Here is a 98535-nt window from a genome sequence, read left to right as displayed (position 1 = left end):
AGTAGTTGCCCGATACCGGGGCCACCCACTTGCCGCCAATGTAGTTCTCGTACTTGCTCTTGAAGGGAAAATCGAGGTCAATCCCGAACTGCTTGAGATCAAATAATGTCATGGTGTCTCTGCTGCTTGAATCTTATATATGGCGTTGGATGCTTTTCTGGTCTGCTTTTTCAATCACTTCTTTATGTCAGGTCTCCTGTCTGTTTCGTTTTTGAATATCGATAGGGCTTTCCAATCAAATCCATAGTCTTTGTGTGGTTTTTAAAAATATAGCGGATCGGATTTCGCGGGGGTATGGCCAAGGATTGAACAGATTGTTCGGTGCCATGAACGCTTGCGATCAGGCTCTGTCCCCGTTAGTCGAAATCGGGTGAGAAAAGGGATGGGAAGCGTTGCGGCACGGTGCGCAACGCCAAAATGGCATGCAGAACGACCGGATTTTTCCGGTGCGTTCTGTCGGGATGGGCTGGAGGAGGGAGAGCGGTTTGCTTGATAAAGATCAAGCGAGGGGATGGCCTGTCTTTATTTTCAGAAAGGCAGGTGTACTAGGCGTTGCGCCAGGAAATTGACCAGTGCGCGCACGCCTGGCATCAGGCCGCGTCGGGTGGGATAGACGAAGTGGCCGATATTGCGGGGGTATGACCACTCAGGCAGCAGCGGCTCGACGTGCCCTGCTTTAAGGAGTGGTATGGCGATGATGTCCGGCAGGACGGCAGCTCCCAGACCGGCGCATACCGCTTCCTGCAAAATGTGGAAATCGCTGCATACCAGGCGTGGAGACACGTTGATATTGACCGTGTCTGTTTGTTTTGAGAGGGGGATGTTGCGCCGCTCTTCGGCGTCCACCATGGATAGAAAAGGCAAGTTGGCCAACTGCTCGGGGCAATCGATTCGCGCATGCGTATCCCATAGCTTGGGGCTGGCGATCAGCATGGGTTGGGAAATGCCAAAGATGCGTGCGACCAGATCATGGTCGGTATCCAGCTCGCTGCGGACACGGATGGACACGTCGAAACCTTCGCTGAGCAGGTCGAAATGCCCGCTCTTGACGCGCAGGTGCACCTGGATACGCGGGTATTGCTCCATGAACTCGACCAGCAGGCGCGGCATGATGGATTGGGCGAACGAGGGCGGGCAGCTCAGGCGGACAAAGCCCTGCGGCTCACGCTGCAGGGCGGTCATGATGTCGCGTGCGTTCTGGGCCTGCTGGAGCACGCTCCTGCAATTGGCCAGGAAGATGTCACCGGCTTCCGTGATGGAGAAGTGGCGTGTGGTGCGCTGGAACAGGCGCATGCCGAGCTCGGTTTCCAGTTGGGAAATGTGCTGGCTGAGGCGTGACTTGGGGACGCCGAGCAGGCGTGCTGCTGCAGAGAAACCACCGGCATCGGCGACGGCGACGGCAAATTTGAGATCATTGAGATCGGGCCACGCGTTGAGGAGGTCGGATGTAGGCATCGGCAATGGTGGGTTGGGTGACAGATGTTCGCCGCATTCTGTGGCAGCACAGTCTGTCGTGTCACGACAAGGACTGTCAATGCAGCGAGAATTGTCAATGAGCGGCAGGGGGGGCTGTGTAGATAGACCATGTATCGATGCGCAGGTTCCTTGATAAAAATATTGCAGGTACAATGCCTCTCGCTTTGAAGAATCCGAGGAGCGTTGCGACGGGCACAGGCCCGCCAGGCTCGGATTCCATACCGGCAGTGCAATACTGCCGGCAGCAACGACGCTCACCTCATTTTCTGTGCAGACAGGCCGAGGTGAGACGCGCAATGCGCGGTTGCCCGTTCTGTGTGCTCCCGTCCGGAGAACGACACCATGACCGCAGCAGCAACCGCCAATTTCACTGACTACACAATCGCCGACATCGGCCTGGCCGAATGGGGCCGTCGCGAGATCGCGATCGCCGAAACCGAAATGCCCGGCCTGATGGCCACCCGTGAAGAGTTCGCCGCCAGCCAGCCCCTCAAGGGTGCGCGCATCGCCGGCAGCCTGCACATGACCATCCAGACGGCTGTGCTGATCCAGACCCTGCAGGCACTGGGTGCCGAAGTGCGCTGGGCCTCGTGCAACATCTTCTCGACCCAGGACCATGCCGCTGCCGCCATCGCTGCCAGCGGTACGCCGGTGTTTGCCGTCAAGGGCGAGACGCTGGAAGACTACTGGCGCTATACCCACGAAATTTTCAACTGGCCCGACCACCGCCATGCCAACATGATCCTGGACGATGGCGGCGACGCCACGCTGCTGCTGCATCTGGGCGCGCGCGCCGAGCAGGATGCGTCCGTGCTGGCCAATCCCGGCAGTGCCGAGGAAAAAGTCCTGTTTGCCGCCATCCGCGAAACCCTGGCGCGTGATCCCAAGTGGTATTCGACCCGCCTGGCGCAGATCCAGGGCGTGACCGAGGAAACCACCACCGGCGTGCACCGCCTGTACCAGATGTCGCAGAAGGGCGAGCTGGCCTTCCCGGCCATCAACGTCAACGACTCCGTCACCAAGTCCAAGTTCGACAACCTGTACGGTTGCCGCGAGTCGCTGGTCGACGGCATCAAGCGCGCCACCGATGTGATGGTGGCCGGCAAGATCGCCGTGGTGGCCGGCTATGGTGATGTGGGCAAGGGCTGCGCTCAGGCGCTGGCCGCGCTGCGCGCCCAGGTCTGGGTGACCGAGATCGATCCGATCTGCGCACTGCAGGCCTCGATGGAAGGCTTCAAGGTCGTGACGATGGAAGAGGCAGCCGACAAGGCTGATATCTTCGTGACCACCACCGGCAATTACAACGTGATCCGTCGCGAGCACATGGAGCGGATGAAGGACCAGTCCATCGTCTGCAACATCGGCCATTTCGACAATGAAATCGATGTGGCCGCCATCGAAGACTGCCAGTGGGAAGAAATCAAGCCGCAGGTCGATCACGTGATCTTCCCCGATGGCAAGCGCATCATCCTGCTGGCCAAGGGCCGCCTGGTCAACCTGGGCTGCGCCACCGGCCACCCCTCTTTCGTGATGTCGGCATCCTTCACCAACCAGACCATCGCTCAGATCGAGCTGTTCACGCGCGGCGAAGCCTACGAGTCGGGCAAGGTCTACATCCTGCCCAAGCACCTCGACGAAAAGGTCGCCCGCCTGCATCTCAAGAAGCTCGGCGTGCAGTTGACCGAACTCACGCCCGAACAGGCCGCCTATATCGGTGTGTCGGTCAAGGGGCCTTACAAGGCCGACCACTACCGCTATTGATGCGGCGGGCTGGCGACCGCCGCTGCACCCGTCCGAATCGGGAGGGGCAACTGCAGCGGCGCAGTACGCCGGCCTTTGTTGCGTTCCATTTGGCCTGCCGTTACGCTGTCGCGACAGGCTGCACTTGCGCTGTCTGACCTACAGGAGATCTCTCATGACGCTGATTCTGGTATGGATTCTGAATGCGGTATCGCTGCTGGCCGTTGCCTATCTGCTGCCCGGCATCGCGGTCGCCAGCTTCGGCTCGGCATTGATCGCCGCGCTGGTGCTGGGGTTGCTCAACGCGCTGGTCAAGCCGGTGCTGATTTTCCTGACGCTGCCGATCACGATCGTCACGCTGGGGCTGTTCCTGATTGTTCTCAATGCGCTGCTGTTCTGGTTTGCAGGTTCGATCCTCAAGGGTTTCCAGGTCAACGGTTTCTGGTGGGCAGTGGCCGGTGCCATCCTGTACAGCCTGATCTCGGGTCTGCTTTCGAACCTGGTAAACGCATAACTTTTTCTCTTTTCCTATGACCAAGCCCGATCTGAGTCTGGAGTTCTTCCCGCCGCGCGACCTGGCCGCCCAGGAGCGGCTGGTACGCACGGCCAAACAGTTGCTGGCCGTGCATCCGCGTTACGTCAGCGTCACGTTCGGTGCCGGCGGGTCCACCCGTGAGGGTACTGCCCGTACGGTCGGCACGTTCCGTAATTTCGGCTGCGATGCGGCACCACACCTGTCCTGCGTGGGCTCCAGCCGTGATGATCTGCGCCAGATTCTGCAGTCGTATCGCGAGCAGGGCGTGCGGCGCGTGGTGGCCTTGCGCGGCGACCTGCCGTCGGGCATGGGGCCGGAGGCGGGCGAACTGCGTTATGCGGCGGAGCTGGTGGCTTTCATCCGCGAGGAAACCGGCGACGCTTTCCATATCGAAGTGGCCGCTTATCCCGAGATGCACCCCCAGGCTGCAGGACCGGGCGAGGATCTGGCACATTTTGCCGCCAAGGTCAGGGCCGGTGCGGATGGCGCGATCACGCAGTATTTCTTCAATGCCGATGCCTATTTCGACTTTGTCGACCGGGCCCGGGCTGCTGGCGTCGATGTTCCGATCATCCCGGGCATCATGCCGATCACCAACAACAGCCAGTTGTCGCGCTTTTCGGCCATGTGTGGTGCCGAGATCCCGCGCTGGATCAAGTTGCGGCTCAATGAGTATGGCGATGACCGCGCCTCGATCAAGGCGTTCGGTACCGAGGTGATCACCGACATGTGCCGGCGCCTGCTCGATGCCGGCGTGCCGGGGCTGCATTTCTATACGCTGAATCAGGCCGACCCGGTATTGGATATCTGGCGCGGACTGGGGCTCGAGAATTAGCGTTTGACTGGCATATCCGGTTTCTTTTCGGGTATGCCTTATGTCATATTCTGTCGGGTTATTGCATGTAAAATGTAAGATAATTTTTTTGATGCAACCAAAATGTGCTGATGGCGCAGCCACGGCCAGGGGAAGGTGTGATGCGTGTCTTTGCAAACATGAAACTGGGTCGGCTTCTTGCCGTGGGATTCGCAGGCGTGATCGCGGTGGGTGTGCTGGTGGCGGCATTCGCGGCCCTGCGCCTGGATGCCGCCAACGACCTGCAAGGCCTGACCCAGGCACGGCTCAATGACCTCAACATGCTGCAGGAGGTCAAGAACAACGCCAATCTGAGGGCCCGGTTGCTGCGTGATGGTGCGGTCGATGCCGCGCTGCGCGGACGTGCCGACGATGTGCGCAGCCTCGAGCAGGCGACCGCCCGCAATACCGAAATCCTGACAACCTTCCGCCGCCTGGTCAATGGCGCTGCTTCGCTGCCCGGCATCGACCAGCGTGAAGTGGCCGAGGCTTCGGGCCTGCTGGGCCGGATCGAACAGACCCGGCCTGCCTACCTGGATGTATCGGACAAGGCGTGGCAGCGGATCATGGCAGGCGATGCCGAAGGTGCCCGCGGCCTGATTGCGGGACCGCTGCGTACCGTGCAGGTGGCCTATTTCGATGCCGTCGATGCCATGATCGCTTATCAGAGCAGGGTTACGCTCGGTACGTCGGCACAATCCGAGCGGGATTTGCATCAGGCGCTGGTGATCCTGCTGGTGCTGACGATCGTGTCGGTCTTGCTGGGCTGCGTGGTGGCCTGGACGATTACCCGTCGCATCAAGACACAACTGGGTGGCGAGCCGGTCTATGCGGCCCGGATTGCCCAGGATATTGCCCAGGGCAACCTGGCGATCGAGGTCGAGGTGCATGCCGGTGATACGACCAGCGTACTGGCCGCCATGCGTGCAATGCGCAACAGCCTGGCCCAGGTCGTGGGCGAGGTGCGCCAGAGCAGTGAATCGATTGCGACTGGCTCCAGCGAAATCGCCAGTGGCAACGCTGATCTTAGCCAGCGTACCGAAGAACAGGCGTCCAGCCTGGAGCAGACGGCTGCAGCGATGGAGCAGATGAATTCCACGGTTCGCCAGAATGCTGATACGGTCGATACCGTGGCGCAACTGGCCAACTCGGCCAGTACGACAGCGGTGCGCGGCGGCGAAGTCGTCGGCGACGTCGTGCGGACGATGGAAGCCATCACGGCCAGTTCCCGCAAGATCGCCGATATCACCGGCGTCATCGATTCGATCGCCTTCCAGACCAATATCCTGGCGCTCAATGCCGCCGTGGAAGCCGCGCGTGCCGGTGAGCAGGGCAAAGGATTTGCCGTGGTGGCTGGCGAAGTGCGCACGTTGGCCCAACGGTCGGCCCAGGCCGCCAAGGAGATCAAGGACCTGATCGGCGAGAGTGTTTCCAAGGTCGAGGATGGCGCGCAGCAGGTCGGCGAAGCGGGCTCCACGATGAGCGAGATCGTTGACCAGGTGAAGCGCGTTGCCGACCTGATTGCCGAGATCGGGGCCGCTACGCATGAACAGACGCAGGGCATTTCCCAGGTCGGTGATGCCGTCAATCAGCTGGATCAGGTCACTCAGCAGAATGCCGCACTGGTCGAGCAGTCTGCTGCCGCTGCTGCCAGCCTCAATGAGCAGGCTGCGCGGCTGGTCGAACTGGTCAGTGTATTTCGCCTTGGCGTGACCGGTACCTCTGATGCTGTGCAGGTACGGCCTGCCGCACGTATTCAGTCATCGGGTCGCACGGCAGCACCGGTGCGCCGACCGGTCGCCAGAACAGCCCCTGCCAAGGCGCGACCGGCTGCTGCGCTTGCGCATGACAAGACCAGCACGCCCAGGGCTGCGGCCGACAAGGCGGATGACTGGGATACGTTCTAGGGTCGATGCCCCCTTCTTCTGCAGGTAGTCCGCAGCACCTTTCAGGTGCTCGGACTGAGTCACTGGCGTTGCTGATGTTGCAAATCAAAACCATACCCAATAAACTACCGTCCGTTAGGTTTTCTAACGTACGGTAGTTAGTTTTGAGGAGCCAGTTGTGCAGAAAAACAGGAATCGTGCCGCTGCGATACAAGGGGGATCGTTGCATACCAGTATCTGGGTAATGCTGGCGCTCGGGGTCGTGGCCAGTCCATGGAGCCGCGCCGAGGCCCAGGAGACTCAGAATGAGCAGGCAGTGCATTCGCTGGACTCGGTCCAGGTGCTGGGGACCGCCGAAGAGCAGATGAAGCAGGCGCTGGGCGTGTCGGTCATTACCAGCCAGGATATCGAGAATACGCCGCCGGCCAATGATCTGGCCGACATCATCCGCCGCCAGCCGGGGGTCAATCTGACGGGCACCAGTGGGTCGGGCATCCGGGGCAACAATCGCCAGATCGATATCCGTGGGATGGGGCCGGAGAATACGCTGATCCTGATCGATGGCGTACCGGTGCGCTCACGCAACGCCGTGCGCTATGGCTGGGGTGGTGACCGAGACTCGCGGGGTGATACCAACTGGGTCCCCGTGGAAATGGTGGAAAGCGTCGAAGTCCTGCGTGGACCGGCTGCGGCGCGCTATGGCTCGGGTGCCATGGGGGGCGTGGTCAGCATCCGCACCAAGGGCGTGGCGGACAAGCCGACCGGTTCCGTCACCTACTACACCAACCAGCCTGACGACAGCAAGGAAGGCGCGACCAACCGGGTCAATCTCAGCCTGAGCACGCCGATCACCGAGACGCTGGGCATCCGTGCCTACGCCAACTGGAATCATACCGACCCGGACTCGCTGAACATGGCTGCGGGGTACAACAATCGCTTCCGCCATGCGATTGCCAATGGCCGCGAAGGGGTGGTCAACAAGGATGCCAATGTGCTGCTGGCCTGGAAGCCGAGCAGCGCACATTCTTTTGACCTGGAAACCAGCTATTCCCGCCAGGGAAACCGTTATGCCGGCGATTCACCGTTCTGGCACGATGATGGGATCGATGGGCTGTATGACTCGGAAACCAATGTCATGTATCGCCAGGCGGTGTCGCTGACCCATCGGGGACGATACGACTGGGGCGACTCCCTGCTGAGCGCGGCCTATGATGTCACCCGCAACCATCGCCAGCGTGAAGGCCTGTCGGGTTCGGTGGAAGGGGCTCCCGGCAGTGGCGGTGATGATCTGGGCGTGTTCGATACGGCCCGTTTGCGCACGGTGCAATTGCGTGGCGAAGTCAATGTGCCATTTGCCGTGGCGGATGTGGCACAGGTGCTGACCGTAGGGGCAGAGTATTTACGCGAATCGCTCAACGATCCGGGGGGCATGCGCGATAGCCTGAATGCCCAGCAGGGCAGCGCGACCCGGGCCAGACAGGCGAGCCAGGCCATCTACGTGGAAAGCAACATCGAGGCCAGTGAGAACCTGACGCTGACACCGGGCATGCGCTTCGACCACAGCGATACCTTTGGTTCCAACTGGAGCCCCAGCCTGAATGCGGAGTATTGGCTGACATCGGCCTGGTCCATCAAGGGTGGCATTGCCCGAGCCTACAAAGTGCCCAACCTCTACCAGGCGACCGAGAACTACGTCTTGAACAGCCGGGGCATGGGATGCTGGATGGGCAATGGCCCGTGCTACCTGGTCGGCAATCCGGATCTCAAGCCCGAAACCAGCATCAACAAGGAAATCGGGGTGTCCTACGATCCGGGCGACTGGCGCTTCAGCGTGGCGTATTTCCGCAATGACTACAAGAACAAGGTGGATGCCGGCACGACCAGTGTGGGCACCATCGGCGGTTCACAGGTCTACCAATGGACCAATACCGGCAAGGCACTGGTGCAGGGGTTGGAAGGCAATCTGTATTTCCGGCTGGGCGAGTCCGTGGAGTGGAACAACAACCTGACCTACATGATTGATGCCGAGCGTCGTTCGGGACGCTTCAAGGGCGAGCCGCTGAGCATCATTCCCGAGTTCACGCTCAACTCCACGCTGGACTGGTCCGTCAATCAGCGCCTGTCGCTGGGGGCCACGCTGACCTGGTACGGTGTGCAGACGCCGCCTTCGCTGGCCCAGACGGGGCGGGAGATGAGCAATCAGGAGCGCATCAGTCCCTATGCCATTGCGGGTGTCAGTGCCGGCTACGTCGTCAATTCCAATCTGCGCCTGCGTTTCGGGATCAGCAACCTGTTCGACAAGCGGCTCTACCGGGGGGGCAATGCCGAGGATGCCGGGGCCTATACGTACAACGAACGCGGCCGCGCCTATTACGCCCGGATAACGGCCTCGTTCTAGGCCGGATGACTGGCCTGGCCAACAGGCTGGGCCGGCCGTTCGGGCGGGTGGCAGGGCCATGCTACGATGGCCGCTTTCATCGCCACCGGATAGACCATGACCGCCATTCGCCTGCAGGATGCTGCACTGGCCCGCTTTGCCAGGCAGGGGTTCGATGCGACGTCGCTGGCCGAGATCGCTGCGGATGTCGGTATCAAGAAGCCCTCCATCTATGCGCATTTCCAGAGCAAGGATGAGCTGTATCTCAGCCTGATCCCCAGGCTGGTGGAGGCCGAGCTGGAACATGCCGGCCAGGTGCTGCATGGTGGCCAGGGGGCCGTCGGGCAATTGCGGGCCTACCTGCAGGACATTCGCACGCGGTATGAAAATTCCGAGCATGTGGCCTTCTGGTTCAAGGCGCTGCTGGCTCCCCCCCTGCATATCTATGATGCGGTGATGGCTCCGATGCATGTCTTCATGGACAGTCTTGAAGACATCATCCGTACGGCGATCAAGGGTTCTCCGCTGGCCGGGAACCGTCGCGGTCTGTCCATTGAAACGCTGACGCTGACCTATATGGGACTGATCGATGCGCTGCAGTCCGAGCTGATCTATGGCGGAACGGACAAGTTCGAGCGGCGGCTCGATGCGATGTGGCAGGTTTTTGAAACTGCGGCGGGTGATATCGAGCGTTGACTGGAGCGTCTGCTCACCTGGCGCTGTCCGGGGCGCTTGCCGTTCGCCCCGGCAGGATGCCGGGCTGTCAGGGTGCCTCGGGCACCCATTTGGCTTCGGTGGCAATGGCATCGAGCCTGAAGTCATGATCGGCAGGCGGATGATCCTTGCGCTTGAACTCGCCGATCGACCAGGCCACGCCGATGGTCACGAAGGCGTGGCCATCATCGCGCAATGCGGCCAGGGTGCGGTCATAGTAGCCGCCGCCATAGCCTAGCCGGTCGGCCTCGCGGGTGTAGCCCAGCGTCGGCACCAGGATGATGTCGGGCGTCAGCCACTGGCCTTCGGCCGGCTCCTCGATGCCGTGCAGGCCTGCCTGCATGGGCGTATCCGTTGTCCATTGGCGAAAGCGCAGCGGCTGGCCGGGCTGGTCGATGACCGGCAGGGCCAGCGTATGGCCTTCTTCCTGGTCCCATTTGCGCAGCAGCGGCCGCAGGTCGGGCTCCAGCTCCAGGGGCCAGTAGGCGGCAATCACCGGCGGCGGGCTGTCTTCGGGGCGTTCCGACAGGTGTATCGCCAGCCAGGTGTGCAGGCGTGCGCGGATACGCAGGCCGCTGTTGTTGCGCTCTTCTGACGTGGTTTTGGCGCGGGCGTCGCGCAATCGCTTTCGCAGCGTGTCTGCGTTATCCTGTGCGGTGTTGCAGGTATTCATGATCGTGGAGGTGCCATGGAGTTCGGGGCAAAGACCAGACGGTATCAGAAATCCGCCGTGCCGGGTATGCCGCGCAGGGCCATGGCGCTGGCTGCGCATCTTGTGGCCGGCCTGGGGCTGGCGTGCAGTGTGCAGGCGCAGCAACTGGCGTCGCTCGATCCTACGCTGGCACCCATGTCCACGGCGGTGCCGGCGGCACAGATTTCCGAGGTCGTGATCCAGGCCCGCGAGGCCTATGATCGCAAGCAGCAGGCAAAGCTGGATACGGCCCTGCAGGCGGCGCAGGGTGATCCCTTGCAGATCTATGTCGAGTACTGGTGGCTGCGCAGTCGTCTGGCGCAGCGGGCACCCTTGCCCGAAGAGCAGGCCAGCGAGTTCCTGAAGCGCTATCCCGGTACGTTCGTGGCTGATCGCATCCTGCGTGACTGGGTGCTGGCCGAGGTGCGGCTGGGTAACTACAGCAAGGCGCTGCAACTCGATGTGCATCAGGTCAACGATGCGCAGGTGCAGTGCGCCCGGATCGAGGCGGCGCAGGCGACCGGGCAAGCGGTCAATGCCAGCGAGGCGCTGGCGGCACACCGGCCCGGCAATGCCTGCTGGTCGATGATGAACCGGCTGGTATCGGCCGGCGTTGTGCAAAACGCACATCTCACGACGCTTTTGCGTGATGCCATCGAGGTCAACGAGCTGCCGCAGGCGCGGCGCTATGCCCGCTATCTGTTCGATGCCGAGCGGCTCAAGACCTACGATGCCATTCTCAAGGAACCGATGCAGTGGCTGGCGCTGCAGCCTCGTCCGGCTGCCAGCGCCCTGGATCGCGAACTGGTGCTGATTGCGCTGGCCCGACTGGCCCGCAAGGACCGCGATGTTGGCGATACCTACCTGCGTGATCAATGGGCGGCTCATCTGCCCAAGACCGATCTGGCCTGGCTGCGCAGCCAGTTTGCCCTGATTGCGGCGCTCAACCTGGACCCGCGTGCCCACGACTGGTATCGCGAGGCCGGTCTGGAAGCCCGCATCGCACCCTACAACCAGGCCTGGCGCGTGCGCGCCGCGCTGCGCCAGCCGACCATCGACTGGGGCTGGGTGATGGGGGCCATCGATGCCATGCCTGCAGATGAGCGCGAAGCCGACAACTGGATCTACTGGCGCGCGCGCGGGCAGGCGGCCCAGGGGCAGACCCAGGCGGCCCAGGCTGCCTACGCCCGCATTGCCGACCGGTTCGGTTTCTATGGGCAATTGGCGGCCGAAGAACTGGGGCGCACCATTGCGCCGCCCCAGCGCGCCGCACCTGTGTCTCCGCAGGAACTGGCCGAGGCGCAATCCCATCCGGGGCTGCGCCGCGCCGTGTCGCTGTTCCACCAGGGCTGGCGGCGCGAAGCCGTGCCGGAATGGAATTTCTCGCTGCGCGGCATGAACGATCGCCAGTTGCTGGCGGCCGCCGAGTACGCGCGTCAGGAAGGCATCTATGACCGTGTCGTCAACACGTCCGAACTGACGCAGGGGCAGTTTGATTTCAACCAGCGCTACATCGCGCCCTTCGAGGGGCGCGTCACGGCCCAGGCTCGCCAGATCGACCTCGATCCGGCCTGGGTGTACGGGCTGATCCGCCAGGAGTCGCGTTTTGTCAGCAATGCGCGCTCGACGGTGGGTGCCTCGGGCCTGATGCAATTGATGCCGGCCACGGCCCGCTGGGTGGCCCGCAAGATCGGCATGTCGGATTTTCACCCGTCCAAGGTCAATGACTTCGATGTCAATACGCTGCTGGGCACCAATTATCTCAACATGGTGCTGACAGACCTGGGGGGTTCGCAGGTGCTGGCCAGTGCCGGCTACAACGCCGGTCCCGGACGCTCCGTGCGCTGGCGTGCCAGCCTGACGCACCGTGTCGAAGGGGCGATCTTCGCCGAGACCATCCCGTTTACCGAAACCCGCGATTACGTCCAGAAAGTGCTCTCCAATGCGGTCTACTATGCCGCACTGTTCTCGGGCCAGCCGCAGTCGCTCAAGACCCGCCTGGGCTATATCGAACCTTCGACGCAAACAACGGTGGCATTGCCGTGACCGAGGCATCCATGCAGGCCGACCCGTTGGTCGGCCTCCAGGTCTATGCCGTGGGCGGTGTGGTGCGTGATGGCTTGCTGGGGCTGCAACCGGGCGATCATGATTGGGTCGTCGTCGGCACGACCCCCGAAGAGATGACGCGTCGGGGCTTTCTGCCGGTGGGCGGGGATTTTCCGGTTTTCCTGCATCCGCAGACACATGAGGAATATGCGCTGGCCCGTACCGAACGCAAGTCCGGGCGTGGTTACCGTGGCTTCACGTTTCATACGGGCACTGATGTGTCGCTGGCCGATGACCTGCGCCGACGTGATCTGACGGTCAATGCCATTGCCCGCGATATGCATGGTCAGTTGTATGACCCGCTGGGCGGCGCGGCCGATGTCGAGGCCCGGATTTTCCGGCATGTGGGCGAGGCCTTCATGGAGGACCCGGTACGCATTCTCCGATTGGCCCGTTTCATGGCCCGTTTCGTCGATTTCTCGGTGGCCCCCGAAACCCTGGCGCTGTGCCGGCGCATGGTTGATGAGGGCGAAGTCGATGCCCTGGTGCCGGAACGGGTCTGGCAGGAATTGTCGCGCGGATTGATGTCGGCCCGGCCGGCACGCATGCTGGCCCTGCTTGCGCAGGTGGGCGCGCTTGAGCGGATCATGCCGGGGCTGGGAAGGCCTGTGCTGCCGTGGCAGTCTGGCGAGAAGGCAGTGGAACCGTTGAGGGCTGTTGAGCTGCAGGACGCCGTACTGGGTACGCCTGGCAGCGCTGGCACGATGGTTGCAATCGCAGATGATCTTGCGAAGACCACTGCATGGCAGATCCTGGATGTCGCCGCACAGGCAGGCCTGCCGCAGGCCTCCCGCTATGCGTTGCTGGTGAGCGGGGCCGCAGATGTGGCTGCACTGAGTGCACGCCTGCGGGTGCCTTCCGAGTGCGCAGATATGGCCCGTCTGCTGCAGACCGTGCTGGCAGACTTGCCGACCTCAGGTATGCCTGAGCAACAGTGGCGGATCATGGAGTACGGCGATGCCCTGCGCAAGCCGGCACGTTTCGAACAGTTATTGGATGCGGCCGCACTTTGCCTGCCAGTTGATCTGGCTGCATGGCAGCGCGCACTGGCAGCGGCCCGGCAGGTCGATGCCGGGGCCATCGCCCGGCAATGCGGGCGCGATGGTGGTGCGATCAAGGATGCCGTGCGGATGGCTCGGGTACAGGCGATTGCGGCTGCGTAGCGCCTGAGCGAGGTTTACTTCGGGTGGCCTGATCGCTGCGAAATCCAGCCCGCAATGGCTTCCAGCGACGGAATCACGGCATCGGCGTCCAGCGTGGCGACATCGTGGCCTTCGTTGTAGCCATAGGGCAGGATCAGCACCGGCATGCCGGCGGCACGCGCCGACAGGGCATCATTGACCGAGTCACCGATCATGACGGCTTCGCCGGGGGCGATGCCGAGCAGGTCGCAGGCGTGCTGCAACGGCATGGGATCGGGCTTCTTGCGGGGGCAGGTGTCGCCGCTCACGATGACCTCGAACCAGTGCGTCAGGCCTGTACGCTCCAGCAGCGGCAAAGTGAAGGCCGTCGGCTTGTTGGTGACCACGGCCAGTTTCAGGCCCGCTGCCTGCAAGGCTGCCAGCCCGTCCAGTACGCCAGGATAGGGCAGGGCCTGTTCGCCATTGACGCGGGCATAGTGTGTCTGAAACAGTGCCAGCCCTTCAGCCTGGCGTGCTGCATCGGCCTGATGCTCGGCTTCCAGGCCGCTGTCCAGTGAGCGCTGAACCAGGTCTTCTGCACCCTTGCCGACATAGGTGGCGATCAGGTCCTGCGGCAGGGTGGGCAGGCCGAGATCGGTGCGCATGGCGTTGACTGCCACGGCCAGGTCGGTGATGGTGTCGAGCAGGGTGCCGTCGAGATCGAGCAGCACGGCACGGATGCCGCTGCCCGTATCGGCATGGTCAGTCTGTGCGTCGGCGCGGATGGCGGAGAGGGAGTCGGTCATGTCCGTGGTTGTCCTCGGCTGGCAGGATGATGGCAGGGAAAACTGGCGCTCGGGCAGTTGGCATGTCAGGTTGCAGGGATCGTCGACGTCTCAGGCTTGCAGGCTGTCAGCTTTGAGGATTTCGGCGCGCATGGCCGAGATGCTGGCTGCGTAGTCGGACTGGCCGAAGATGGCCGAGCCGGCCACGAATGTGTCTGCACCGGCAGCACGGATTTCAGCGATATTGTCGGCCTTGACGCCACCATCGACTTCGAGCGCGATGGGCTGGCCACCCTGCTGTATCCACTGGTCGATGCGCTGGCGTACGGCACGCAGCTTCGGCAGGGTCGAGGGCAGGAACTTCTGGCCGCCGAACCCCGGATTGACCGACATCAGCAGTACCAGGTCGAGCTTGTCCATGACGTGATCCATCCAGTCCAGCGGCGTGGCCGGATTGAAGACCAGTCCGGCCTGGCAGCCGTGATCGCGGATCAGGCTCAGGGTGCGATCGACGTGGCGCGAGGCTTCGGGATGAAAGCTGATCAGGCTGGCACCTGCCTTGGCGAACATCGGCACCAGCGCATCGACCGGCTCGACCATCAGGTGTACGTCGATGGGAGCCTGCCCGACGTGCGGTCTGATGGCTTCGCACACCATTGGGCCGATGGTCAGGTTGGGGACGAAATGGTTGTCCATCACGTCGAAGTGAATCCAGTCGGCACCGGCAGCCAGGACGTTGCGGACCTCTTCGCCCAGGCAGGCAAAGTCGGCGGACAGGATGCTCGGCGCGATACGCGCGGGCGGCAGGGATTGGGGTGTTGCAATAACTGACATGGCGGGTGGGAGTCGGCAAAGGCAAATGGACGAATCTATGTCATCATTGTAGTTTGCCTTTGCGCCATGGGGATGCTGTTCCGTGAAAACCTATGACTTGAGCGTCACGGTCGTGCCGCAATACCTGCCCGACGAATCCGATCCTGCCCAGCCCCAGTATGTATTCGCCTACACGGTGCAGGTCGTCAACAGGGGATCGCAGCCGGCCCAGATCATCAGCCGGCACTGGATCATCACCGATGCCGACCAGCGGGTCGAGGAAGTGCGCGGCCTGGGCGTGGTCGGCAAGCAGCCGTTGCTGGCCCCTGGCGAAGTCTTCGAATACACCAGCGCCTGTCCGTTGCGTACCCCTGTCGGTACGATGCGCGGTGCCTATCATTGCGTCGGCGAGAACGGCATCCCGTTCGATGTGCCGATCGCCGAGTTTGTCCTGGCAGTGCCCAATGTGCTGCATTGAGCGGATTCATTCATGAAATACAACGCATTATCCTGCATCAGGCGTCTGGCGACGCTGTCCATGGCCGGCTGGCTGGCCGCCTGTACCACGGTGTCGTATGGCCCTGCCCAGCCGGGCAGTCCGGCGACCGACAGTGGCGGCACCGTCTCCACGTCGCCGTCCACCTCGGCCCCGGTGCCGGGCAGTGTCCTGTCGGTGCCCACGCAACCGCTGCCCGACAGCCCGGCCCGCAATCTGGCGGGTCGTTTCGTGGCCGCCGACTGGTCCGAGATGCCGGGCTGGCAGGCTGATGAGCTGGAGCAGGTCTGGCAGGCTTTCCTGCTCAACTGCCAGGGGCTGATGCGCCCGATTTCCGGCGGGCTGACCCTGCCTGCGCGCGCCACGCCGCCGGTCTGGCAACCTGTCTGCGCGGCTGCGCAACGCCAGGCACAGCAGCCCGGTGCGGCCTCGACGGCCCAGGTGCGCGCCTTCCTGCAGCAGCACCTGCGTCCCTGGCGCTTGCACGATGCGGGCGGCAAGGTTGCTACCAATACGGTCACCGGTTACTACGAACCTCTGGTCGTGGCCTCGCGCCAGCGTGGCGGACAGTTCCAGTGGCCGCTGTATGCCGTGCCGGATGACCTGCTCACCATCGATCTGGGCGGGCTCTATCCCGAACTGGCCGGCAAGCGTGTGCGCGGCAAGCTCGATGGCAATCGTGTCGTTCCCTACGACACGCGCGTGCAGTTGCAGTCAGCCGGCCGGCAGCCGGCTGCGATTGTCTGGGTCAACGACCCTGTCGATGCCGCCTTCCTGCAGATCCAGGGGTCGGGCCGTGCCTATCTGGCCGATGGGCCGGGCGCTGGCAGCACCATCCGGCTGGCCTATGCCAATCACAATGGTCAGCCGTTCCAGTCGATCGGCCGCTGGCTGATACAGAAGGGCGAGCTGACTGCCGGTCAGGCCTCGATGCAGGGTATCCGCGCCTGGGCGCGCGACAATCCGCACCGCGTCGAGGAAATGCTCAGCGTCAATCCGGCCGTGGTCTTCTTCCGCGAAGAGGCGATTGCCGACGAGGCAGCCGGCCCCAAGGGGGCCTATTCGCTGCCGCTCACTGAGCGCCGGTCGATTGCCGTCGATACCCAGTTCGTGCCGCTGGGCACGCCTGTGTTCCTGTCGACGACCTGGCCGGGCGACGCCCGTCCGCTCAACCGGCTGGTTTTCGCCCAGGATACCGGGGCGGCCATCAAGGGGGCGGCGCGTGCCGACTTTTACTGGGGTTACGGCGAAGAGGCCGGCAATATCGCCGGCCGCATGAAGCAGAACGGCCGCATGTGGGTGCTCTGGCCCCGTGCTGCGGGCACGCCTTCGGCACGATGAGGGTTGGCTGACATGAAAAAAACCTCGATTCTGGTGGCCGGCAGCGGCATTGCCGGGCTGGGGACAGCCCTGGCGCTGGCGCGCCGTGGGCAGCAGGTTGCGCTGGTCGGGCCACGTCCCGACATGCAGCCGCCTGATCTGGATGAGTATCACCCGCGTGTCTATGCGCTGTCGCCGGAAAGCCAGTCTTTCCTGGCAGGGCTGGGCGTCTGGGATGTGTTGCCTGCCAACCGCATCACGCCGGTACAGGCCATGGAAGTGCATGGCGACCAGCAGGGCAAGGTCACGCTGGAAGCCTGGCAGGCGGCCCGGCCCGCGCTGGCCTGGATCGTCGAGGCAGGGCTGCTCGAACGCACTCTGGCGCAGGCGGCATTGATGTCGGGCCTGAGCTGGCACGACAGGCGTTGCACCGGCTGGCACCATGACGGTCAGGCGTCGGTTCTCGAACTCGACCAGGGGCCGGCATTGCGGGCCGACCTGGTGGTGGCCGCCGATGGCGCGCGCTCGGCCGTCCGGGCGGCATCCGGTTTGGCGGTCGATTCCCACACCTATGGCGAAATGGGGATCGTGACCCATCTCGAGGCCGAACTGCCGCATCAGGGCGTGGCCTGTCAGTGGTTTTCCGAGGAGGGCATCGTGGCCCTGTTGCCCCTGCCGGATACGCGCGGAGGTCGCCACCTGGTGTCACTGGTCTGGTCCATGCCGCAGGATCAGGCCCGTGCCCTGCTGGACTGGCCGCAGGCGCAGCAGGAGACCTTCCTGGCCGAGCGCCTGGCGGTGCTGACCTCAGGTCGGCTGGGTCATCTGCGGGTACGCAGCGGGGTGCATGGCTTTCCGCTGTTCCTGGAACAGACCAGCAGCATGACCGGGCCGGGGCTGGCCCTGGTCAGCGATGCCGGGCATCGCGTGCATCCGCTGGCCGGCCAGGGTCTCAACCTGGGGCTGGGCGATGTCCGTGCGCTGGTCGATGCCGTGGCAGGTCGGGAACCTTTCCGGCATGCCGGAGACGAAAGAGTATTGAGTCGCTATCGCCGGGCACGGGCAGCACCGCTGCGCGCCATGAAGCTGGCCACGCACGGACTGCACAGTCTGTTTTCTTCGGAGCAGGTGCCGCTGGTCTGGCTGCGCAACCAGGGCATGGAGCTGGTCGAACGCTTGCCGTTCATCAAGCGGGCGCTCATCGACAATGCCGCCGGCCAGGGTTGACGCCGGGCGGACAGGACATAAAAGCCAAGGACAGGATATGCATAGACATGACATGGGCCGTTCCGGCCGCCTTACGACCGGCCTGCATCATGCACGGCGTCTGACCAGGGTGGCCGCTGCCTGCGCGCTGTCGCTGATGGGCGTGCTGGCCGCGCCAGCGGCCTGGGCCGCCACTACCGCTGTAGACGGTGCAGAGGCCGAGGCTGTCAAGCAGCGCTTCGAGGCCCGCTTCGACGGCCTGAAGGCCACGGCCGTGAACCCGACGCCCTATGGCCTGTATGAAGTCCAGCTCGATGATGAGCTGGTCTACGTCGATCCCGAGGTCAACTTCGTGCTGAACGGTTCGCTGATCGATGCCAAGACGCGCGAGGACGTCACCCGTGCGCGCAAGGAAGCCCTCAGTGCCATCGACTTCAGTGACTTGCCGACGGAACTGTCGATTCGCCAGGTCAAGGGTGACGGCTCCCGTCAGGTTGCGATCTTCGAGGATCCCAACTGTGGCTATTGCAAGGCCCTGCGCAAGACGCTCGAGGAGGTCGATAACCTGACCATCCATACGTTCCTGCTGCCCATCCTGGGGCCTGATTCCGTCACCAAGGCTACCAATGTCTGGTGTGCCAAGGATCAGGGCAAGGTCTGGGACGAGTGGATGCTCAAGGGGCGCACGCCGGCCCAGGCCAGTTGCGACGCGCCACTGCAGGACTGGACGGCGCTGGCCCGGACACTCAATATCCGGGGCACGCCTGCCGTATTCTTCGAGGATGGCACCCGCGTGGCAGGTGCCATGCCGCTCGATATGTTCAATAGCCGGCTGGAGCGAGCCAGCCAGGCAGCGCAGTAGCCGCTGGCGGGATCAGCGCGGCAGCGGCCGCGCGTAGGGCTCCCGGTCCGTTTCTACCGGATACGGTGCCGTGCCGTCCGGGGTGGCCTGCTGTGGGTCTGTCGGCATCTGGGGGGCTTGCGGGATGGCGATCATCCGCATCTGGCCGCCTTCCAGTACGCTGCCCTGTACCGCCACATCGCCCTGGTTGCGTATCAGGGCTTCGCAGGCCGCGCGCTCGGATGCGGGTTGCCACTGGCAGCGGCGCAGCGCATTGCGCATGTACACATCAGGATTGTCGTTGTCTGCCGCAGGTGCGGCGGGCGAGGCGGCGTTGCGCCTGCGCTCGGCCTGCATCGTGGCGGCTTCCCGCAGGCAGGCCTGCAGGTCGACGCTTTGGCTGTTCTGGTGGCAATATGCGGCGTCCTGTTCGTATTGGGCATCGCGCTGCGCGGCGGCGGTTGCTGTAGATCCGGTAGTCTGCGCGGCGGCTGGCGCAAGCCCGCCAAGCAGCAGGGCGGGCACGAACAGATAGGGCATGGAACGCGGCAGTCGAGTATGAAACGGCATGATGATTGACGCTCCAGAAGCATGTGGACGTTCATTCTACTGCGCACAGGGCAAGGGTCAATTGCCTGGCGCGTGAGAGTGAAACCGATCGTGTTTCAGGCTTTCAGGAAGAACACTACCGTCATGATGGCACCGGTCAGGATGACCACGGCACGCACCAGCCGTCGGGGCAGGCGGCGTCCCAGGATACCGCCGAGCAGGCCGCCGACGATACCGGCCAGCATCATCGGCAGGGCCAGGGACCAGACCAGCACATCGGCCCGAGCGTACAGGATGACGGCGATCAGGGTCAGCACGAATGACACCAGGTTCTTGGCACCATTGGCCATGCCCATGTCACGCATGCCCACCAGGCCCAGGGCCGCCAGCAACAGGATGCCGACGCCACCGTTGAAGTAACCGCCATAGAGCGTGACGCCGAACAGCACGGCGCGGGCCACCACGGCCGGCACTGCGCGACCTGCCCGGTAGATGCGCCCCAGCAGCCAGTCACTGGCCGCGAAGGCGACGGTGGCGACCAGCAGGAGCCAGGGCACGATACGCTGGAAGCCGGCATCGGGCGTGATGACCAGCAACGCAGCCCCCAGCCCGCCGCCCAGCGCCGAGATGCCCAGTACCCCGAGCCAGGACATGCCCGGTGGCGGGGCCATGTGGTTGCGAAAGGCATAGGTGGCCGACAGGTAGCCGGGCAGCAGCGCCAGCGTGCCCGTGGCGTTGGCGGCGACGGGCGGCACGCCGATATAGACCAGTGCGGGGAAGGTCAGGAAGCTGCCACCGCCGGCGATGGCGTTCAGCAGGCCGCCGGCCAATGCGGCGGCGAGCAGCAGTACGCTGTCCGTCAGGGCCAGTTGGCTCATGTCCATATCGTGTTCTCCCGGTCAGCGTGCCGTCGCCTGGCGCACGGCGTGTTCCCATTGAGCCATGCGGCCTTCGGCCTGGTCTCGCGACATGGCGGGTGTGAAGACGGCATCTGTGCGCCAGCGTGCGGCGATGGTGTCCAGGTCGAGATACAGCCCCGAGCCGATGCCGGCCAGATAGGCAGCACCGAGCGCAGTGGTCTCGATGTGGGCCGGACGCACCACCGGGATGCCGAGCAGATCGGCCTGGAATTGCATCAGCAGGTTGTTGACGCAGGCACCACCATCGACCCGTAGTTCGTGGATGTCCAGGCCCTGCTGTTCGGCGTCCTGGCGCATTGCGCGCAGCAGGGCCGTGCTCTGGAAGGCGATGCTTTCCAGTGCTGCGCGGGCAATGTGAGCCGCCGTGGCACCCCGCGTCAGGCCGGTGATGGTGCCACGCGCCTCGGGTTCCCAGTAGGGAGCACCCAGTCCGCCGAAGGCCGGCACGAACACCACGCCATCGCTGTCGGGCACGCTGGCGGCCAGCGCCTCGATCTCGGTACTGGCGCGGATGCAGCGCAAGCCATCCCGCAGCCATTGCACGACGGCACCGCCGATGAAAACGCTGCCTTCGAGAGCGTACTGTGCATCGGCCGAGGGCTGGGCGGCGCGGGTGGTGATCAGTCCATGCCTGGACGTATGCCGCTGGTCGCCGGTGTGCATGAGCATGAAGCAACCCGTGCCATAGGTATTCTTGACCTGGCCTGGCTTGTGGCAGGCCTGGCCGAAGAGGGCACTTTGCTGGTCGCCGGCGACCCCGGCGATGCGGATGGGCTGGCCGAACAGTTCCGGCGCAGTCGTGCCGTAGTCGGCAGCCGAGGGCCTGACTTCGGGCAGCACGCTGCGCGGGATGTTGAACAGGCCAAGCAGTTCGTCGCTCCAGTCGTTGCGCTCGATATCGAACAGCAGCGTGCGCGAAGCATTGCTGACATCGGTGGCATGGACCCGGCCTTGCGTCAGTTGCCAGATCAGCCAGGTATCGATGGTGCCGAAGGCCAGTTCGCCACGTTCGGCGGCTTCCCGCGCACCGGCGACATTGTCCAGCAGCCAGCGCAGCTTGGGTGCCGAGAAATAGGCATCGAGCACCAGGCCGGTCTTTTCCCGGATCAGAGGGGCCTGACCCTGGTCGCGCAGTGCGGCGCAGAAGGCTTCGGTACGGCGATCCTGCCAGACCAGGGCACGATGCAGCGGTTGGCCGGTATGGCGATTCCACAGCAGCGTGGTTTCGCGCTGGTTGGTGATACCGATGGCGCGGATACGGCTGGCGTCCAGGCTGGCCTGGCGCAGTGCCTGGCGGGCGGTCTCGAGTTGGCTGCGCCAGATATCGAGCGGATCATGCTCGACCCAGGCCGGCTGGGGATAGTGCTGGGGCAACTCCGCCTGGGCGCTGGACACGGCGTAGCCGTGCTCGTCGAAGACGATGCTGCGGGAGCTGGAGGTGCCCTGGTCGAGGGCCAGCAGGTAGGTCATGGCGCGTTCCTTCCACCTTGTTCTGTTATCCGGCAACGATAGCAGGAAAGCAGCGCAAAGACATGGCTGCCACGGGGCAGCCAAGGCAGCAGGTACAATCGGCAGGAGATTCCATCGAATAAGGGGAATGCATCATGAAGACCCGTCTGATGAGCGGATGGACGTGCCTTGTTGCCGCGTCACTGCTGGGCGTTGCTGCATGGGTGCCGGCTAGCACGGCCTGGGCACAGCAGGCGACAGCCAGCGGCGAGGTACGTCGCACGGACGCCCAGCAAGGCAAGATCACCATCAAGCACGAGGCGATTGCCGTCCTGGAGCTGCCTGCCATGACGCTGGTCTACCAGGCCGATCCCGCGGAACTGGCCGGCCAGATCAAGCCGGGCGATCGGGTGACATTCACGGCCGAACGCCGTGACGGCAAGTATGTGGTGATTGCCATTACCGTACGCCAGCCCTGAAACACGTCCGAACGTGGCGGCGGCTGGGCGATAATGGCGGTTTCGCATTTGCTTCGTGGATATCGCCATGTCAGATTTTCGTCGTGATTTCGTCCGTTTTGCCCTGGATCAGGGTGTGTTGCGGTTTGGCAGTTTCGTGACCAAGTCCGGTCGCGTCAGTCCCTATTTCTTCAATGCCGGACTGTTCAACAGCGGCGCTTCCATCGGTCGCCTGGCGCAGTTCTACGCAGATGCGCTGGTCAAGTCCGGTCTTTCGTTCGACATGCTGTTCGGCCCTGCCTACAAGGGCATTTCGCTGGCGGCGACCACGGCCGTGGCGCTGGCCGGGCATGTCGGCCTGCAAGGGCGTGACGTGCCATTCGCCTTCAATCGCAAGGAAGCCAAGGATCATGGCGAAGGCGGTACGCTGGTGGGCGCGCCGCTGACGGGCCGCGTGGTCATCATCGACGATGTGATCACTGCCGGTACTTCGGTGCGGGAATCGGTCGATATCATCCGTGCGGCCGGTGCCGAGCCGGCGGCCGTGCTGATTGCCATGGACCGGCGTGAACGGGCGGGCAAGGACGATGCGCTGGCGGCCTATTCCGCCGTGCAGGAAGTCGAGCGCCAGTACGGTATTCCGGTGGTCAGCATCGCTTCGCTGGAGGATATCCTGAGTCTGCTGGATGATGACACGCGTTTTACAGAGCATCGCGATGCCGTCCTGGCGTATCGCGCACGCTACGGTATTGATCTTTGATTCGATTTCTTTCGTGGCAAGGGTTCCCGGCAGATCTGAAAGTAATTTGTACGTATCAAAATATTAATTAAATCAATGAAGTATTTTGATTGCGGTCAATGTATGGAAGTGGGAATGCATATCACAATTGCAGCTTTCTCTCCCTCCCTGCTGCATCCGAATCATGCGTGTGAATCTGCCTACTACCAACACGGAGTACACCTACCCCGGAGATGACCTGCTGATGTCCACGACGGACACCAAGGGGGTCATCACACACTGCAATGCAGCCTTCAGTCGTATCGCAGGGTACAGCGTCGATGAACTGATCGGACAGCCGCACAACATCATCAGGCATCCCGATATGCCGCCCGAAGCCTTTTACGATATGTGGGCAACCGTCGGACGTGGGCGTGGCTGGACGGGTATCGTCAAGAACCGGCGCAAGAACGGCGACTACTATTGGGTGCGTGCCAATGTGGCACCCATCATGGAAAAAGGCAAACCCAAGGGGTACATGTCCGTGCGGACCAAACCCTCGGAAGATGAGGTGCGGGCGGCGGAGGCGCTATACGAGAAAATACGTGTGGAGCGAGAGTCCGGGCGTTCCACCTTTTATCTGCACCGCGGCAACGTACGCTACAAGGGCTGGCGCAATCTGCTTGCCAAGCGTCATCGTCTGACGCTGACGCAGCGCCTGGCCTTCCTGGTGTCCGGCCTGACGGCTCTGGCCCTGCTTCCCGGCATCCTGGTCTGGCTCGGTGGCGGTCAGACATGGCTGTGGGCAGGACATGCAGCATTGGTGCTCATGGTGGCCATGCTGCTGGTGTCGCGATTTGACCGAGTATTGACACGCCCCCTGGCAGAGGCGGATATGCTGGCGCGAGACCTGATGATCTGCAATCTGACGCGCCCGGTATCCTATGTGCATGGCTTGCATCCTGTTGGACAATTGAGTGAGCGCTTGCGGCAGGTACAGCTCAATCTACGGGCAGTCATCGGGGATGCCCGTGCAGAAATTGCCGGTTTTGGCCAGATTTCTGCCATCCTGGCGCATGACGCCGGAGACCTTTCCGCCCGGACCGAAGCGCAGGCAGGCAGCCTGGAAGAAACAGCAGGTTCAATGGAACATCTGGCGCGTACGGTCAAGCAGTCGCTCGAGAGCGTGCAGGCGGTGTTGCATGAAAGTGGCCGCAGTGCTGCGCTGGCGAATGAGGGGGGCGAAGCCGTGACACAAGTGGACAAGGTGATGCAGGATATCGCGCTGTCATCTTCCCATATGGGTCGGTTTGTCGAGGTCATTGGAGGCATCGCAGCCCAGACCAATATCCTGGCGCTCAATGCTGCCGTCGAGGCTGCTCGCGCAGGAGAGCAGGGCAAGGGATTTGCGATCGTCGCCAACGAAGTTCGCGCGCTGGCGCAGCGCAGTGCCGATGCGGCGCGCCAGATACGGCATCTGATCAATCAGACGAGTGACCAGATAGGCCATGGCGTGCAGCAGATGGAGGCCGTTGCCCAGGCCATCAGGCAGGTTGTGGCCTCCGTAGCCCAGGTGAATCGATCGATGGAAGAAATCCACGCAGTGGCGCACGAGCAAACTACAGGCATCGAGCAGGTCAACCAGGCGGTAGGGGAACTGGATCAGGTAACGCAGCACAATGCTGCCATGGTGGGATCGACCGTGCAGTCTGCCGAGCAGTTGAGCCAGAATACGGGCGGGCTGGCCCGTACCTTGGCCGTATTCCGTCTATGACAGCCGATTGGGCACATCGCGCCATCAGGTGCTCAATTTGTTTCTGAGTGGCTGCTGACCTGGATCAGGCCGGCCTTGCTGCGGGGTGCCTTGAATACCGATTTGGGCGGATAGCCGTGGAATCGGCTGAACGCGGCGCTGAAGTTGCTGGGATGGCCGTACCCGACGGCATAGGCGGCTTCGGCGACCTGGCAGCCGGCCTGCAGGAGCGCCTGCGCCTTGCGCATGCGCAGCATCAGCAGCACCTGTCCGGGGCTGGCCTGAAAGCGTGCCGCAAATCCCTGGCGCAACTTGTTCACGTTGAGACCGACCCGGGCGGCCAGGGCCGTGATCGACAGGGGCTGGCCCAGCTCTTCTGCCAGCAACCGGTAGGCCAGGTCGATACGGTCCAATTCGCGCTGCCCCAGGGGGCGTTGCGAGTCGAGGGCGGCAGGTCCGACCGGCAATTGCCCGGCCAGCAACTGCAGCATCAGGATATGCAATTGCAGTCGGTCCGGCCGGGGCCGGCTGGCCTGGCACAGCAGTGCTTCGAGCGCGTTGTGATCACTGGATGACAACGGCCTGGCCGACAGTTGCAGGATGTCCGTGTCGGGCAGCGGCATATCGGTGCCTGGCTCGCAGTACTGTGCCAGGGCATCCTGAGGCACGATCATGCGCAGTTGCCTGACCGCACGCTTGCCCTGGTAGAGTCGTGCGCCATCGCTGGCGCGAAATGCCGTCAGGGTGGCATGACCAGGCTTGAAGACAAGCTCGGTACCGCTGCGGTTGCGGAAAGCCGATTCTCCCTCCAGGCCGAATGTCAGCACCATGAGCGGGCGGATCGGTTGCTGGCGGCTGGCCTCGGCCAGGTCGCGATCCGGCCGATACTCGGTATAGAGCAGCCGGAAATCCTGGATGGCAGGCAAGGTGCGCGTGAGGCACGGACCTGCTTCCTGCCCGGTGGCGTCGTCCTGTGCGGTTCGCATATGAAAGGATGCGGTTGCCATACGAATATGAATGATATTCATTATTGATGCTGTCTATTATAGAGAGACGGCGGGCGTCTGTCCCGCAGTGATCGTTTTCCGGCAGGAGGGCGATCTTTCTTCTTTCTGTTTGGACGGTATCTATGGATATTTTTGCTGGGCCGGGCCGGCGCGTGGGCGTTGCGATCCTGGTGGCGGCGGGTGGCTGCAGTACCTTGTTGCCGTGGCGGGCGACGTGGGCGCAGCCGGCATCGGTGGACAGGCCCGGGCCGGCTGCGCTGGCTCCTATCGTGGTGAGTGCGCAGAAACGCGATCAACTGCTGCAGGACGTGCCTGCTGCCATTGCCGTGATCTCCGGTGACGACCTGCAGGCCGAGGGTGCGCAGGGGCTGGATGCCTTGCCCGGCATGATGACCGGGCTCGGTTTCCAGCCGATGGGACAATCCGGTCTGATGCCACCGGTGATGCGCGGGCTGAGTGCCAACGTGACCTCCTTTTCGTCGTCGGTGGCGCTGGTGGTGGACGGCGTGCCGACCCTGCGCGCGCAGGGTTTCGACGATCCCCTGCTGGGCGTGGAGCAGGTCGAGGTGCTTAAAGGGCCGCAGTCCACCCTGTACGGGCGCAATGCCGAGGCCGGCGTGATCAGTATCCAGACTCGCAAGCCTGGCAATGAGCCATATGCCATGGTGTCCGGCAATCTGGGCAACCACGGCCGGCGTGGCCTGCAGTTCGACGTCAGTACCCCGGTGAGTGAAGACAGCCTGTATATCGGCGTGGCCGGTGGCGTGACCCGGCAGGATGGTTTCATCGACAATACTTATCGTGATGAAGAGCTGGGTGGGCAGTTGCGCCGCAGCGGCAGGCTGGTTCTGCGCTGGACGCCCGGCGTGCGCACGGACGTGGTGCTGCGCCATACGCGGGCCGATTACGATGACGATGCTTCGCTGTGGGGATCGCCGTCGGCACCACGCGCCGAAGTCCGCTCCGGCACGGATGGCTGGAACCGTTCCCGTGCCCGCACGCTGTCGCTGGATGTCGCCCATGAGTTCGAGTCGGGACTCAGGCTGCGTGCCATCAGTGCGCGCAATACCTACAAGGACGATTTGCAGCAGGATACCGATTTCATGCCGGCCGACATGATGCATATCGGCCGGGACCATGACTTCAAGGGCGTGTCGCAGGAATTGCGCCTTGAGGGCACGGCAGGCAAGACAAGCTGGCTGGCAGGCCTCTACCTGGACCGGGATACCCAGGATCTGCGTTTTGCCCAGAAGACGCCGATGGCCCTGGTGCGTACCGAGGCGCGCCAGAAAAGCCGTACGTTGGCCCTGTTCACGCACTGGACCGTACCGCTCGGCGGTGCCTGGTCGGTGACGGCGGGCGGGCGGATCGAGCACAGCAGCGTGGATTTCGACCTGCCGGGTGAAAGTGGGCAGTCGCGTGGATGGACCCGTTTTTCGCCCAAGCTGGCCGTTCACTATGCCTGGCGGCCCCAGACCGCTTTCTATGCCAGTGTCTCCGAAGGTTATCGCGCCGGGGGGTTCAATGCGTTCGCTCCGGCCGCTTACCGCGACTACGATCCCGAAAAGGTACTGGCGTTCGAAATGGGTGCCAAGGGCCATGCGTTTGACGAACGGCTGCAGTATGGCGCCTCGCTCTACTACATGACCATACGCCAGATGCAGGTACAGCAGATGGGCCTGCCTGGCCAGGTATTCATGACCAATGCCGCATCCGGCCGGTCGCTGGGGGCGGAGTTCGATGTGTCGCTGTGGCTGGATCGGGGTTGGCAGTTGCAGGCAGGGCTGGCATTCAACCAGAGCCGCTTCCGTCGCTTCCAGGATGGTGCAGCCGATTACGGTGGCAACCGCAATCCGTTCTCGCCGCAGCTCAGCGGCTATGCCGGGCTGCGCTACCAGTCTGCCGGGGGCTGGTATGCCCAGGCCAGGGTGCAGGGAGCCGGCAAGGTATACCTGGATGCGGCGAATGACTATCGCCGCGCCGGGTTCGGCATCGTCAATCTCAGTGCCGGTTATCAGTTCGATACGGTCGATGCGACGCTGTACGTCAACAACGTGGCTGACCGGACCTACGATGCGATCGGCTTTCTCAACGGTCTCGTGACCATCTACAGCCCGCCGCGCGAGGTAGGGCTGCGACTGACCTGGAGGATGTGACATGACGAATGAAAATGAGACGGTTGCGATGCCGGACATGACCCAGACACACCCCCTTGATCCACTCTGGTCACTGTCGCTGATGTCGGTGCGGGCGGATGCGCTCGATACGGCACTGGAGCTGGGACTGTTCAGCCAGTTGCTGCGGCCGCAGACCGCAGCGACGCTGGCAGAATGCACACAGCTTGACGAAGCGGCGTTGCAGGCACTGCTGGATGTGCTCTGGAGCATGGGCATTCTCCTGCGGCGGCGTTGCCATTCGCGGGTGCCATGCCGTTATGGCTTCGAACTGGCCAGTAGCATGATCCGTTGGTTGAACCCTGAGAGTCCTGAGTATTGCGGTGACTCGTTGCGCTTTCGTCTGCATTCGATGCGGCGTTTCGGGGCGCAGTTGCCGCAACTGCTGCGGCAGGGAAACATGGCACCGGAGGCGGCAGGGCAATCCTCCTGGGCGCAGGCCGCGCAATCCCAGATATGGCAGGAGCAGGGGGCGGCGACGGCTGGCCTGGCTGTGCAGGCGGTAAGGCAACTGAAGGAACTGGATGGGCCGCGCCGTTTCCTGGATATGGGCGGCGGGCCGGGTCGGGTGGCGATCTCACTGGCGCAGGACCAGCCGCTTTGGCAGGGCGTTGTCTTTGACCAGCCGGAAACGGCGGCAGTGGCCGGCCAGGCGATCGCGCGTGCCGGACTCTCTGACCGGGTGCTGGCGCAGGGCGGCGATATGGAGCAGACGGCGCTGGGCGGGGGCTACGATGTGATCTGGTGCTCGTCGGTCCTGCACTTTTGCTCCGATGTGCCGAAGATGCTGGCCCGGCTGTATGAAGCGCTGGCACCGGGCGGGTATCTGCTGGCGGCCCATGCCGAATTGCCTGATGATCGCGAGCTGGCAGCCCGGATTCTGCCGTATTACCTGCCGTTGCGCATGCGTGGCAGGACCCTGTGGCGGCAGGGTGAACTGGCCATCATGATGCGGCAGGCAGGTTTCGGACGCCTGCACGAAACCATGCTGGAGAGTTATCCGCTGGCACCTGCCTGCCTGGTAAGTGGTCGCCGGGAGGCTCCGTGATGCGGGGATTGCGCTGGCATCATGCGGCCTTCGGGCTGGCCAATCTGGTCCTGTTCACCCCCAGCGTGTATCTGCTGCTGGGGCTGCCGCTGATCATGCGCCAGCATGGCTGGTCGGGCACGGAGATCGGGCTGTTCCAGCTGGTGGGGCTGCCGTCCCTGCTGAAATTCCTGCTGGCCATGCCGGTACAGCGCTGGGGCGGCACAGGGGAGCGATATGGTGCCTGGGCCTGGTGGCTGGGAGGTGGCTACGTGCTGACGCTGCTGGCATTGTCGTGGGTGGATATCGATACGCCCCGGCCGTTGCTGTTCCTGCTGGCGACCGCTGCCGCGTTGATGTCGACCTGGGTCGATATTCCGGTCAATGCGGCCGCCTTTCGCATGATGCCGGAGCAGGAGCGGATGCGTGCAGGCGGTATCCGTTCTGCGGCGTTGTTCGCGGGCGGTATCCTGGGGGGCGGTGTCATGCTGCTGGTACAGCAGGCATATGGCTGGGCTGCACCCTTCATCCTGATGGCCGTGCTGGTGCTGGCAGTCCTGTGGCTGCTGTACCGGCTGGGCAGTCTGGAGGCGCAGGGGGGCCGGCATACTGACCTGATGGTGTCGGAGGTGTCTGCGCCGGCGGCAGCGCTGCCTGTCGACAGCGTGACTGACATGGGTGCGGCCCCACTGTGGCCGGGCCGGGCGCTGCGGGATTTCTTCGGGCAGCCGGGGGCATGGCGCTGGGCCTGGTTGCTGCTGGCCTATTTTCCACTGCTGGCGGCAGCCTGGGTGTTTCTCAAGCCGATGCTGCTGGATCGTGGTTTCAGTGCCGCGCATGTGGCCTGGATTGCGGGCGTGATGGGTGGCAGCCTGGGGGCCTGCGCCAGCCTGCTGGTGGCACGCTGGGTACGGGCTGGTCGTACGGACGCCATTTTGCCTGTCTCGGCATTCTGCAATGTGATGGTCTTGGCGCTGATGGCCCTGGCGGTCTGGTTGCAGGCTGCCCGCCCCGTGCTGCTGGGGCTGGCCTTGCTGCTGGGGGCGGCCATGGGCGTGACATCGGCGCTGGTGTTCGGGCTGATGATGGATTTTGCCCGTCATGCACGCCAGGCGGTGGATTACGGCATCCAGTCCAGCCTGTTTGGATTGGGACGGGTCGCCATGCCGCCCGTGGCGGGTGTATTGGTCGATACGGTGCGCTATGAGGGTATGCTGGCCTGCCTGGCGTTGGGGGCGGGCGTGGTCTTTCTCGCCGCACTGCGCGGTTGTGGTGCTGCGCGTGCTGTCAGGACTGGTGGCACCGGCTGAGTGTGCAAGATGCCCCCACGCTGCGCCTGCGGCTTGCTGCCCCCCAAGGGGGTGCGTTTTGCCTTGGGAGCGGCCCGGCGGCAAAACATGCTCCCACGCTGCGCCGGTCGCTTGCGGCCACCCAGGGAGCACTTTTGCCCTGGGTGCAGCCCTGCAGTAAAAAATAACGCCCTCGCAGGCTTGGCCTGCAAGGGCGCATGAGGTATGCCGGGCAATCGTGCCTAGGCGCTCAGCTTGTCCTTGAGCAGGCTGTTGACCTGGGCCGGGTTGGCCTTGCCGCGGCTGGCCTTCATGATCTGGCCGACCAGCGAGTTGAAAGCCTTTTCCTTGCCGGCCCGGAACTCCTCGACCGATTTGGCGTTGGCAGCCAGCACGTCGTCGATGATCTTCTCGAGCGCACCGCTGTCGCTGATCTGCTTCAGGCCCAGCGATTCGATCAGGGCATCCACGTCGGAGCCCTGGCCGGTCCAGATGGCATCGAAAACCTGCTTGGCGGCATTGTTGGAGATGGTGCCATCGGCGATGCGCGTGACCAGTTGCGCCAGTTGCGCGCTGCCGATCGGCAGACTGGCAAAGTCGAGGCCATCGTTGTTGATGCGACGGGCCACTTCGCCCGTTACCCAGTTGCTGACCAGCTTGGGCTGGCCGCTGCTGCGGGCCGCAGCCTCGAAGAACGCGGCCGAGGCCTTGTCCTGCGTCAGTACACCGGCATCATAGGCCGACAGGCCATATTCCTGCTCGAAGCGGTTGCGTTGCGCATCGGGCAGTTCGGGCATGGTGGCACGGACTTCCTCGATCCACTGCGGCGAGATGATCAGCGGCGGCAGGTCGGGATCGGGGAAGTAGCGGTAGTCGTGCGCGTCTTCCTTGCTGCGCATGCTGCGGGTTTCGTCGCGGTCGGCATCGTACAGGCGGGTTTCCTGCACCACGGTGCCGCCGTCCTCGATCAGTTCGATCTGGCGACGTGCCTCGAACAGGATGGCACGCTCCAGGAAGCGGAACGAGTTGACGTTCTTGATTTCGGCACGGGTGCCGAATTCCTTCTGGCCGACCGGGCGCACCGAGACGTTGGCATCGCAGCGGAACGAGCCTTCCTGCATGTTGCCGTCGCAGATGCCGAGCCAGACCACCAGGCTGTGCAGGGCGCGGGCATAGGCTACGGCCTCGGCAGCCGAGCGCATCTCGGGTTCCGACACGATTTCCAGCAGCGGCGTGCCGGCGCGGTTCAGGTCGATGCCGCTGGCGGGGATGCCGTTCATGTCGAGATGGTCGTCGTGCAGCGACTTGCCGGCGTCCTCTTCGAGATGGGCGCGGGTCAGGTTGATGCTCCGCAGCTCACCGTCAAGCAGGAAACTGATGGTACCGCCCAGCACGGTGGGCAGGTCGAACTGGCTGATCTGGTAGCCCTTGGGCAGGTCGGGATAGAAGTAGTTCTTGCGGGCGAACACCGAGACGGGGGCCACCTTGCCGCCCACGGCCAGCCCGAAGCGGATGGCGCGTTCGACGGCCCCCCGGTTGAGCACCGGCAGGACGCCGGGCAGGGCCAGATCGACTTCGTTGGCCTGGGTGTTGGGCTCGGCACCGAAGCGGGTGCTGCTGCCGGAAAAGATCTTGGATACGGTGGAAAGCTGGGCGTGGGTTTCCAGGCCGATGACGATTTCCCAGTTCATGCGAGCTCCGGCGTATGGGTGTGCCAGTCGGTGGCGTGTTGGTAGCAGTCGGCGATGGCCAGCAGGCGACCTTCGTCGAAGTAGTTGCCGATCAGGTGCAGGCCGACCGGGCGGCGGGCATGGTCGCCCTGGCCGAAGCCGCAGGGGATCGACATGCCGGGCAGGCCGGCCAGGTTGACACCCAGCGTGTAGATGTCGGCCAGCCAGTCGGCGGTCGGATCATTCCGGTTGTCGCCCAGGTTGCGGGCCACGGTCGGGGCGACCGGCCCCATGATTACGTCGCACTGGCCGGCAAAGGCCTGCTGGAAGTCCTGGGCAATCAGGCGGCGCAGGCGCTGTGCCTGAAGATAGTAGGCGTCGTAGTAGCCATGCGACAGCACATAGGCACCGATCAGGATGCGGCGTTGCACTTCGGCACCGAAGCCCTCGGCGCGCGAGCGGGCGATCATGTCGTTGAGGTCGCCGAACTCGGCGGCACGGTGGCCGTAGCGCACGCCGTCGTAGCGCGACAGGTTGCTGGAGGCCTCGGCGGGTGCAATCACGTAGTAGGCCGGGATCGACAGTTCGGTACGCGGCAGCGAGATATCGACCAGCGTTGCGCCCAGTGATTCGAACTGAGCCAGGGCGGCCTGCACGGCGGCGCGGACATCATCGGCCAGGCCGGTACCGAAGAATTCGCGCGGCACGCCGATGCGCAGCCCGGTCAGGGGGCGTTCGCCCTGCACCTGCTGGGCGTCCAGTGCCGCCTCGAAGGCGCTGCGCACGCGACCGGACTCGTTGCGCGTGCCGTTGCAGGATTGCACGCTGGTGGCATCCGCAGGGTCGAAGCCGGACATGACGTCGAGCATTTCGACGAGGTCGCGGGCGTGCCGGGCCAGGGGGCCGCCCTGGTCGAGGCTGGAGCCGTAGGCGATCATGCCGAAGCGCGAGACGGTGCCATAGGTCGGCTTGATGCCGCTGACGCCGCAGAACGAAGCCGGCTGGCGGATCGAGCCGCCGGTATCCGTGCCGGTCGTGGCCAGCACGTTGCGCGCGGCGACGGCGGCGGCCGAGCCGCCCGACGAGCCGCCTGCCACTGCGGTGGTGTCCCAGGGATTGCGGACGGCACCGAAGATGGTGTTTTCGTTGGCCGAACCCATGGCGAACTCATCGCAGTTGAGCTTGCCCAGCGAGACGGCACCGGCACCACGCAGACGGGCCACCACGGTGGCGTCGAACGGGCTGACGTAGTCCTTGAGCATATTGCTGGCTGCCGTCGTGCGCCAGCCCTGCGTGACGAACAGGTCCTTGTGAGCGATCGGGATGCCGGCCAGCGGCCCGGCCGAGCCATCGGCCAGTGCAGCGTCGGCGGCGCGGGCCTGCTGCAGGGTCAGTTCTGGATCGATCTGCACGAAGGCATTGAGGGTGGCGTGGTGTGCCTGGGCAGCCTCGAGTGCGCTGCGGGCAACTTCCTCGGCGCTCAGGCGTCGTGCACGCAGCGCCTCGCGCAGCGCGGCAATGCCGGCGAATTCGGTATGGATGGGATGCGACATGGTTATTCGATGACCTTGGGAACCAGAATCAGGCCGTCCTGGACGGCCGGGGCGTTGGCCAGCAGCGCCTCGCGGCTGCAGTTGCCGGGTGCGACGGCATCGTCGCGCAGCCGCAGGGCGATGTCGGCATGGGCCGCCAGTGGTGTGGACAGGGGTTCGACATTGTGCGTGTCGACGGCCTGGAGCTGTTCGATCAGGGCCAGGATATCGTTGAGTTCACCCTGCACGGCGGTGCGCTGTTCACCAGTGATGGCGATGTTGGCAAGCCGGGCGATGCGGGTGACGTCTTGTTCGTTGAGCGCCATGTGATTTTGTAAGCAAGTATCAGGTGCATGGAGAGGCGGCAATCCGCCGCCTGCCTGTGTAGGCCGAGATTCCGGGGTCTGGTGCGGAATGTCTCTTTGCCAAAAGTAATGCATTTATGGCAAACCCGAGGGTTTTGTATGCATATATGGTACCGATTATAAGTTATGATTCATCGTTTACTTCACCCCCGTTCTGGCTGAATCCTCATGTTCGGATTTCTCCGCAGTTACTTTTCCAGCGATATGGCGATCGACCTCGGGACCGCCAACACGCTTATCTACGTTCGCGGCAAGGGCATCGTTCTGGACGAGCCCTCGGTCGTGGCCATCCGCCACGATGGTGGCCCGTATGGCAAGAAAGTGATCCAGGCCGTTGGCCACGAAGCCAAGCAGATGCTTGGGCGCGTACCCGGCAACATGGAGGCTATCCGGCCCATGAAGGACGGCGTGATCGCCGACTTCACCGTGACGGAGCAGATGCTCAAGCAGTTTATCCGGCTGGTGCACCCCCGCAACATGCTGGCCCCGAGCCCGCGCATCATCGTCTGCGTGCCCTGCGGTTCGACCCAGGTCGAGCGCCGTGCGATCCGTGAGTCCGCACTGGGTGCCGGCGCAAGCCAGGTCTACCTGATCGAGGAACCCATGGCTGCCGCCATCGGTGCCGGCCTGGCGGTGGCAGATGCCAGCGGTTCCATGGTCGTCGATATCGGCGGCGGCACCACCGAGGTCGCCGTGATCTCGCTGGGTGGCATGGTCTACAAGGGTTCCGTGCGCGTGGGCGGCGACAAGTTCGACGAGGCCATCGTCAACTACATCCGTCGCAACTACGGCATGCTGATCGGCGAGCCCACTGCCGAGCTGATCAAGAAAGAGATCGGCTCCGCCTTTCCCGGTTCCGAAGTGCGCGAGATCGAGGTCAAGGGCCGCAATCTGGCCGAAGGTGTGCCACGCAGCTTTACCGTGTCGTCCAACGAAATCCTCGAGTCGCTGACCGATCCGCTCAACCAGATCGTCTCGGCCGTCAAGATCGCGCTCGAACAGACGCCGCCCGAACTGGGTGCCGACATCACCGACAAGGGCATTGCCCTGACCGGCGGTGGCGCGTTGCTGCGTGACCTGGATCGCCTGCTGCAGGAAGAAACCGGCCTGCCGGTTGTCGTGGCCGAGGATCCGCTCACTTGCGTGGTGCGGGGTTGCGGTGATGCACTTGAGCACCTGGAAAAGCTGGGTGCGATTTTCATCAACGACTGATCGGGCCTGACGGTCCGTACCCAGGCAGATGTCGGCCCAAACCGCTCCCAGGCTTTTCCGGCATGGGTACTCGGCCGGCATTCGTCTGCTGGTGCTGGTGCTGGCCGCGCTGGCGCTGTTGTTCTTCGATAGTCGCAGCAAGTCGCTCGAGCCGGTACGGCAGGTCATTTCCACAGGGCTTTATCCCTTTCAACGGCTGGTTGCCTTCCCCGGTGACCTCACAGCCGAAGTCAACGGCTGGATGAATGCAGCCGCCATGATCCGCCATGAGAACGAGGCGTTGCAACGGCAGCGCATCGAACTGGCGCAGGTCAGCACCCTGGCAGCCCAGCTTGCCATCGAGAATGGTCAGTTGCGGCGTCTGCTGGGGGTCGTCGATACGCTGGATGAGTCTGCTGCCGTGGTCGAGGTGCTGTACGAGCCCGCCCATCCTTTCCAGCAGAGGCTGGTGTTCAACAAGGGGTCGCATGATGGCATTGCCCCTGGCATGCCGGTGATCGACGAAGGCGGTGTCATCGGACAGATCATTCGTGTCACCCCCTTTACTGCCGAGGCGGCCCTGCTGACTGACGAACTGGTGTCCATCCCGGTACAGACATTGCGCAATGGCCTGCGGCTGATTACCTTTGGCGGTAACCAGCCGGGTCAGCTTGAAGTCCGCTACGTGGCGTCCAATGCCGATATCGAGACAGGTGACGTGCTGGTGACCAGTGGCGTGGGCGGCTGGTTTCCGGCGGGCCTGCCGGTGGGCAAGATCGAGGACATCGAGCGTGATTCGGCCAGTGGTTTCGCTCGCGCCACTGCTGCGCCGCTGGCGCATCCTGAACGCTATCGTCACTTTCTGGTCCTGAAGACGGATCCGCAGCAATCACTGTCGCAGGAAGGGCAGGAACAGGGGCAGGCAGAGGCGTCGACTGCACCTCCCCAGGATGAGGTGGCACCATGAGCCAGGATCGACGGATATACGCTACGCGCCCCCTCAAGCCTCGCGCCCGCATCGAGCCGGAGCAGATGAGCCGCCCGCTCAGTGGTCGCCTGGTCTGGGGCTCGCTGGCGCTGGTCTGGCTTTTGTCGCTGGTGTTCTGGCGCGGCGGCGACATGCGTCCCGATTTGCTGCTGGTGACGCTGGCCTTCTGGTGCGTGCACGCGCCCAGCCGGGTCGGCCTGATCACCGCTTTCCTGATGGGGCTGGTCATGGATGTGCACGATGCCGCCCCGCTGGGGGGGCAGGCGCTTGACTATACGCTGGTGGCCTATGCGGCATGGCTGCTGCACCGGCGATTGCAGCATTTCGATCTGTTCGGTCAGGCAGTCCACATGTTTCCTGCCTTCATTGTGGCGCACTTCATCACGGCCGTACTCTACAGTCTCATCCACGGTGCGTGGATCGGCTGGAGCTGGCTGGTGGGCGCGGTGCTGACTGCCTTGCTGTGGCCGGTGATCGGCTGGCTGCTGTTGCTGCCTCGGCGACACGCCGGTGATGCCGACCGGGCCAGTAACTGACGGAGCGCGACCATGTTCGAATTCAAGGGCATCGGTCAGTTCCAGCGGCAGCGTTTCCGGTTGCGGGTCGGCGTTGCCCTGCTCGTGACGCTGTTGGGGCTTGGTGTGCTGGGCTGGCGTTTCTGGTTCCTGCAGGTCGAGCGTCATGAAGGGCTGGCAGCCCGGGCCGACCGTAACCGGCTGGCCATTGTGCCGCTGCCGCCGCGGCGCGGCGACATCCTGGACCGCAATGGCGAGGTGCTGGCCCGCAATTACCGGACCTATACGCTCGAAGTCGTGCCGGCACACGCCGGCGATATCGACGAACTGCTCCAGAAGCTGTCTCCCGTGGTCTATATCTCGCCGGTCGAGCAACGTCGTTTCCTGCGACGCGTGCAGGAATCCGGGCGCTATGCGCGGATTCCCCTGCGCACCAGTCTCAATGACACCGAGGCTGCCTGGTTTGCCGTCAACGGCTGGCAGTTTCCGGGTGTCAACCTGCATGCTCGCTGGGTGCGGGAGTATCCGCATGGCGAGGTGGCCGGCCATGTGCTGGGTTATATCGGTCGCATCGATGACAAGGATGTCGAATGGCTGGAGGAAACGGACCAGTTAGCCAACTACCGTGGCTCTGATGTGATCGGCAAGAAAGGGGTCGAAAAGACCTGGGAGTCCAGCCTGCACGGGCAGACCGGCTTCGAGGAGGTCGAGGTGACGGCCACCGGCCGGCCGGTGCGTACGCTGCGGCGAGTCGATCCCGAGCCGGGCAAGGACCTGATGCTGTCCATCGATCTCGGGCTGCAGCAGATGGCCGAGCGCTTGTTTGCCGGGCGACGTGGTGCCCTGGTGGCCATCGAGCCGGAAACCGGCGAGGTGCTGGCCTTTGTGTCCCAGCCGTCGTTCGACCCGAACCTGTTTGTCGATGGCATTGATGTCGAAAACTGGAAGCAGTTGCGCGACTCGCCTGATCATCCACTGCTCAACCGTCCGCTTTACGGCACCTATCCGATCGGTTCGACCTACAAGCCGTTTGTGGCGCTGGCAGCCCTGGAACTGGGCAAGCGGCGGGCGACGGATCGTTTCTACGATCCCGGGTTCTTCGAGTTCGCCGGCCAGCGGTTCCGTAATGCGGGCTCCGCAGCCTATGGTTCCATTGACCTCAACCGGGCGCTGGCGGTGTCTTCCGATACGTATTTCTATGCGCTGGGGCCGGATATCGGCGTCGATGCCCTGCACGATTTCATGCAGCCTTTCGGCTTTGGACAACTGACGGGTATCGATCTCGATGGCGAGCGGCGCGGCATCCTGCCTTCGACCGACTGGAAGCGGGGCTATTACCGGGAGCGCGAGCAGCAGCGCTGGTATACCGGCGAGACCATTTCGGTCATGGTGGGGCAGGGCTACAACGCCTTTACCCTGTTGCAACTGGCACACGCCACGTCGGTGCTGGCCAATGATGGCGTCGTCATGAAGCCGCACCTGGTGCGGGCCGTGCGCGAGGCCGGCCAGGATATCGAAAAGGATGTGCTCACAGAGCCGACCAATATCATTCCGCTGCAGCAGGCCAACCTTGATGCAGTCAAGCAGGCGATGGTAGCGGTCACCCAGACGGGGACGGCCCGGCGCGCCTTTGCAGGCACGCCATACAGCGTGGCTGGCAAGACAGGAACAGCCCAGGTGTTCAGCCTGCGTGGCGGCCAGTATCGCGCCAGCCAGATCGATGAACGCCTGCGCGACCATGCCCTGTTCATGGCATTCGCACCTGCGGAAAAGCCCAAGATTGCCCTGGCGTTGATTGTCGAAAATGCCGGCTGGGGGGCTTCTATCGCGGCACCTCTGGCTCGCCAGGTATTCGATTACTGGCTGGCTTCTCCGGAGCAGGGTGGGCATGCCGCATCGGCTGCGCTGATCGAGCGGGCTGGTGCCGCATCCGATGTCGAGGCGGTCCGTGTGCCTGGTGCTCGGGCGGCTGCGGCCGCTGCAGCAGACACCCCGGGCGAGGAGACACTGTGAAAAGGCTGGGACAGTGGCTGTGGCGTGTGGTGACGGCTTTTGATTGGCCTCTGTTTGGACTGCTGGCCATGCTGGCGGGCCTGGGCATGACCATCATGTATTCTGCCGTTGGCAATACGGGAGGGCGCTTCGAGGATCAGTCACGCAACCTGATGCTGGCTCTGATGGCGATGTGGGCCGTGGCGCTGGTGCCGCCAGCCTGGCTGCGCAAGTGCGCTGTGCCATTCTATGTGTTGGGCATCATTCTGCTGCTGGGGGTCGAGTTTTTTGGCGAGACCAGCAAGGGTGCCACGCGCTGGCTGCATCTTGGCGTGGTGCGGATCCAGCCTTCCGAAATGCTCAAGATTGCCGTGCCGCTGATGCTGGCCTGGTATTTCCATCGCAATGACCAGCAACTGCGCATTCGCGACTTCCTGGTGGCGATCGTGCTGCTGGGCATTCCCTTCATCCTGATCGTCAAACAGCCCGACCTGGGGACAGCCCTGCTGGTGCTGGGCACCGGCTTTTTCGTGATCTATTTTGGCGGGCTGTCGTTCAAGCTGCTGGTGCCGGTCACGGTGATCGGCATTGCCGTGCTGGCCGTGGTGGTCGTGAACGAGGATGCCCTGTGCGAGCCTGGCGTGGACTGGGTGGTCCTGCACGAGTACCAGAAGCACCGTGTCTGCACGTTGCTCAACCCTGGTTCCGACCCGCTGGGCAAGGGTTTTCATACCATCCAGTCGATGATTGCCATCGGTTCGGGCGGGCTGTATGGCAAGGGCTACATGCAGGGTACGCAGACGCACCTGGATTTCATCCCGGAACGGACGACCGATTTCGTGCTGGCGGTCTTTGCCGAAGAGTTCGGCCTGTACGGCTGCATCATGCTGCTGGTGCTCTACCTGCTGCTGATCCTGCGTGGCCTGGTGATCGCCTGGCAGGCCGACACCCAGTTCGGTCGCCTGCTGGCCGGGGCATTGTCGATGATGTTCTTCATCTATGTATTCGTCAACGTCGGCATGGTCACGGGCGTGCTGCCCGTGGTGGGCGTGCCGTTGCCCTTCCTGAGCTATGGCGGCACGGCCTTGCTGACGCTGGGCATTGCCTGCGGGATACTGATGAGCATCAGTCGGCATCGCGAAAAGCCGGATTGATCTATCCGGTTCTCAGCCAGTAGTACATATCTGCCATCGAGTTCGTGGCCTGTCGGCATGCCTGCGAAGGTAACGCTGCGAGTGATTCCATGAAGCCGGGATTTCATGGAAATCATTGATTTATGCTTGGTTTTGGCCTGAATCCCCTATGCTAGAATCAGCCACCATGTTGCGCATACGTTTCAATCTGTATCGACAGTTTGCCTCACGATTATTGTTGTGGCCCTTGCTGTTCGTACTGGCGTTGCGTGCCTTGGTACCCATCGGCTATATGCCTGGTCAGGGCGTGCAAGAGCATGGTTTTGGCTTTGATCTGTGCGTGGGCTCGGATCGGAGCAGCCAGGAAATTCTGGCCAGTTGGCGAGATCAGAGCGCCGACGCCGAAGACAGCGGCGTGGCAGGTTCTGCTCCCTGCGTGTTCTGTCTCCTGACTTTCCTGTCCGCGGATCTGCCGCCCGCGGGAGTTGTCGCCAGCGTACCCTTTTTCTTTCTGATTGCCGACCTGCTGCCTGTTGGCACGGTTGTCGCCCGACTGCCGCAGGCAGTCGGCTCCCCTCTTGGGCCTCGCGCTCCACCTGTCTTGCTGTGATCTGAGTTTCTCATGGTTTGTCCTGCGGTAGCGCCGCAGGGTTTTCTTTGCTCATTTCGCAGGGCCGGCGAGTTCCGCCGGTATGTCTCATGAAGATCAGTTTTACACACACACCATTGGCACTTGCTTTGGCGCTGAGCGGTTTCAGTGCATTTTCTGTTCTGGCTCAGACTGTGCCGCCCGCACAGGTCAATGGCCCATCTACTGTACTCACGCTTGGTCAGATCACTGTTCCCAGCAATACAGCCGGGATGCAGAGCGTTACCGATATTCTGACCTCGGTCGATGTGCTGGGGGCCGAAAGGGTGGAAAACCAGACCGTCGACTATAGCTGGGAGCTTTTCAGGCAGGCTCCGGGGGTACAGGTTACGGAATTCAAGCAGGGGACGGATGCCGGACGGATTTCATTTCGCGGATTCAATGCTGAAGGGCGTATCAATGCCGTCAAACTGTTGATCGACGGGATTCCCAGCAATGAAAATGGTGGTGGGATGGGCTATCTGGATAGCGTATTTCCGCTCAATATCGACGCCATCGAAATCGTGCGGGGCACCAACGATCCGCGCTATGGTCTGTACAACATTGCCGGTAATGTCAATGTGCTGACGCGCACAGGGGGGGATGATGGGCAGGCGAGGCTGACGGTGGGCAGCTTCGGAACTCGCGAGGTACAGATTGCCAAAGGGCTTGAAACTGGCAATTGGACCCAGAACTATACGGTGGCCTGGCGTGATTCCGATGGCTACCGTGATCATGCCGATGCCGACAAGTTTGCGTTGTCCGGAAAGTGGCTGCATACCAGCGACGACCAGCGCTGGGTGGCAGGCTTGAGCGTACGGGGATATCGGAACAGGGCGCTTGAAGCTGGCAACCTGACCGAAGAGCAGGCCCAGGACAATCCACGCATGTCGCCTGATCATTCTTCCTCGGATCGGAGCAAGCGCGATATCGGGCAGGTCAGCCTGTTGCTGGATGGGCAATTGACCGATGAACTGGCGTGGTCTTCAAGGGTTTATCTCAATTACTATGAAAATGATCGATGGATCCGTTTTACAGAGGCTGGCCAACAGCAGGAACGCTATAACCGTGAAACGCATTATGGCGTCCTGTCGCATCTGAACTGGACGCCTGCGGCTGACGGGTGGCGCAACTTCATGGTAGAGGTCGGTGCCGACCTGCAGCGCCAGGACAATATCAATCAGCGCAACAGAACGAGAGAGCGGGTCACCATCAGCCCTATTCGTGACTGGGATTACACCCTTGATACGGCAGGTGCCTATGTACAGGTGGTGTGGCAACCGGTAGAGCGGCTCAAGTTGATTCCAGGCTATCGCATCGATCATATCGGCGGGCATTTCAACGACAGGCTGACAGGACAGTCGGCATCAACCTATGACTATGGATTGATTCGGCAGCCCAAATTCAGTGCCCTGTACGAGTTGACCGATCAGGCAACCGTTTATGCCAACTGGGGGCGGACTTTCCAGATTGGCGTAGGGCGGGACAGCTATCAGGTCAGCCAGACGCAGCTCAAGCCATCCATCAACACAGGTTGGGAGGCAGGTATCAAATGGCAGCCTTCCGACGACCTGAATATGCGTGTGGCCTACTGGGAACAGCGGGCGACGGATGAAGTACACACGGTACTGGGTGTCGACGGATTTTCGGGTGATGTCGCCAATATCGGTAAAACGCTGCGGAAAGGGTTCGATATCCAGGCCAATCTGCGCCTTGATGCAACCCTGTCGGCATGGTTGTCATATTCTCACCAGAGTGCCAAGATCGTTGAGCCGGCACCGGGGGCATTGGATACGCGTGGCCGTCAGGTTGAAAATGTGCCGCGTTATCTTGTCGGCTTTGGCGTGGACTGGCGTCCCCTGCCACGCTGGAAGTTTTCGGCCTGGGGCAATGGGCAATCCAGCTACTATGTCGACCGAACCAATACCCAGGGTAAATTCGGTCAATATATTGTTTTCAATCTGGGCGCGACCTATGCCTGGCGTCCGGATCTCGATATCGGTCTGCAACTCAAGAATGTGGCCGATCGGAAGTATGTGTATTCCTGGTATGACAGTGGCTCCAGAGGGTTTTCGCCTGCAGATGGCCGAGGCTTGTATGCAACGCTGAACTGGAAGTTCTGATCATCGGCCAGGACTGTTCTCGCCGTGTCAGGACGGCTGGTGCCGCAGGTGGCGCCAGCCTATGACGATACCGCTCAGGGAAACGATGATTCCGCCGATGCTCAGCAGGATCAATACGATATTCCGGGTGTGGTGGTAGGCCAGCAGCTCAGGCGTGTCCCAGCTATGCAGGAAATAGAAAAGCCAGCGCCATGTTCGCTGCGCCTGGGTCAGCACGGCGGATACTTCGCCTGTCTGCAGATCAATATAGATGCGTGTGCGTGCAGGGTCCTCGAAGTCCAGGCGCAATGCAGGCAGGTGCTGTATGGCCGCGCCATTCATGGCTTCGGGATGGCGCTGGTAGTAGTAGGCATCGAAGCGGGTCAGTATGCGATGCTCCGCCAGTGGCCAGGGCAGCAGCTTGCGGGCTGCCTGCAGTACTTTCTGGTCGGGCCAGGTGGTGCGAATGCTCAGTCCGCCCGGATCTGCCATGACCAGCCGGGTGTGTGCCTGTGCGTCATATGCCACCACATGGTCCATGCCATCGAGCCGCGACCATTGGAGTTCTACTGCGTAGAATGCCTGTTCCTGGAGGCGTGCCAGGATCGCGGCAGGATTGGACAGCGCCGGGTCTATGGGGGCCGTGGGGCCCTGATATGCCTGCAGATCGGGTTTGACTGTATTCGAGAAAACGACCCCAGCTGGATTCATGGCCATCAGACCACTGAAAATCCAGGTGCAGACGATGGCACCGAACAGCAAACCGATGATGTGATGCCAGCGCATCCAGCCTTGTCGATAGGGGCTATGGCTGCCGGAGCGATAGGGACGGCTGAATCGCCAGCGCCAGATGCCGACGACGATGCCGCTGACGGATGACAATAGACCGATGCCGGATAGCAGGATCATGGTCCAGTTCCAGACCGGATCGGTGGAGTGATTCCTGAAAGGATACAGCCAGTGCATCCAGGCACCGACATAATTCCAGTATTGCTGTGCCTGCGGCGCATCCAGTACGACCTGTGCCGTAGACGAGGAAACATACAGCAAGCCGGCATTGGGTGATTGCGTGTCTATCCTGTGCAGGGGGCGATGCTTGTCCAGACTGCGCGAATGTGTCCAGCGATCCTCCTGGATGAGGGTGTCGTAGCGCATGGGCGTATCCGGCAGGTACGCCTGTGCTGCTGCCAGGGCCGTCGCGGGAGCCTGCGCGTCGATCTCCTTGGCGTCGTGGGCGTTGCGACTGCGGCTTGTGCCAGCCTGGGGTGCAGTGATGTAGATCGGCTGATTGCCTATGGATGTCAGGATGAATGGTGCGCCTGGCGTGTAGGATGGCAGCGCTGTAATTGGCCGATACTCCTGATCGGCATTCAGGGCAGACAAGGCCCCCAGCCGTTCCCACGGCGTCAGCTTGGGATAGCCGACATAAAGCATGGTGATCCCGCTGATGAACCAGCACAGCATGAGCAGGCAGCCGGCAATGCCGGTCCAGCGATGCAGCGCATACGTCAGTTGCACGAGACGGGTGCGTATTTTCATGAAACAGATGCTCCAAAATCAGGCATCAGTAGAACATGTCCTCAAATGTGTGCTGCTTGACCCTTCGCAAATTGACCGGGCATGTTCGCAGAATCGAGAGCGTTTAGTGTTGATACGCAAACGTCTAGGCGGTATCCGGCGATATGATGCCGCATGGTGTGTACGACACGCCCCTGAAGCAGGAGAGCCATTTTTGCCATGACTATCGTCCGCAGATCCCTGGCGCGCTATGCGCTGCTGTCCATTGCCGGTGCGATACTGACCATCGGCCTCAAAGGCTGGGCCTATCAGTTGACGGGTTCGGTCGGACTGCTGTCCGATGCGCTGGAATCGGTCATCAACCTGGTGGCTGCCGTGCTGGCGCTGGTGGTATTGATCATTGCCGCCCGACCTGCAGACGCGTGCCACCCTTTTGGGCATGAAAAGGCCGAGTATTTCGCCAGCGGGGCCGAAGGTCTCCTGATTCTGGTGGCAGCGGTGCTGATCATCGATTCGGCATTGCCGCGCCTGTTCGATCCCCAGCCGCTTGATCAGGCCGGGCTGGGCATCGCCATTTCGGCATTGGCTTCCCTGGTCAATTATGGCATTGCGCGGGTACTGGCGCAGGCCGCACGCCGATACGAGTCGGTGACGCTGGCAGCCGATGCCCGACACCTGATGACCGATGTCTGGACCACGGCCGGTGTGCTGGCCGGGGTGGCGGCGGTGACGCTGACCGGATGGCACTGGCTGGACCCGGCAATTGCCCTGGCCGTTGCCCTGCACATCATCTGGGCAGGCTGGCACCTTGTGCGCGATGCCATTGATGGCCTCATGGACAAGGCGCTGCCCGCAGAGGAGCAGGCCGCGCTGGTGCAGGTGCTGGAAGGTTACTGCGAGCGCGACAGGGTGCAATACCATGCCCTGCGTACGCGCCGGGCGGCTTCGCGCCGTTTTGTCTCGGTGCATATCCTGGTGCCGGGGGCCTGGAGCGTGCAGCAGGGGCATGATCTGCTGGAGCGGATCGAGGCTGATATGCGTGCGCGGCTGTCCGGCATGACCGTCGTCACGCATCTGGAACCGCTGGAGGATCCGGTGGCCTGGGATGATCCCGGCCTGGATGGCTGATACCGCGCCGAAGCGCGAGCTTCAGGTGTCGATCAGGCTGTTCTGCTGCGACGCATAGAGCCCGGACAGCAGTTTTTCGACTGGAGCGGGCAAGCCAAGGCGCGCCAGTTTTTGCCGTTCGGCCCACATCATATCGGGTGGGGCAGGCGGGCAGGGAGCCTGGATGTTCACCTGCAGCAGCCAGGGCTGTATGGTCAGTCGGAAATGCGTGAACACGTGCTCGAACGCAGCCAGTTCGGTCTCCTCGCCCAGTGGTGTTTGAGAGGCGGGTTGCCGGTGAGCGGCAGGCCACAGCAACGTGTGGGCCGACTCTGCCGGCGTGTGTGATTCATCCGCTTCCGGCAGGCTCCACAGGCCGCCCCAGATACCTTGGGCGGGCCGGCGCTGCAGCAGTACGGATGGGCCGTACTCGATGATCAGCATCCGGGTACTGCGGCGTGGCTGAACCTTGCGTGCACGGGGTGTGGGCAGCAGGTGCTGGCGTCCCTGGATGCGGGCCTGGCAATCGCCTTGCAACGGACAGATCGGACAGGAGGGGCGGCTGCGTGTGCAGAGCGTGGCACCCAGATCCATCAGGCCTTGCGTGTAGGCGGGCATGTCGTCGCCCTGTTCGGGCAACTGGGTCTCTGCCAGCGTCCAGAGGCGATTTTCCACGTCCTTGCGGCCGGGGTCGCCCTCGATGGCAAAGTAGCGGGAGAATACCCGCTTGACGTTGCCGTCCATGATGGGACTGCGTTCATGGGCAGCAAAGGCAGCCACGGCCGCCGCCGTGGAACGGCCGATGCCGGGCAGGGTGATCAGGTCGGCCGCACGCGTTGGAAAGCGGCCATTCCATGCCTGCATGACGGTCTGCGCGCACTTGTGCAGATTGCGTGCCCGGGCGTAGTAGCCCAGCCCGGCCCAGAGGGCGAGTACATCGTCCTGCGGGGCGGCAGCCAGGGCGGCCACGTCGGGAAAGCGCGCCAGGAAACGTTCGTAATAACCGATGACCGTGCTGACCTGTGTCTGCTGGAGCATGATCTCCGACAGCCAGATACGGTAGGGGTCGCGCGTGTTCTGCCAGGGCAGCGTATGGCGTCCATGCACCCGCTGCCAGGCGATCAGGTCTTCTGCCAGGCTCATGGTTTCAGAAGCGGGTGCTGCGCGTGACCGACCAGCGAGCCGACAGGGCACCCAGCAGGGCAATGGCCAGGATGGCGGTCAGCAGCCAACTGCCCGAAGGCAGGCGCAGGATGAACTCGGCATCATAACTGCGCGCCAGATCGAACAGGGCCCGGTTCAGCGGCCTGAGTGCCAGGGCGCTGAGCACGATGGCCATCAGTGCCGCCAGGGTGCAGGTGAGCGCACCCTGGTAAAGGAACGGACGCCGGACGAAGGATTCGGTCGCGCCCAGCAGGCGGGCTACCGAGATTTCCTCGCGCTGCGACAGCGCCTGCATGCGTACGGTATTGAATACGGTTGCCAGCACGACCAGCGCCACGCCCAGGGCCAGCAGCCCCAGGCCGATGCGGGCAAAGCGCAGCAGCGCCTCCAGGCGCTGCACCCAGGCACTGTCGAGCTGGACGCGCTCGACGCCTGGCCACTGGCCCCATTGGCGAGCCAGCAGGTCGGCCTGTGCTGCAATATCGTCGGCGTCGCGCAGGGTGGCGACGATGGCGTCGGGCAATGGGTTGTCGGGCAGCGCAGCCAGGGCATTGGACCAGGCCGGATGTGCCTTCAGCTCGGCCAGGGCCGCTTCTCGGGGCACCACACGCACGGATTCGATCAGGTCGGCATGTTCGGTCTTGATGCGATCTGCCAGTCCGGCCCGCTCGGCTGGGGTGATGTCGATCTTCAGGAACAGAGTCAGCTCAGGCTGGATGGAAACTTCGCGAGCCACTGGCTGCACCGATTGCAGCACGCTGGCACCCAGCAGCGGGATGGCCAGCGCCAGGGCAATCACCAGCAGGTTGCTGAGCGAGGAGAACGGCTGGGCCAGGAAGCGCCGCAGCGTGATGCCGAGCGCGTAGCGGTGTTGCTGCAGCAGGGTCTTCATGCAGACTCCCCTGCTCGCAGGTCAAGGAAGCGGCCGGGTTCGACCCTCAGGATACGAGTGGCGTTCTCGGCCATCAGGGCCTCGTCGTGGGTAGCGATCAGGGTGGTGACGCCAACCTGGTTGAAATCGCGAAAGACCGACATGATCAGGCGGGCACTGTCCTTGTCGAGATTGGCGGTGGGCTCATCGGCAATCAGGATGGCCGGGCGATTGACGATGGCCCGGGCGATGGCCAGGCGTTGCTGTTCGCCACCGGACAGTTCGATCGGGTTGAAGTTTTCCTTGTCGAGCAGGCCGACCTTGCCCAGCGCCGCCCGTGCCCGTGCCGCCGCCGACTGCGGGGACTGGCCGGCGATGATCAGCGGCAGGATGACATTCTGCAGCACACTGCGGTCGAACAGCAGGTGGGTATCCTGCAGGATGATGCCGACAGCGCGGCGCAGGTAGGGCAGGGCGCGTGCGGGCAGCTTGTCGATCCGCTGGCCATTGACCTGTACCGAACCGCGGCTGGCATGTTCAAGGCCGGCGATCAACTTGAGCAGTGTCGATTTGCCGGCACCTGAGGGCCCGGAGATGAACACCAGTTCGCCTGCGCCGATGCGCAGGCTGATATCCGCCAGGATATTGCGGCTGTTGCGACCGTAGGACTTGAAGACGTGCTGGAGCTCGATCATGATGACACGCAAAAGGGCCAGCCGCCATATTAACGCCGATTGCCTGCATCGAGGCTGCTTCAGCGCTTTCCATGCATTGCGTTACAGGTCAGAAAAAAGTGTCGAGTTGCGAGGCGGGCAGCGGCCTGGAGAACAGGTAGCCCTGTACATGACGGCAGCCAAGGCTGCGCAGGGTATCCAGTTCGGCACCCGTTTCCACGCCTTCCACGACGCAGTCCAGTCCCATCTCCTGGCTCAGGCTCAGGAGCGAGCGGACGATCTTGTAGCTGGCGGGGTTGTCCTGGATATGGGTCACGAAACTGCGGTCCACCTTGATGGTGGTCAGTGGCAGCGTATGCAGGCGGATCAGGCTCGAGTAGCCGGTGCCGAAATCATCCAGGGCCAGGCCGCAGCCCAGTTGGCGCAGCTTGTCCACGGCAGCCTTGGCCTGGTCGAAATGCGTGGTCATGGCCGTTTCGGTGATTTCGAGCTGCAGGCGCGACGGATTGATGTCGTTGCGCTGGATGATGTCGAGAATGCGGCGGATATGGGTCGGCGAGTTGATGTCGTGTGCCGACAGGTTGAAGGACAGGTAGATGTGCGCGGGCCAGAGCCGTGCGGTGTCCAGGGCCTTCTGCAGCAACAGCAGCGTGATCTGGCTGATCAGGCCGGTGCGTTCGGCAATGGGGATGAAGGCGCCGGCGGGGATGTTGCCGAGCGTCGGATTGTGCCAGCGAGCCAGTGCCTCGAAGCCGGCGGCCTTGCCGGTGGTGATGTCGACGATGGGCTGGAAGGCGAGCGAGAGTTCGGTGCTCAGGTCGGACGTGAGCAGTGCCTGTTCGATCAGCGCGTTGCGGCAGATTTCCTCATGATGCTGGCGCGAGAACAGGATGGCGTGTCCGCGCTGGGCCTTCTTGCTGGCATAGAGGGCGTAGTCGGCATATTCGAAAAGGGTTTCCGCATCGGCGGCGATGTCGGGGGCGCTGGCAAAGCCGATCGAGGCCGAGATCTGTACCTGTACATCGTCAATCGCGAAAGGTACCCGGATGGCGGCGCAGAGATCTTCTCCCAGCCGCAGCAATTCGGCATCGTCATGTGGGTGCGAGATGATGACGGAAAATTCGTCACCGCCCAGCCGGGCCAGGAAAAAACGATTGTCGCAGACCGCCTGCAGCCTTTGACCGACCTGGTTGAGCAGGCGATCGCCCAGCGTGTGGCCGTGGATGTCATTGACCGGCTTGAAGCCATCGAGATCCATGATGCCCACGCTCAGGCGCGTTTCGTTGAGACAGGTCTGGATATGCAGCTGGTGCAGGGTCGAGAAAAAACTGCGCCGATTGGGCAGGCCGGTCAGGCTGTCCATGTTGGCGAGCCGGAAATTCTCATTGCTGAGGGCCTGTGTCTGGTGTTGTGCCTGTACTGTACGGGTGAAGTCCTTGTAGTACACGGACAGCAGGATCAGCATGACGGCCGATACCAGCACGGTATTGACGGTCATGGAAATGAAGGAGGGATGGCCGGAGATGCCGAAGAATATGGCAAATGCGGTATTGACGATCAAGGCCACGATCAGCGCGGCCGAGCGCAGGTGCATCAGGCAGAAGATGCAGCCGATCACGGTGATCGCCATGTAGAATGCCACATGCCCCTGCATGTAGGGATCGCCGTAGGGAAACAGCGTCAGGCTCCACAGCACGAAGGCCGCTGCCAGCAGGACGGCCAGCCAGTTGGTCTGGACCAGCATCCGCCGGGCCTGCTGCGGCGTGGGCGATAGATTGCGTGAGCGCCACCAGAGCAGCAGGCGCATGATGCAGATCATGGTCAGCGCCAATGGCGCGTAGACGCCCAGCTCTATCGGCAGGCTATGGATATGGCCTGCCGTGATGGCCCAGGTGTTGACCAGCAACAGGCAGTACAGGATGGGAATATGCCTGGACAGGGCGCGGCACTGCGCCACCAGCAGATGCGGGTCGGATGGTACCGAGAGCAGGGCGGCGATTTTGTTCTGAAGCTTGTGCAGCATGAATGTTAGATTGCTTCATACGCATGTGCCCCCCAAGGCGATATTGCCTTACACGCGCATTTATTACATTTGGTAAGTGATGTGCAAGATAGCATAGTCGCGGGATACAGCCAATAGACCTAAGTTGTATAGAAACTATCGATGCAGTACGAATTCTTACCTGTTCTGGCACGCCTGCGTGCCGCCCTGTCCTGGCGCCGGCCCGGTGTCCGGGCCTTCGTCTACCAGGTGCTGCTGGTGGCACTGGTCGGCTGCGGCGTCTGGTACCTGGTGTCAAATACGTTGGCCAATTTGACGGCGCGCAATATTGCCACCGGTTTTGGTTTCCTGCAGGGCGAGGCGGGCTTTGCCATCGGCGAGTCGTCGATCGCCTATGCGCCTGCCGATACCTATGCCCGTGCCATTCTGGTCGGGATCGTCAATACGCTCAAGGTGGCGCTGGCCGGCATCGTGCTGGCGACGCTGCTGGGCACGCTGATCGGTATCGCACGGCTGTCGCGCAACTGGCTGGTGGCCCGGCTGGCGGCTGTCTATGTCGAGGTGATGCGCAACATCCCGTTGCTGCTCCAGCTGTTTTTCTGGTACGCCCTGATTACGGAAAGCCTGCCGGGGCCGCGCCAGGCGCTCAATCCGTTGCCCGGTGTGTTCCTGTCCAATCGAGGCCTGCAGTTCCCGGCTCTGGTGGGCGACAGCCTGCCGTGGCTGGCCGTCGGGCTGGCCGCGGCAATCGTGGCCGGCGTGCTGCTTGGTCGCTGGTCGCGACGCAGGCAGGCGGCAACGGGGCAGGTATGGCCGATGGCACGGACGTGGCTGCTGCTGGTGATATTTGGGCCGCTGGCAGGCTGGCTGTTGTCCGGTGCGGCGCTGGCACTGGATATGCCGACACTGCGCGGTTTCAATTTCACGGGAGGCATGCAACTCACGCCTGAACTGGCGGCGCTGTTGGCAGGGCTGGTGATCTATACCTCCGCCTTCGTGGCCGAGGTGGTGCGTTCGGGCATACAGGCCGTGGCAGATGGACAATGGGAGGCGGCCAATGCGCTTGGTCTCAAGCGGCACCTGGCGCTGCGGTTGGTCATCCTGCCGCAGGCCTTGCGCGTGATCGTGCCGCCCATGACCAGCCAGTACCTGAACCTGACCAAGAACAGTTCATTGGCCGTGGCGATCGGCTATCCGGATATCGTGTCCGTGCTCAATACCGTAATCAACCAGAGCGGGCAGGCCATCGAGGGCGTGCTGATCATCATGGCGGCCTACCTGACGGTAAGCCTGACCATTTCGGTCTGCATGAACTGGTACAACCGGCGCCTTGCCCTGGCGGAGCGCTGAGATGATGCAGCAGGCCTGGACCTGGGGCCGGCGACACCTGTTCGCCACGCCCTTCAATATGCTGCTGACGGCACTGGCACTCTGGCTGGTGATGATGACCGTGCCGTTCATGCTGGACTGGGTGCTGTTCTCGGCCCGCTTCAGTGCAGACTCCGCAGCAGAATGCCGCGATGCTGCGGGAGCCTGCTGGGCATTCATCGCTGAAAAACATCGTCTCATCCTGTTTGGCACATACCCCTACGATGAACAGTGGCGACCGCTGCTGGCCAGTCTGGTCTTGATCGGCGTGGTGGTGTGCAGTTGCCTGCGCCGTTTCTGGGGGCCGCGTCTGTTACTGGTATGGGGGCCGGGGCTGCTGGCTTCGGCCGTGCTGATGTGGGGCGGTGTGGCAGGCCTGCCGTATGTGGATAACAGTCGCTGGGGCGGCCTGCCCGTGACCCTGATGCTGTCGATCTTCGGCATCGTGTTTGCCTTCCCGCTGGGCGTGCTGCTGGCATTGGGGCGACGCTCGCAGATGCCGGCGGTGCGTGCCCTGAGTGTGGTGTATATCGAGCTGATCCGTGGTGTGCCGCTGATCAGCCTGCTGTTCATGGCCTCGGTCATGCTGCCGCTGTTCCTGCCCGCCGGCGTGACGATCGACAAGCTGCTGCGCGCCCAGATTGCCATCATCCTGTTTGCCGCTGCCTATATTGCCGAAGTGGTGCGCGGCGGCTTGCAGGCCGTGCCGCGCGGCCAGTACGAAGGGGCCGATGCGCTGGGGCTGGGCTACTGGCGGCAGATGCGGCTGGTGATCCTGCCGCAGGCGCTCAAGACAGTGATCCCGCCGCTGGTCGGCATTTTCATTTCGCTGTTCAAGGATACGTCGCTGGTGGTCGTGATCGGGATCTTCGACCTCACGCTGGCGGCCAAGGCGGCACTGGCCGATGCCGCCTGGCGCGGTTTCGGCGTCGAGGCGTATGTGTTCATCGCCGCCATCTATTTCGTATTCTGCTACGCCATGTCGCGCTACAGCCGGCACCTGGAGCGGGAGCTGGATACCGGACGGAGGATAGACCCATGAGCGACCCCATCATCCGGATGCAGGGTGTCAACAAGTGGTACGGAAAATTCCATGTGCTGCAGGATATCGATCTCGAAGTGGCGCGTGGCGAGCGCATCGTGATCTGCGGCCCCTCGGGCTCGGGCAAGTCGACCCTGATCCGCTGCCTGAACCGCCTGGAAGAGATCCAGCAGGGCTGTATCGTGATTGATGGCACTGAACTGGATGGCGACTTGCGCCATGTCGAGCAGGTACGGCGCGATGTCGGCATGGTGTTCCAGCATTTCAACCTGTTCCCGCACCTGACGGTGCTGGAGAATCTCACCCTGGGGCCCATCTGGGTGCTGCATCGGCCCAAGGCCGAGGCCGAGGCGGTCGCACGGCGCTACCTGGAACGGGTGCGGATATCCGAGCAGGCCGACAAGTATCCCGGCCAGTTGTCGGGCGGACAGCAGCAGCGGGTCGCGATTGCTCGGGCATTGTGCATGGCACCGAAGATCATGCTGTTCGACGAGCCGACCTCCGCGCTCGATCCCGAGATGGTCAAGGAGGTGCTCGACGTGATGGTGGAGCTGGCGGGCGAGGAGGGCATGACCATGCTCAGCGTGACGCATGAGATGGGTTTCGCGCGGCGCGTGGCGGACCGGGTGATTTTCATGGATGGCGGGCGGATCGTCGAACAGAACACGCCGGACGCGTTTTTCGACAATCCGCAGCATGAGCGGACGAAACTGTTCCTGAGCCAGATACTGCATTAGGTACACAGGTAGTAAACTCCCGGTTGGGACAGTTCCGTCCGTTTTCATCCTGACAGCAGACCACCATGGCCAACAACTTCGAATCCGAAATCACCTGTTTCCTGAAAGACCTCAAGAAGGCCCATCCCGATATGGAAAAGAAGCAGATCGACGGCCGCGCCCGCCTGTGGGATCGCGAGATCGATTTCGAACTGCAGGAAGGCTACCAGAACGCCCGCGTGCCGCAGAAGGCCTACGTCTACCAGACCAACTGATCTGCGCATGCAGCCTGCGGCCGTTCCGGATACTCAGCTTGATGCGCTGGCCCGGCCTGCGGTCGATAGTACGCCTGACGTCGTCGATCATGTTGCGCTGGCGCGGCTCTATGGCGAGCCGCTGTTCCAGTTGCCGCAGGATCTGTACATTCCGCCCGATGCTCTGGAAGTTTTTCTCGAAACTTTCCAGGGGCCGCTTGATCTGCTGCTGTACCTGATCCGCAAGCAGAATTTCAATGTGCTGGATATCCCGATGGCCGAGGTCACGCGGCAATATCTGACCTATGTCGAGCAGATCCGGGAACACAATCTCGAACTGGCTGCCGAGTATCTGCTCATGGCGGCGCTGCTGATCGAGATCAAGGCCCGCATGCTGTTGCCGGTGCGCAAGAGCGATTCCGGCGAAGAGGTCGAGGACCCGCGTGCCGAACTGGTTCGCCGCCTGCTCGAGTACGAACAGATGAAGCTGGCCGCACAGGGTCTGGATGCGCTGCCCCGCGTGGGGCGTGACTTCCAGGTGGCGCAGGCGATGCGCAACCTGGTGTTCGAGCAGATTCCGCCCGATGTCAGTGTCGATGACCTCAAGCAGGCCTGGCTCGATATCCTGCGCCGGGCGCAACTCAACGCAAGTCACCAGATTACGCGCGAGCAGTTGTCGGTGCGCGAACACATGTCGCTGATCCTGCGCAAGCTGGGTAATGTCCGCTTCATGGAATTTGCCGAACTGTTTGCCGACCGGATCGACAGCGGAGATGGCCCTGCAGTGGTCGTGGTCCATTTCCTGGCGATGCTCGAACTGGCGCGCGAGTCGCTGCTGGAAATCACCCAGGTCGAACCCTATGCGCCCATCTACGTGCGCCTGAGTTATACGACGCTCCAACAGGCTTGATACAACGCAACCTGGGAACGGGTGCGCCCCTGTAGAATCCGTTCCATGCTGCACTGGTGCCGGTTACGGCTTCGCTCCATCGCTTTGCTCATGTTCTGTACCCTGGTTGTCCAGGGGCCGGTGTTGAGCGCATTGACAGCCTGGGGTACGTCCCAGGGGCGTCAGGTCGAAGTCATCATCTGCAACCCCGGTGGCATGCTGACCATGATGATCGACCTGTCAGGCGATAACGACACGCCGCTCGATCAGGTCGCCAAGCGCATGCCGCAATGCGTGTTCTGCAAGATAGGCATTCCCTTGCCGACGTTGTTTGCCGCGCTGCTGTTCCTGTTGCTGCCGGTTGATGCCGGTCGCGCCGATTTTCCTCCCCCTGATGCTGCCGTTGCCCTGCCTGACGATCCGTCATGGCTGCGTGTGCCGGTACGTGCGCCTCCCGTCTTTTCCTGATCCTGCCCCTGCCTGATTGATGGCCCGGCAGGCGACCGCATGCCGGTTGCCTAGCTGATCGACGCCTGTCGTTTCCGGTCCTGAACATGGCTGCGGGCAGATTGCCGTCCCGGCGGCATTCCCTGTGGATGTTTCGCACGCTTTCTGTCCCTGTCTGGCGCTGCTTTGGCTGTGCCGGAGGGGTGTGCCTGCGTGCTGCCATCCCTGCCAATGAATCATCAGGAATTGCATCATGAATACGTATCCCCAGACCCTGACCTGGACGGTCAGGAATCTCAATTGCTCGGGCTGCGCCAGCCGCCTGCTGCGCCTGCTCAACGCCCAGGATGGGGTGATCGAGGCTCGGGTCGAAGTCGACACGAAAAAGGTGGAACTGGATTTTGATCCGCGTCGCAGCAATCCGGAAACGCTCCGGCATGCCATCGAGGCGGGAGGGTTCGCAGTATGAAAGCGTCGACCAAAAAAGTGGGTACCACATCCGTCCGTTGCCTGAGTCTTGGGCTGGCGCTGGCTGCGGCGTTTCCGGTGATGGCCCAGTCGGCAGATCAAGAGACGGCTGAGCCGGTTCGCAGGCTGCCTCGCATCGATGTGAGCGCCGAGGCACCGCGTCCCTCCTATGCGCGGGAAGCCACCATTGCCGGCAAGGAGCCTCTCGCTCCGCGTGAAATCGCCAACTCAGTCTCGGTCATTTCCAGCCAACGGATCGAAGACCAGGGGTTGCAGACCGTGGCCGATGCCCTGAACCAGGTGACAGGTGTGACCGTCATCTCCAATGACACGACGCAGAGCCAGTATCTGTCGCGTGGCTATTCGCTTGGCGTGGCCTACGATGGCATTCCGGCCAGGGGCAGTCTGAATGGATTGCAGCAGTTTGATCTGTCGATGTATGAGCAGGTCGAGGTATTGCGGGGCCCTTCCGGCCTGTTCATGGGATCGAACGAACTGGGTGGCGTGGTCAATCTGGTGCGCAAGCGTGCCCTGCGTAACTTTGCCATGTCGGGTTCCGTCAGTGCGGGTTCCTGGGACAACTATCGGACAGATATAGACATCACGGGGCCGCTAAACGAGGCCGGTACGCTACGTGCCAGAGCCGTATTGTCAGCGACAGATCGACATTATTTTTACGATACAACTGCCACGCGCAAGTGGCTGGCTTATGGCACCCTGGACTGGGATATCACGCCTTCTACGACGGCTTCATTGGCGGTGGCGGTGCAGGACGACGATACGACGGCATCGTACAGCGGTTTGCCTGCCTGGAAAACTGGAGAGCTGCTGGACGTGTCTCGCCGTAGCAATCCTTTGCCTGATTGGAATCACCAGACCTGGCGTACGAACGATGTGGTAGCAGAACTGGAACATCGGCTGGACAATGGCTGGTCTTTTAAAGGCAAATTGAACCGGCGTGAACAACACCAGTTTTTCAAGGAGGCATTTTTCTGGACTGGTGTCGATCCGGTAGCCCAAAGCCTCGACTATCGCCGCCGTGTAGGTGATTTTGACTATACCCGGGATGCTGTGGATATATATGCTTCCGGACCGGTACCTCTATTTGGCAGAACCCATCAGGCGCTGGTGGGGTTCAACTATGAACGCTATCGTAACGAGTATGAGCGCTGGGGGTGGCAGCGACCCTATGACATGGAGGAAGGCGTGCCATTCGGACGTCCCGACCTGGTGTCAGAACTGAATGTGGACCAGTATGACCAGGGGGGCATCGAGGAGACCACCCAGCGAGGCCTGTACGGACAAATGCGATTAAGTCTGACCGATCCTTTGACCGTCGTGCTGGGGGGGCGGCTGAGCTGGTACAACAATAAATCACGTAATGTCGCGCCATCCCAGCGGACAGAGTGGAGCCAGGGAGCAAGGGAAAGCAGTCAGTTCACACCGTATGCAGCGGTGCTGTTTGACTTGACGAATGAATTGACCCTGTACGGCAGTTATTCCAATATTTTTGTGCCCCAGGCGCAACTCAGGGCTGATGGCAGTGTCCTCGACCCCCGCGAAGGGCGACAGATCGAGCTGGGGCTCAAAGGGGAGTTTCTTGATGGTCAGCTACAGGCATCGACTGCAGTCTACGATTTGCGTGATGTGAACCGCTCGCAATCGGATGGCAATGGTTATGCACTGAATGCAGGAGAAGTCTCCAGCAAAGGCTGGGAGTTTGAAATCGTGGGTCGGCCTGCACCGGGCTATGAAGTGCAACTGGGCTATGCCTATTCCCGTGTCAAATACCTCAAGGATAAAAACAACGAAGGATTGCCGTTCCAGACCTGGGAGCCCAAGCATTCGGCCAGGCTATGGGGGCTGCGGTCGTTCAGCGAGGGTGCGCTTGACGGCCTGACCCTGGGGGTAGGGGTGAACATCGCCAGTAGCAGCTCTGCCGGCTCAAGCGATGCATCGGCCATGCGTCGCCAGGGTGGCTACGCCATCACCAATGCCATGGCCAGCTATCGGCTCAATCGCCAGGTTACGGTGCAGTTCAATGCCAACAACCTGTTCGACAGAACGTACTACACGCGCCTGGGGGGCACGAACTCCTACAACACCTATGGAGCCCCGCGTAACTTCATGCTGACGCTGCGCGCGCAGTATTGATGAGAGCAAGGCATGAGGGCTGAACGCATGATGCCGTTGCCTCAGGCCGATCAGGTGCCGCGCCCGTCCTGGCGGGCGGCCTGGCACCTGATCGGTGCCTACTGGGTGTCCGACGACCGTTGGAAGGGGCGCAGCCTGCTGGCACTGGTGATTCTGCTGGATATGTTGCTGGTGTATCGGGCCGTCCTGATTACCTACTGGCAGAAGGACTTCTATGACACGCTGGAGGCACATCAGATTGCCACGTTCTGGCACCTGCTGGGCGAACTGGCTGTACTGGCGCTGGTCGGCATGGTGATGGATGCCGCGCGTGCCTATACGGCCCTGGGGCTGGAAATGCGCTGGCGCAACTGGTTGACCGGTGCGTTCCTGACGCGCTGGCTGAGGCAGGATGCATTCTGGCGGATCAGCCATGCCGGCACGGTCGAAAATCCTGACCAGCGCATTGCCGAAGATCTCAAATGGCTGGCCAGCAATGTGCTGGAGTTGTCCCTGGGATTGCTCAAGCACAGTGCCAACCTGGTGTCCTTCTCTGTCATCGTCTGGGGGCTGTCCGGCGTGCTGACGCTGTCACTGGCCGGCCGGCAGTTCGAGGTGGCCGGCTATATGCTGTGGGTCGCCATCCTGTATGCGGTGCTGGGCTCTCTGGTCATGGAAAGGCTGGGGCGGCGCATGGTGGCGGTCGATTATCGGCAGCAGCAGGCAGAGGCGGATTTCCGTTTCCTGCTGATCCGGGTGCGCGAGCATGCCGAGCAAATCGCCTTGCTGGGCGGTGGTCATGCCGAGCAATCTGCGCTGTTGCGGCGTTTTGATGCGGTACGTGCCAATTGGCGACACGTCATGACCTATACCAAGCGCATCACGCTGATTGATCGGGGCTATACGGAGGCCGGGGCCATGGTGCCTTACCTGCTCTGCGGGCCGCGGTTCTTTGCCGGTCTGATGACCCTGGGTGACCTGATTCAGGTGACCCAGGCGTTTACGCGGGTGCGCACTGCGCTGTCGTGGTTCATCTACCAATACAAGGAACTGGCGTTGCTGCGCTCGGTCTGCTGGCGGCTGGGCGAGCTGGAGCAGGCGCTTGGGTGTGATTCCGCAGACACGTCCGTGACTCGTCTGCGCAGGCGGCAGGGGCGTCGTGTCGGTCTGCATGTGCGTGCATTGAGTGTCTACACGCCGGAGGGTGAACGGCTCTCGGGGCCGCTGTCCTGGTCTGTCCTGCCAGGGCAGCGCTGGTTGATCACCGGCCCTGCCGGGGCAGGCAAAAGCACCTTGTTGCGCATGCTGGCCGGGCTGTGGCCGCACGGTGTCGGCGTCATTGCCGTGCCGGATCGCAGTCGCATGCTGTTTCTGCCCCAGCAGAGCTATCTCCCTGACGGGACACTGCGGCAATGTCTTTGCTACCCCGCCACCGAACAGGCGTTTTCTGCGAAGGCCTGTCGCCAGGCGTTGCAGGATGTGGGACTGGGACAGATCGGGGGAATGCTGGACAGCGCCCATGACTGGAGCCGACGTCTGTCGCCCGGCGAGCGCCAGAAGCTGGCCTTTGCCCGTGTCCTGCTGCATCGGCCTGCCTATCTTTTCCTGGATGAGGCGACCTCGGCACTGGATGAGGCCAGCGAGACTTCCCTTTACAATCTGCTGATCCAGCGCTGCCCGGATATGGCCATCGTCAGTGTGGCACATCGTCCGGCGTTGCGACAGTTCCATACGGATTGCCTGGCGCTGCAGGCGTGATGTTTCCAAGGAGAAGGGTCTTGCAAGTCGTAAATACGGTAGAGGCATTGCGCGAAGCACTGCAGGCGCATGACAAAGGGCCGGTGTTCGTGCCGACCATGGGCAGCCTGCACGACGGCCACCTGGCACTGGCGCAGCAGGCTCGTGCGCTGCAGGCAGGCCCTGTCGTGACCAGCATTTTCGTCAACCGTCTCCAGTTCGGGCCGAACGAGGATTTCGACCGCTATCCACGCACGCTCGATGATGATGCCGACAGGCTGCGCCAGGCTGGCACGGTCGATATCCTCTTTGCGCCGGACGAGCAGGTCCTGTATCCCGAACCCCAGACCTACCGTGTTCGCGTCCCGGCGCACCTGGGCGACATTCTCGAAGGTGAATTCCGGCCCGGCTTTTTCGAAGGAGTCTGCACGGTGGTGCTCAAGCTGTTTGCCTGCGTGCAGCCGCAGGCTGCGGTCTTCGGCAAGAAGGACTATCAGCAGTTGATGGTGGTGCGCAACATGTGCCGCCAGTTCCTGCTGCCGATACAGATCCTGGCCCAGGATACCGTGCGCGAAACCAGCGGCCTGGCCCTGTCATCGCGCAATCGCTACCTGACGCCGGCACAGTTGAAGGAAGCAACGCGGCTGTATGCCGGCCTGCATGGCCTGCAGCAGCAGATGATGGCCGGAGCGACGGATATTCTGGCGCTGGAGAATGCGATGTACGCGGATCTCGAACGCCATGGCTGGCATGTGGACTATGTCGCCATTCGGCGTCGCGCAGATCTTCAGGCTCCCCTGGCCGATGACCTGGCGGAGTCGGATCGGCTGGTGGCTCTGGTGGCGGCCCGCCTGGGCGGGACGCGCCTGATCGACAATCTGGAGCTGTAGACCGTATCAGTTGTTGCAAGTGGGGGCGTTGGCACCCGCTTCGTCGATCGGGTCCAGGTCGGGCTGGCGTGCCAGGTTGTAGTGCAGGCTGGGCTGGTGGCCGCCATAGGCATACAGCCGCAGGGTCTGTGGCGTGATGGCACTGAAATCCGCCTGCACATTGCCGTCGGCATTGAACAGCAGGACATGGGCCGGTGTGCTGAGCACCGCCTGCCAGCAGCCCTGGTCGACGGTGCCTGTGCCACTGTGACCCTGGCTGTCCTGCGTGACCGAGCGCGTACGCCAGCGGCCGTTGGGCGACAGGGTGAGCGTAATGCGCTGTGCCGCACACTGGGCCGGGCCGCCGACGCAAGGCAGCGTGCCGGCGAAGGTGATGGGCTCCGGATAGAGCTGCGCCGTGGCCGGAGTGGACGGGACGACAGGGCCTTCACCCGTTGTTTCGGCACTGTCCTGCCGGTCGTTGCGATCTGCGCCGCGCAGCGGGATCTGTATCTGCGAAGCCGCCTGAGCCCGGGGCCGGTTGTGCAATTCCTGTTGCTGGTAGCTGGCGTCGGTGGCCGAGCTGGCACGCGGCGGGTCATAGTAGCCGGGGGTGCGCTGTTGCGCACAGCCAGCCGTGACCAGGCCGGCCGCCAGCACAAGGCCGATCACGCCCGGACGGCGCAGGAAAAGGGAGGGCGAGGGGCGTGGGCTGTGTGTCATCATGGTCGCAGTAGGCTGGGCGAGGATTGGGGTCGATGGTAGTGTAGCTGTTCGTTGCGTTAACGGGAATGGGAGCCATGTCCGAGCTGCTTGCAAACTGGAAGCAAACCTTGCTGGCCATCGTCCTGCTGCAGGCATGGGTGGCCGTGCTGTGCCATATCGCGCCTCGACTGGTGGCGCAGATCGATGCCGTGCAGGTCGCGCGCAGCCGACCTGCGCCGGCCTTGCAGTGGGTAGCGCATGCGCTGGTACTGGTCCTGACCGTGGTGTTCCTGTGGTTGCCTGTGTCGCCGCATGCCTGGGTGTCCATGGCGGTGGTGGCCTGTGGGGCGAGCCTGCTGACCTTGGCCTGGATCGATGCCAGGACCTGTCTGCTGCCCGATGGCTTGACCTTGCCTTTGCTGTGGGCCGGGTTGCTGGTCAATCTGGACGGCGCGCTGGCTCCGTTGCGAGACGCCGTGCTCGGTGCCGTGGGCGGCTACCTGGTGCTGTGGTGCGCGGCTGCGGCATACAGGCGGCTGACCGGGCGCGAAGGCATGGGCTATGGGGATTTCAAGCTGCTGGCTGCGTTGGGCGCGTGGCTGGGCTGGGAGTGGCTGCCTGCCCTGATGCTGGTGTCGTCGGCCTGTGGGGTGCTGGCTGCGCTGCTGGGACGTGTCATGGGATGGTGCCGGGCCGGGCAGGCCCTGCCGTTCGGGCCGTGGCTGGCACTTGCCGGTATCATGGCGCTGGCATGGCAAGGTTGATGAGGGGGGAGTGGGGCAGCATGTTGAAAATCGGACTGACGGGCGGGATCGGCTCCGGCAAGAGTCGCGTGGCCGAGCTTCTGGCCGGCTGGGGCGCAGAAGTGATCGATGCCGATGCAATCGCTCATGCGCTGACTGCGCCGGGTGGTGCTGCCATGGAGGCTGTCGTGGCGGCCTTCGGCGAGCAGGCGCGTACGCCCGAGGGCGCGCTGGATCGCGCATATATGCGTGATCTGGTGTTTCGCCAGCCAGGGGCCCGCCATCGACTGGAGGCCATCCTGCATCCTTTGATCCAGCAACAGTCGGCAGACCGGGCTGCCGCAGCCGCAGCGCGGCCGGGTGATGCGCGGCCGCCATACATCGTCTTCGTGGTGCCGCTGCTGGTAGAGTCCGGGCATTGGCGAGATCGCGTGGATCGGGTCTGCGTAGTCGATTGCGACCCAGAGACGCAGGTTGCCAGGGTGGCCGTGCGCAGTGGCCTGTCGCGCGAAACCGTGGAGCGCGTCATGGCGGCGCAGATCGACAGGGGTTCTCGGCTGGCGGCGGCGGATGATATCATCGACAACGACGGCAGCGTGTCGCCCGATTGCCTGTCACGGCAGGCGCGTGCGCTTCATGATGCCTGGCGTGCCGGTACCCGCTCCACCCCTCAAAAATAGAGAGTTCCAGCGCTTGTGATCCTGTACGAATATCCATGCAATGAACGTGTCCGGATACTGCTGAGGCTGGAGAGTCTCTTCGACCGGCTGTTCTTCTTCGCCCAGGGCGAGGATGCGCGCCATCATCAGGTGGCGATGGGCTCGATGTTCGATATTCTCGAATGCCTGGATCGTACCGACATCAAGGGCAGCGTCATGCAGGATCTCGACCGGCAGCGCCAGGCGCTGCTGGTATTGCGCGGCCATGCCTCGGTCGACCAGGCCGGGCTGGAAAAAACCCTGGCCGACATCGAGCAGGCCATTGCGGCGCTGGCCAGTCAGGGCAAGATCGGTCAGGCCCTGCGCGACAATGACTGGCTGACCAGCCTGCGCGGACGCCTGAGCGTGCCGGGTGGTGCCACCCAGTTCGAGATGCCGTCCTACTATGCCTGGCAGCAAAAGCCCATCGAGCAACGCCGTGCCAGCCTGCGCGACTGGGTGGCCGTGATCCTGCCTGTGTTCCAGAGCCTGTCGCTGTGCCTGCGTCTGCTGCGGCAGTCCGGCAGCATGACCGATGCGGAGGCACCGCAGGGAGCCTATCAGCATATGCTGGGTGGCAAGGTGCAGCAGTTGGTGCGGGTCCAGGTCGATGAGGTTCATGGTGTGTTCCCCGAGATCAGCGCCAACAAATACATGATCTGGATACGTTTCTCGTGCCAGGATGGCGAAATGAAGCCTCAGCAGGTGACGCGCACGATCCCGTTCCGGATTGCACTGTGCTCTTTCTGAACCGGTGCCTTCTTAATCTTGCAGGAAGCCTTTTACATGCATGCCGAATACAAAGTCCCTGGTGGCAAGCTGCTGGTCATTGATCTGGAGACCGATGGGCGTCAGATCATCGATGCCCGTCTGAGCGGTGATTTTTTCCTGGAACCACCGGAGGCACTGTCCGATATCGATGCCGCGCTGGAAGGCCTGCCGGTCGAGGCCAGTGAGGCCGAAATCGCCGCCGCCGTCACGGCAGCCTTGCCGGCAGGTACCGAGATGTTCGGTATCTCGTCCGAGGCCGTTGCCGTGGTCGTGCGGAGGGCACTGGCATGAGCCGCAGCTGGGATAGCCTGCCTTGGCAATTGATCCACGAGGCACCGCAGGAAGCTGCCTTGCACATGGCGCTCGATGACGTGATCACGCAGGAGGTCAGTGATGGCATACGGCCTCCGACACTGCGTATCTGGGAGTGGTCCGAGCCGGCAGTCGTGATCGGCCGCTTCCAGTCGCTCAGGAATGAAATCGATCCCGAGGGTGCTGCCCGTCATGGTATCAATGTGGTGCGCCGCATCAGCGGGGGCGGGGCGATGTTCATCGAGCCGGGCAATGGCATTACCTATTCGCTGAGCGTTCCCAGCGAGTTCGTGGCCGGCATGAGCTTCCAGGAAAGCTACGAGTTTCTCGATTCATGGGTGATCCAGGCCTTGCGCAAGCTCGGTATCGATGCCTGGTATCAGCCGCTCAACGACATCACCAGTTCGGGGGGCAAGATCGGCGGTGCCGCCCAGGCCCGGCGCGGCAAGGCGGTGCTGCACCATGTGACGATGGCCTACGATATCGACGCCGACAAGATGCTCGAGGTCCTGAGGATAGGCAAGGAAAAACTGTCCGACAAGGGCACGACCAGCGCCAAGAAGCGTGTCGATCCCTTGCGCAGCCAGACAGGCCTGAGTCGTGATGCCGTGGTGCAGGCCATGCTGGATTCATTCCGTGAGCAAGCACCGCTGCTGGCACCGGGTGTGCTGGGCGAGGACACGCTGGCCAAGGCCCGCAAGGCCATGGAAACCCGCTTTCTCACGCCGGAGTGGATCGCGCTGGTGCCCTAGATCTGGCCTGAAATTCTCTGCAGCCAGATAAAACGGGCCGCATTGTACGGCCCGTTTGCATTTACCACCAGCCGCGTATGCCAGCCACGCCGTGTGCGCCGTGCTGGCGGGCGGTCTGCAGCAGATCCGGTGTGACGCCACCCAGTGCATAGGCCGGCAGGCCGGCAGAACGGGTGGTCTTGAGGAAGGCGTCCCATCCCATCGGCGCACGCCCGGGATGACTGTCTGTCGGCAGTACCGGACCCAGTACGATGAAATCGGCCTGCAGTGCTCGCGCCTGGGCGAATTCGCGGGAACCGTGCGTCGATACCCCGACCAGGCTGCTGTCCCTGTCGAAGGTGGGGCGGGCCGGGAGGGCTGCTGCATCGGCGGCACGCAGGTGCACGCCGTCGGCTTCATGCCACCAGGCTTCCGGATGGGCACTGTTGACCAGCACACGGGCACCGGCCGCGTGGCAGCGGGCCATGATCGCTTGCAGCGCGTCATGCAGGGAACTGGCATCCGTGCCGTCGGGCCAGCCGGGTTCGCGCAATTGCACCAGTTTCAGTCCGCGAGCCAGCGCCAGATCCAGTCTGTCCAGGAAATCGGGCAATGCCTGCGGGCTGCCGATATCCGTGATGGCGTATTCGGTCGGCAGTTGCAGCCAGCGCAGCGGCGGGTAGGCGGCCGGCAGCAATGGGCCGACACTGTCGGCCTCGGCAGGCAGGGCCCACGACAGTTTCTGCTGCTCGCGACCGTAGGGCGTCCCTTCCCAACCGGTGACCAGCGCAAATGCCAACTTGACGAAGGCATGGTCATATTCATGGGTATAGGTGACCCAGGGCGTCACCGTGGTGACCTGGATGCCGAGTTCTTCATCCAGTTCGCGCACCAGCGCCTGCAGGGGCGTTTCACCCGGTTCGATCTTGCCGCCGGGCAGCTCCCACCAGCCGGACCAGCTCTTGTCGGCAGGACGTTCGGCCAGCAGCACCCGGCCCTGTGCGTCGAGGATCATGCCGACCGCGACGTCGATCGTTTTCTTGTGAGGAGAAGGAGTCATGCCTGTATCTATGGAGCAAGGTAAGTTGGGCGCATTCTGCGTTCAGGCATCCTGGTGCTGCGCAGCCCAGTCGCGTGCGAATTGCCAGGCCACGCGGCCGGAGCGCGACCCCCGATGAAGCGCCCATTGCAACGCCTCTTCGCGGGCGGCTGCGATGGTTTCCGGCGAGCAGCCCAAGTGTGCCAGCCAATGATGCACGATATCGAGGTAGTCGTCCTGACGGAACGGATAGAACGACAGCCACAGGCCGAAGCGCTCGGACAGCGAGACTTTTTCCTCGACGGTTTCCCCTGGATGGATTTCGCCGTCCTGGCCGGGCTGTGCCTGCAGGTTTTCACGCATGTGTTCCGGCATCAGATGACGCCGGTTGGAGGTGGCATAGATCAGCAGGTTGTCGCCTGCCGAGGCAATCGAGCCGTCGAGCACCGACTTGAGGGCCTTGTAGCCGGCTTCGCCTTCCTCGAAGGACAGGTCGTCGCAGAACACGATGAAGCGTTCGGGGCGGCTGGCAACCAGTTCGACGATGTCGGGCAGGTCGCCCAGGTCCGACTTGTCCACTTCGATCAGGCGCAGGCCCTGCCCATGGTAGGCCGCCAGCATGGCCTTGACCAGAGAACTCTTGCCGGTGCCGCGTGCGCCGGTCATCAGGACATTGTTGGCCGGACGGCCCGCCAGGAAATAGCGGGTGTTGCGGTCGATGATGTCTTTCTGGCGCTCGATGTGTCGGAGGTCATCCGGCTGGATACGGGCCACGTGGCGGACGGCATCCAGCCAGCCTCGGGCACCCCGGCGACGCCAGCGCCAGGCGCTGGCATTCCAGTCGATGGGCGGTGGCGCGGGCGGCAGCCAGGCTTCCAGCTGGGTCAGTACGCGGCTGGCCTGGGCCAGCAGTGCGGTCAGGTCGGCACCAGAAGCGGTGGAGGTCGTGGCTGCGGGATCTGTCGGGGTCATCCTGTCTATGCGGGTATGCGTTTTGACGGAGTTCTCAGGAACGGTAGTCAGCGTTGATGCTGACATACTCGTGCGAGAAATCGCAGGTATAGACCGTATCCGAGACGTCGCCGCGACCCAGTGCGATGCGCACGGTGATTTCGGGCTGCTGCATTACGCGCTGGCCGTCTTCTTCACGGTAGTCGGGGTTGCGGCCGCCGTCGCGGGCCACCAGTACATCGTCGAGCCACAGGCGCAGCTTGGTGGTGTCCAGGTCATCGATGCCGGCGTAGCCGATGGCGCACAGGATACGGCCCAGGTTGGGGTCGGATGCGTAGAAGGCGGTCTTGACCAGCGGGGAGTGCGCCACGCTGTAGGCAACCTGGAGGGCTTCATCCGTGGTGGCGGCCTCTTCGACATGTACGGTGATGAACTTGGTGGCACCCTCGGCATCGCGCACGATCTTCTGCGCCAGTTCGCGCGAGGCCTGTGCCAGTGCATCGCGCAGTTCGGTGTAGTGAGCGTCATCGGCGCTGTCGATGTGCAGGCCGGACTGGCCGGAAGCGATCACGATGAAGGAGTCGTTGGTCGAGGTGTCGCCATCGACGGTGATGCGGTTGAACGACTGGTCGGCCAGCTCGCGCACCAGACGGTCCAGCAGCGGCTGGGCGATGCCGGCGTCGGTGCCCAGAAAGCCCAGCATGGTGGCCATGTTGGGACGGATCATGCCGGCCCCCTTGCTGATGCCGGTAATGGTGATCTCGTGACCGCCGATGCGCACGCGCACCGAATGCACCTTGGGCAGGGTATCGGTGGTCATGATGCCATGCGCGGCACTGAACCAGTTGTCTGTGCCCAGGCCGGCAATGGCAGCGGGCAGGGCGGCCGTGATGCGGTCAACGGGCAATTGTTCGAGAATCACGCCGGTCGAGAACGGCAGGACCTGTTCCGGGGTGACATCCAGCTCGCGGGCCAGGGCTACGCAGGTGGCCTGTGCTGCCGCCAGTCCTTGCTCTCCGGTGCCGGCATTGGCATTGCCGGTGTTGATCACCAGCGCACGGATGCCCTGACCAGCCAGCAGGTGCCGTTCACAGAGCTGCACGGGGGCGGCACGGAAACGGTTCTGGGTGAAGACGCCGGCGACCGAACTGCCGGGGGCCAGTCGAAATACCGTCAGGTCGCGTCGGTTGGCTTTGCGTACACCGGCCTCGGTGACACCGATTTCGATGCCTGGGACGGGATGGATATCCGTTTCTGCGGGGATGTGAAGATTGACGGCCATGTCGATACTCGTGTTGAAGTCAGGCGCGCATGCGGGCGAACCTCCAATTATCGTCAATTTTCGGGGCTTGTGGAGAGGAAAAGGGCGCGGCAGTCTGCCGCGCCCTCGATAACGCAAGTTCAACGCTTCAGATTTTGCAGCGCCTGCACCAGCGTGTCGATTTCCTCGCGGGTGTTGTAGAACGCCAGCGAGGGGCGCACTGTGCTTTCCACGCCGAAGCGGCGCAGGATGGGTTGCGCGCAGTGGTGGCCCGAGCGTACGGCGATGCCTTCGCGGTTCAGCGCCACGCCCACTTCCTGGGTCGAGAGACCTTCCAGCACGAACGACAGCACGCTGGCCTTGTGGGCAGCGGTGCCGATCAGGCGCAGGCCGGGGATCGTCGAGAGTCCTGCGGTGGCGTATTCGAGCAGGCCATGTTCGTAGGCACCGAGCGTGTCGATGCCGTAGCGATCCAGGTAGTCGAAGGCGGCACCCAGGCCCACGGCATCCGCGATATTGCCGGTGCCTGCCTCGAAGCGGGCCGGCGCGGGCTGGTATTGCGTATGCTCGAAGGTCACGTCGGCGATCATGTTGCCGCCGCCCTGCCAGGGCGGCAGACTGTCGAGCAGCGCCTTCTTGCCGTAGACCACCCCGATCCCTGTGGGGCCGAAGACCTTGTGCCCGGAAAACACAAAGAAGTCGGCATCCAGCGCCTGCACGTTCACCCGCATGTGGGCCACCGATTGCGCACCGTCCACGATGACCTTGACGCCTGCCGCATGGGCAATGCGGATGATGGCATCGACCGGCACCACCGTGCCCAGCGCGTTCGACACCTGCGTCACCGAAACGACCTTGGTGCGAGGCGACAGCAGGGCGCGGAAGGCATCAAGCCGGACCTGGCCGTCGTCGTCGACCGGAATCACGCGCAGGCGTGCGCCCTTGTCGGCGGCAAGCTGTTGCCAGGGCACGATGTTGGCATGATGCTCCAGGTGCGAAACGATGATCTCGTCGCCTTCTCTCACCTGTTGGGCACCCCAGGTGCGGGCCAGCAGATTGATGCCTTCGGTGGCTCCGCGCACGAATACGATCTCGTCGGGCGAGGCCGCACCCAGAAATCGGGCCGCCTTTTCGCGGGCTGCTTCATAGGCGTCGGTGGCGCGTGCGGCCAGCGCGTGCGCCGCCCGGTGGATGTTGGAGTTTTCGTGGGCGTAGAACCAGGCCAGCCTGTCGATCACGGCCTGGGGCTTGTGGGTGGTGGCCGCGTTGTCCAGCCAGATCAGCGGCTTGCCGTTGACGGTTTCCTGCAGGATGGGAAAGTCGCGTCGCAGGGCATGCAGCTCGTAGGCACCGAGGGTGCTGTGGCTGTGGGATGTCGCAGCAGGTGTGGTGGCAGGCGACGGGGGGGTCCCCTGTGGGGCTGCCGGATGCGTCACGGGTACGGAAGAAGCCGCAGGCGTGCCCGGCTGCTGTGCATCCACAAAGTAATACGGCGATGGCGCGGTGCTGCGAGGGGCCTCCCGCTCCAGCTCAGGCACGCCTGGCAACGAGGATGGCAGCGGTGCGCCTGCCGCCGGTACGGGCCAGCCCCCTTCCTTCTGGAAGTAGTAAGGCGTGCTGGAGGTTGGCGAGTAGGGGTGGTCCACTCTGGGAGCCGGGATGGCGTGTGGACCCGCATGATCCAGGTAGCCGATGCCGCCACGCCCCAGGGCCACCGCATCGGGCTGCAGCAGCGTTCCGTTGATACCGGGGGCAGGTGTGGCCGAAGGGTGTGGGCTGCCTGCGCCAGTCGCCGTGGTGATGCCGGTATGGGTGCCGGGCGTCGAGGTCGGGGCCAGGGCGGGGTGCAGCGCCTCGGGTTGGTCCGGTCGGTGTCCGGCCAGGGCGGCAATGGCCTCGCCACTTTGTCCGGGCAAGGCCGCGAACAGGGCATTGGCAAGCTGCGCCAGGGCCTGTTCGCCGATGGGCGGGGCGGCTTGCGCCGGCCGCTCAGCGATAGGTGTCGGGGTACTCATGGTACTTGCCCACTTCAACGTCTTCAAGAACTGCCAGTGCGTCGTCGGACAGCACGGCCAGCGAGCAGTACAGCGAAATCAGGTAGGAGGCGATGGCGTTGCGGTTGATGCCCATGAAGCGCACCGACAGCCCCGGCCCCTGCTCTCCGGCCACACCGGGCTGGAACAGGCCGATCACGCCTTGGCGGCGATCACCCACGCGCAACAGCAGGATCGAGGACTTGCCATCGACGACCGGTACCTTGTCTGACGGAATCAGCGGTACGCCGCGCCAGGTCAGGAACTGCGAGCCGTACAGGCTGGTGGTGGGAGGCGGCACGCCGCGTCGGGTACATTCGCGGCCAAAGGCGGCGATGGCCAGCGGATGCGCCAGGAAGAACGCGGGCTCTTTCCAGACCTTGGTCAGCAGTTCGTCCAGGTCATCGGGCGTGGGCGCGCCGGTCAGTGGAAAGACCCGTTGTGATTCGGCCACGTTGGCCAGCAGGCCGTAGTCTGGGTTGTTGATCAGTTCGCTTTCCTGGCGCTCCTTGACCGTTTCGATGGTCAGCCGCAGTTGCTCCTTGATCTGGTCATGCGGGCTGCTGTAGAGATCCGAAACCCGCGTATGGATATCGAGCACCGTGGTGACCGCATTGAGGAAATACTCGCGCGGCTGGGTTTCGTAGTCCACGAAGGTGGTGGGCAGTTCGTCTTCATGGTCACGCTGGGTGCAGGTGACCAGGACTTCCTCTGCGTTGCTGACCTTGTTCAGGCGGAAAATGCCGGCCTCGACGGGCTGCCATTGCAGCAGGTGCACCAGCCAGCGAGGCGAGATGGTGGAAAGCTGTGGTGCGGTCTTGGTGGCGTTGGCCAACTGGCGGGCGGCATGGTCGCCCAGTGCGCGTTGCGGTAATGCCTGCTTCGACATGAAAACTCCCAGGGATGGAGATGATCGGATATATGCAAATTCCTGGCTGTCATATTGCGTCCGGCCAGACCGGGCGGCAACATGCTATCGCCATCAAAACGCGGCAAAGGAGGCGGTCAGCGCCCGAAAATGCGGCGTGCGATATTCGGCATGCTCGATCAGTTCCGACAGCCGGATCCCCAGCGCCCGGGCGATCTTTTCCGTGGTGGCAAGCGAGGGCGTTACCAGCCCACGCTCGATTTCTCCGATATAGGATCGGTTCAGATCGGCATGCTCGGCCAGGACCTCCTGCGACCAGCCTCGATCTTCGCGCAGGTATCTGACGGACAAGCCGAAATTGTGCGAGACGGGGTTCAGCTCTGTACCCATGGCAACCCCCGCAGACGCCAGCCATTGATGCGCCCGCGCTGATGGCTTGCATCGCGCTGGCCCTCGAAGCCTTCCAGGATATTGAATACCTGGCTGAACCCGGCCCGGGTCGCGGCCAGGGCGGCATCGGCCGAGCGGTTGCCACTGCGGCACAGCAGCAGCAGGACATGATCCTTGCCGGTACGCGCCTCAAGCTCGCGCACGAAGCGGGGGTTGCGCGTCAGTGCCGTACCCGAGGCCCAGGCTACGTGTTCGCCGACGGCGACATGGCCGACAAAGACCCGCTCTTCATTGCTGCGAACGTCCACCAGCGTGGCCAGCCCGTAGCCGGCCAATGCCCAGGCCAGTGCCGGGGATACCTGGCCGGCATAGCCGAGCTGGTCTGCCGTTCCCTGCTGGCGGGCTTGCTCCAGTGCCGCCAGGGCCTGATCCGGGCTGAAGGTTTCGATGTCGAAAGGGTGCGGCTGGTCGCCGTGTGCGGGTGTGCCCGAACCGTTGCCGGCGTGTGGGCGTGGCGCTGGGGCCTGGTCGTGGGAAATATGGGTCATGGTGTCCGGAAAGCTCGATGGGGGATGCTGCATTCAGGCCACCGGCACCGGCTGGTGCGTCAGTGGCGACAGGATCCAGACTAAGACCGGGCCGCCCGAAAACAAACGAATTGAAAATTGAATGCTTATAAAGCGAAGGCCTATATGCCATTTGCGGATATATGGCTGGATTGAAAATCTGCACTTTCCGAATAACCAAAGACGATGTTTTTATTTTGTGCGATCAGGCCGGCTGCTGATAATCATCTGTCACGACAGATTGAATCGAACAAGGATAATTCCATGTCATATGCAAAAAGGATATTGAGCCGCCTGACCGTTTTTGCCGGTGCAGGTGCCATGCTGCTGGCGGGCACGATGGGACAGGCCATGGCCGAGGAGGGCAAGCTGCGGATTGCCGAGCAGTTCGGTATCGTCTATCTCCTGCTCAACGTCGCACGCGATCAGCAACTGATCGAAAAGCACGGCAAGGAAGAGGGGCTGGACATCGATGTGGACTGGGTCAGGCTGTCGGGCGGCTCGGCCGTCAATGATGCGCTGCTGTCCGGCTCGGTGGATATCGCCGGTGCCGGCATCGGCCCGTTGCTGACCATCTGGGATCGCACCCAGGGCAAGCAGAACGTCAAGGGCGTGGCCTCGCTGGGCAATTTCCCGTATTACCTGGTGACCAACAACAAGGACATCAAGAGTATTGCGGATTTCACCGACAAGGATCGGATTGCCGTACCGGCAGTCGGTGTGTCGGTGCAGTCACGCTTCTTGCAACTCGCCGCGGCCAAGCTCTGGGGCGAAGACCAGTACAACCGTCTGGATCGGCTGACGGTGGCGTTGCCGCACCCGGATGCCGCAGCTGCCATCATCGCCGGCGGTACCGAGATCACGGGCCATTTTGGTAATCCGCCGTTCCAGGAGCAGGAGCTGGCCGGTAATCCCGATGCGCATATCGTGCTCAAATCGTACGATGCGGTCGGGGGTCCCAACTCTCCGACGGTGCTGTTCGCGACCGAGAAATTCCGCGCCGAAAATCCGAAGACCTATCGCGCATTCCAGAATGCGCTGGCCGAGGCCGCCGAATTCATCACGAACAATCCCGAAGAGGCGGCACAGATCTACATCCGTGTGGCCAACGCAAAAATCGAACCAGGATTTCTGACTGAAATCATCAAGAACCCGGATGTGGAATTCAAGCTGGCACCGCAGAATACCTTCGATTTTTCGCAATTCCTGCACCGCGTGGGGGCCATCAAGAACAAGCCGGAATCATGGCGCGATTACTTCTTCGAGGATGAGCTGACAGCTCAGGGCAGTTGAGTGTTGTCCATGCAGGGGGGCGGCGGTAACACGCCCCCCCCTGATTCGAACGCCGTCTCATCGAGCCGGGAGTTCCACTGCGTCCTTGCCGTGGATCAGGACGTCCAGGCTTTCGGCGAGGGTGGTGCCATACCGGTAGATCCGATCATCGAAGACGCCATACAGCACGCCATTGCCATGCATCAGTATGAGGTGGCCGTTGTCGCATTCGCCCACGGGCACGAGGGGGCAGCCGGTGACCGTTTCGTACTGCTCGACCTGTTCCCTGTAGACTTCACGAACAGCCTTTGCCGGGTCGATGTAGAAGCAGCGGGCGGCCCCGGGGTGGTTCCTGTAGGGGGCGTGATGCCCATGGATGCCATTGTGTGTCTGCAGAAACAGGGCCAGGGCATCCGATATGGCATAGCCCATGCTTTCGAGGGTCGAGAGGCAGGAGGCCAGATCGGTCGCTTCCTGTGTGACGGCACCATATCGGGACGCCTGTTCGATGAGGGTGTTCATGCGGTGGCTCGCAGGCCGTGGCCGGCCAGGTTTCGGGTCGGGAAATTCTAACGTGGCGGCATGGACTATGATGGGGGATTGGCACATTTCCATCCCCACCCATGAGCTCACTTCCTTCGCACACCGGCGAGCGGCCGGTCGAGCGCGCCCATGGCGCACGCTCGGGCTGGTCGGTCGTCGCCGGCCTGCTACCCTATCTCAAACCCTACAAAACCCGTATCGGGCTGGCATTGGGCTGTATTCTGCTGGCCAAGCTGTGCAATCTGCTGATGCCGCAGGCACTCAAGCAGATCGTCGATGACCTGAACGTACCGCATACGCTGCTGGCACTGCCGCTGGGGCTGTTGCTGGCCTATGGCCTGGCACGGGTTGGCAATACCCTGTTTTCAGAACTGCGCCAGGTGGTGTTTGCACGCGTCATGGCGCGAGCCTCGCGCCAGATTACCCGACAGGTGTTCGAGCACCTGCACCGCCTGAGCCTGCGGTTTCACCTGACGCGCCGTACCGGTGGCGTGGCGCGCGATGTGGAGCGGGGCGGCAAGGCTTTTTCCGACCTGATGGACTGGACGCTCTATTCCATCATTCCCGTTCTGCTGGAAGTACTGCTGGTCACGGCCGTACTGGTGTATTCCTATGACTGGTGGTTTGCCGCGATCACGCTGGCGACCCTGCTGGTATATGGTGCCTGGACGATCCTGGTTACGGAATGGCGCACCCGCTACTACCGCGCCACCATCGAGGCCGACAACCGCGCCAACGAACGCGTGGTGGATTCGTTGCTGAACTACGAGACGGTCAAGTATTTCAACAACGAGGCGCACGAGGTGGGCCGCTACAACGAGAACCTGCTGCGCCTGGAAAATGCCCAGGTCAAGGCCATCAATACGCTGGCCGTCCTCAACCTGGGCCAGAGCCTGATCGTGGCGGTGGGCGTGACGGCCATGATGGCCCTGGCATCACAGGGCGTGGTCGATGGCAGCATGACGGTGGGCGACCTGGTGCTGGTCAATGCCTACCTGCTGCAACTGTCGGCACCGCTGTTCATGCTGGGCATGATGTATCGAGAGGTCAAGCAGGCCCTGACCAACATGGAAAACCTGTTCAGCCTGCTGGACCAGCGCCAGGAAGTACGCGATGCCCCCGATGCAAAAATCCTGCCGGCGCAGCCCCCTCGCGTGCGTTTCGAGGCTGTACATTTTTCCTATGATGAGCGGCGCGAAATCCTGCATGGCATCGATTTCGAGATACCGGCCGGTGGCACGCTGGCGGTGGTGGGGCATTCCGGGTCGGGCAAGTCGACGCTGGCGCGGCTGCTGTACCGTTTCTACGATATCGACTCTGGCCGCATCCTGATCGATGACCTGGATATCCGCGAAGTCACGCAGCATTCACTGCGCCAGGCCATCGGCATCGTGCCGCAGGATACCGTGCTGTTCAACGACACGATCTTCTACAACATTCGATATGGACGCCCTGATGCCTCGGCAGAAGAAGTCGAGGCTGCGGCACGGGCTGCGCAGATCCATGCCTTCATTGCCTCGCTGCCCGATGGCTACGATACCCCGGTGGGCGAGCGTGGCCTCAAGCTCTCGGGGGGCGAGAAACAGCGCGTGGCCATTGCCCGGGCACTGCTCAAGAATCCTTCGATCCTGATCTTCGACGAGGCCACCTCGGCGCTGGATTCGAATTCTGAACGCGCCATCCAGTCCGAACTGGACAAGATCAGCGTGGGGCGTACCACGCTGGTGATTGCCCATCGGTTATCGACTGTGATGAATGCCGACCAGATCCTGGTCATGGATGCCGGCGACGTGGTCGAGCGTGGTACCCACGAGGCATTGCTGGCGCAGGATGGTCGCTATGCGCAGATGTGGCGGTTGCAGCAGCGTGACGGGCAGGCAGGATGACGGATCGCCTCAAAAGCGTTTTTCGAACATCAGACTGACCTCTGTGCGATCGCGGGCATACATGGGCAGGTTGCTCGTGATCCTGAGATAGCTGATGTTCAGCTTCGGTTCGAGTCCGGCGATCGTAAAGCCCGGGGCCCACAGCGAGGCATCCAGCCTCAGTTCGCGGTCGCGCCGCTCCTGGTTAAGGAACAGGGCATAGGGCTGGTCATACGACTGCCTGCCATAGCGGGCGCTCAGACGGGCACCGAGTGTGCTGCCGAATGTCTTGACCACGCCCAGCTGCGCCCACGGAAAACGGTAGGCGTACTCGCGGGCGGTGGTCGATTCGCGCTGCAGCCCCAGGCTGCCGAAAGCCAGCAGGCTGGGGGAAAGGGTGCGCACTGCGGTCAGGGACAGGATATCCAGGTGCCCATCGTAGGCGGCATAGTCGCGGTCGTCGTACTTGCGCTTGAGCCATAGCCATGCGCCCATCAGTTGCCAGTCGGGCGAGGGACGCCAGCCATACTCCAGGGCCATACCGTGGTTGTGGCTGTAGCGGCGGCCCCCCATCCAGGCCTGGCTGACCTGCGGCGTGGCCGAGAACCAGATATCGGCGTTCTGCCATTTGTAGCCGCCACGCAGGGTCAACGTACGATCACTGTAATCGCGCTGTTCCTGGTAAGACACGCCGTCGATGTCGGCACCCAGCGTGTAGTAGTGATGGCCGTCGATGTTGCGCTCGACGTTCGCACCGCCACTGTACTTCAGGCCCCAATCGGATTTGGGCAAGGCATCGCTGCCCTTGGCGAACGGGACCCAGAACGTCCAGCCGCCTGCTGCGACAGGCAGGTAAAGCATGCGATCGCGATTGGCTGAGTTGACGTTGTTGTTGTAGGCAAGACCTGCGCTGATCCGGAAGTTCCAGCGGCGCTGCTGTGCAAGTGCCTGACGGTACTGTTCAACACTGTGCTGCGCGGCCGGATCTGACAGTTGGCGCTGGTGCAGCAAGGCAAGTTCGGCATTGGAGCGTTCGAACTGGCGATCCTCCATCAGCATGGTGGACAGTTCCAGACGTACATAGTCCAGGTCCGGATGCTGTTCGACGAGCTGGCGATACAGCGCGATGGCGTCGGCCAGGCGACCGTCGTGACGCAGCAATGCGCCCTGTATGTAGTCGCGCAGAACAGGATCGACGCCACGCATCCAGGGATAGAAGCGCATGATGCGGCGCAACGTATCCCAGTCTTCCTGCAGCATGGCCTGGTTGAGGATCAGCTCGGTCAGCTTGATGTCTCCGGCCAGGTCCTGGTCAGTGAGCTCCACCGGCGGCTGTGCCGGTTGTGCCGGCTGGCGATGCACGATCGATGGGGTAGGCGTCTGCGGCTGTGGCAGGAACGGCTGTTCCGGTTCCAGCGGTCGTACCGGTGCAGGCAGGGGCGGTGGGGGCGCGGCGACCTGGGCCTGTGCCGGTTCGAGCATGCCCAGGATGAGCAGGCCTGGCGCGAGCAGGGCAGACAGCAGACGGTGGAGCGGGGGGATGGACGGCATGTATTTCCCAAGGGGGATGGGAGTTCAACAGAACGGCTGTCGAGGCAGGATGACTGCCCCGACAGCCCGGGGCGTGCACGTGGGCTATTTCAATTTAATTGAATGGAATTTCAATTTATATTGATATCTATTCATTAAAAAGAAGAGTCTGGAAGTGCACGGCAACTACTGCTTCGCCCCGATGATTGCAGTCGAACCGATGCGGTCCGGCAGGCCCTGGATGGACCCGGCGATTTCTGCGCCTTGCGGGCCGAACAGGGTCAGGTCGTATGTTGCCTTGGATGCAGGGCCGCCGATTTCGGCCCATGCGTTGGCATTGCTGACATCCGCATTGGTGACCGTGACGTTACCATTGAACGTCAGCCCATTGGCGGTTGTGGCCAGCACTGCCTGATTCAGTTTGCCGCTGTTGATGTTGAAGAAGATATCCTGGCCGGTTGAGGATTGCGAGGCAGGGATCTTGATTTCGTTCAGGGAGAACGTACCCGAGCCTATTGCTGCACTCGGACTAAGCACCGTGACGGCATAGTTGAAATCACCACGCGGGAAGTTGGTGAACGCAACGCCAGCATAGTTGTAGGTGCCATTGACCAGCGTGCCCGCTGCTGTCTGCTGGCCGACCACGCTCTTGACGAAGTGACGGGCTTCAGTACCGCGCGAGAGATTGACCACGGCTGCCGAGTAGTTCTGACGGTAGAAACGGTAGACCACGGGGGCACCGGTCGCTGCGGAATGGTCGTTGGAGGTCAGGCTCAGGTCATCGTTGTGGCCGCGGCCACCGCTGTCCTTGCCATACAGCGTGAAGGCCTGCAGGTTGTTCAGGTCGAATGTGTTGGCAATGGTTGTGCTGGCCTGCCCGGTGACGCTCTGCGCCGTGGATGGGCCATAGGTCTGGCCGTTGTAGTTGAACGAGCCCAGATAGGGCGCATTGGCGGCATTGCCGTTCTGGTTGAGGTTCAACTGATTCCATGCCGAGGCTCCACCGCTGAAGCCAGCGGCCAGCAGCGCAACGGCCAGCATGCCAAATTTACGGGTTTGCATTGCAATACTCCTTGATGAGAGGAACGTCGAAACGGCGTCCGGGGGTGGACGCCGTGTCCTGGGCAGGCAACCCGGCTGGATTGCTTCGCCCATTTGTCGGCTTTGTGCGGGGGTTGCATGCAGCCGACATCCTGAAAGACACGCGACAGTATGTGAAAGTGCAAGTTTCCCGAAAATTTCTACATGCGATAGTTCAAGGTCAGCATCGCATTGCGCGGCGCACCGGAGATATAGGAGCGCTCGTGCTGGTAGTAAACCTCGTCGAAAACGTTGTTGACGTTCAACTGCATGCTGAAATTCCTGTCGATCTGGTAGCGGGCCATCAGGTCGAAGACGTGATAGGCATCCTGTTTCATCATTTCCTGCTCGACCTGGGTCTTGTTCGTGGGTATCCAGGCCGACTGGGTGCTGCTCTGCCAGCGCCAGCCCAGCCCCAGCATCAGCTTGTCGAAACTGTATGTGGTGAAAAGCTTGAAGGATTTTTCGGGGGCGCGGTAAGACGCCGTGAAATCATCACGCGCGCTCGCCAGGACTTCTCCCAGATTCATCGGTACAAGCTGCTTCTGCCTGACGTAACCGGCAGCCATGTTCCAGTTCGGGGTGATGGCCCCTGCCACGTTGAATTCCCAGCCATAGACACGCCAGCCGTTGTCGATCGTTCCCGAGGTGGCGGCGTTGTTGGTCTGGTAGGGGAAATCCTTTTGCTCCATCTTGAAGTACGAGGCGGCCACGTTGAGCTGGCCGTCGAAGAATGCGCTTTTCAGGCCGCCTTCGTAGGTGATGGAGCGCACCGGCGGCAGCCATTCTCCTGTAGCCCAGTTCTTGCTTGTTGCCGAGTTGATGTCACGTACATAGGTCGTGGTATAGCTTGCGTAGGCGTTGACCTGGGGGGTGATTTCATAGATCAGCCCGGCATAGGGGAGGAACTTGGGCTTCAGCCTGGGCGGCGTGGCGGCCCGGCCGTCATAGTCGCCTGTGCAGTAATCCCTGTGGGTGGAGTTTTGCGCGCAACTGAAATAGGGATCGTCATGTGTGTCCTGGGCCCAGCGTCCGCCCAGGATCAGGTGCGTGCGTGCGAAGGGCCGCAGGTGACTGGCAAAGTAGACGCCTGTCTGGCGAGATCGGGTATGTGTGGTGATCTGGCGGGTGAACATATCATTGCCGTTGCCAGCAACAGTAGGAGCCTTGCCGTCTCCATTGGCATTCCATTCGTCGATGGAGATGCCGGAACGATGGGCGCATCTCGCAGTTCGTTCTTGAATCTGCTGATTGAAATCGGCCTCAAATGCTTCCAGCGATCCCCATAGCAGTTCTGCATATGGCCTATAGATTTCACGTTGATCATTCAGATTTGCGAACGCTTCATCAGAACACAGACTCTGATGCTGCGGCCCCGCGCCGACCTGAAGCACACCGCTGTCGAGTTGACTCGTATCTTCGCTCGCGTATCCCCAGTGCAGCTTGCGGTGCACCGCATAATAATTCGCTCCGACGACGAAATCCTGCTGGCGATCCGCCAGTTCGAAGCTGCCCTTCAAGTGCAGGTCAAAAGCCTTGACTTCGTTTTCGCTGTTGTCACGCCTGGCGGAGTAGGATGCCCGGTCGGCCCGTGGGACGTAGTAAGTCGTCCCGATCTCCCCATAAAGTTTGTCATCCCTGTTGTTGGCGTAGTTGAAGCTGGCCTTCACCAGCCAGTCGTTGTCGAAGGTGTGCTCCCAGGAGGCGAACAGATTGGTGTACTTGCGATGGGTGCGCGACCAGGGCGTGGCGTTGTTGAAATTGCGGTCGACGGCTTCGGTCTCTTCGGCATGGAGGCCAGAGCCGTCGGTGTAGTCATACACTTCCGAATAGCGCGTGATCCCATGCGGTGAGGCCCCGTTCAGCTTGAAGTCGTAATGCGTGACCCCCAGGCTGATCCGGTCATTGTCGGTCACGTCCAGCGCGCCGATCAGCGACAGGGCCTTGCGGTCGCTGCTGACGCCGTCTACCCAGTGATCACCTTCCTGTGCTGCAGCGGCAAGGCGTATCCGCAATCTGTCGCTCAACGGCGTGGAGTAATCCACTTCGGCCCGGCGGGTGTTCCAGCTGCCGTATTTCAGGCTGGCCGACAGATGTGGATCGAGGTAGGGATGCTTGCGCACGAAATTGAGGCTGGCCGAGGCGTCGCCTGCGCCGCCGGTCAGGCTGTTGGAGCCTCGGATTACGTCGATGCGTTCGTACAGGAAGGAGTCCTGCATGCCGATGTCGCCGCTGGCCGAACCTGACAGGATGTAGGTGCTGGCCATGACCCCGTCCATCTGCACAGAAGTGACGGGAAAGGTCCGGGAGTAGATCGGCTGGCTGCCGGCACCGGCCACGCCAGCGGTCACCAGGGTGATGCCGGGCGTCTGGTCGAGCACTTCGCTGAGCGTCAGCAGGCCCTGGTCCTGTATCTGCTGGGCGGTAAAGGTGGTGATGCTCTGCGGGGTTTCCTTGGGTGCCAGGTCGAGCTTGGTGGCGCTGGCTGTGGTGGTGACTGTATAGCCGGTATTGGGGGCATCACCCTCACGGTATGCGCCGGCAATGGTGACCGTATCCAGTGCCGCGATGTTGTCGTCTGTTGCTGAGGCTGCAGTTGTATCGGGCAGGGCACGCAGCATCCAGCGGGACGGGCCGCTGGGAATCGCCTCGAAACCGCTGCCCTGCAGGATGCGCTGGAAACCAGTTGCGGCGTCGAAGCGCCCCTGCAGGCCAGGCGAGTGTTGGCCGGCCAGCAAGGCTGCATCGAAGGACAGGCTGACATCGACGGTCTGGGCGAACAGGTTGAGCACGGTCGGCAGCGGGCCGGCACCGATATCGATGACCTGTGTGCCGGCGGGGTCGGTCATGGCGGGCGTACTGCTGCCTTGTGCATATGAAATCCGTGGGGCAATGGATGCCGCCATCAGGCATAACAGCGTGGTGTTCAGTGTGTGCTTGAAGATGAATGAATTGCGCGGGACAAGGGGGGAGGCAGGCATGGGAATGCAATCGATGTCGGATGATCGGACGCGACACAAGGGTCGGTACTGGGCCATGGCATGCATGGATTCAGTAAAGACACGCAACTCGATATAAAAGTGCAAATGTGATGAAAATGCATTCTTTTATGTGGCAGACCATGCCGGATTGCCCGTGCACGGTTTTACCGCGGCAGCAGCGTGACCCAGTATCGCGTGCGACGCCGGACCTGCACGGGAAAACTGTCAGCCAGCGCGGCGAGGGCTTCGTCGGTGTCGTTCAGGGAGAAAACGCCGGATACCTTCAGCGAGGCGATCCCGGATGCACAGTCCAGGATGCCGGGGCGGTAGCGTGACAGCTCTGCGATGACTTCCGACAATGGCGCATCCACGACGGCAAGTCGCCCTTGCAGCCATGCATCGGCACGGGTGGGGGCATCAAGAATGGGGCCGGTATCCGTGGCATCGAAGGTGACTGCTTGTCCTGCCTGCAGGCGCAGGCGATCCGATGCGTTGCGCACGGGCTGGATGGCGACAGCATGCTGAAGAACCTGGACCTGTGTACTCGTATTGTCCAGGCGCACCGTGAAGCGGGTACCCAGCGCCTCGATTTCGCCGTGCCGCGTGCGGATGGTGAAAGGGCGGGCCGACTCCGGAAACTGGCTGTCAGGGTGTGTCTGGATCAGGATTTCACCTGAGTGCAGGACCAGTCGCCGGTGTGTGGTGGTGAAGTCCTGTTGCACGGCTGTGGCCGTGTTCAGATAGAGCTCGGACCCGTCTTCCAGTTGGATCCGGCGTTGCTCGCCAGTGGCTGTGCGCCAGTCTGCCCGCGTGGCGGGCAGCAGGAGACGATAGGCTCCGGTGGCCAGCAGGCCGGCACCAGCCAGCGGCAGCAGGCTGCGCAGAACAAAGCGACGGCGGGATGGGCTGGACAGGACGGCAGCGGCAATGTCGCCTGGTACCCGCTCGAATCTGCGTTGCACCTGCTGGAGGCGATCCCAGGCCTGGCGATGCGCCGGGCTGGCCTCAAGCCACGATTGCCAGTCCCTGCGATCCTCGGGGGTGGCGTCTTCTGCTGCGAGGCAGGCGTACCAGTGTGCGGCCTCGAGGATGGGCTGTTCTTCGGCGGGTTGTATCTGGCACGGCATACGGCGCTCACAGGGACAACAGGCAGCAATGCGCCATGGCGCGCGCGATATGGTTCTTGACGGTCCGGAGAGATACACCGAGCTGCTCGGCGATGTGGGCATAGGGCAGGCCCTGGAACTGGGCCAGAATGAATGCCTGCCGTACCTGGGGAGCGAGACCGTCCAGCATGCGATCCAGTTCGTACAGGGCCTCGCGGATCAACGCCTGGTTTTCAAGCGATGGAACAGCCTGCGGCGGCAGGCTGGCCAGCGTATCGAGGTATGCGCGCTCTATGGCCTGGCGGCGATAGAAATTGGCGACCAGTCGGCCGGCGACGGTGACCAGATAGGCTCGCGGCTCTCTGACCGGGAGTGCCGCGAGCCGGGCCTGGGTATGCGCGCACAGCACGCGGACGAACGTATCCTGCACCAGATCGTCCGCATCCTCGGGGCGGCCGACTTTGGTGCGTAACCAATTTCGCAGCCAGCCGTGATGTTCGCTATACCATCTGTCCACTTCACTGGCCGGCTGGGCCAGGTGCTTTTTCATTGGCCTTGAAAATAAAATATTGAATGGGAATGGTTTCTTTTATTGTATGCGTATTGCTGGATTTTGCCATTGCTTTGCATCAAGAGCTTAGAAATACTTCAGCCAGGCGATATCGGGTCTGCGTCGCTTGAGCTGGCCGAACCATCTCACGGCGGGATACAGTGCTGCCGCCAGTCCCAGCGTGACGACCCAGACGGCCCAAAGATGCTCGAAGCCGTAATATTCGCCCTGATTCAGCCCCCACAATCCGACTGCAGCCAGGTACAGCAGCTTGAGGGCGTACAGGTGCAGGATGTAGAAGAACATCGGCGCACTGCCGAATGTCTGCAGGACTGCCTGCCAGCGGTGGCCCGGATGCCGCTCCAGTGCGTGCAGCAACAGTAGCCCCAGTCCCAGTGTCAGCAGCAGGAACAGCAGCGAAGGCGGATATTTGGTGATGTTGACGAAGCTCATCAGGTCTTGGGCCAGCGTGTTGCCTGCCTGCCAGGGCTGGGCCTGCCCATAGGCGTTGGACAGCCGCAGCAGCACGAACAGCAACAGCGCGCACAGGCCGCAGTACAGCAGGCGAGACTGCCGGGTAGCAGGTAGCATGGCGCGGCCGAACCAGGGACCCGCGGCAAAGCCCAGTGCGATCACGCCGATCCAGGGCAGGATCGGATACGAAGTGCGCAGCCGCAGCGCATCCCCGAATTCAAGCCAGCCCCGGTCGTGCAGAATGGCCCAGGGAATGTGCATGAATGTGTCCGGACCGAAGTGGAACCCATCGAGCAGATTGTGACCGAATACCAGCAGCAGGCCCAGGGTGGTCAGCAATGGGCGTGGCAGCCAGACGAGGGCCGCGAGGGCGAGCATGCTGCAGCCGATGGCCCAGATGACCTGCAGATAGATCACCGTGGGCGGGAATATAAATGTCCAGGCAAAGTTGATGATGGTGACTTCCAGTGCCACCAGCAGCAGGCCGCGCTTGAAGAGGAATCCGGAGGCTGCACGCATGCTGCCCTGCCGGTCGGCGTACAGCCAGGCAGACAGCCCGGTCAGGAAAATGAATACGGGCGCACACAGGTGTGCCAGCAGGCGGCTGTAGAATAAATCGGGTGGCGTTTGTGCGATATCCATCGGGTCGCTGACCTGATGATGCAGGAAAAAAGTTTCGCGCACATGGTCGAGCAGCATCAGGACGATGACCAGACCACGCAGGATATCAATGGTGGGGATGCGGCCCGATGGCCGGGCAGGGACAGAGGACAGACTGGGCATGAATTAATATGTTATGTAATAACATTTTGATTGTAGCGAATGATTCTGCAATACCGGTGCTTGCCCGGTACCCTCCGCCTGCTCAGAGCCTGTCGGCCTGCCCGGCTGTGTCCGGCGTGACAGGCAGCGTGACCCGCACTTCCAGCCCGCCTTCCGGGGGCGAGATGAACGACAGCGTGCCTGCATGCGTGTCGATGACGGCGCGGGCGATGCTCAGGCCCAGCCCATAGCCGCCGGTCGTACTGTTGCGGGACGATTCGACCCGGTAGAACGGTTCCGTGATACGTGCCAGATGGTCGGCAGGGATGCCTGGGCCATCATCCCGGATCACGATCACGATCTGGTTCGCTTCGTCATGGATGTTCAGTGTGGCGTGGTGTCCATAACGCAGCGCGTTGTCGAGCAGGTTTTCCAGGCAGCGCTTGAGGCTGCGTGGGTAGCCACGCAGCGTGCGCCGGGTCTGGCCGTGCAGCAGGACATCGTGGCCGAGGTCTGCGGCATCCTGGCGCAGGCTCTCCAGCATCGAGTTGAGATCGATACGTTGTCGCTGCTCGCCGGGATCACCGCTTTTCATGAAATCGAGTGTGGCGGCGATCATGGATTCCATGTGCTCCAGATCGCTGCGAAAGCGTTCCTTGAGGCTGGAGTCGGGCAGCATCTCCGTGCGCAGCATCAGGCGGGTCACAGGCGAGCGCAGATCGTGCGATACCGCGGCCAGGAAACGCGTACGCTCTTCCAGTTGCGTTGCCAGTCGGCGCTGCATCGAATTGAATGCGGTGGCCGCATGGCGGACTTCGACGGGGCCCTCGACGGGCATGGGGGGGCTGCCGAGGTCCTGCTCCAGTGCCTGTGCGGCACGGGCCAGGCGCAGGATGGGGCGAGTCACCAGGCGCACGGCCCACAGGACGACAATGATCAGCAGCAGGATGCGCAGCAGGTAGATGCGGACGAAATAGTCCAGGAAAACCTGCCAGGGTTCGGTGATACGCCAGCCCTGCTCTTCCCGGGCCTCGACGCGCAGCCAGCGCGTCGGTGACAGTTCCAGCTCGACAGTGAACTGGCTGTCCGGCAGTGGTGGGGGCTGCAGCAGCCAGCCCAGCCAGGCGGGCTCGACCAGTGGGGCCGTATCCTGTGCCGGTACGAGTTTCAGGGTGAAGGCATGGATGGCGGGTGCTGGGTCGAGCCGGTCAGCCAGCAGATGCTCCAGCAGGCTGCGCATATCCTGGGTCAGCCGTGATGGTGGCTGTTGTGCATCAGGCAACGGTGTATCGGCCAGGGAAAAACTGAAGCTGTGCGACTGCAACTGGCGGACCAGGGCCGGAGTGCAGGCTGCTGTATCGAGCAGGCCGACCAGGTCGGCCAGGCGTGTAGCGAGCACGCGAGTCGGGATCTCCAGGGCGCGATGGGCGCGAACATCGTGCCAGATGGTGCTGGTCAGTGCCTGGGCCGCCAGCAGGCCGCTGATCAGCGCCAGCAGCAATTGCCCAGACAGGGTGTCCGGCCAGAGTTTGCGCAGCAACTGCTGCATTCAGGCCTTGCCGATGCTGTCGAGATGGATCATGTAGCCTTCGTTGCGGATCGTGCGCAGCAGGACAGGATGGCGCGAGTCGTGTTCCAGGTGCTGACGCAGCCGGCTGATGCAGACATCGATGGCTCGGTCGCCGTTGTTGAGCGGCCTGCCGAAAGCCTGGCGTACCAGATACTCGCGGCTCAAGGGCCGGTTGGGCTGCAGCAGCAGTGAACGCAGCACATGAAAGTCGGAATTTGGCAGGCTGATGATCAACTGCTCGGGTGATTCCAGCTGGCGTGCCCGCATGTCGAGTTTCCAGCCGGCGAAGGCCAGGTATTCCGGTTCGCTACCCGTGCTGGCCGAGGGCGCACCGGCCTGAGGGCGTTCTCCGGCGCGGCGCAGCACAGCCTTGGTGCGGGCCAGCAGTTCGCGTGGGTCGAAGGGCTTGGTGACATAGTCGTCAGCACCGATTTCGAGGCCGACGATGCGATCGACTGCCGCATTGCGTGCCGTCAGCATGATGACCGGTGCCGGGTAGCGGCTTTGCAATTGTCGGCACAGATCAAGCCCGTCGTCGGCAGGCATCATGAGATCCAGGATGATCAGGTCGATGGTGTCCTGGCCCAACAGCGCCCACATGGACTGTCCATCCCGTGCCGTGCTGACACGATAGCCGGACTGGCCAAGATAGGCGGAAAGCAGCTGGCGGATTTCTGGATCGTCGTCGACGACCAGGATGTGTTTTGGTTGCATGTGCCAAGTGTACTGTCCCGGCAGCATTGTGTAATGGCTGCGCGGTCTGTGCGAAATCTCAAAACAAATCAATACATTCCAGTGTGTCGGCAACATATTGCCGGCGATGTGCGTTTCTAGAATGCGGCTTCGTAAATGTGAACGTATTTCGTTCTTGTTGGTTTTAATTATATAGAGACGCACGCTATGCACACTGATTCCAGATCAGGCCAGGCCGCTCCAGAGCGGATGGCCTGGTATTCGCCCGTCCTGTTCGGTACTGCCGGCCTGTTGCTGGCGACCGCTTCTTCCCATGCCCAGGCGCAGCAGGCCACTTCAGCCGAGCCGACGGCTCCGGGCGTATCAACCCTGTCCGCCATCCAGATTGGCGGGCAGGTCGATGCGCCGACCGAGGACACCCATTCGTATACCGTGCCGGACTCGAACCTGTCGACCGGCCTGAACATGAGCCTGAAAGAGACGCCGCAATCGGTGTCGGTCGTGACGCGCCAGCAGATGGACGACCAGGCCATGGAAACCATTGGCGACGTGCTGGGCAGTACGACCGGGATCACATTCACGGAACTGGACAATGGTGCCCGCACGACTTACCGTGCACGTGGCTTCGATATCACGAATTACAAGGTGGACGGCCTCGCTACGGTGGGAGGCTCGGCCTTCAGCGGTGCCGGCAATTCGTTCAACATGGATCTCTATGATCATGTCGGTATCGTGCGTGGAGCCAATGGCTTGTTGGGCGGCATCGGTGATCCGTCTGCCACGATCGATCTGGTGCGCAAGCGTCCCGGCCGTGAGTTTGGTGGCAGCCTGACGCTGCGTGGCGGCAGTTGGGACAAGAAAAATCTGGTGGGTGACATCAACGTGCCCTGGACCGAGGATGGCCGCATTCGTTCGCGCCTGGTCGTCAGCGCCGAGGACTCGGACGGGTTCCGGGATCGCGAGAAGCTGGAGCGCCAGGGCGTACTGGCCAGTGTCGAGATGGACGTGACCGAGCGCACGCAGGTGGGTATCGGCTACCAGTACGAGCACAGCATCACACGCGGAGCTTCCTGGGGGGCCAATGTGCCGATCTGGTTTGCCGATGGCACCGAAACCAGTTTCAGCCGCAAGTTCAATCCGGTGGCTGACTGGAGCAAGACCAAGCGCGAAGGCCATACCCTGTTTGCCTCGGTGGATCACCGCTTCGAGAACGACTGGAAAGTGAGTGCCAATTACGCCTATACGAGCCGCGATGATCTGAACAACATGGGCATCGTCAAGGTCAACAATGGTGGCGTGCGCTGGCCGCACTGGAGCCAGGATGGCAGCGGAGCCTACCTCAATGCGATCCACTCCGAGAGCGAGAGCGAGAACAATGCTTTCGCGGTGGATCTGTCGGGACCGTTCAACCTGTTCGGTCGCCAGCATGAGCTGCTGTTTGGCCTGAATGGCTCGCGTCTGCGCGAAACGTCGTATACCTTCAATGGCAGCAATTGCAGCATCGATGGCATTCCTGGATTCCGGGGCGGCTGCCAGTACCGTACGGAACTGCCTGTTACCGACTGGCGCTACTGGGATGGCAGCGAATACGGCAACTACCAGACGTTCCGTACCGGGGCGCGCAATGTGACCCGCACCACGCTCTATGGTGGCTATGTGGCCGGCCGCTTCGAGTTGACCGATGACCTGAGCCTGGTGGCCGGTCTGCGTCGCAGCGAATACAAGACCTATGTCGATGGCTACAACGCCTCGGGTACACGCACAGGCCGCAGCGGCGAAAATCGGGCACGGGCCTGGACGCCTTACTATGGCCTGGTCTACAACCTGACGCCGACCTACTCGGTCTATGCCAGCTATACCGACGTTTTCACGCCCCAGACCCAGAAAGACGAGAGTGGCGGTACGCTCAAGCCGATCACGGGGGCCAGCTACGAAGCCGGTATCAAGGGTGAATGGCTGAATGGCGCGCTCAACGCCTCGCTGGCGGCATTTCGCAGCAAGCAGGAGGATGTGGCACTGCGCGATGGTGACCGGCTGACCCCGGATGGCGCGCAGGCATACATGACCGGCACCGGCATCAAGGTCAAGGGTTTCGATGCAGAGCTGGCGGGTGCGTTGACGCCGTCGTGGAATGTTTATCTGGGCTATACCTACCTGGATGTCGAGAACAACGACACGGCCGAGCGGCCTGACCCCCGCCACCTGCTGCGCCTGAACACGACCTATCGACTGTCGGGCGCGCTTGCCGGACTGACGGTGGGTGGTGGTGTGTCGTGGCAGGGCAAGACAATCGGTGTGCCGTATCCAGGCCGTCCCGATGGTAACGGTGGTTTCGATGACTCCCCTGTGTCTCTGAGTGGTTACGCCTTGTTCAATGCCATGGCCCGCTACGAAATCAACAAGAACCTGTCGGCGACGCTCAATGTCAGCAATCTGTTCGACAAGACCTACTATCGTCAGTACGGCTTCTACAACGGCCTGATCTACGGCGAACCGCGCCGGGTGACGCTGTCTCTGCAGGCGAAGTTCTGATGGAAGTTTCCGGGCGGGCTGTGTAAACAGCCTGTCCTCGGAAAACTGAAAGGCCGTCCTGCTGGACGGCCTTTTTGCATGGGCGCAAGCGTTCGAAATCAAAGGAGCCTGTGCATGCGGCCCTTTGGGGCGGTATTTTGGCAGGTTCTGGTAGAGCGCTATTCAGCTTGATTTTTCTTGGGGTTCTTGTGGTTTGGTGCTGTTTATTTTTTCAAAATTGAATTGAATTCTTCTGCCGTGTGACGTTTTGATTTAAAAGTTCTGGAAGGCTGTGATGGAGCGAATTTTAATCGGCATAAATTGATCCTTGGGGATTTTTTTGTATGCTTCTGGGGCAGGTTTTTTCTTGGCTTTGTCAGTTCAGTAAGTCGAGATGGCCATACTCGCCATTCTCGAGAACCTGGTAATCGGAAAGCAATTTCATGGCGTTTTTCAAAAATGGTGCGGTATGACAAGCCCAATCTTTGCGCCGTTTCTTTTAGTGTGATCGCTTTTTCGAATTGTTCGGTTGGCTGTTGTGTGTTTCTTGAAATCGGCTTCGGTACATCTTCCGGTGTTTTTTTTTGAATTATTGAATTCAACTCGTTTTCTTTTTTATTTAGGAATTCAAAAAAATCCTGCATGGCGTCCAGATAGGCTGATTTGTATATTTCAAATGGCCTTTTTTTTATAATTTTTGGCGGCAGGGAATGCCACGATCGTGAATTCTTTCCTGCTGGATGTAAATTTGCTTTTGGCCAGCAGATCATAATACGATGCATCATGATTGCATGCATTTTTTCACGTTGCGAATCAAAGGTGAAGAGGGGGGTCACTTCATGAGTCCTTTTCTGTCTGAGTTTGGTTGTAGGGTTTGTTTTGAGATTTTGTTTTTTTAATTAAAAAATTAATTGTGGTTTATTTTACAGAAAAGTCGTCGCTTCGGTGGTTTTTGGAGCGCGTTTCTGGTGGTGGCGTGTTGCGATCTTCTATGATTTTTTTGATTATTGAGTGGATGGTTCCTGCGTCGTTGTTGACATAGTGTATTTTAAAAATTTCATAATTTTATTGTTTTGGGTGATGATGTAATTGGATTAGAAAGGAGGTTGTTGCTGATCTCTTCTTTTTTTTCTCCGACGAGATCTGAAAATTTGTTGGCAAGATGTCCTGTAATCGCGGAAAGACTTCTGATTCTGTTCAAGGCGAGACGTTCAGAATTAGGGGTTTTCTGTGGGGTAGCCAAACCATCTTCGACTGTTTCTGAGATGATCTTTTGAAGGGTGATTAGCAACTCGAAAGCATGTTCAGATTGCTGTAAAGGATAGAGCACATTATCCATAAGTGTATGGTTGAGACTTTCAGCGAGCGCGGCGGCGGAAAGGGAGGAAGGTGGTCTTGAGTCGTCGAAGGTCGTTTGGGTTTGATGTGTTGATGCTCCAATCTGTTCGAGTGGAGGAATGATTCCAGACATGAGGTTCTCTTACTGTTCAAGTGTTGCAAGGGAGACGGTTCAGTAGCGACTTAGGTAATCCATCCTGACTTCCAGGGTCTAATAATAGCGTTACGCTCATTTTTTGGCAATGCCATTAGATAAAAGCGTAACGCTCTTTTGGGTGTTGCTCGTCATTCCGGGTCGATATGACCAAGCGATTGTGAGGAAGTATGTCTTCCCTGGAGGGGATTGCGTCCTAATCCGTTCAGGTGCATCCGAATTCGGATGATCTGTTAGGGTTTATGGGGCGGGAAAGAAAGCGTGGCGCGACGAAAGAAAGGGAGCCGCTTGCTTGCACAGCATGTTTTTTTGCTTCGGATAACTCTGAAAGTTCTGCTGTGCGTCAGCAGCGGATATTAAATTTTTGAGTGTGGCTCGACGGTAAGGCGCTTGCGGAGCTGGCGAGCTTCGTCGAGGTATTTCTTGATTGTTCCATCGTCAAGAGGGATGCCGAGTCTTTCTAGATCCTCTCTCATGCTTTTTGCGTGCTGGTTCTTTTCTGCGTCTGGATGCATTCCATATCCCCCACAGGCGAGTCCAATAATCAGCTTCAGCATCGTGTTGCGTTCGAGCGTTGCAGCAGAGCTTGTGCGGCGAGGATCCTCGTCGTCATCGGAGGAGTCAGTTGCAACTGCCGAATATAGCAGGTGATCCCTTTCTGCGCGTTCGCGTAGTGCATTCAACAGATCGTTTGGAGCGTCCCAGCCTGCGGAGACCAGTGCGTTAACGGCATATAGGGGATTCTCTGCGATTTGATATCTGTCCAGACCATATCTGCCTTGCCAATCGATTCTTCGGTGTGCCCTTGCAAGGCCTGCAGCTACTGTGTACTCACCAGGCAAGTCCCTGCGGTTTAGCCGTATGTCTTTGTGAGAGTCTGGGTCCATGCCGGCCATTAAGAGGGCGGTCTCTTTTGGTGTCCATTTGTCCAGCGATGCCCAGTACTTGTAGTTGATGTTCTTTGCCGCCATATCTTGCTAATTTCAGATTGCGCTTAGCCCCTTGCTCCTGTACTCGTCGCGTAAGGCCTAAATTCAATGAGTTATTTTTCGTCAGGTAGCCATTCCTCGATCATGGCCATGACCCTGCCTTCTATGAGACCTTTGAGTCGATCGGGTAGCTGTGCGTATCGCTCGGGAGTGATCGACAGGAAAGGCCAGCCAGCCAGAGAGGGAGTGGGGATATCTGTGTGATTTGCATCCATCCAGCCTTCTTGTTTGCCAAGTAGCCGTTCAATGTCTCGGCATGTCGTTGAGCGAATTCCTCGAGGTTTTTTGGTGCGCGAATCGGGTGCTGCGTTGACCCATTGACTGACTTGGGATGGATCTTTCCCGATTTTTTCAGCAAGGCGACTGATACCGCCACTCTCCAGTACGAGAGCGGTCAGGTTTGTGCGTCGGATGGAATCGATAGTCATGACCATACCTTCTATTTAAGAGCATTACGCTAAGAATTGAAATGAGCAAAACGCTATTGATTTGTCTTGAGCGTAACGCTAACATTTGTGCGCGAAACCCAAAACAGCAGATCAAGCCTTGGCCTGGTCGGTAACAAAGGAACATAAGAGATGGCAGGCATGATGCATGAAGCTCGTTGTCAGGAGATGTGGGTAGAGGTAGGAGCATGACCCGTATGCAAACTGAAACAGAAGCACTTTTCGCAAGCGCACACCAGGCGCTGGTGTTCACTTTTCACAGATCCAATGGAACTCCCAGGCGCCCGCTGATGAGTCGGCTCGCAGATGGAGGGGCCAGCAGATATGATGCCCGTGGCTTGGGTGGGGTAGATGGAGTGGCTCAGGCTGGAATGATGCTGCAGTGCATGGAGCGCAACCTGAGCGAGCTGCACTTCGCATTGCTGCGCGCTCGCTATGGAGTGAAGGAAAAACAATGCCAGTGTTGTGGTCACCCAGGACGGCATCCTGAGTGGATGGGATCGCTGCATGTGATTGCCGTTCGTGCTCGTGAGGTGATCGATCGCCCGAGTGTGACCTTGGCGCTATCAAAAAGCCTGGTATTGCGATATTTTGAAAAGTCAAAAATTCCGCTTGAAAATATTGGGAGTCAATGTGGTGTGAGTCGGGCAGCGGCCTTTAGGGCCAACGCTGACATCATGCGCTGGCTGCGAGGTGAGAGGGGGGCTGATACACCAGGAATTGAGTCGCTGGCACTGGACATGGCTACCGAGTGCTTCAAAAAAGCAGGGATTTTGGAAAAGAGTTCTTGACAGTGAGATTTTTTGGTATCAAAATGGAGTCAATGTTCGATTCTTAGAATTGCGTCCTAAAAAAGTAAACCCGCTTGCCCTTCAAGGAAAGCGGGTATTTTTTTGTCCGTACGGACTGTCAAGGGGAGCTTCAAAAAGGATGCTTCCATATAAAGCTGTCACGATGTCCCTGTCATGGCTGGCCCCGAGAGGTCCACTATGAAGTGAATTCCCACGTTGAGTTAATTTCTGAACATAAAATATTCCGGCCCCGGTCAGCTCGAAGCTGTCGGGGCTTTTTTGTTTCGTATCTGGGTTATTTCACCGCCCAGTTATTGTCTGCCGCTTTAAGCGGCTTTTTTTATGGAGCCAAGCATGGCACAAGATCGTTTTACATTCCCGAACGGGAGCATTTTGGAGTTGGCTACGGTATTCGCTGAAGCCAAAACTGTGACTTCGATTACCAATGCCAAACCACCCGAAGCGACAAGTGTCGCACACGGTCTGACCGAAGGCGATATTGTTTTGTTGCGCTCAGGTTGGTCACGCATTAATGGTCGGGGTGTCCGAGTTGGCGCAGTGGAGGCGGATGAGTTCGAACTGGCGGGGCTGGACACGAGCAAGACGGCTCGTTTTTCGGCCGGTCGTGGCGTGGGTTCGATCCTTTTGCCGACTCGTTGGCAGCAAGTGGACAAGATCCTGGAGGTGTCATCGTCAGGAGGGGAGCAGCAATTCTGGACGGGAGCCTATCTGGAGGATGATGATGAAACCCAGGTCCCGACCACACGTAATCCACAGTCGATGAGTCTTTCGCTGGGCGACGATCCGGATTCTGACCGTGATGCTGCACTTCAAGAAGCCGACGAGTCAAAGGAAGAGCAATTGCTGCGGCTGACACTGCCTTCCGGCAACATCATTCTGTATACGGGCTATGTTTCGTACAACGATAACCCGCAGATGCAGCGCAATAATCCGATGTCTGGCCGCGTGGTTATTTCCCTGACCGCGCGCCCGACTCGCTACACGGCTCTGTAACGTTATATGCCATCTCCTGGCGCATGCCGGAGATGGCCTACCTTTTTTCAACACAGGATTACCATGGCAAAAGTCATTTTGGGCAGCCGCCCTGATACCGTATCTCTCAAGGTCAAGTTCGAACATCTCGACGGCACGAAAGATGTTATTCGCATTGACTATATTTACCGGACGCGTCGGGAGTTTGCCGAATTTATTGATGCCAATATCGCACAGGCACGTACTCAGTCCGAACAAAATCCGGTAATCGCTACAGGAGATGTCGGCGAGATCAGTCAAGTGCAGTGGATTGACAAGCTCGACAGTAACCGTGCAGATTACCTGATGCAGATTATGCAAGGGTGGGACTTGCCCCAGACGTTTGATCGCAGCAATGTTTTACTGTTGATTGATGAGTATCCGCAGGTTGTTGAGGCGATTACTCAAGCCTACCGTCAGGCTATTTCCGAGGGCCGCTCGGGAAACTGATCAAGGCTGGTCAGGTGCTGCATACGCCGGACCCCGACGCTGATGCACTGGCCGGCCTGGGACTGTCCATGGAAGATTTCGAGGGTGATACAGCCTTTGAAGTCTGGCCAGAGAGCTGGCCGGCCATTGATCTGTACATGCGCAACTGGACACAATGGCGCCATGGCCCTGGAGGTGCATCCGGACTCGACTATATGGTGTTCTTTTCAGATCTGGATCGCCAGGGGGTGGTCGGAGAAGATGCCGAGATTATTATGGCTGACATTAGGCTGATTGAGGAAGGTGCTTTGAAGGCTATTTACTCACGGCAGTAGCTATGAAGTGGCAGCATGAAATTGAACACGATGGCACTTATGATGCCTGACTGTTTTTTATTGATTTCATCTTGAGCCCCGCTTTGTCGGGGTTTTTATCTGGCCACGGCTCTAGTCGTGGTTTTTTTATGGGCACTTGAAATGACTGATCAAACGATTGCTGCCTCGCAAGAAGCATACATTAAGCTATCGGCTGTCACGAAAAGAATAATTAGTGATGCGGAGCAGCTTGTCATGAATCTGGGGCGTTCGTCTGCAGAAATTCGCTTGATGGGTGCGGCAATGCAAGGGATTCCATTGCAGTTTCTTGAGGAGGCTCGCCAGCAGGTTGTTTTGTTCCGTCACCAAATGGCGGAGGCAACACAAGAGAGTCTCAACATGGCAGAACAGGAAAAGCGCTTTGCTGCTGAGCGATCACTAATTGATGGGCTACAAAACCGGTCTGATGCAATAGGAAAATCCATTGCAGATATTTTGGAAATGCAGGCCATGTCGCAAAGACTGGTTGATGAAAGCACTCTGTATATTACGAATTTGCGTAATCAAGAGTCCGCTCTTCGCTCTGGAGGGGGGGCGTTCAATGAGTACAAGGACGCGGTCGTTGCTACCATAGGTGCTGTGCATGATCTGGCACAAATCATGGATTCTCTTGCCGCTTTACGGGAGGGGAAACTAACCCAGACATTTGGTGCGGCGATCCCCGCTGTGCAAGCCTTGGGCGGTATCCTGATGGGCATGGTTACGCCGGTCAGTGTTGCTGCTGCAGCAGTCGCGGCACTTGGTGTGGCTGCTTATAGCGGATCTCAGGAAATGAAGGAGTTGCAGACACATTTGACCATGACGGGTGGTTCGCTTGGCGTGACCTCAGATCAGGTATCCGACATGGCAGCACGTCTGGATGCCCTTGATGGGGTGACGCGTAACAGGGCGGTTGAGGCGTTGACGGAGATCGCCAAGACAGGACGGATCTCGGGAGAGCAGCTTGAATTGGTAGGTGAGGTTGCCCTGCGAGCGAATCAGATTCTTGGTAAAGAAATAGAGACGACAGTTAATGAGTTTTCAAAGCTGGCAGAGGATCCAACTCAGGCGGCAGTCAAACTGAACAACACCTACAATTTTCTGACGACTTCTGTATATGATCAGATCAGAGCTCTGGAAGAGCAGGGAAATAAGCAAGACGCTGCACGGCTCGCCCAGGAAACTTACGCTAGTGTGACCAATGAACGATTACGCGAGGTGGGGAGCCAGTTGGGATATGTGGAGCGCGGATGGAATTTGGCTAGGAATGCAGTAAAAGAGTATTGGGATGCAGCCATGGGGGTTGGGCGTCCCGCCACTGTTTCCGAACAGATTCAGGGGTATGAGGATGACATCAGGACGAACACGGAAACCCTGGAAGACTTTGGCTTTTCTGCCCTCTCCACGTTTGCTCAAATAGACAAGGCGATGATAAGTGAGAACGCCAAAGGTGCCGCCAAAGGTGCGCTTGGCAGGATTGATGAAGCACACGAACGGATCGCACGCCTTATGAGGGAAGATGCCGGGGCAGACTTTACCGCAGGAGCCCAGGCATGGGGGACCAATGAAATCAAGCGCCGGCATGCCGCTATGGATGAGTGGTCCAAGATCCATGAGGGCAACCTTTCCAGACAGACAAAAATAGAGATTGAGATTGCTCGCATCCGAGAAACGGGCATTGCTGCCGGCAAGTCTGAACTGGAGATTGAGGGCCAGATTGCCGCCTACCGTGAGCGAAATAAGCAGACAGGTGCCGCTGGCCGTGGGGATGCTGCTATGTCGATGCTTGAGTCTATGCGGCAGCAAGAGGTGCTTCTCCGTACACAACTCAGTGGTACGGATCAGTTGATGTCATCTCAGGTTGAGATGGCGAGCCTTGAGCAGCGGATTGCTGATATCAAAGGTAAGCAGATTCGCACGGCAGATGACTTGTCAATTTTGGCAGCTGAAGACCGCTTGCGTATGCAGTTGGAAACCAATGTGGCGCTGGAAAAAGAGCTGCAGACTCGTGAGGATGTGCAGAAATTCCAGCAGCGTGCTGCCCAGGTGCATGAGCAGATGAGCCTGGCCCGGGACAATCAGAATGAACAGTATCAGCGACGTCTTGATAGTTTCGATGTGGCTGGCAAAACCATGGAGCGTCAGCAGTCACAGCATACAATCTACAAGGAGTTTGAGGCGTATCAGGTGCAACTGTCTTCCGACGTTGATTTGGGGGTGGTTGGGCAGGAATTCTATCGCGAAGAGTCCGATAAGATTCAGACCGAGTTACAGCGTCGTCTTGCGATGGATCGTAGTTATTACGATGAGGTGGATCGCCGTCAGGCGAGCTGGTCGCTTGGTGCGCGGCAGGGCTTGATAGCTTATGCGGACGAAGCCTCCAATGTATTCCAAAACGTCAGTAGCTTGGCGACCATGTCTTTTCAGGGCATGGAGGATGCCTTGGTACAGTTTGTTCTCACGGGCAAGCTGTCATTCAGTGACCTGGCGAACAGTATCGTCCAGGACATGGTGAGGATCGCGGTGCAGCAGTCGATTACTGCCCCCCTGGCAGGGGCACTTGGCAATCTGATGAAAGGTTGGTTCAGCCCGTCTGTCAGTATGCCAACCGGGGGGATCTCACCTGGGAGCAGCGGTACTGGCTTTACGGGTACGGGCGGGCTTGGATTGCGGATTCCTAATGCGCTGGGTGGTGTTTACGATAGCTCCAGCCTGTCCCAGTTTTCGGATGGCGTCTACAGCAGTCCGAAACAGTTTGATTTTGCCAAAGGGGTAGGTGTTTTTGCCGAAGCAGGAACGGAAGCAATCATGCCGTTGTCCCGCAGTACCGATGGCAGATTGGGGGTCCGGGCAGAACTACCCCGAATGCATGCTGGGCAGGCGTCAGAGCCACAAATCAATGTCAACATCCAGGGAGCCTCAGGGGCCCCGGAAGTAACTGCCAGTAGAGATCAAAGCGGAAATCTGAATATTGATCTGATCTGGAAACAGGTCAGTAAGCAGATGGCAGGGGAAATGGTCAGCGGTCAGGGCCAATTTGTTCGATCCATGGAGCGCAGGTACGCCCTGACTCCTAAATTGGGGTGATATATGACAATTCCTACTTGGCCTTTAGGCCTTCCATACCCATTGCAGGATGGATTCCAGCGTCAACCGAAGGCACCGTTTGTTCGGACTGAAATGGACGGCGGCATGGCGCGTACTCGTCGCCGTTTTCGTGTTTTTCCGATTACGGTTTCTATCAGTTTTTTTTTGAATCGTGACGAGTATGACGTATTCATTGGATTTTGTCGGGATACGATCCATGGTTATAGCGACTGGTTTATGGTAACAATAGACGGGCCTGGTGGCGTTGGGCAGAAACGAGCCCGTTGGCTGGAACCACCTGGTGAGACCAAGGTTGGAGAGGGGCACTGGCGCATATCGGGCCAGATTGAGACGATGAGTAACTTTTAACCGGTACACGCCGGTTTTTTTATGCCTGGAGATATTGTGGAAAAAATCACGCAGATGCTGATGAATAACGCTGGTCAGCGTTTGACTGTTGAGTTGATCAATGGGATGAACCACACCATCAAGACCGAGTTTGACAGTCTGGCAGTCCAAAATTGTGAATTACAAGAGCGTATCGATGCATTGATAGCAGGGCAGCCGCAGGAGAAACAGTAATGGCCTGGTATCGAACTGGAACGGTTGGTGTTACGGCAAACAGTACGAATGTGGTAGGAACAGGAACTGCCTGGATCGAGAATGTGCGTGCGGGTGATGGCCTGCAGGGGCCGGATGGGCGCATGTACGAGATTACGAAGGTCTCCAGCGATACTGCGTTGTCGATTACCCCTGACTATCAGGGAGGAACAGAAAGTGGGCGGGCTTACTGGATCGTGCCGGTGCTGGGTTACACGAAACGATTGGCTGATCGGGCTGCTGAACTGATTGATATCTATGCAGGCATCGAACCGTCTGATGTACTGCTAAAAAGCAAAAATCTAAGTGATTTATCAAATAAAACTGAGGCCCGCCAGTCTCTGGAGCTTGGGCGACTCGCGGTTCTGACTGAAGGTAGCTCAGTCGAAGATAAAGCTGCGGCAAGGTCTATATTGGCTTTAGGGACTGCTGCGGGTTCTGATGTGACGACCAGCGCTACTGATCAGACGATCGGGCGGATGCTGAAGTTTAACGACTTTGGTCTTGGTGGTTATTTGAATGTGCCCGCAGGGAATGTCTTGACGCACGACTTGCCTACGGGGAATTTTTATTGTGCTGGGAATACTGGGCTTCCCGCCGGTGTTGGTACTTATGGGTTTCTGGATGTGAAGCGTTTCAATACGAATTACCGTCAATTAACCTATAGGCCATGGGACACGACGTCCGCGTGGGCCAATGCTTTCTCAAATGGGAGCTGGACTGGCTGGAAGCAAACGTATAACGAAAGCTCTGTTGTGTTCACTGAAAATGTGAACGGTCGCAGTTGGCGATACCCGGATGGTTTGCAAATATGTGAAACGCCTTTTAATACTTATCCTGCAACGTCCACTACGACTTCGTCTGGCTCATTTCCACAGTCATTTCTGGCAGGTCAGCGGGCCACTGTGAGTGCGTGTGTTGTACCAACGAGCAATTATGACCCGACGTGGACCGCTTGGGGCGGTGGAACAAGCTGGAGCTTTAGGACTGAGCGCAATCTGCCAGGAAACGTATTTTCAATATTTGCCATAGGACGGTACAAATGATCATTACGCTGATTCCCCGCGGGCAGTCTCGCGACGAGCCAAACCCGTTGGATGCACTTACTCTCGAGCGTCAGGGGCAGACACTGGTCATCAATGGTGACCCCTTCGACTTTTCTGTGATTTCGCACGGAGCCACGCTGCCGGATGGTGTTGGCGCTACTGGCTGCGCATACATCATTGGCGACATTGAGCGAGACGAAATCGGCAAGCTACATATTGCGCTGGTACTGCCACACGCTGATGGAAACAATGCCTCGCATGAAGCCCGGTTTCCGCAGCCGATCATTGTTACCCATGATGGGCCGATTGCGTTGCCTGACACCGCTTGGCCCCCACAGTTTGAAATACCCGCCTTCGAATCTGAACAACACAATGGAGCCGTATATGAGCAAGATTGATCTTTCAGGTTTGCGCACGGCAGAGCAGAAAGCTGAAACTGCCGCACGCGCTGATCAAGAGCGTATTAATGCAATGGCAAGGCAATATTTGTCTGATACCGACTGGTATGAAACTCGGGAGCATCGGGAGGGCAAGCCCATCCCGACAGAGGTGCTGGAGTCTCGCAGAAAGGCCAGGGCTGCAGTTA

91 protein-coding genes and 1 riboswitch are annotated in these 98535 nt (G+C 61.2%); of the genes, 54 read left to right on the top strand and 37 right to left on the bottom strand.

All coding sequences use genetic code 11. The features are described from left to right. Nucleotides 1–528 precede the first annotated feature (528 nt). Nucleotides 529–1455: a LysR substrate-binding domain-containing protein gene (locus tag ABN482_RS10185; RefSeq protein WP_349503882.1), complete on the bottom strand. Its 927-nt coding sequence runs from the start codon at nucleotides 1453–1455 to the stop codon at nucleotides 529–531. 190 nt (nucleotides 1456–1645) lie between these two features. Next, a riboswitch (S-adenosyl-L-homocysteine riboswitch) is annotated at nucleotides 1646–1739 on the top strand. Between the two features lie 79 nt (nucleotides 1740–1818). Between ABN482_RS10185 and ahcY the strand changes: the two genes are divergently transcribed. The 6 genes from ahcY to ABN482_RS10155 all read left to right on the top strand — a co-directional run bounded on the left by ahcY (nucleotide 1819) and on the right by ABN482_RS10155 (nucleotide 9563). Continuing rightward, entirely contained in the window at nucleotides 1819–3237 is a 1419-nt protein-coding gene (gene ahcY / locus ABN482_RS10180) for an adenosylhomocysteinase (protein ID WP_349503881.1), read from the top strand. Between the two features lie 154 nt (nucleotides 3238–3391). Beyond that, nucleotides 3392–3730 carry a phage holin family protein gene (locus ABN482_RS10175; RefSeq protein WP_109063175.1) on the top strand — a complete coding sequence of 113 codons (339 nt, stop codon included), beginning with the start codon at nucleotides 3392–3394 and terminating at the stop codon, nucleotides 3728–3730. A 16-nt stretch (nucleotides 3731–3746) separates the two neighbouring features. Then, the gene (gene metF / locus ABN482_RS10170; protein ID WP_349503880.1) at nucleotides 3747–4586 is read left to right on the top strand and encodes a methylenetetrahydrofolate reductase [NAD(P)H]; all 840 of its coding nucleotides are present in this window, start codon (nucleotides 3747–3749) and stop codon (nucleotides 4584–4586) included. A 140-nt stretch (nucleotides 4587–4726) separates the two neighbouring features. Next, the gene (locus ABN482_RS10165; protein ID WP_349503879.1) at nucleotides 4727–6511 is read left to right on the top strand and encodes a methyl-accepting chemotaxis protein; all 1785 of its coding nucleotides are present in this window, start codon (nucleotides 4727–4729) and stop codon (nucleotides 6509–6511) included. 202 nt (nucleotides 6512–6713) lie between these two features. Continuing rightward, nucleotides 6714–8888, top strand: coding sequence for a FepA family TonB-dependent siderophore receptor (locus ABN482_RS10160; RefSeq protein ID WP_349503878.1), 2175 nt, complete (start codon nucleotides 6714–6716; stop codon nucleotides 8886–8888). A gap of 96 nt (nucleotides 8889–8984) precedes the next feature. Next, the gene (locus ABN482_RS10155; RefSeq protein ID WP_349503877.1) at nucleotides 8985–9563 is read left to right on the top strand and encodes a TetR/AcrR family transcriptional regulator; all 579 of its coding nucleotides are present in this window, start codon (nucleotides 8985–8987) and stop codon (nucleotides 9561–9563) included. A gap of 67 nt (nucleotides 9564–9630) precedes the next feature. On the opposite strand, the gene ABN482_RS10150 is transcribed toward ABN482_RS10155, so the two are convergent. After that, on the bottom strand, nucleotides 9631–10254 hold the full coding sequence (locus ABN482_RS10150; protein ID WP_349503876.1) for a 5-formyltetrahydrofolate cyclo-ligase: 624 nt from the start codon (nucleotides 10252–10254) through the stop codon (nucleotides 9631–9633). A gap of 15 nt (nucleotides 10255–10269) precedes the next feature. Here ABN482_RS10150 and ABN482_RS10145 point away from each other — a divergent pair, with 15 nt between their 5' ends. Further along, complete coding sequence (locus ABN482_RS10145; protein WP_349503875.1) at nucleotides 10270–12318, top strand: lytic transglycosylase domain-containing protein; 2049 nt, start codon at nucleotides 10270–10272, stop codon at nucleotides 12316–12318. 11 nt (nucleotides 12319–12329) lie between these two features. Next, nucleotides 12330–13541 carry a tRNA nucleotidyltransferase/poly(A) polymerase-related protein gene (locus ABN482_RS16480; protein ID WP_502877276.1) on the top strand — a complete coding sequence of 404 codons (1212 nt, stop codon included), beginning with the start codon at nucleotides 12330–12332 and terminating at the stop codon, nucleotides 13539–13541. A gap of 14 nt (nucleotides 13542–13555) precedes the next feature. Here the strand turns inward: ABN482_RS16480 and ABN482_RS10135 are convergent, their stop codons facing one another. Then, nucleotides 13556–14305, bottom strand: a complete 750-nt coding sequence (locus ABN482_RS10135) for a phosphoglycolate phosphatase (protein ID WP_349503874.1) — start codon at nucleotides 14303–14305, stop codon at nucleotides 13556–13558. A 90-nt stretch (nucleotides 14306–14395) separates the two neighbouring features. Then, on the bottom strand, nucleotides 14396–15118 hold the full coding sequence (gene rpe / locus ABN482_RS10130; RefSeq protein WP_349503873.1) for a ribulose-phosphate 3-epimerase: 723 nt from the start codon (nucleotides 15116–15118) through the stop codon (nucleotides 14396–14398). A gap of 82 nt (nucleotides 15119–15200) precedes the next feature. On the opposite strand from rpe, the gene apaG reads away from it, so the two are divergent. The 4 genes from apaG to ABN482_RS10110 are packed head-to-tail and all read left to right on the top strand — an operon-like array spanning nucleotide 15201 to nucleotide 18981. Continuing rightward, a complete protein-coding gene (gene apaG / locus ABN482_RS10125) occupies nucleotides 15201–15575 on the top strand; it encodes a Co2+/Mg2+ efflux facilitator ApaG/CorD (protein WP_109063166.1) in 375 nt (124 codons plus the stop codon). Nucleotides 15576–15611: 36 nt separating this feature from the next. Further along, nucleotides 15612–16934 carry a murein transglycosylase A gene (gene mltA / locus ABN482_RS10120; protein WP_349503887.1) on the top strand — a complete coding sequence of 441 codons (1323 nt, stop codon included), beginning with the start codon at nucleotides 15612–15614 and terminating at the stop codon, nucleotides 16932–16934. Nucleotides 16935–16946: 12 nt separating this feature from the next. After that, nucleotides 16947–18140 (top strand): FAD-dependent monooxygenase, encoded by a 1194-nt coding sequence (locus tag ABN482_RS10115; RefSeq protein WP_349503872.1) that lies wholly within the window; start codon nucleotides 16947–16949, stop codon nucleotides 18138–18140. 37 nt (nucleotides 18141–18177) lie between these two features. Further along, nucleotides 18178–18981: a DsbC family protein gene (locus ABN482_RS10110; RefSeq protein ID WP_349503871.1), complete on the top strand. Its 804-nt coding sequence runs from the start codon at nucleotides 18178–18180 to the stop codon at nucleotides 18979–18981. A gap of 12 nt (nucleotides 18982–18993) precedes the next feature. On the opposite strand, the gene ABN482_RS10105 is transcribed toward ABN482_RS10110, so the two are convergent. The 3 genes from ABN482_RS10105 to glpK form a co-directional block, all read right to left on the bottom strand. Next, nucleotides 18994–19530, bottom strand: a complete 537-nt coding sequence (locus ABN482_RS10105; protein ID WP_349503870.1) for a hypothetical protein — start codon at nucleotides 19528–19530, stop codon at nucleotides 18994–18996. A gap of 95 nt (nucleotides 19531–19625) precedes the next feature. Continuing rightward, nucleotides 19626–20387, bottom strand: coding sequence for a sulfite exporter TauE/SafE family protein (locus ABN482_RS10100; protein ID WP_349503869.1), 762 nt, complete (start codon nucleotides 20385–20387; stop codon nucleotides 19626–19628). Between the two features lie 21 nt (nucleotides 20388–20408). Further along, nucleotides 20409–21899, bottom strand: a complete 1491-nt coding sequence (gene glpK / locus ABN482_RS10095) for a glycerol kinase GlpK (protein WP_349503868.1) — start codon at nucleotides 21897–21899, stop codon at nucleotides 20409–20411. 134 nt (nucleotides 21900–22033) lie between these two features. Here glpK and ABN482_RS10090 point away from each other — a divergent pair, with 134 nt between their 5' ends. The 3 genes from ABN482_RS10090 (at nucleotide 22034) to ABN482_RS10080 (ending at nucleotide 24828) form a co-directional block, all read left to right on the top strand. Then, nucleotides 22034–22357: a copper-binding protein gene (locus ABN482_RS10090; protein WP_349503867.1), complete on the top strand. Its 324-nt coding sequence runs from the start codon at nucleotides 22034–22036 to the stop codon at nucleotides 22355–22357. 67 nt (nucleotides 22358–22424) lie between these two features. Continuing rightward, a complete protein-coding gene (gene pyrE, locus ABN482_RS10085) occupies nucleotides 22425–23096 on the top strand; it encodes an orotate phosphoribosyltransferase (protein WP_349503866.1) in 672 nt (223 codons plus the stop codon). Nucleotides 23097–23259: 163 nt separating this feature from the next. Then, nucleotides 23260–24828, top strand: coding sequence for a methyl-accepting chemotaxis protein (locus ABN482_RS10080; RefSeq protein ID WP_349503865.1), 1569 nt, complete (start codon nucleotides 23260–23262; stop codon nucleotides 24826–24828). 32 nt (nucleotides 24829–24860) lie between these two features. Here ABN482_RS10080 and ABN482_RS10075 read toward each other — a convergent pair whose 3' ends face one another. After that, a complete protein-coding gene (locus ABN482_RS10075) occupies nucleotides 24861–25793 on the bottom strand; it encodes a helix-turn-helix domain-containing protein (protein WP_349503864.1) in 933 nt (310 codons plus the stop codon). Nucleotides 25794–25936: 143 nt separating this feature from the next. On the opposite strand from ABN482_RS10075, the gene ABN482_RS10070 reads away from it, so the two are divergent. The 3 genes from ABN482_RS10070 to ABN482_RS10060 are packed head-to-tail and all read left to right on the top strand — an operon-like array spanning nucleotide 25937 to nucleotide 30325. Then, nucleotides 25937–27970, top strand: coding sequence for a TonB-dependent receptor (locus ABN482_RS10070; RefSeq protein ID WP_349503863.1), 2034 nt, complete (start codon nucleotides 25937–25939; stop codon nucleotides 27968–27970). A gap of 1 nt (nucleotide 27971) precedes the next feature. Further along, the gene (locus ABN482_RS10065) at nucleotides 27972–29036 is read left to right on the top strand and encodes a methyltransferase domain-containing protein (protein WP_349503862.1); all 1065 of its coding nucleotides are present in this window, start codon (nucleotides 27972–27974) and stop codon (nucleotides 29034–29036) included. Then, nucleotides 29036–30325, top strand: coding sequence for an MFS transporter (locus ABN482_RS10060; RefSeq protein WP_349503886.1), 1290 nt, complete (start codon nucleotides 29036–29038; stop codon nucleotides 30323–30325). The genes ABN482_RS10065 and ABN482_RS10060 overlap by 1 nt, the downstream gene beginning before the upstream one ends. A 221-nt stretch (nucleotides 30326–30546) precedes the next feature. On the opposite strand, the gene gatB is transcribed toward ABN482_RS10060, so the two are convergent. The 3 genes from gatB to gatC are packed head-to-tail and all read right to left on the bottom strand — an operon-like array spanning nucleotide 30547 to nucleotide 33832. Beyond that, on the bottom strand, nucleotides 30547–31995 hold the full coding sequence (gatB, locus tag ABN482_RS10055) for an Asp-tRNA(Asn)/Glu-tRNA(Gln) amidotransferase subunit GatB (protein ID WP_349503861.1): 1449 nt from the start codon (nucleotides 31993–31995) through the stop codon (nucleotides 30547–30549). After that, nucleotides 31992–33527, bottom strand: a complete 1536-nt coding sequence (gatA, locus tag ABN482_RS10050; RefSeq protein ID WP_502877274.1) for an Asp-tRNA(Asn)/Glu-tRNA(Gln) amidotransferase subunit GatA — start codon at nucleotides 33525–33527, stop codon at nucleotides 31992–31994. The genes gatB and gatA overlap by 4 nt, the downstream gene beginning before the upstream one ends. A gap of 2 nt (nucleotides 33528–33529) precedes the next feature. Next, nucleotides 33530–33832, bottom strand: coding sequence for an Asp-tRNA(Asn)/Glu-tRNA(Gln) amidotransferase subunit GatC (gene gatC / locus ABN482_RS10045; RefSeq protein ID WP_349503860.1), 303 nt, complete (start codon nucleotides 33830–33832; stop codon nucleotides 33530–33532). 207 nt (nucleotides 33833–34039) lie between these two features. On the opposite strand from gatC, the gene ABN482_RS10040 reads away from it, so the two are divergent. From ABN482_RS10040 to ABN482_RS10010, 7 genes are all read left to right on the top strand, one after another. Continuing rightward, complete coding sequence (locus ABN482_RS10040) at nucleotides 34040–35083, top strand: rod shape-determining protein (protein ID WP_349503859.1); 1044 nt, start codon at nucleotides 34040–34042, stop codon at nucleotides 35081–35083. Nucleotides 35084–35111: 28 nt separating this feature from the next. Next, on the top strand, nucleotides 35112–36029 hold the full coding sequence (mreC, locus tag ABN482_RS10035) for a rod shape-determining protein MreC (RefSeq protein WP_349503858.1): 918 nt from the start codon (nucleotides 35112–35114) through the stop codon (nucleotides 36027–36029). Beyond that, nucleotides 36026–36586: a rod shape-determining protein MreD gene (gene mreD, locus ABN482_RS10030; protein ID WP_349503857.1), complete on the top strand. Its 561-nt coding sequence runs from the start codon at nucleotides 36026–36028 to the stop codon at nucleotides 36584–36586. Before mreC ends, mreD begins: the two co-directional genes overlap by 4 nt. Before the next feature lie 12 nt (nucleotides 36587–36598). Beyond that, nucleotides 36599–38578, top strand: a complete 1980-nt coding sequence (gene mrdA / locus ABN482_RS10025) for a penicillin-binding protein 2 (RefSeq protein WP_349503856.1) — start codon at nucleotides 36599–36601, stop codon at nucleotides 38576–38578. Continuing rightward, the gene (gene rodA, locus ABN482_RS10020) at nucleotides 38575–39711 is read left to right on the top strand and encodes a rod shape-determining protein RodA (RefSeq protein ID WP_349503855.1); all 1137 of its coding nucleotides are present in this window, start codon (nucleotides 38575–38577) and stop codon (nucleotides 39709–39711) included. Before mrdA ends, rodA begins: the two co-directional genes overlap by 4 nt. 166 nt (nucleotides 39712–39877) lie before the next feature. Beyond that, the gene (locus ABN482_RS10015) at nucleotides 39878–40300 is read left to right on the top strand and encodes a DUF2946 family protein (protein WP_349503854.1); all 423 of its coding nucleotides are present in this window, start codon (nucleotides 39878–39880) and stop codon (nucleotides 40298–40300) included. A 251-nt stretch (nucleotides 40301–40551) separates the two neighbouring features. Beyond that, nucleotides 40552–42441 (top strand): TonB-dependent receptor, encoded by a 1890-nt coding sequence (locus tag ABN482_RS10010; protein WP_349503853.1) that lies wholly within the window; start codon nucleotides 40552–40554, stop codon nucleotides 42439–42441. Nucleotides 42442–42468: 27 nt separating this feature from the next. Here the strand turns inward: ABN482_RS10010 and ABN482_RS10005 are convergent, their stop codons facing one another. Next, nucleotides 42469–43959 carry a PepSY domain-containing protein gene (locus ABN482_RS10005; protein ID WP_349503852.1) on the bottom strand — a complete coding sequence of 497 codons (1491 nt, stop codon included), beginning with the start codon at nucleotides 43957–43959 and terminating at the stop codon, nucleotides 42469–42471. A 198-nt stretch (nucleotides 43960–44157) separates the two neighbouring features. Here ABN482_RS10005 and ABN482_RS10000 point away from each other — a divergent pair, with 198 nt between their 5' ends. Continuing rightward, nucleotides 44158–45066: a cation diffusion facilitator family transporter gene (locus tag ABN482_RS10000; RefSeq protein WP_349503851.1), complete on the top strand. Its 909-nt coding sequence runs from the start codon at nucleotides 44158–44160 to the stop codon at nucleotides 45064–45066. Between the two features lie 21 nt (nucleotides 45067–45087). Here the strand turns inward: ABN482_RS10000 and mutY are convergent, their stop codons facing one another. From mutY to ABN482_RS09980, 4 genes are all read right to left on the bottom strand, one after another. Next, complete coding sequence (gene mutY / locus ABN482_RS09995) at nucleotides 45088–46188, bottom strand: A/G-specific adenine glycosylase (protein WP_349503850.1); 1101 nt, start codon at nucleotides 46186–46188, stop codon at nucleotides 45088–45090. Between the two features lie 4 nt (nucleotides 46189–46192). Then, a complete protein-coding gene (locus tag ABN482_RS09990) occupies nucleotides 46193–47101 on the bottom strand; it encodes a cell division protein FtsX (protein WP_349503849.1) in 909 nt (302 codons plus the stop codon). Next, nucleotides 47098–47775, bottom strand: coding sequence for a cell division ATP-binding protein FtsE (locus tag ABN482_RS09985; protein ID WP_349503848.1), 678 nt, complete (start codon nucleotides 47773–47775; stop codon nucleotides 47098–47100). The genes ABN482_RS09990 and ABN482_RS09985 overlap by 4 nt, the downstream gene beginning before the upstream one ends. A gap of 88 nt (nucleotides 47776–47863) precedes the next feature. Further along, nucleotides 47864–49777, bottom strand: a complete 1914-nt coding sequence (locus tag ABN482_RS09980; RefSeq protein ID WP_349503847.1) for a putative bifunctional diguanylate cyclase/phosphodiesterase — start codon at nucleotides 49775–49777, stop codon at nucleotides 47864–47866. 141 nt (nucleotides 49778–49918) lie between these two features. On the opposite strand from ABN482_RS09980, the gene ABN482_RS09975 reads away from it, so the two are divergent. From ABN482_RS09975 to panC, 10 genes are all read left to right on the top strand, one after another. Beyond that, nucleotides 49919–51106: an amino acid ABC transporter permease gene (locus tag ABN482_RS09975; RefSeq protein WP_349503846.1), complete on the top strand. Its 1188-nt coding sequence runs from the start codon at nucleotides 49919–49921 to the stop codon at nucleotides 51104–51106. A 1-nt stretch (nucleotide 51107) separates the two neighbouring features. Next, nucleotides 51108–52166, top strand: a complete 1059-nt coding sequence (locus tag ABN482_RS09970; protein ID WP_349503845.1) for an amino acid ABC transporter permease — start codon at nucleotides 51108–51110, stop codon at nucleotides 52164–52166. Further along, nucleotides 52163–52903, top strand: a complete 741-nt coding sequence (locus tag ABN482_RS09965) for an amino acid ABC transporter ATP-binding protein (RefSeq protein WP_349503844.1) — start codon at nucleotides 52163–52165, stop codon at nucleotides 52901–52903. The genes ABN482_RS09970 and ABN482_RS09965 overlap by 4 nt, the downstream gene beginning before the upstream one ends. Nucleotides 52904–52968: 65 nt before the next feature. Continuing rightward, complete coding sequence (locus ABN482_RS09960) at nucleotides 52969–53157, top strand: DUF3460 family protein (protein WP_109063133.1); 189 nt, start codon at nucleotides 52969–52971, stop codon at nucleotides 53155–53157. Between the two features lie 7 nt (nucleotides 53158–53164). Further along, nucleotides 53165–54046: a segregation and condensation protein A gene (locus tag ABN482_RS09955; RefSeq protein ID WP_349503843.1), complete on the top strand. Its 882-nt coding sequence runs from the start codon at nucleotides 53165–53167 to the stop codon at nucleotides 54044–54046. A 90-nt stretch (nucleotides 54047–54136) separates the two neighbouring features. Continuing rightward, nucleotides 54137–54493 carry a DUF2946 family protein gene (locus tag ABN482_RS09950; protein ID WP_349503842.1) on the top strand — a complete coding sequence of 119 codons (357 nt, stop codon included), beginning with the start codon at nucleotides 54137–54139 and terminating at the stop codon, nucleotides 54491–54493. A gap of 232 nt (nucleotides 54494–54725) precedes the next feature. Then, on the top strand, nucleotides 54726–54941 hold the full coding sequence (locus ABN482_RS09945) for a heavy-metal-associated domain-containing protein (protein ID WP_109063130.1): 216 nt from the start codon (nucleotides 54726–54728) through the stop codon (nucleotides 54939–54941). Beyond that, nucleotides 54938–57094, top strand: coding sequence for a TonB-dependent siderophore receptor (locus ABN482_RS09940; RefSeq protein ID WP_349503841.1), 2157 nt, complete (start codon nucleotides 54938–54940; stop codon nucleotides 57092–57094). The genes ABN482_RS09945 and ABN482_RS09940 overlap by 4 nt, the downstream gene beginning before the upstream one ends. 12 nt (nucleotides 57095–57106) lie before the next feature. Then, nucleotides 57107–58831: an ABC transporter ATP-binding protein/permease gene (locus ABN482_RS09935; RefSeq protein WP_349503840.1), complete on the top strand. Its 1725-nt coding sequence runs from the start codon at nucleotides 57107–57109 to the stop codon at nucleotides 58829–58831. A gap of 20 nt (nucleotides 58832–58851) precedes the next feature. Beyond that, a complete protein-coding gene (panC, locus tag ABN482_RS09930) occupies nucleotides 58852–59700 on the top strand; it encodes a pantoate--beta-alanine ligase (protein WP_349503839.1) in 849 nt (282 codons plus the stop codon). A 6-nt stretch (nucleotides 59701–59706) separates the two neighbouring features. Here panC and ABN482_RS09925 read toward each other — a convergent pair whose 3' ends face one another. Next, nucleotides 59707–60405 carry a hypothetical protein gene (locus ABN482_RS09925; protein ID WP_349503838.1) on the bottom strand — a complete coding sequence of 233 codons (699 nt, stop codon included), beginning with the start codon at nucleotides 60403–60405 and terminating at the stop codon, nucleotides 59707–59709. Between the two features lie 74 nt (nucleotides 60406–60479). Here ABN482_RS09925 and ABN482_RS09920 point away from each other — a divergent pair, with 74 nt between their 5' ends. The 5 genes from ABN482_RS09920 to ABN482_RS09900 are packed head-to-tail and all read left to right on the top strand — an operon-like array spanning nucleotide 60480 to nucleotide 63660. Continuing rightward, the gene (locus ABN482_RS09920) at nucleotides 60480–61148 is read left to right on the top strand and encodes a prepilin peptidase (RefSeq protein ID WP_349503837.1); all 669 of its coding nucleotides are present in this window, start codon (nucleotides 60480–60482) and stop codon (nucleotides 61146–61148) included. Between the two features lie 20 nt (nucleotides 61149–61168). Beyond that, complete coding sequence (coaE, locus tag ABN482_RS09915; RefSeq protein ID WP_349503836.1) at nucleotides 61169–61807, top strand: dephospho-CoA kinase; 639 nt, start codon at nucleotides 61169–61171, stop codon at nucleotides 61805–61807. 15 nt (nucleotides 61808–61822) lie between these two features. Next, nucleotides 61823–62575, top strand: coding sequence for a cell division protein ZapD (gene zapD, locus ABN482_RS09910; protein ID WP_349503835.1), 753 nt, complete (start codon nucleotides 61823–61825; stop codon nucleotides 62573–62575). 36 nt (nucleotides 62576–62611) lie between these two features. Further along, nucleotides 62612–62887 carry a lipoate-protein ligase small subunit gene (gene lplB / locus ABN482_RS09905; protein ID WP_349503834.1) on the top strand — a complete coding sequence of 92 codons (276 nt, stop codon included), beginning with the start codon at nucleotides 62612–62614 and terminating at the stop codon, nucleotides 62885–62887. Next, a complete protein-coding gene (locus ABN482_RS09900) occupies nucleotides 62884–63660 on the top strand; it encodes a lipoate--protein ligase family protein (RefSeq protein ID WP_349503833.1) in 777 nt (258 codons plus the stop codon). The genes lplB and ABN482_RS09900 overlap by 4 nt, the downstream gene beginning before the upstream one ends. Nucleotides 63661–63721: 61 nt before the next feature. Here ABN482_RS09900 and ABN482_RS09895 read toward each other — a convergent pair whose 3' ends face one another. The 7 genes from ABN482_RS09895 to ABN482_RS09865 form a co-directional block, all read right to left on the bottom strand. Continuing rightward, nucleotides 63722–64699 carry a Nudix family hydrolase gene (locus tag ABN482_RS09895; RefSeq protein ID WP_349503832.1) on the bottom strand — a complete coding sequence of 326 codons (978 nt, stop codon included), beginning with the start codon at nucleotides 64697–64699 and terminating at the stop codon, nucleotides 63722–63724. Between the two features lie 42 nt (nucleotides 64700–64741). After that, a complete protein-coding gene (locus ABN482_RS09890) occupies nucleotides 64742–65650 on the bottom strand; it encodes an ATP-binding protein (protein WP_349503831.1) in 909 nt (302 codons plus the stop codon). 34 nt (nucleotides 65651–65684) lie between these two features. Continuing rightward, nucleotides 65685–66911, bottom strand: coding sequence for a bifunctional glutamate N-acetyltransferase/amino-acid acetyltransferase ArgJ (gene argJ, locus ABN482_RS09885; protein ID WP_349503830.1), 1227 nt, complete (start codon nucleotides 66909–66911; stop codon nucleotides 65685–65687). A 119-nt stretch (nucleotides 66912–67030) separates the two neighbouring features. Next, entirely contained in the window at nucleotides 67031–68905 is a 1875-nt protein-coding gene (locus ABN482_RS09880) for a family 2A encapsulin nanocompartment cargo protein cysteine desulfurase (RefSeq protein ID WP_349503829.1), read from the bottom strand. Further along, on the bottom strand, nucleotides 68880–69812 hold the full coding sequence (locus ABN482_RS09875) for a family 2A encapsulin nanocompartment shell protein (protein WP_143859086.1): 933 nt from the start codon (nucleotides 69810–69812) through the stop codon (nucleotides 68880–68882). The genes ABN482_RS09880 and ABN482_RS09875 overlap by 26 nt, the downstream gene beginning before the upstream one ends. A gap of 93 nt (nucleotides 69813–69905) precedes the next feature. Then, on the bottom strand, nucleotides 69906–70181 hold the full coding sequence (locus ABN482_RS09870; protein ID WP_143859085.1) for a helix-turn-helix domain-containing protein: 276 nt from the start codon (nucleotides 70179–70181) through the stop codon (nucleotides 69906–69908). Further along, nucleotides 70166–70630 carry a rhodanese-like domain-containing protein gene (locus ABN482_RS09865; RefSeq protein ID WP_502877275.1) on the bottom strand — a complete coding sequence of 155 codons (465 nt, stop codon included), beginning with the start codon at nucleotides 70628–70630 and terminating at the stop codon, nucleotides 70166–70168. Before ABN482_RS09865 ends, ABN482_RS09870 begins: the two co-directional genes overlap by 16 nt. Nucleotides 70631–71068: 438 nt before the next feature. Between ABN482_RS09865 and ABN482_RS09860 the strand changes: the two genes are divergently transcribed. Further along, a complete protein-coding gene (locus ABN482_RS09860) occupies nucleotides 71069–72040 on the top strand; it encodes an ABC transporter substrate-binding protein (protein ID WP_349503883.1) in 972 nt (323 codons plus the stop codon). 57 nt (nucleotides 72041–72097) lie between these two features. Here ABN482_RS09860 and ABN482_RS09855 read toward each other — a convergent pair whose 3' ends face one another. Continuing rightward, nucleotides 72098–72541: an SUKH-3 domain-containing protein gene (locus ABN482_RS09855; RefSeq protein ID WP_349503828.1), complete on the bottom strand. Its 444-nt coding sequence runs from the start codon at nucleotides 72539–72541 to the stop codon at nucleotides 72098–72100. 101 nt (nucleotides 72542–72642) lie between these two features. On the opposite strand from ABN482_RS09855, the gene ABN482_RS09850 reads away from it, so the two are divergent. Then, nucleotides 72643–74448, top strand: a complete 1806-nt coding sequence (locus ABN482_RS09850; protein WP_349503827.1) for an ABCB family ABC transporter ATP-binding protein/permease — start codon at nucleotides 72643–72645, stop codon at nucleotides 74446–74448. A gap of 9 nt (nucleotides 74449–74457) precedes the next feature. On the opposite strand, the gene ABN482_RS09845 is transcribed toward ABN482_RS09850, so the two are convergent. The 8 genes from ABN482_RS09845 to ABN482_RS09810 form a co-directional block, all read right to left on the bottom strand. Then, a complete protein-coding gene (locus ABN482_RS09845; RefSeq protein ID WP_349503826.1) occupies nucleotides 74458–75978 on the bottom strand; it encodes a surface lipoprotein assembly modifier in 1521 nt (506 codons plus the stop codon). Between the two features lie 165 nt (nucleotides 75979–76143). Then, nucleotides 76144–77019 (bottom strand): hypothetical protein, encoded by an 876-nt coding sequence (locus ABN482_RS09840; RefSeq protein WP_349503825.1) that lies wholly within the window; start codon nucleotides 77017–77019, stop codon nucleotides 76144–76146. A gap of 179 nt (nucleotides 77020–77198) precedes the next feature. Further along, nucleotides 77199–80018, bottom strand: coding sequence for a TonB-dependent siderophore receptor (locus tag ABN482_RS09835; RefSeq protein WP_349503824.1), 2820 nt, complete (start codon nucleotides 80016–80018; stop codon nucleotides 77199–77201). Nucleotides 80019–80182: 164 nt separating this feature from the next. After that, nucleotides 80183–81145 carry a FecR domain-containing protein gene (locus tag ABN482_RS09830; protein ID WP_349503823.1) on the bottom strand — a complete coding sequence of 321 codons (963 nt, stop codon included), beginning with the start codon at nucleotides 81143–81145 and terminating at the stop codon, nucleotides 80183–80185. A gap of 7 nt (nucleotides 81146–81152) precedes the next feature. Further along, nucleotides 81153–81674, bottom strand: a complete 522-nt coding sequence (locus tag ABN482_RS09825) for a sigma-70 family RNA polymerase sigma factor (RefSeq protein ID WP_349503822.1) — start codon at nucleotides 81672–81674, stop codon at nucleotides 81153–81155. Nucleotides 81675–81761: 87 nt separating this feature from the next. Next, nucleotides 81762–82931 (bottom strand): acetyltransferase domain-containing protein, encoded by a 1170-nt coding sequence (locus ABN482_RS09820; protein ID WP_349503821.1) that lies wholly within the window; start codon nucleotides 82929–82931, stop codon nucleotides 81762–81764. 82 nt (nucleotides 82932–83013) lie between these two features. After that, the gene (locus ABN482_RS09815) at nucleotides 83014–84459 is read right to left on the bottom strand and encodes an ATP-binding protein (protein WP_349503820.1); all 1446 of its coding nucleotides are present in this window, start codon (nucleotides 84457–84459) and stop codon (nucleotides 83014–83016) included. After that, entirely contained in the window at nucleotides 84460–85194 is a 735-nt protein-coding gene (locus ABN482_RS09810; RefSeq protein WP_349503819.1) for a response regulator, read from the bottom strand. A 186-nt stretch (nucleotides 85195–85380) separates the two neighbouring features. Here ABN482_RS09810 and ABN482_RS09805 point away from each other — a divergent pair, with 186 nt between their 5' ends. Further along, nucleotides 85381–87705, top strand: a complete 2325-nt coding sequence (locus ABN482_RS09805; protein ID WP_349503818.1) for a TonB-dependent siderophore receptor — start codon at nucleotides 85381–85383, stop codon at nucleotides 87703–87705. Nucleotides 87706–87908: 203 nt separating this feature from the next. Here the strand turns inward: ABN482_RS09805 and ABN482_RS09800 are convergent, their stop codons facing one another. The 4 genes from ABN482_RS09800 to ABN482_RS09785 form a co-directional block, all read right to left on the bottom strand. Then, complete coding sequence (locus tag ABN482_RS09800; protein WP_349503817.1) at nucleotides 87909–88520, bottom strand: hypothetical protein; 612 nt, start codon at nucleotides 88518–88520, stop codon at nucleotides 87909–87911. A 221-nt stretch (nucleotides 88521–88741) separates the two neighbouring features. Then, the gene (locus ABN482_RS09795; protein ID WP_349503816.1) at nucleotides 88742–89155 is read right to left on the bottom strand and encodes a hypothetical protein; all 414 of its coding nucleotides are present in this window, start codon (nucleotides 89153–89155) and stop codon (nucleotides 88742–88744) included. A gap of 377 nt (nucleotides 89156–89532) precedes the next feature. Further along, the gene (locus ABN482_RS09790; protein ID WP_349503815.1) at nucleotides 89533–90147 is read right to left on the bottom strand and encodes a hypothetical protein; all 615 of its coding nucleotides are present in this window, start codon (nucleotides 90145–90147) and stop codon (nucleotides 89533–89535) included. Nucleotides 90148–90218: 71 nt separating this feature from the next. Continuing rightward, the gene (locus tag ABN482_RS09785; RefSeq protein WP_349503814.1) at nucleotides 90219–90593 is read right to left on the bottom strand and encodes a hypothetical protein; all 375 of its coding nucleotides are present in this window, start codon (nucleotides 90591–90593) and stop codon (nucleotides 90219–90221) included. A 206-nt stretch (nucleotides 90594–90799) separates the two neighbouring features. Here ABN482_RS09785 and ABN482_RS09780 point away from each other — a divergent pair, with 206 nt between their 5' ends. From ABN482_RS09780 to ABN482_RS09735, 10 genes are all read left to right on the top strand, one after another. Beyond that, a complete protein-coding gene (locus ABN482_RS09780) occupies nucleotides 90800–91402 on the top strand; it encodes a hypothetical protein (RefSeq protein WP_349503813.1) in 603 nt (200 codons plus the stop codon). A gap of 354 nt (nucleotides 91403–91756) precedes the next feature. Then, nucleotides 91757–92416 carry a phage tail protein gene (locus ABN482_RS09775; protein ID WP_349503812.1) on the top strand — a complete coding sequence of 220 codons (660 nt, stop codon included), beginning with the start codon at nucleotides 91757–91759 and terminating at the stop codon, nucleotides 92414–92416. Between the two features lie 63 nt (nucleotides 92417–92479). Beyond that, nucleotides 92480–92884 (top strand): phage tail assembly chaperone, encoded by a 405-nt coding sequence (locus tag ABN482_RS09770; protein WP_349503811.1) that lies wholly within the window; start codon nucleotides 92480–92482, stop codon nucleotides 92882–92884. Nucleotides 92885–92952: 68 nt separating this feature from the next. Beyond that, a complete protein-coding gene (locus ABN482_RS09765) occupies nucleotides 92953–93198 on the top strand; it encodes a DUF1799 domain-containing protein (protein WP_349503810.1) in 246 nt (81 codons plus the stop codon). A gap of 141 nt (nucleotides 93199–93339) precedes the next feature. Beyond that, nucleotides 93340–96303, top strand: coding sequence for a phage tail tape measure protein (locus ABN482_RS09760; RefSeq protein ID WP_349503809.1), 2964 nt, complete (start codon nucleotides 93340–93342; stop codon nucleotides 96301–96303). Nucleotides 96304–96306: 3 nt separating this feature from the next. Beyond that, a complete protein-coding gene (locus ABN482_RS09755; RefSeq protein WP_349503808.1) occupies nucleotides 96307–96672 on the top strand; it encodes a hypothetical protein in 366 nt (121 codons plus the stop codon). 36 nt (nucleotides 96673–96708) lie between these two features. Next, nucleotides 96709–96885, top strand: a complete 177-nt coding sequence (locus tag ABN482_RS09750; protein WP_349503807.1) for a hypothetical protein — start codon at nucleotides 96709–96711, stop codon at nucleotides 96883–96885. Next, complete coding sequence (locus ABN482_RS09745; RefSeq protein ID WP_349503806.1) at nucleotides 96885–97949, top strand: hypothetical protein; 1065 nt, start codon at nucleotides 96885–96887, stop codon at nucleotides 97947–97949. Before ABN482_RS09750 ends, ABN482_RS09745 begins: the two co-directional genes overlap by 1 nt. Beyond that, on the top strand, nucleotides 97946–98347 hold the full coding sequence (locus ABN482_RS09740; protein WP_349503805.1) for a hypothetical protein: 402 nt from the start codon (nucleotides 97946–97948) through the stop codon (nucleotides 98345–98347). The genes ABN482_RS09745 and ABN482_RS09740 overlap by 4 nt, the downstream gene beginning before the upstream one ends. Further along, the coding region (locus ABN482_RS09735) for a hypothetical protein (RefSeq protein WP_349503804.1) at nucleotides 98334–98535 on the top strand (202 nt) is incomplete at its 3' end. The genes ABN482_RS09740 and ABN482_RS09735, both read left to right, overlap by 14 nt.

Origin of the sequence: Corticimicrobacter sp., from assembly GCF_040137905.1 — a bacterium.
In the GTDB taxonomy this organism is placed as follows: Bacteria; Pseudomonadota; Gammaproteobacteria; order Burkholderiales; family Burkholderiaceae_B; genus Corticimicrobacter.
The sequence above is the reverse complement of the archived record's forward strand: the minus strand, read 5'-3'. Positions and strand labels throughout refer to the sequence as shown.

Excerpts from the sequence above, each read along its gene's own strand:
- ABN482_RS10185 (WP_349503882.1), bottom strand. The coding sequence starts at position 1,455 with ATGCCTACATCCGACCTCCTCAACGCGTGGCCCGATCTCAATGATCTC.
- ahcY (WP_349503881.1), top strand. The coding sequence starts at position 1,819 with ATGACCGCAGCAGCAACCGCCAATTTCACTGACTACACAATCGCCGAC.
- ABN482_RS10175 (WP_109063175.1), top strand. The coding sequence starts at position 3,392 with ATGACGCTGATTCTGGTATGGATTCTGAATGCGGTATCGCTGCTGGCC.
- metF (WP_349503880.1), top strand. The coding sequence starts at position 3,747 with ATGACCAAGCCCGATCTGAGTCTGGAGTTCTTCCCGCCGCGCGACCTG.
- ABN482_RS10165 (WP_349503879.1), top strand. The coding sequence starts at position 4,727 with ATGCGTGTCTTTGCAAACATGAAACTGGGTCGGCTTCTTGCCGTGGGA.
- ABN482_RS10155 (WP_349503877.1), top strand. The coding sequence starts at position 8,985 with ATGACCGCCATTCGCCTGCAGGATGCTGCACTGGCCCGCTTTGCCAGG.
- ABN482_RS10150 (WP_349503876.1), bottom strand. The coding sequence starts at position 10,254 with ATGAATACCTGCAACACCGCACAGGATAACGCAGACACGCTGCGAAAG.
- ABN482_RS10145 (WP_349503875.1), top strand. The coding sequence starts at position 10,270 with ATGGAGTTCGGGGCAAAGACCAGACGGTATCAGAAATCCGCCGTGCCG.
- ABN482_RS16480 (WP_502877276.1), top strand. The coding sequence starts at position 12,330 with ATGCAGGCCGACCCGTTGGTCGGCCTCCAGGTCTATGCCGTGGGCGGT.
- ABN482_RS10135 (WP_349503874.1), bottom strand. The coding sequence starts at position 14,305 with ATGACCGACTCCCTCTCCGCCATCCGCGCCGACGCACAGACTGACCAT.
- rpe (WP_349503873.1), bottom strand. The coding sequence starts at position 15,118 with ATGTCAGTTATTGCAACACCCCAATCCCTGCCGCCCGCGCGTATCGCG.
- ABN482_RS10115 (WP_349503872.1), top strand. The coding sequence starts at position 16,947 with ATGAAAAAAACCTCGATTCTGGTGGCCGGCAGCGGCATTGCCGGGCTG.
- ABN482_RS10110 (WP_349503871.1), top strand. The coding sequence starts at position 18,178 with ATGCATAGACATGACATGGGCCGTTCCGGCCGCCTTACGACCGGCCTG.
- ABN482_RS10105 (WP_349503870.1), bottom strand. The coding sequence starts at position 19,530 with ATGCCGTTTCATACTCGACTGCCGCGTTCCATGCCCTATCTGTTCGTG.
- ABN482_RS10100 (WP_349503869.1), bottom strand. The coding sequence starts at position 20,387 with ATGAGCCAACTGGCCCTGACGGACAGCGTACTGCTGCTCGCCGCCGCA.
- glpK (WP_349503868.1), bottom strand. The coding sequence starts at position 21,899 with ATGACCTACCTGCTGGCCCTCGACCAGGGCACCTCCAGCTCCCGCAGC.
- ABN482_RS10090 (WP_349503867.1), top strand. The coding sequence starts at position 22,034 with ATGAAGACCCGTCTGATGAGCGGATGGACGTGCCTTGTTGCCGCGTCA.
- pyrE (WP_349503866.1), top strand. The coding sequence starts at position 22,425 with ATGTCAGATTTTCGTCGTGATTTCGTCCGTTTTGCCCTGGATCAGGGT.
- ABN482_RS10080 (WP_349503865.1), top strand. The coding sequence starts at position 23,260 with ATGCGTGTGAATCTGCCTACTACCAACACGGAGTACACCTACCCCGGA.
- ABN482_RS10075 (WP_349503864.1), bottom strand. The coding sequence starts at position 25,793 with ATGCGAACCGCACAGGACGACGCCACCGGGCAGGAAGCAGGTCCGTGC.
- ABN482_RS10070 (WP_349503863.1), top strand. The coding sequence starts at position 25,937 with ATGGATATTTTTGCTGGGCCGGGCCGGCGCGTGGGCGTTGCGATCCTG.
- ABN482_RS10065 (WP_349503862.1), top strand. The coding sequence starts at position 27,972 with ATGACGAATGAAAATGAGACGGTTGCGATGCCGGACATGACCCAGACA.
- ABN482_RS10060 (WP_349503886.1), top strand. The coding sequence starts at position 29,036 with ATGCGGGGATTGCGCTGGCATCATGCGGCCTTCGGGCTGGCCAATCTG.
- gatB (WP_349503861.1), bottom strand. The coding sequence starts at position 31,995 with ATGAACTGGGAAATCGTCATCGGCCTGGAAACCCACGCCCAGCTTTCC.
- gatA (WP_502877274.1), bottom strand. The coding sequence starts at position 33,527 with ATGTCGCATCCCATCCATACCGAATTCGCCGGCATTGCCGCGCTGCGC.
- gatC (WP_349503860.1), bottom strand. The coding sequence starts at position 33,832 with ATGGCGCTCAACGAACAAGACGTCACCCGCATCGCCCGGCTTGCCAAC.
- ABN482_RS10040 (WP_349503859.1), top strand. The coding sequence starts at position 34,040 with ATGTTCGGATTTCTCCGCAGTTACTTTTCCAGCGATATGGCGATCGAC.
- mreC (WP_349503858.1), top strand. The coding sequence starts at position 35,112 with ATGTCGGCCCAAACCGCTCCCAGGCTTTTCCGGCATGGGTACTCGGCC.
- mreD (WP_349503857.1), top strand. The coding sequence starts at position 36,026 with ATGAGCCAGGATCGACGGATATACGCTACGCGCCCCCTCAAGCCTCGC.
- mrdA (WP_349503856.1), top strand. The coding sequence starts at position 36,599 with ATGTTCGAATTCAAGGGCATCGGTCAGTTCCAGCGGCAGCGTTTCCGG.
- ABN482_RS10015 (WP_349503854.1), top strand. The coding sequence starts at position 39,878 with ATGTTGCGCATACGTTTCAATCTGTATCGACAGTTTGCCTCACGATTA.
- ABN482_RS10010 (WP_349503853.1), top strand. The coding sequence starts at position 40,552 with ATGCAGAGCGTTACCGATATTCTGACCTCGGTCGATGTGCTGGGGGCC.
- ABN482_RS10005 (WP_349503852.1), bottom strand. The coding sequence starts at position 43,959 with ATGAAAATACGCACCCGTCTCGTGCAACTGACGTATGCGCTGCATCGC.
- ABN482_RS10000 (WP_349503851.1), top strand. The coding sequence starts at position 44,158 with ATGACTATCGTCCGCAGATCCCTGGCGCGCTATGCGCTGCTGTCCATT.
- mutY (WP_349503850.1), bottom strand. The coding sequence starts at position 46,188 with ATGAGCCTGGCAGAAGACCTGATCGCCTGGCAGCGGGTGCATGGACGC.
- ABN482_RS09990 (WP_349503849.1), bottom strand. The coding sequence starts at position 47,101 with ATGAAGACCCTGCTGCAGCAACACCGCTACGCGCTCGGCATCACGCTG.
- ABN482_RS09985 (WP_349503848.1), bottom strand. The coding sequence starts at position 47,775 with ATGATCGAGCTCCAGCACGTCTTCAAGTCCTACGGTCGCAACAGCCGC.
- ABN482_RS09980 (WP_349503847.1), bottom strand. The coding sequence starts at position 49,777 with ATGCTGCACAAGCTTCAGAACAAAATCGCCGCCCTGCTCTCGGTACCA.
- ABN482_RS09975 (WP_349503846.1), top strand. The coding sequence starts at position 49,919 with ATGCAGTACGAATTCTTACCTGTTCTGGCACGCCTGCGTGCCGCCCTG.
- ABN482_RS09970 (WP_349503845.1), top strand. The coding sequence starts at position 51,108 with ATGATGCAGCAGGCCTGGACCTGGGGCCGGCGACACCTGTTCGCCACG.
- ABN482_RS09965 (WP_349503844.1), top strand. The coding sequence starts at position 52,163 with ATGAGCGACCCCATCATCCGGATGCAGGGTGTCAACAAGTGGTACGGA.
- ABN482_RS09960 (WP_109063133.1), top strand. The coding sequence starts at position 52,969 with ATGGCCAACAACTTCGAATCCGAAATCACCTGTTTCCTGAAAGACCTC.
- ABN482_RS09955 (WP_349503843.1), top strand. The coding sequence starts at position 53,165 with ATGCAGCCTGCGGCCGTTCCGGATACTCAGCTTGATGCGCTGGCCCGG.
- ABN482_RS09950 (WP_349503842.1), top strand. The coding sequence starts at position 54,137 with ATGTTCTGTACCCTGGTTGTCCAGGGGCCGGTGTTGAGCGCATTGACA.
- ABN482_RS09945 (WP_109063130.1), top strand. The coding sequence starts at position 54,726 with ATGAATACGTATCCCCAGACCCTGACCTGGACGGTCAGGAATCTCAAT.
- ABN482_RS09940 (WP_349503841.1), top strand. The coding sequence starts at position 54,938 with ATGAAAGCGTCGACCAAAAAAGTGGGTACCACATCCGTCCGTTGCCTG.
- ABN482_RS09935 (WP_349503840.1), top strand. The coding sequence starts at position 57,107 with ATGAGGGCTGAACGCATGATGCCGTTGCCTCAGGCCGATCAGGTGCCG.
- ABN482_RS09925 (WP_349503838.1), bottom strand. The coding sequence starts at position 60,405 with ATGATGACACACAGCCCACGCCCCTCGCCCTCCCTTTTCCTGCGCCGT.
- ABN482_RS09920 (WP_349503837.1), top strand. The coding sequence starts at position 60,480 with ATGTCCGAGCTGCTTGCAAACTGGAAGCAAACCTTGCTGGCCATCGTC.
- coaE (WP_349503836.1), top strand. The coding sequence starts at position 61,169 with ATGTTGAAAATCGGACTGACGGGCGGGATCGGCTCCGGCAAGAGTCGC.
- lplB (WP_349503834.1), top strand. The coding sequence starts at position 62,612 with ATGCATGCCGAATACAAAGTCCCTGGTGGCAAGCTGCTGGTCATTGAT.
- ABN482_RS09900 (WP_349503833.1), top strand. The coding sequence starts at position 62,884 with ATGAGCCGCAGCTGGGATAGCCTGCCTTGGCAATTGATCCACGAGGCA.
- ABN482_RS09895 (WP_349503832.1), bottom strand. The coding sequence starts at position 64,699 with ATGACTCCTTCTCCTCACAAGAAAACGATCGACGTCGCGGTCGGCATG.
- ABN482_RS09890 (WP_349503831.1), bottom strand. The coding sequence starts at position 65,650 with ATGACCCCGACAGATCCCGCAGCCACGACCTCCACCGCTTCTGGTGCC.
- argJ (WP_349503830.1), bottom strand. The coding sequence starts at position 66,911 with ATGGCCGTCAATCTTCACATCCCCGCAGAAACGGATATCCATCCCGTC.
- ABN482_RS09880 (WP_349503829.1), bottom strand. The coding sequence starts at position 68,905 with ATGAGTACCCCGACACCTATCGCTGAGCGGCCGGCGCAAGCCGCCCCG.
- ABN482_RS09875 (WP_143859086.1), bottom strand. The coding sequence starts at position 69,812 with ATGTCGAAGCAGGCATTACCGCAACGCGCACTGGGCGACCATGCCGCC.
- ABN482_RS09870 (WP_143859085.1), bottom strand. The coding sequence starts at position 70,181 with ATGGGTACAGAGCTGAACCCCGTCTCGCACAATTTCGGCTTGTCCGTC.
- ABN482_RS09860 (WP_349503883.1), top strand. The coding sequence starts at position 71,069 with ATGCTGCTGGCGGGCACGATGGGACAGGCCATGGCCGAGGAGGGCAAG.
- ABN482_RS09855 (WP_349503828.1), bottom strand. The coding sequence starts at position 72,541 with ATGAACACCCTCATCGAACAGGCGTCCCGATATGGTGCCGTCACACAG.
- ABN482_RS09850 (WP_349503827.1), top strand. The coding sequence starts at position 72,643 with ATGAGCTCACTTCCTTCGCACACCGGCGAGCGGCCGGTCGAGCGCGCC.
- ABN482_RS09845 (WP_349503826.1), bottom strand. The coding sequence starts at position 75,978 with ATGCCGTCCATCCCCCCGCTCCACCGTCTGCTGTCTGCCCTGCTCGCG.
- ABN482_RS09840 (WP_349503825.1), bottom strand. The coding sequence starts at position 77,019 with ATGCAAACCCGTAAATTTGGCATGCTGGCCGTTGCGCTGCTGGCCGCT.
- ABN482_RS09835 (WP_349503824.1), bottom strand. The coding sequence starts at position 80,018 with ATGCCTGCCTCCCCCCTTGTCCCGCGCAATTCATTCATCTTCAAGCAC.
- ABN482_RS09830 (WP_349503823.1), bottom strand. The coding sequence starts at position 81,145 with ATGCCGTGCCAGATACAACCCGCCGAAGAACAGCCCATCCTCGAGGCC.
- ABN482_RS09825 (WP_349503822.1), bottom strand. The coding sequence starts at position 81,674 with ATGAAAAAGCACCTGGCCCAGCCGGCCAGTGAAGTGGACAGATGGTAT.
- ABN482_RS09820 (WP_349503821.1), bottom strand. The coding sequence starts at position 82,931 with ATGCCCAGTCTGTCCTCTGTCCCTGCCCGGCCATCGGGCCGCATCCCC.
- ABN482_RS09815 (WP_349503820.1), bottom strand. The coding sequence starts at position 84,459 with ATGCAGCAGTTGCTGCGCAAACTCTGGCCGGACACCCTGTCTGGGCAA.
- ABN482_RS09810 (WP_349503819.1), bottom strand. The coding sequence starts at position 85,194 with ATGCAACCAAAACACATCCTGGTCGTCGACGACGATCCAGAAATCCGC.
- ABN482_RS09805 (WP_349503818.1), top strand. The coding sequence starts at position 85,381 with ATGCACACTGATTCCAGATCAGGCCAGGCCGCTCCAGAGCGGATGGCC.
- ABN482_RS09795 (WP_349503816.1), bottom strand. The coding sequence starts at position 89,155 with ATGTCTGGAATCATTCCTCCACTCGAACAGATTGGAGCATCAACACAT.
- ABN482_RS09790 (WP_349503815.1), bottom strand. The coding sequence starts at position 90,147 with ATGGCGGCAAAGAACATCAACTACAAGTACTGGGCATCGCTGGACAAA.
- ABN482_RS09785 (WP_349503814.1), bottom strand. The coding sequence starts at position 90,593 with ATGACTATCGATTCCATCCGACGCACAAACCTGACCGCTCTCGTACTG.
- ABN482_RS09780 (WP_349503813.1), top strand. The coding sequence starts at position 90,800 with ATGACCCGTATGCAAACTGAAACAGAAGCACTTTTCGCAAGCGCACAC.
- ABN482_RS09775 (WP_349503812.1), top strand. The coding sequence starts at position 91,757 with ATGGCACAAGATCGTTTTACATTCCCGAACGGGAGCATTTTGGAGTTG.
- ABN482_RS09770 (WP_349503811.1), top strand. The coding sequence starts at position 92,480 with ATGGCAAAAGTCATTTTGGGCAGCCGCCCTGATACCGTATCTCTCAAG.
- ABN482_RS09765 (WP_349503810.1), top strand. The coding sequence starts at position 92,953 with ATGGAAGATTTCGAGGGTGATACAGCCTTTGAAGTCTGGCCAGAGAGC.
- ABN482_RS09760 (WP_349503809.1), top strand. The coding sequence starts at position 93,340 with ATGACTGATCAAACGATTGCTGCCTCGCAAGAAGCATACATTAAGCTA.
- ABN482_RS09755 (WP_349503808.1), top strand. The coding sequence starts at position 96,307 with ATGACAATTCCTACTTGGCCTTTAGGCCTTCCATACCCATTGCAGGAT.
- ABN482_RS09745 (WP_349503806.1), top strand. The coding sequence starts at position 96,885 with ATGGCCTGGTATCGAACTGGAACGGTTGGTGTTACGGCAAACAGTACG.
- ABN482_RS09740 (WP_349503805.1), top strand. The coding sequence starts at position 97,946 with ATGATCATTACGCTGATTCCCCGCGGGCAGTCTCGCGACGAGCCAAAC.